This is a genomic window from Paenibacillus azoreducens, from assembly GCF_021654775.1.
Classification (GTDB): Bacteria; Bacillota; Bacilli; order Paenibacillales; family Paenibacillaceae; genus Paenibacillus_AQ; species Paenibacillus_AQ azoreducens.
The window spans coordinates 5031908-5144302 of record NZ_AP025343.1; the positions used below are offsets into that span (position 1 = coordinate 5031908).

The 112395-nt window shown below is 48.8% G+C and carries 127 protein-coding genes and 3 pseudogenes (1 of these 130 running past the window's edge); 21 read left to right on the forward strand and 109 right to left on the reverse strand.

Features of this window, described 5'->3' with window-relative positions; genetic code table 11:
- From L6442_RS22225 to L6442_RS22260, 8 genes are all read right to left on the reverse strand, one after another.
- Positions 1 to 520, reverse strand: the 5' portion of a protein-coding gene (locus L6442_RS22225) for a hypothetical protein (RefSeq protein WP_212978721.1). The gene continues 659 nt to the left of window position 1, outside the view; 520 of the gene's 1179 nt are visible here — the first part of the coding sequence; its start codon is at positions 518 to 520; the stop codon falls past the left edge of the window.
- Positions 477 to 902, reverse strand: coding sequence for a hypothetical protein (locus tag L6442_RS22230; protein ID WP_212978722.1), 426 nt, complete (start codon positions 900 to 902; stop codon positions 477 to 479). Before L6442_RS22230 ends, L6442_RS22225 begins: the two co-directional genes overlap by 44 nt.
- Positions 903 to 938: 36 nt before the next feature.
- Positions 939 to 1082 (reverse strand): hypothetical protein, encoded by a 144-nt coding sequence (locus L6442_RS22235; protein ID WP_212978723.1) that lies wholly within the window; start codon positions 1080 to 1082, stop codon positions 939 to 941.
- 62 nt (positions 1083 to 1144) lie between these two features.
- Complete coding sequence (locus tag L6442_RS22240) at positions 1145 to 2161, reverse strand: retron-type reverse transcriptase (protein ID WP_212978724.1); 1017 nt, start codon at positions 2159 to 2161, stop codon at positions 1145 to 1147.
- 3 nt (positions 2162 to 2164) lie between these two features.
- Positions 2165 to 3661 carry a phage portal protein gene (locus L6442_RS22245; RefSeq protein ID WP_212978725.1) on the reverse strand — a complete coding sequence of 499 codons (1497 nt, stop codon included), beginning with the start codon at positions 3659 to 3661 and terminating at the stop codon, positions 2165 to 2167.
- Positions 3654 to 4967, reverse strand: a complete 1314-nt coding sequence (locus tag L6442_RS22250; protein WP_212978726.1) for a PBSX family phage terminase large subunit — start codon at positions 4965 to 4967, stop codon at positions 3654 to 3656. Before L6442_RS22250 ends, L6442_RS22245 begins: the two co-directional genes overlap by 8 nt.
- Positions 4942 to 5742 carry a phage terminase small subunit-related protein gene (locus L6442_RS22255; RefSeq protein WP_212978727.1) on the reverse strand — a complete coding sequence of 267 codons (801 nt, stop codon included), beginning with the start codon at positions 5740 to 5742 and terminating at the stop codon, positions 4942 to 4944. The genes L6442_RS22250 and L6442_RS22255 overlap by 26 nt, the downstream gene beginning before the upstream one ends.
- Positions 5743 to 5807: 65 nt before the next feature.
- The gene (locus L6442_RS22260; RefSeq protein WP_212978728.1) at positions 5808 to 6137 is read right to left on the reverse strand and encodes a hypothetical protein; all 330 of its coding nucleotides are present in this window, start codon (positions 6135 to 6137) and stop codon (positions 5808 to 5810) included.
- A gap of 336 nt (positions 6138 to 6473) precedes the next feature.
- Between L6442_RS22260 and L6442_RS22265 the strand changes: the two genes are divergently transcribed.
- Both L6442_RS22265 and L6442_RS22270 read left to right on the forward strand, forming a co-directional pair.
- Positions 6474 to 6689, forward strand: coding sequence for a type II toxin-antitoxin system HicA family toxin (locus L6442_RS22265; RefSeq protein ID WP_212978729.1), 216 nt, complete (start codon positions 6474 to 6476; stop codon positions 6687 to 6689).
- A gap of 56 nt (positions 6690 to 6745) precedes the next feature.
- On the forward strand, positions 6746 to 7144 hold the full coding sequence (locus L6442_RS22270) for a type II toxin-antitoxin system HicB family antitoxin (protein ID WP_212978730.1): 399 nt from the start codon (positions 6746 to 6748) through the stop codon (positions 7142 to 7144).
- Between the two features lie 20 nt (positions 7145 to 7164).
- On the opposite strand, the gene L6442_RS22275 is transcribed toward L6442_RS22270, so the two are convergent.
- The 35 genes from L6442_RS22275 to L6442_RS22445 form a co-directional block, all read right to left on the reverse strand.
- Positions 7165 to 7485 (reverse strand): hypothetical protein, encoded by a 321-nt coding sequence (locus L6442_RS22275; protein ID WP_212978731.1) that lies wholly within the window; start codon positions 7483 to 7485, stop codon positions 7165 to 7167.
- A 59-nt stretch (positions 7486 to 7544) separates the two neighbouring features.
- Entirely contained in the window at positions 7545 to 7913 is a 369-nt protein-coding gene (locus L6442_RS22280; RefSeq protein WP_212978732.1) for a hypothetical protein, read from the reverse strand.
- Positions 7914 to 8411: 498 nt separating this feature from the next.
- Positions 8412 to 8912, reverse strand: coding sequence for a hypothetical protein (locus tag L6442_RS22285; RefSeq protein WP_212978733.1), 501 nt, complete (start codon positions 8910 to 8912; stop codon positions 8412 to 8414).
- Positions 8913 to 9048: 136 nt separating this feature from the next.
- Complete coding sequence (locus L6442_RS22290; RefSeq protein WP_212978734.1) at positions 9049 to 9225, reverse strand: hypothetical protein; 177 nt, start codon at positions 9223 to 9225, stop codon at positions 9049 to 9051.
- A 98-nt stretch (positions 9226 to 9323) separates the two neighbouring features.
- Entirely contained in the window at positions 9324 to 9482 is a 159-nt protein-coding gene (locus L6442_RS22295; protein WP_212978735.1) for a hypothetical protein, read from the reverse strand.
- Positions 9463 to 9864, reverse strand: a complete 402-nt coding sequence (locus tag L6442_RS22300; RefSeq protein ID WP_212978736.1) for a hypothetical protein — start codon at positions 9862 to 9864, stop codon at positions 9463 to 9465. Before L6442_RS22300 ends, L6442_RS22295 begins: the two co-directional genes overlap by 20 nt.
- Entirely contained in the window at positions 9861 to 10313 is a 453-nt protein-coding gene (locus L6442_RS22305) for an ASCH domain-containing protein (protein ID WP_212978737.1), read from the reverse strand. Before L6442_RS22305 ends, L6442_RS22300 begins: the two co-directional genes overlap by 4 nt.
- Positions 10314 to 10332: 19 nt before the next feature.
- Complete coding sequence (locus L6442_RS22310) at positions 10333 to 10557, reverse strand: LexA family protein (RefSeq protein ID WP_237100043.1); 225 nt, start codon at positions 10555 to 10557, stop codon at positions 10333 to 10335.
- A gap of 15 nt (positions 10558 to 10572) precedes the next feature.
- Positions 10573 to 10887: a hypothetical protein gene (locus L6442_RS22315; protein WP_212978738.1), complete on the reverse strand. Its 315-nt coding sequence runs from the start codon at positions 10885 to 10887 to the stop codon at positions 10573 to 10575.
- A gap of 8 nt (positions 10888 to 10895) precedes the next feature.
- Positions 10896 to 11690 (reverse strand): HNH endonuclease signature motif containing protein, encoded by a 795-nt coding sequence (locus L6442_RS22320; RefSeq protein ID WP_212978739.1) that lies wholly within the window; start codon positions 11688 to 11690, stop codon positions 10896 to 10898.
- Complete coding sequence (locus L6442_RS22325; protein WP_212978740.1) at positions 11690 to 11926, reverse strand: hypothetical protein; 237 nt, start codon at positions 11924 to 11926, stop codon at positions 11690 to 11692. Before L6442_RS22325 ends, L6442_RS22320 begins: the two co-directional genes overlap by 1 nt.
- Before the next feature lie 94 nt (positions 11927 to 12020).
- The gene (locus tag L6442_RS22330; RefSeq protein WP_212978741.1) at positions 12021 to 12881 is read right to left on the reverse strand and encodes a hypothetical protein; all 861 of its coding nucleotides are present in this window, start codon (positions 12879 to 12881) and stop codon (positions 12021 to 12023) included.
- A 25-nt stretch (positions 12882 to 12906) separates the two neighbouring features.
- Positions 12907 to 13320 carry a RusA family crossover junction endodeoxyribonuclease gene (locus L6442_RS22335; RefSeq protein ID WP_212978742.1) on the reverse strand — a complete coding sequence of 138 codons (414 nt, stop codon included), beginning with the start codon at positions 13318 to 13320 and terminating at the stop codon, positions 12907 to 12909.
- A gap of 119 nt (positions 13321 to 13439) precedes the next feature.
- Complete coding sequence (locus L6442_RS22340; protein WP_212978743.1) at positions 13440 to 13628, reverse strand: hypothetical protein; 189 nt, start codon at positions 13626 to 13628, stop codon at positions 13440 to 13442.
- Positions 13628 to 13795, reverse strand: coding sequence for a DUF6906 family protein (locus L6442_RS22345; protein WP_212978744.1), 168 nt, complete (start codon positions 13793 to 13795; stop codon positions 13628 to 13630). The genes L6442_RS22340 and L6442_RS22345 overlap by 1 nt, the downstream gene beginning before the upstream one ends.
- A gap of 11 nt (positions 13796 to 13806) precedes the next feature.
- Positions 13807 to 15234: a replicative DNA helicase gene (gene dnaB, locus L6442_RS22350; RefSeq protein ID WP_212978745.1), complete on the reverse strand. Its 1428-nt coding sequence runs from the start codon at positions 15232 to 15234 to the stop codon at positions 13807 to 13809.
- A complete protein-coding gene (locus L6442_RS22355; RefSeq protein ID WP_212978746.1) occupies positions 15212 to 15547 on the reverse strand; it encodes a replicative helicase loader/inhibitor in 336 nt (111 codons plus the stop codon). Before L6442_RS22355 ends, dnaB begins: the two co-directional genes overlap by 23 nt.
- A complete protein-coding gene (locus tag L6442_RS22360) occupies positions 15525 to 16469 on the reverse strand; it encodes a hypothetical protein (RefSeq protein ID WP_212978747.1) in 945 nt (314 codons plus the stop codon). The genes L6442_RS22355 and L6442_RS22360 overlap by 23 nt, the downstream gene beginning before the upstream one ends.
- A gap of 16 nt (positions 16470 to 16485) precedes the next feature.
- The gene (locus L6442_RS22365; RefSeq protein WP_212978748.1) at positions 16486 to 16767 is read right to left on the reverse strand and encodes a hypothetical protein; all 282 of its coding nucleotides are present in this window, start codon (positions 16765 to 16767) and stop codon (positions 16486 to 16488) included.
- Complete coding sequence (locus L6442_RS22370) at positions 16764 to 17033, reverse strand: hypothetical protein (protein WP_212978749.1); 270 nt, start codon at positions 17031 to 17033, stop codon at positions 16764 to 16766. Before L6442_RS22370 ends, L6442_RS22365 begins: the two co-directional genes overlap by 4 nt.
- Complete coding sequence (locus L6442_RS22375) at positions 17030 to 17242, reverse strand: hypothetical protein (RefSeq protein WP_237100044.1); 213 nt, start codon at positions 17240 to 17242, stop codon at positions 17030 to 17032. Before L6442_RS22375 ends, L6442_RS22370 begins: the two co-directional genes overlap by 4 nt.
- Complete coding sequence (locus L6442_RS22380) at positions 17232 to 17837, reverse strand: 3'-5' exonuclease (RefSeq protein ID WP_237100045.1); 606 nt, start codon at positions 17835 to 17837, stop codon at positions 17232 to 17234. The genes L6442_RS22375 and L6442_RS22380 overlap by 11 nt, the downstream gene beginning before the upstream one ends.
- Positions 17838 to 18021: 184 nt before the next feature.
- Positions 18022 to 18729: an MBL fold metallo-hydrolase gene (locus tag L6442_RS22385; protein ID WP_212958369.1), complete on the reverse strand. Its 708-nt coding sequence runs from the start codon at positions 18727 to 18729 to the stop codon at positions 18022 to 18024.
- Positions 18726 to 19637, reverse strand: a complete 912-nt coding sequence (locus tag L6442_RS22390) for a recombinase RecT (RefSeq protein ID WP_212978751.1) — start codon at positions 19635 to 19637, stop codon at positions 18726 to 18728. Before L6442_RS22390 ends, L6442_RS22385 begins: the two co-directional genes overlap by 4 nt.
- Positions 19638 to 21725, reverse strand: coding sequence for an ATP-binding protein (locus L6442_RS22395; protein WP_212978752.1), 2088 nt, complete (start codon positions 21723 to 21725; stop codon positions 19638 to 19640).
- A complete protein-coding gene (locus L6442_RS22400; RefSeq protein WP_212958363.1) occupies positions 21722 to 21979 on the reverse strand; it encodes a hypothetical protein in 258 nt (85 codons plus the stop codon). The genes L6442_RS22395 and L6442_RS22400 overlap by 4 nt, the downstream gene beginning before the upstream one ends.
- A 59-nt stretch (positions 21980 to 22038) precedes the next feature.
- Positions 22039 to 22311 (reverse strand): hypothetical protein, encoded by a 273-nt coding sequence (locus tag L6442_RS22405; RefSeq protein ID WP_212978753.1) that lies wholly within the window; start codon positions 22309 to 22311, stop codon positions 22039 to 22041.
- 150 nt (positions 22312 to 22461) lie between these two features.
- Positions 22462 to 22719: an AbrB/MazE/SpoVT family DNA-binding domain-containing protein gene (locus L6442_RS22410; RefSeq protein WP_212978754.1), complete on the reverse strand. Its 258-nt coding sequence runs from the start codon at positions 22717 to 22719 to the stop codon at positions 22462 to 22464.
- Positions 22720 to 22743: 24 nt separating this feature from the next.
- Positions 22744 to 23022 (reverse strand): hypothetical protein, encoded by a 279-nt coding sequence (locus L6442_RS22415; RefSeq protein ID WP_212978755.1) that lies wholly within the window; start codon positions 23020 to 23022, stop codon positions 22744 to 22746.
- Positions 23022 to 23300 (reverse strand): hypothetical protein, encoded by a 279-nt coding sequence (locus tag L6442_RS22420; protein WP_212978756.1) that lies wholly within the window; start codon positions 23298 to 23300, stop codon positions 23022 to 23024. Before L6442_RS22420 ends, L6442_RS22415 begins: the two co-directional genes overlap by 1 nt.
- A gap of 9 nt (positions 23301 to 23309) precedes the next feature.
- Positions 23310 to 23816 (reverse strand): helix-turn-helix domain-containing protein, encoded by a 507-nt coding sequence (locus L6442_RS22425; protein ID WP_212978757.1) that lies wholly within the window; start codon positions 23814 to 23816, stop codon positions 23310 to 23312.
- Positions 23817 to 23970: 154 nt separating this feature from the next.
- Positions 23971 to 24216 (reverse strand): hypothetical protein, encoded by a 246-nt coding sequence (locus L6442_RS22430; RefSeq protein ID WP_212978758.1) that lies wholly within the window; start codon positions 24214 to 24216, stop codon positions 23971 to 23973.
- Between the two features lies 1 nt (position 24217).
- The gene (locus tag L6442_RS22435) at positions 24218 to 24358 is read right to left on the reverse strand and encodes a hypothetical protein (protein ID WP_212978759.1); all 141 of its coding nucleotides are present in this window, start codon (positions 24356 to 24358) and stop codon (positions 24218 to 24220) included.
- Between the two features lie 14 nt (positions 24359 to 24372).
- Complete coding sequence (locus L6442_RS22440) at positions 24373 to 24516, reverse strand: hypothetical protein (protein ID WP_212978760.1); 144 nt, start codon at positions 24514 to 24516, stop codon at positions 24373 to 24375.
- Positions 24517 to 24795, reverse strand: coding sequence for a helix-turn-helix domain-containing protein (locus tag L6442_RS22445; protein ID WP_237100046.1), 279 nt, complete (start codon positions 24793 to 24795; stop codon positions 24517 to 24519).
- A 166-nt stretch (positions 24796 to 24961) separates the two neighbouring features.
- Between L6442_RS22445 and L6442_RS22450 the strand changes: the two genes are divergently transcribed.
- The 5 genes and pseudogenes from L6442_RS22450 to L6442_RS22470 all read left to right on the forward strand — a co-directional run bounded on the left by L6442_RS22450 (position 24962) and on the right by L6442_RS22470 (position 29148).
- The gene (locus L6442_RS22450) at positions 24962 to 25366 is read left to right on the forward strand and encodes a helix-turn-helix domain-containing protein (RefSeq protein WP_212978761.1); all 405 of its coding nucleotides are present in this window, start codon (positions 24962 to 24964) and stop codon (positions 25364 to 25366) included.
- A 45-nt stretch (positions 25367 to 25411) separates the two neighbouring features.
- Positions 25412 to 26044: a hypothetical protein gene (locus tag L6442_RS22455; RefSeq protein ID WP_212978762.1), complete on the forward strand. Its 633-nt coding sequence runs from the start codon at positions 25412 to 25414 to the stop codon at positions 26042 to 26044.
- Positions 26045 to 26115: 71 nt separating this feature from the next.
- Positions 26116 to 26991 carry an ImmA/IrrE family metallo-endopeptidase gene (locus L6442_RS22460; RefSeq protein ID WP_212978763.1) on the forward strand — a complete coding sequence of 292 codons (876 nt, stop codon included), beginning with the start codon at positions 26116 to 26118 and terminating at the stop codon, positions 26989 to 26991.
- Between the two features lie 16 nt (positions 26992 to 27007).
- A pseudogene (locus tag L6442_RS22465) lies at positions 27008 to 28126 on the forward strand (recombinase family protein); the annotation flags it as partial.
- 698 nt (positions 28127 to 28824) lie between these two features.
- Positions 28825 to 29148 (forward strand): magnesium chelatase subunit ChlI family protein, encoded by a 324-nt coding sequence (locus tag L6442_RS22470; RefSeq protein ID WP_373871817.1) that lies wholly within the window; start codon positions 28825 to 28827, stop codon positions 29146 to 29148.
- Positions 29149 to 29438: 290 nt separating this feature from the next.
- Here L6442_RS22470 and L6442_RS22475 read toward each other — a convergent pair whose 3' ends face one another.
- From L6442_RS22475 to ssnA, 24 genes and pseudogenes are all read right to left on the reverse strand, one after another.
- Entirely contained in the window at positions 29439 to 29618 is a 180-nt protein-coding gene (locus L6442_RS22475) for a hypothetical protein (RefSeq protein ID WP_194230529.1), read from the reverse strand.
- 137 nt (positions 29619 to 29755) lie between these two features.
- The gene (locus L6442_RS22480; RefSeq protein WP_212978764.1) at positions 29756 to 30739 is read right to left on the reverse strand and encodes an alpha/beta fold hydrolase; all 984 of its coding nucleotides are present in this window, start codon (positions 30737 to 30739) and stop codon (positions 29756 to 29758) included.
- 268 nt (positions 30740 to 31007) lie between these two features.
- Positions 31008 to 31394 carry a YraN family protein gene (locus L6442_RS22485; protein WP_212978765.1) on the reverse strand — a complete coding sequence of 129 codons (387 nt, stop codon included), beginning with the start codon at positions 31392 to 31394 and terminating at the stop codon, positions 31008 to 31010.
- Positions 31379 to 31693: an EscU/YscU/HrcU family type III secretion system export apparatus switch protein gene (locus tag L6442_RS22490; protein ID WP_194230532.1), complete on the reverse strand. Its 315-nt coding sequence runs from the start codon at positions 31691 to 31693 to the stop codon at positions 31379 to 31381. Before L6442_RS22490 ends, L6442_RS22485 begins: the two co-directional genes overlap by 16 nt.
- A complete protein-coding gene (locus L6442_RS22495) occupies positions 31690 to 33633 on the reverse strand; it encodes a hypothetical protein (RefSeq protein WP_212978766.1) in 1944 nt (647 codons plus the stop codon). The genes L6442_RS22490 and L6442_RS22495 overlap by 4 nt, the downstream gene beginning before the upstream one ends.
- A gap of 115 nt (positions 33634 to 33748) precedes the next feature.
- On the reverse strand, positions 33749 to 34669 hold the full coding sequence (locus L6442_RS22500) for a ribonuclease HII (protein ID WP_272880272.1): 921 nt from the start codon (positions 34667 to 34669) through the stop codon (positions 33749 to 33751).
- A 442-nt stretch (positions 34670 to 35111) separates the two neighbouring features.
- Positions 35112 to 38633 (reverse strand): annotated as a pseudogene (gene nifJ / locus L6442_RS22505) (pyruvate:ferredoxin (flavodoxin) oxidoreductase); the annotation flags it as partial.
- 27 nt (positions 38634 to 38660) lie between these two features.
- The gene (gltA, locus tag L6442_RS22510) at positions 38661 to 40055 is read right to left on the reverse strand and encodes an NADPH-dependent glutamate synthase (protein WP_237100047.1); all 1395 of its coding nucleotides are present in this window, start codon (positions 40053 to 40055) and stop codon (positions 38661 to 38663) included.
- Complete coding sequence (locus tag L6442_RS22515) at positions 39994 to 40878, reverse strand: sulfide/dihydroorotate dehydrogenase-like FAD/NAD-binding protein (RefSeq protein ID WP_237100409.1); 885 nt, start codon at positions 40876 to 40878, stop codon at positions 39994 to 39996. Before L6442_RS22515 ends, gltA begins: the two co-directional genes overlap by 62 nt.
- Positions 40879 to 40913: 35 nt before the next feature.
- Complete coding sequence (locus tag L6442_RS22520) at positions 40914 to 41357, reverse strand: flavodoxin (RefSeq protein WP_212978769.1); 444 nt, start codon at positions 41355 to 41357, stop codon at positions 40914 to 40916.
- A 184-nt stretch (positions 41358 to 41541) separates the two neighbouring features.
- Entirely contained in the window at positions 41542 to 42351 is an 810-nt protein-coding gene (gene yqeB, locus L6442_RS22525; protein WP_212978770.1) for a selenium-dependent molybdenum cofactor biosynthesis protein YqeB, read from the reverse strand.
- Positions 42339 to 43076, reverse strand: coding sequence for a selenium cofactor biosynthesis protein YqeC (gene yqeC / locus L6442_RS22530; RefSeq protein ID WP_212978771.1), 738 nt, complete (start codon positions 43074 to 43076; stop codon positions 42339 to 42341). The genes yqeB and yqeC overlap by 13 nt, the downstream gene beginning before the upstream one ends.
- A 1-nt stretch (position 43077) precedes the next feature.
- Positions 43078 to 43656 (reverse strand): nucleotidyltransferase family protein, encoded by a 579-nt coding sequence (locus L6442_RS22535; RefSeq protein ID WP_212978772.1) that lies wholly within the window; start codon positions 43654 to 43656, stop codon positions 43078 to 43080.
- 19 nt (positions 43657 to 43675) lie between these two features.
- Positions 43676 to 46252: a selenium-dependent xanthine dehydrogenase gene (gene xdh, locus L6442_RS22540; RefSeq protein WP_212978773.1), complete on the reverse strand. Its 2577-nt coding sequence runs from the start codon at positions 46250 to 46252 to the stop codon at positions 43676 to 43678.
- A 156-nt stretch (positions 46253 to 46408) separates the two neighbouring features.
- The gene (locus L6442_RS22545) at positions 46409 to 47416 is read right to left on the reverse strand and encodes an XdhC family protein (RefSeq protein ID WP_212978774.1); all 1008 of its coding nucleotides are present in this window, start codon (positions 47414 to 47416) and stop codon (positions 46409 to 46411) included.
- A 118-nt stretch (positions 47417 to 47534) separates the two neighbouring features.
- Positions 47535 to 48905: a nucleobase:cation symporter-2 family protein gene (locus L6442_RS22550; protein WP_212978775.1), complete on the reverse strand. Its 1371-nt coding sequence runs from the start codon at positions 48903 to 48905 to the stop codon at positions 47535 to 47537.
- A gap of 50 nt (positions 48906 to 48955) precedes the next feature.
- A complete protein-coding gene (locus L6442_RS22555; protein WP_212978776.1) occupies positions 48956 to 49333 on the reverse strand; it encodes a RidA family protein in 378 nt (125 codons plus the stop codon).
- Between the two features lie 42 nt (positions 49334 to 49375).
- Positions 49376 to 50314: a carbamate kinase gene (gene arcC / locus L6442_RS22560; RefSeq protein ID WP_212978777.1), complete on the reverse strand. Its 939-nt coding sequence runs from the start codon at positions 50312 to 50314 to the stop codon at positions 49376 to 49378.
- A 147-nt stretch (positions 50315 to 50461) separates the two neighbouring features.
- Positions 50462 to 51661, reverse strand: coding sequence for a knotted carbamoyltransferase YgeW (gene ygeW, locus L6442_RS22565; protein WP_212978778.1), 1200 nt, complete (start codon positions 51659 to 51661; stop codon positions 50462 to 50464).
- A 16-nt stretch (positions 51662 to 51677) separates the two neighbouring features.
- Positions 51678 to 52994: a YgeY family selenium metabolism-linked hydrolase gene (locus L6442_RS22570; protein WP_212978779.1), complete on the reverse strand. Its 1317-nt coding sequence runs from the start codon at positions 52992 to 52994 to the stop codon at positions 51678 to 51680.
- A gap of 3 nt (positions 52995 to 52997) precedes the next feature.
- On the reverse strand, positions 52998 to 54194 hold the full coding sequence (dpaL, locus tag L6442_RS22575; protein ID WP_212978780.1) for a diaminopropionate ammonia-lyase: 1197 nt from the start codon (positions 54192 to 54194) through the stop codon (positions 52998 to 53000).
- Positions 54195 to 54206: 12 nt separating this feature from the next.
- Positions 54207 to 55583 carry a dihydropyrimidinase gene (hydA, locus tag L6442_RS22580; RefSeq protein ID WP_212978781.1) on the reverse strand — a complete coding sequence of 459 codons (1377 nt, stop codon included), beginning with the start codon at positions 55581 to 55583 and terminating at the stop codon, positions 54207 to 54209.
- A gap of 13 nt (positions 55584 to 55596) precedes the next feature.
- The gene (gene ygfK, locus L6442_RS22585) at positions 55597 to 58602 is read right to left on the reverse strand and encodes a putative selenate reductase subunit YgfK (RefSeq protein ID WP_212978782.1); all 3006 of its coding nucleotides are present in this window, start codon (positions 58600 to 58602) and stop codon (positions 55597 to 55599) included.
- A gap of 11 nt (positions 58603 to 58613) precedes the next feature.
- Positions 58614 to 59948: a putative aminohydrolase SsnA gene (ssnA, locus tag L6442_RS22590; protein ID WP_212978783.1), complete on the reverse strand. Its 1335-nt coding sequence runs from the start codon at positions 59946 to 59948 to the stop codon at positions 58614 to 58616.
- Between the two features lie 279 nt (positions 59949 to 60227).
- Between ssnA and L6442_RS22595 the strand changes: the two genes are divergently transcribed.
- Positions 60228 to 60863: a helix-turn-helix transcriptional regulator gene (locus L6442_RS22595; RefSeq protein ID WP_212978784.1), complete on the forward strand. Its 636-nt coding sequence runs from the start codon at positions 60228 to 60230 to the stop codon at positions 60861 to 60863.
- 93 nt (positions 60864 to 60956) lie between these two features.
- Here L6442_RS22595 and L6442_RS22600 read toward each other — a convergent pair whose 3' ends face one another.
- From L6442_RS22600 to rplS, 4 genes are all read right to left on the reverse strand, one after another.
- Positions 60957 to 62123 carry a polysaccharide deacetylase family protein gene (locus L6442_RS22600; RefSeq protein WP_212978785.1) on the reverse strand — a complete coding sequence of 389 codons (1167 nt, stop codon included), beginning with the start codon at positions 62121 to 62123 and terminating at the stop codon, positions 60957 to 60959.
- Positions 62124 to 62598: 475 nt separating this feature from the next.
- Positions 62599 to 63465: a ribosome biogenesis GTPase YlqF gene (gene ylqF, locus L6442_RS22605; RefSeq protein ID WP_212978786.1), complete on the reverse strand. Its 867-nt coding sequence runs from the start codon at positions 63463 to 63465 to the stop codon at positions 62599 to 62601.
- 54 nt (positions 63466 to 63519) lie between these two features.
- Complete coding sequence (lepB, locus tag L6442_RS22610) at positions 63520 to 64146, reverse strand: signal peptidase I (protein ID WP_194231043.1); 627 nt, start codon at positions 64144 to 64146, stop codon at positions 63520 to 63522.
- 152 nt (positions 64147 to 64298) lie between these two features.
- Positions 64299 to 64643 carry a 50S ribosomal protein L19 gene (gene rplS / locus L6442_RS22615; RefSeq protein ID WP_127599436.1) on the reverse strand — a complete coding sequence of 115 codons (345 nt, stop codon included), beginning with the start codon at positions 64641 to 64643 and terminating at the stop codon, positions 64299 to 64301.
- 526 nt (positions 64644 to 65169) lie between these two features.
- Here rplS and L6442_RS22620 point away from each other — a divergent pair.
- Entirely contained in the window at positions 65170 to 66456 is a 1287-nt protein-coding gene (locus L6442_RS22620) for an MFS transporter (protein ID WP_212978787.1), read from the forward strand.
- A 122-nt stretch (positions 66457 to 66578) separates the two neighbouring features.
- Entirely contained in the window at positions 66579 to 67130 is a 552-nt protein-coding gene (locus L6442_RS22625; protein WP_228100994.1) for a winged helix-turn-helix domain-containing protein, read from the forward strand.
- 56 nt (positions 67131 to 67186) lie between these two features.
- Here L6442_RS22625 and L6442_RS22630 read toward each other — a convergent pair whose 3' ends face one another.
- The 25 genes from L6442_RS22630 to L6442_RS22750 form a co-directional block, all read right to left on the reverse strand.
- Positions 67187 to 67348 (reverse strand): hypothetical protein, encoded by a 162-nt coding sequence (locus L6442_RS22630; RefSeq protein WP_212978788.1) that lies wholly within the window; start codon positions 67346 to 67348, stop codon positions 67187 to 67189.
- Positions 67349 to 67364: 16 nt separating this feature from the next.
- On the reverse strand, positions 67365 to 68321 hold the full coding sequence (locus L6442_RS22635) for a GNAT family N-acetyltransferase (protein ID WP_212978789.1): 957 nt from the start codon (positions 68319 to 68321) through the stop codon (positions 67365 to 67367).
- Between the two features lie 232 nt (positions 68322 to 68553).
- Positions 68554 to 69909 carry a dipeptidase gene (locus tag L6442_RS22640; protein WP_212978790.1) on the reverse strand — a complete coding sequence of 452 codons (1356 nt, stop codon included), beginning with the start codon at positions 69907 to 69909 and terminating at the stop codon, positions 68554 to 68556.
- A 43-nt stretch (positions 69910 to 69952) separates the two neighbouring features.
- Positions 69953 to 70702: a tRNA (guanosine(37)-N1)-methyltransferase TrmD gene (trmD, locus tag L6442_RS22645; protein WP_212978861.1), complete on the reverse strand. Its 750-nt coding sequence runs from the start codon at positions 70700 to 70702 to the stop codon at positions 69953 to 69955.
- A 4-nt stretch (positions 70703 to 70706) separates the two neighbouring features.
- Positions 70707 to 71225, reverse strand: coding sequence for a ribosome maturation factor RimM (gene rimM, locus L6442_RS22650; protein ID WP_194231048.1), 519 nt, complete (start codon positions 71223 to 71225; stop codon positions 70707 to 70709).
- Between the two features lie 512 nt (positions 71226 to 71737).
- Positions 71738 to 71968 carry a KH domain-containing protein gene (locus L6442_RS22655; RefSeq protein WP_194231049.1) on the reverse strand — a complete coding sequence of 77 codons (231 nt, stop codon included), beginning with the start codon at positions 71966 to 71968 and terminating at the stop codon, positions 71738 to 71740.
- 22 nt (positions 71969 to 71990) lie between these two features.
- On the reverse strand, positions 71991 to 72263 hold the full coding sequence (gene rpsP, locus L6442_RS22660) for a 30S ribosomal protein S16 (RefSeq protein WP_127599456.1): 273 nt from the start codon (positions 72261 to 72263) through the stop codon (positions 71991 to 71993).
- A 42-nt stretch (positions 72264 to 72305) separates the two neighbouring features.
- The gene (ffh, locus tag L6442_RS22665; protein ID WP_212978791.1) at positions 72306 to 73688 is read right to left on the reverse strand and encodes a signal recognition particle protein; all 1383 of its coding nucleotides are present in this window, start codon (positions 73686 to 73688) and stop codon (positions 72306 to 72308) included.
- Between the two features lie 25 nt (positions 73689 to 73713).
- Positions 73714 to 74070 (reverse strand): putative DNA-binding protein, encoded by a 357-nt coding sequence (locus tag L6442_RS22670; RefSeq protein ID WP_194231051.1) that lies wholly within the window; start codon positions 74068 to 74070, stop codon positions 73714 to 73716.
- Positions 74071 to 74229: 159 nt separating this feature from the next.
- Positions 74230 to 74877 carry a PAQR family membrane homeostasis protein TrhA gene (gene trhA, locus L6442_RS22675; RefSeq protein WP_194231052.1) on the reverse strand — a complete coding sequence of 216 codons (648 nt, stop codon included), beginning with the start codon at positions 74875 to 74877 and terminating at the stop codon, positions 74230 to 74232.
- A 322-nt stretch (positions 74878 to 75199) separates the two neighbouring features.
- Entirely contained in the window at positions 75200 to 76684 is a 1485-nt protein-coding gene (locus L6442_RS22680; RefSeq protein ID WP_212978792.1) for a hypothetical protein, read from the reverse strand.
- Positions 76677 to 77243, reverse strand: a complete 567-nt coding sequence (locus L6442_RS22685) for an RNA polymerase sigma factor (RefSeq protein WP_212978793.1) — start codon at positions 77241 to 77243, stop codon at positions 76677 to 76679. Before L6442_RS22685 ends, L6442_RS22680 begins: the two co-directional genes overlap by 8 nt.
- Positions 77244 to 77312: 69 nt before the next feature.
- A complete protein-coding gene (locus L6442_RS22690) occupies positions 77313 to 78146 on the reverse strand; it encodes a DUF5643 domain-containing protein (RefSeq protein ID WP_237100048.1) in 834 nt (277 codons plus the stop codon).
- A gap of 250 nt (positions 78147 to 78396) precedes the next feature.
- Positions 78397 to 79401 (reverse strand): signal recognition particle-docking protein FtsY, encoded by a 1005-nt coding sequence (gene ftsY, locus L6442_RS22695; RefSeq protein WP_194231056.1) that lies wholly within the window; start codon positions 79399 to 79401, stop codon positions 78397 to 78399.
- Between the two features lie 36 nt (positions 79402 to 79437).
- Positions 79438 to 83007, reverse strand: a complete 3570-nt coding sequence (gene smc / locus L6442_RS22700) for a chromosome segregation protein SMC (protein WP_212978794.1) — start codon at positions 83005 to 83007, stop codon at positions 79438 to 79440.
- A gap of 167 nt (positions 83008 to 83174) precedes the next feature.
- Positions 83175 to 83873 carry a ribonuclease III gene (gene rnc / locus L6442_RS22705; protein ID WP_194231058.1) on the reverse strand — a complete coding sequence of 233 codons (699 nt, stop codon included), beginning with the start codon at positions 83871 to 83873 and terminating at the stop codon, positions 83175 to 83177.
- A 12-nt stretch (positions 83874 to 83885) separates the two neighbouring features.
- The gene (fabF, locus tag L6442_RS22710; RefSeq protein ID WP_212978795.1) at positions 83886 to 85124 is read right to left on the reverse strand and encodes a beta-ketoacyl-ACP synthase II; all 1239 of its coding nucleotides are present in this window, start codon (positions 85122 to 85124) and stop codon (positions 83886 to 83888) included.
- 132 nt (positions 85125 to 85256) lie between these two features.
- Entirely contained in the window at positions 85257 to 85490 is a 234-nt protein-coding gene (acpP, locus tag L6442_RS22715) for an acyl carrier protein (RefSeq protein ID WP_019638123.1), read from the reverse strand.
- A gap of 80 nt (positions 85491 to 85570) precedes the next feature.
- Positions 85571 to 86320 (reverse strand): 3-oxoacyl-[acyl-carrier-protein] reductase, encoded by a 750-nt coding sequence (fabG, locus tag L6442_RS22720; RefSeq protein ID WP_194231060.1) that lies wholly within the window; start codon positions 86318 to 86320, stop codon positions 85571 to 85573.
- A gap of 325 nt (positions 86321 to 86645) precedes the next feature.
- Complete coding sequence (fabD, locus tag L6442_RS22725; RefSeq protein ID WP_212978863.1) at positions 86646 to 87569, reverse strand: ACP S-malonyltransferase; 924 nt, start codon at positions 87567 to 87569, stop codon at positions 86646 to 86648.
- Positions 87570 to 87621: 52 nt separating this feature from the next.
- Positions 87622 to 88611, reverse strand: a complete 990-nt coding sequence (locus tag L6442_RS22730; protein WP_212978796.1) for a beta-ketoacyl-ACP synthase III — start codon at positions 88609 to 88611, stop codon at positions 87622 to 87624.
- A 4-nt stretch (positions 88612 to 88615) separates the two neighbouring features.
- Positions 88616 to 89617 carry a phosphate acyltransferase PlsX gene (gene plsX, locus L6442_RS22735; RefSeq protein ID WP_212978797.1) on the reverse strand — a complete coding sequence of 334 codons (1002 nt, stop codon included), beginning with the start codon at positions 89615 to 89617 and terminating at the stop codon, positions 88616 to 88618.
- Position 89618: 1 nt separating this feature from the next.
- A complete protein-coding gene (gene fapR / locus L6442_RS22740) occupies positions 89619 to 90197 on the reverse strand; it encodes a transcription factor FapR (protein WP_212978798.1) in 579 nt (192 codons plus the stop codon).
- A 209-nt stretch (positions 90198 to 90406) separates the two neighbouring features.
- Entirely contained in the window at positions 90407 to 90580 is a 174-nt protein-coding gene (rpmF, locus tag L6442_RS22745) for a 50S ribosomal protein L32 (RefSeq protein ID WP_036645943.1), read from the reverse strand.
- A 62-nt stretch (positions 90581 to 90642) separates the two neighbouring features.
- Positions 90643 to 91152 carry a YceD family protein gene (locus L6442_RS22750; protein ID WP_212978799.1) on the reverse strand — a complete coding sequence of 170 codons (510 nt, stop codon included), beginning with the start codon at positions 91150 to 91152 and terminating at the stop codon, positions 90643 to 90645.
- A gap of 263 nt (positions 91153 to 91415) precedes the next feature.
- Between L6442_RS22750 and L6442_RS22755 the strand changes: the two genes are divergently transcribed.
- Positions 91416 to 92654: a nucleotidyltransferase gene (locus tag L6442_RS22755; protein WP_212978800.1), complete on the forward strand. Its 1239-nt coding sequence runs from the start codon at positions 91416 to 91418 to the stop codon at positions 92652 to 92654.
- Here L6442_RS22755 and L6442_RS22760 read toward each other — a convergent pair.
- A complete protein-coding gene (locus L6442_RS22760; protein WP_212978801.1) occupies positions 92651 to 93691 on the reverse strand; it encodes a SepM family pheromone-processing serine protease in 1041 nt (346 codons plus the stop codon). The genes L6442_RS22755 and L6442_RS22760 overlap by 4 nt on opposite strands.
- Positions 93692 to 93792: 101 nt before the next feature.
- Between L6442_RS22760 and L6442_RS22765 the strand changes: the two genes are divergently transcribed.
- Positions 93793 to 95016: a nucleoside recognition domain-containing protein gene (locus tag L6442_RS22765; protein ID WP_212978802.1), complete on the forward strand. Its 1224-nt coding sequence runs from the start codon at positions 93793 to 93795 to the stop codon at positions 95014 to 95016.
- On the opposite strand, the gene coaD is transcribed toward L6442_RS22765, so the two are convergent.
- The 3 genes from coaD to L6442_RS22780 form a co-directional block, all read right to left on the reverse strand.
- Complete coding sequence (gene coaD / locus L6442_RS22770) at positions 95013 to 95504, reverse strand: pantetheine-phosphate adenylyltransferase (protein ID WP_212978864.1); 492 nt, start codon at positions 95502 to 95504, stop codon at positions 95013 to 95015. The genes L6442_RS22765 and coaD overlap by 4 nt on opposite strands.
- On the reverse strand, positions 95491 to 96105 hold the full coding sequence (rsmD, locus tag L6442_RS22775) for a 16S rRNA (guanine(966)-N(2))-methyltransferase RsmD (RefSeq protein WP_212978803.1): 615 nt from the start codon (positions 96103 to 96105) through the stop codon (positions 95491 to 95493). The genes coaD and rsmD overlap by 14 nt, the downstream gene beginning before the upstream one ends.
- Before the next feature lie 494 nt (positions 96106 to 96599).
- Positions 96600 to 97583, reverse strand: a complete 984-nt coding sequence (locus tag L6442_RS22780) for a GNAT family N-acetyltransferase (protein WP_212978804.1) — start codon at positions 97581 to 97583, stop codon at positions 96600 to 96602.
- Between the two features lie 212 nt (positions 97584 to 97795).
- Here L6442_RS22780 and L6442_RS22785 point away from each other — a divergent pair, with 212 nt between their 5' ends.
- The 3 genes and pseudogenes from L6442_RS22785 (at position 97796) to L6442_RS22795 (ending at position 99152) form a co-directional block, all read left to right on the forward strand.
- Positions 97796 to 97969, forward strand: coding sequence for a hypothetical protein (locus tag L6442_RS22785; protein WP_194231070.1), 174 nt, complete (start codon positions 97796 to 97798; stop codon positions 97967 to 97969).
- Between the two features lie 250 nt (positions 97970 to 98219).
- Positions 98220 to 98291, forward strand: a pseudogene (locus L6442_RS22790) (hypothetical protein); the annotation flags it as partial.
- An 18-nt stretch (positions 98292 to 98309) separates the two neighbouring features.
- Complete coding sequence (locus L6442_RS22795) at positions 98310 to 99152, forward strand: alpha/beta hydrolase family protein (RefSeq protein ID WP_212978805.1); 843 nt, start codon at positions 98310 to 98312, stop codon at positions 99150 to 99152.
- Positions 99153 to 99338: 186 nt separating this feature from the next.
- Here the strand turns inward: L6442_RS22795 and L6442_RS22800 are convergent, their stop codons facing one another.
- Both L6442_RS22800 and L6442_RS22805 read right to left on the reverse strand, forming a co-directional pair.
- Positions 99339 to 100046: an SGNH/GDSL hydrolase family protein gene (locus tag L6442_RS22800; protein WP_212978806.1), complete on the reverse strand. Its 708-nt coding sequence runs from the start codon at positions 100044 to 100046 to the stop codon at positions 99339 to 99341.
- Positions 100047 to 100083: 37 nt separating this feature from the next.
- Positions 100084 to 101640, reverse strand: a complete 1557-nt coding sequence (locus L6442_RS22805) for an FAD-dependent oxidoreductase (protein ID WP_212978807.1) — start codon at positions 101638 to 101640, stop codon at positions 100084 to 100086.
- Between the two features lie 491 nt (positions 101641 to 102131).
- On the opposite strand from L6442_RS22805, the gene L6442_RS22810 reads away from it, so the two are divergent.
- Positions 102132 to 102731 (forward strand): hypothetical protein, encoded by a 600-nt coding sequence (locus L6442_RS22810; protein WP_237100049.1) that lies wholly within the window; start codon positions 102132 to 102134, stop codon positions 102729 to 102731.
- 261 nt (positions 102732 to 102992) lie between these two features.
- Entirely contained in the window at positions 102993 to 103319 is a 327-nt protein-coding gene (locus tag L6442_RS22815; RefSeq protein WP_194231076.1) for an SPW repeat protein, read from the forward strand.
- 234 nt (positions 103320 to 103553) lie between these two features.
- On the opposite strand, the gene L6442_RS22820 is transcribed toward L6442_RS22815, so the two are convergent.
- The 3 genes from L6442_RS22820 to L6442_RS22830 all read right to left on the reverse strand — a co-directional run bounded on the left by L6442_RS22820 (position 103554) and on the right by L6442_RS22830 (position 105028).
- Positions 103554 to 103664 (reverse strand): YjcZ family sporulation protein, encoded by a 111-nt coding sequence (locus tag L6442_RS22820; RefSeq protein WP_212978809.1) that lies wholly within the window; start codon positions 103662 to 103664, stop codon positions 103554 to 103556.
- Positions 103665 to 103780: 116 nt separating this feature from the next.
- On the reverse strand, positions 103781 to 104593 hold the full coding sequence (locus L6442_RS22825; protein WP_212978810.1) for a glycoside hydrolase family 25 protein: 813 nt from the start codon (positions 104591 to 104593) through the stop codon (positions 103781 to 103783).
- 216 nt (positions 104594 to 104809) lie between these two features.
- Positions 104810 to 105028, reverse strand: coding sequence for a helix-turn-helix domain-containing protein (locus L6442_RS22830; protein ID WP_194231078.1), 219 nt, complete (start codon positions 105026 to 105028; stop codon positions 104810 to 104812).
- Positions 105029 to 105406: 378 nt separating this feature from the next.
- Here L6442_RS22830 and L6442_RS22835 point away from each other — a divergent pair, with 378 nt between their 5' ends.
- The gene (locus L6442_RS22835) at positions 105407 to 106078 is read left to right on the forward strand and encodes a tetratricopeptide repeat protein (protein ID WP_212978811.1); all 672 of its coding nucleotides are present in this window, start codon (positions 105407 to 105409) and stop codon (positions 106076 to 106078) included.
- Between the two features lie 39 nt (positions 106079 to 106117).
- On the opposite strand, the gene L6442_RS22840 is transcribed toward L6442_RS22835, so the two are convergent.
- From L6442_RS22840 to L6442_RS22850, 3 genes are all read right to left on the reverse strand, one after another.
- Positions 106118 to 106750 (reverse strand): GDSL-type esterase/lipase family protein, encoded by a 633-nt coding sequence (locus tag L6442_RS22840; RefSeq protein ID WP_212978812.1) that lies wholly within the window; start codon positions 106748 to 106750, stop codon positions 106118 to 106120.
- Positions 106751 to 106950: 200 nt separating this feature from the next.
- Complete coding sequence (locus L6442_RS22845) at positions 106951 to 107349, reverse strand: DUF2871 domain-containing protein (RefSeq protein WP_212978865.1); 399 nt, start codon at positions 107347 to 107349, stop codon at positions 106951 to 106953.
- Positions 107350 to 107608: 259 nt separating this feature from the next.
- Complete coding sequence (locus L6442_RS22850) at positions 107609 to 108043, reverse strand: GNAT family N-acetyltransferase (protein ID WP_212978813.1); 435 nt, start codon at positions 108041 to 108043, stop codon at positions 107609 to 107611.
- Between the two features lie 300 nt (positions 108044 to 108343).
- Between L6442_RS22850 and L6442_RS22855 the strand changes: the two genes are divergently transcribed.
- A complete protein-coding gene (locus L6442_RS22855) occupies positions 108344 to 109540 on the forward strand; it encodes an MFS transporter (protein ID WP_212978814.1) in 1197 nt (398 codons plus the stop codon).
- A 118-nt stretch (positions 109541 to 109658) separates the two neighbouring features.
- Here L6442_RS22855 and fabF (L6442_RS22860) read toward each other — a convergent pair whose 3' ends face one another.
- Entirely contained in the window at positions 109659 to 110894 is a 1236-nt protein-coding gene (gene fabF / locus L6442_RS22860; RefSeq protein WP_212978866.1) for a beta-ketoacyl-ACP synthase II, read from the reverse strand.
- Between the two features lie 145 nt (positions 110895 to 111039).
- On the opposite strand from fabF (L6442_RS22860), the gene L6442_RS22865 reads away from it, so the two are divergent.
- Both L6442_RS22865 and L6442_RS22870 read left to right on the forward strand, forming a co-directional pair.
- Positions 111040 to 111891: a helix-turn-helix transcriptional regulator gene (locus L6442_RS22865; protein WP_212978815.1), complete on the forward strand. Its 852-nt coding sequence runs from the start codon at positions 111040 to 111042 to the stop codon at positions 111889 to 111891.
- 20 nt (positions 111892 to 111911) lie between these two features.
- Positions 111912 to 112211, forward strand: coding sequence for a hypothetical protein (locus tag L6442_RS22870; RefSeq protein ID WP_212978816.1), 300 nt, complete (start codon positions 111912 to 111914; stop codon positions 112209 to 112211).
- Positions 112212 to 112395: the final 184 nt, after the last annotated feature.

The window sequence follows — 112395 nt, forward strand, 5'->3', positions numbered from 1 at the left end:
GTGGAGTCCAATCGATCGACAAAGCATCGTATCCAACGACCTGCGTCTCGCCGGAAACGTTTTTAAGCATAGGGCGGCCATAAATGCTCACCTGTTTGATGCGTTTGCCCTTAATCCACCGTTTCAAATCTTCTTCCTTCTTGTCCACGATGCCCCGAAAATAAGCAGCCGTATCGGTCATCTTGGCGCCAATCCAATGCGTCGCAGGGTCGATAAACTGGTTTGACACGTCCTCTGGTTTTTGATGCCCCTTAAATCCTGCCAGCGTGCGTGTATTTACGGCGTCGACGATGTCCTTCAGGGCCTTATGCGTGTAGTTCCAGCCTCGCTTCGATTTGCCAACCGGGACCTCCACAACGACTTCTAAAGGATCATTGTCACCTTGTTTGATCAGATCGACATCGACGCCTGGCGCCGGCGGAATATCTTCAATGCTCATTTCACCGGCGATCCCGCCGAACAAACTGAAAATCTTATCATTCTGCTCCGCCATTTCCCCGCAAATCATTGCTTTTAACATTCTCTTCACCCCCCTTCCGGTATAAATAGATCAAGCCGCGGCTGATAGCCTCGATCGCTTGTTCCTCTGCGATTAAGCGCATTTCATCCTCTCGGTCTGCAAACAACGGAAAAAGATGTATGTGCAGGAGTTCATGAACCAACGAAAGTTCCATGTCCTGTGGTTCTGCACAGTCCGGAGGATAATCAACAGAATCAAGAATGCGAACTGTCGCCATCCTCTTCTGCAGACTGGGTACAATCTCAGCCTGGGCGTTCTCCAAATTCATATCCCGGCTGCGGGAAATGCCGACGTCCACAATCCAGTCCTGCAATCTGAGAATTTTCTGCCATTCTGCGCATTTCGCTCGCAGCTCCTCCTCGGTCAAAATAACCTCTTGCAATCCGGTTCACTCCTTTCAGGCAAAAGAAAAGACGCCTTATTCGGCGCCTTCCTCACTGTCTATTAAATTTTTGCCTCCATCAATGATCTGGAGCTTTTCCCGAGTGACATCCTTGCTCATCTGGCGCAGCTCTTCCTCGGTCGGGATCAAAGGAAATTCAAATTCGATGCCGCCATCCACGTGACATTCCTCCTATGATTCGCAAACTATGAATCTATCATAGCTTGTCCGGGGGAGGAAATCTATGCCACCTCGGAATATACGTTCTGGTACCAGTCCTCCAGATCAGGCTGAGATGCCGGATTCTTCGTCCATTCATTCAGTCGGCGCATAAAGCTTCCCGTATCTTCATGCACCGATATCAGGACACAAAGGCAATTCGGATGCGCTGGCATCATTGGTTCCTGACCTGGCGGCCACACTCCATTCCCAAGCCCGTGATCAGCATTCGCCAGATCGTCGCAAATATCTGGCACCGGATGAGAACTAGAAAGCACCCATTTCATACCGACATAACTCGGACTCACCTTCGCCGCAGCAATCGTTCCCTCGCCAAATGCCGCAGCCGTTTCCGTCCGGACCAACCGGATCGCTTCGTAGGAGACATCCTGCGGAATTCGGCTGCCCATACGGTCCATCATCTCGGGATAATCAGCGGCCAGCGTCTTCCGCCCGCGACGTACGTACTTTTCGAGCTGCCGGGCGGTTACGACGGGATCCTCGCCGATAGCGACTCCATCCTGAATGATTTCAGACATGGCCATCCGGTATTTCTGATCATGTCGCCATATCCGGTCGGATAAATGTAGGCCGTTATGTGTTCGCGCCCACACCGCCTCGACAGCCCGCTCGTTCACTTGGAAGAATGCGCGACGCAGCGGCTCCTTGGCAAGCTTGGTACCGCTGAGCTGGTCCATGGATACTTCCAAGCTAAATGTGGATCCGGCTTGTACCGCCTTGACGATATCCTTCTTCAGCAGTTCGGTGAGCGATTCGCCAATGCCGTTTTGTTTCAGGGAGTCCCGAAGAGCTACCAGGTACCTCATGTTCATTTCGCTGCCAGTTCCCAAGCGTTTCAGTCTGCGGATCTCCTTGGCCAGCTTGTCGGCTGAACGAAGGTAAATGGCCCGCACAGCTTGATCCTGCCGCAGCCGAAGGTCGACATACTTTTTGCGCCCGCGGAGAGCATACTCGGCATATGGCCCGGCGATCTGCTTCAGTTTCTCCAGCAAATTTTGAGCTGAGGACTGGTCGGCCATGGCCTATTCCTCCAATTCCTTATTTTCATTGTTAAGGCCCTCTCCGTCCTCAAGTCTGGATAGGAATAGGGCCGTCTGGACGATTCGGGCCTTCTCGCCTGGGATTTCCTCGTCATCAGATTCGTAACCCTGCATCGTATCAATCCAAGCCTTCAAGAAATCGACGGCAGCCTCGAGTGAGATGAACCTGCCGGCAAGCGCCTTGTCCAGCGCCTCGACGATCGTCTTGATTTCCGTGGCCACATCCTTGCTGTCCCGCGGATCGATAGTCTCCCAGATCAACTCAGTGTCATATGTGCTGTAGCTCGTATTCTCTGCCTGGGCTGTCATCGCCAGTACCATCCGGGCAAGAAGCTTCCAGTTGTCAGTAAACGCCATGCGTTTGCGCTCAATCTTCTGGATAAATACAGGCATCTGCTCTTTGGTCGAAGCAAGTGAAGAAGGCATATGAACACCAAACACAAATTCCGGTGTCTCTGAAGCCGAAGAAATACAGTAAAAGACAAATTTGAGTAGCTCCGTAGCATCACCTGTGGCCGACTTCGCCTCAATAAAATCAGCATCTTCATCAGTTTGGAAGATTAGCATCTCATGTCCGTTGAGATTGATCGTCCCACCGTCTTTCGCAAACTTGGCCGGATCGTCGACGCCGAAATTGTTTCGCAAAAACGCGGCGACGTCCTTAAGCTTCAGTTTCAAGCGTGGCGTGCTGTGCATCTTCGAACCCTGAATGGCATGCAGAAAAACGTCGTGGTAAACCTTAAAGAAGGGCTCAACGGATTCAAGATCGGATTTCCCGAATGCCATGGTTTCGTCGGCTTCATTCTTGAAATGTACGATCGGAATGAAGCCCCACGGGTTTGATGTCTCACCTTCTTCAAGATCAGGGGGCTTATCACCCTCGATTTCAATCTTCCGGCGCGTAGCACTGATCCGCTGTTTAATAACAGCTCGCCTGTTTGCTCCCGTCTCATCCTCCCAGGTGTGTGTAGCTTCCAAGATGTATTCCACCGGCTCACCAGTGAGAGGATTAAGGTTAATCCGCTTGACTTGCTCAGGCGGTATGATGTTGTAGACCAGTCGCTTGTGTTCTTCTGGATAAAGCGGCGAAGGATTATCCTCTCTGGTTAGCCACACATAGCAATCAGCTTCACGAATGGCATTAAGATGTGTCCGCTGCATCTTAGATCGGTTTGCCTTGAAGAACTCCTGCAGCAACGTTTGAGCATCCTGGTCAGCGCTTTTGATATCAGGCAACCCCATGAAGCCGACGGTGGCATTAATGATCTTCTTGGCGAAACCAGCTCCAAGCTTGTAATTCTCGGCCGTATTATCGTATAACTTCCGGGCGAATTCGTAATCAACCTTAGTCGTATTAAGCGTATATGTCCCGCCGATGGTTCCCCCGGTCAAACTCCATCCGAGCCCGTTCATCAGGTTCACGATACCGCCCCTCAGCCGCGACATCTCCCCACTGATCTTGCCCCAAAATTTAGCCATATAGCTTCCCTCCTCTCAACAGTCCGGCAGCGGCCGGATTCATGTCGTTACCAAATATGATTGTATTGACGAAATATCGGTCACCGTCCATCTGGTGGTCGTTCTCCTTTACCGGCTTGTCCTCACCCCGGGCAGCTGCCTTTTCATCCCAAACATAGGAACTGAATTCCCGAAAAGTCTCAACGCAGCAGTCATTATATTTGATCAGGCCCTGACCGAGCGCTGATGCGACATTCCGAATCCCATCGACGACGGCATTGTCCGCCTCAACAACCGATAATTTTCCGCGCTTTCGTATCGCTGTTATAAAGCTTGCTGCTGAAGGGTCAATAATGACCGAATTGACCTTCAGATCACCGACAAATTCCTCCAAATCATCGCAGTACTGCTCATCAGTCTTCTGCACAGACATCTGCCGACCGTCGTAATGGTACTCTTTGACCTTGTACCAAATCCCTTCCGATAAGCCCCAGAGTCCGAATGTAGTCGGGTTCTTCGTACCGTAGTCGCAGGAAACATAATAGCGCGAATAATATCGCTCCACCGTAGGCACGACGTGCTTATCCTTATTGAACATGTCGTAAATGATCCCTTCAGCTAAAACCCATAAACCCAAGATGAAGCGCTGGTAGAAAACACCGGAGAACATCCGACGATAGCCTTCCTTAACCTTCTCGGATAAGGATAGGTTGTCGTTCATCGTAAAATGAAGATGCAGAGCGAGCTTTTCCTTGGCTTTATCAATCCATTCAAGCTTGAACCAGTGTGTCGGCCCTCCCGGGTTGCAGTTAAACCAGAATTTTCGGCCTTCAACAGAACAACGGGCTATGGCCTGGTCAACAAACGATTTTGGCATGATCGCAACCTCATCGAAGAACATACCAGCCAACGTCAGACCCTGAATCAAGTCCTGACTTCGCTCGTCTCGGCCACCGAAGAGGTAGAAGACGTTTGTCTTCCCTTTGAAAGTGACGGACAAGAAATTCTCGGATCGATTCTCCTTTGCATGATAGCCTCGACTCTTAAGCATTCGCTTAAGCGGAACAATAACGTTACGCCGAAGCGCACCGATTGTTTTTCCGGCCATGCCGAACTGCTCGTCCTGGAAGCAATCCATTGCCCATGAGATGAAGGAGAAAGACATGGAAGCCGTTTTGCCTGAACGGACAGCTCCATCACAAATCAGCGCATCGTAATCCCGGTACGGGCTATCAGGCATCCACCAGGTGAGCACCTTCAACTGTTTCGGGCTAAGAGGCTGCCATTTAAAAGAGGCGGGCTTACGTTTTGCTGCTGTTACCGACATCTTCCCACACCTCGCTTGTCATCCCCTTCAGCGCATCCAGGAAGCCATCATCTTCGGATTCTTCCGGCGGAGCTTCGTCGACGAGCATCTTATGCTTGAGTTCAAGGAGTTTCGTCTTTTTGTCGAGCACCCGGGTCAGAGCGTCCTCTATGGCCAGCTCTCTCTCAAGCTTGGCCCGTTCTTTCTCTACACGTTCAACTTCTCGCAGCTCAGGAGGCTTTCCTTCAGCCCCTTCCACCAACTGGTACTTACGGTCAGTGCTCTTTGATTCTTCGCCCGACCGTACCCGCTGTAGCCGGAGCATCATCCGGCGAATACGAATGTCACATATGCGGATATCGTTGTTGATCTGCTCAAGCGGATCGGTCCGAACGAAATCAAAAAGGACACGCTCATCATCATCGAGCGTGTCCAGCAAAATCGATTCATGTTCACCTGTCGTAACGGCCTTTTTGTTACCTGGCGGGCCGCCAGATCCGCCCCGGTTGCCGATCGCATTCTTGTTCCCGGGCTTCGCTCCGCCCCGGTTGCCCACGGCATTTTTATTACCCTTAGGTGCGCCGCGCTTTTGTTGTACAACATCGCCTTCATTCAGTTGTACAACGTTCTCTTCTGATTGTTGTACAACATTCCATTTATCTCGCTGCTTCCAGACCGCAACCTTCTTTTCATCGACGCCGAGCTGCTCGGCGATCTGCCGGTTTGTTATGTCGCCGCCATGCTCTAGCCAAATTACCTTAGCCCGGTCACGGTTCGGATCTCTTGCTCTTGGCATTACATTCATCACCACCCCCAAATAAAAATGACAAGCCCCATGAAAGGCTCGTCATTACTTCTGCCCTACCCCAAATGCAAACTCGCATCTCTTCTCAAATTACTAAATGGAGTGATCAGTTCGCCATCTCTTACATCATGTGACGTAATAGTTACATTTTCAGTCGTGTTTGCAGTATCGCTCTCCACTATTTTTTTGCCACACTCCCAAAGCCAGTCTAACGCTTGGCTTCGATTAATTCCACAATTGACGCTGAACAAAGTGCTAGACGTAAGATTTAATTGCAAGTACATCCATTGCCCTTTTGCGAAGAACAGAGTTATTCCATCCATTACACCCGCTGGTAGGTAGTATGCTGAAATATCCCCATCCTTTTTATACAACTCCATCTTCATTTATACCATCTCCCTAATCATCCAGTATGGATTGATATACGCTAATGGTCAAGTTATGACTTCTATTTGAGTTGAGTTGGTTTTCCAAATACGTGCATGCAAAATAGAGCAGCACAGCTAATCTGCGGCCCTCTCCTGCCTCTTTCTCTCCATCTGCCTACATTCGGGCTTATAAAGGGAAATGTCTGAAACAGGCTATTATTTCGTCTTACAAGCAAAAGAAAAAAGCGGCATCCCTTCTTAATACAGGATAACACGCATAAAATATCCGCATTTATTATTGACGCGCATTAATAACGCGTGTTATAATAAAGACAGAAGGGAGGGAGAAAACAAATGGGGAAACAACGTACCGTACGGGAAGTCTTAAAAGCACTCAAAGCCGAAGGTTTCATAAAGTCACCCAATCACGGCAAAGGTACTAGCCACCAACGGTACATACACAAGGACGACCCAAAGCGGTACGCCGATGTAGCTTTTCACTCTAGCGGCGACATACTAGCAAAGGGAACGTTGAAATCCATTGAACGAACATCAGGGGTTGAGTTTTAACCCCCGATGTTCTTCCCCCATATCCTCCCTTCGAAAAAAGCAAAGGAGGCTTAATAATGCCAAATTATATTTATCCAGTCGTGGTTGAAGAAACACCAACCGGTGTAAGCATGTACTTCCCGGATTTTCCTGGCACTGCTGTTACAGCTCCTTCAATCGTCGCTGGCATTAAAGATGCTAAGGTAATGTTGATTCATCGTATCGAAGAATTGCACGACAACAACGAACCTGTTCCTGTTCCTTCTGAGATCAGTGCTATTGAGTTAGAAGAGCCGACCGACAGAATTATTTATGTAGAAGTATTCGTAATGCCACCGGCCGACGATAAGACGGTGACCAAAAACTGTACAATGCCAAAATGGCTGCGCGATGCCGGGGAAGATGCAGGATTAAACTTCTCCCAGTTGCTGCAGCAATCCGTGCGTGAAGCATTAGGTATTGAGAAGCGGCTGTAATTTCTGGCCGCTTCTTTTCTTTATTCTGAATTACGCCGCTCGCTATCGGCCGGCTCCATTCTCGCTTTCAGCGCATCGATCTCACCTTTAATCTTTTGCTGCAGTTTAGCGATTCTCTTTTTCAAAACCTTCTGATCGTAGTTATCATTGCCAAGTTTTGCGACAGCCTTCTGAATCTTCTTCTGAAGGCTTCGAATAGAATCGTCTGTATAGAATCCTGTGTACTCACGACGGCAGAACGGGCAGGAAAATAATGTGCGTTCGACGCCGTTCTCCATATCTTCGGTTCGAATATTCTCGACCCTAAAGTCTCTTTTACATGAGTTGCATTTTACTTTCACTGGTATCATCCTTTCCTGGGAATGAAAAAAGCCGCCTATTGGCGACTCTATGTTTTTGTCTATTCATATTTCTTCCTCATTTGATAAAACGCTTCTTCTCTGCTCATGTCAGTTTCAGTATGCATTTTCACCAATTCTTCCATAAACTTAACGTCATCAAAATCAATATTTATTTTTTTCATCCACGAAGTAAACTCTTCAATATTAATTTCTAAATTGATGTTTGATCTATATCCAGTTGGTATATTAGTAAGTACAGAAATCGCTGTTCTGGCCTCTTCCATGGTTAACCCTAAGGAACGAATCTCCATTGATGCTTTGGCCACTCGTTCCTTTAATTCTTCATCGGTCATTTCGTATGTATCGTGTCCGAATAAACCGAAGATACTGCGGATGTTCTCAATCGCTCTTGCTTCACAACGCTTCATAACAACAAGCCGCCTCCTACTTTGAAGATTGCCATTTTAAATATAGTAGGCGGTAATTTATTCACGCGGTCTACCGCCAATCCGCCCAGCTCGGAATGAGCCCAATTCGGACATTGATTCGGGGCTATTGCCCTCTTGTCCATTCTCCACATTGTTATTGCCCCTCGCGTACCTAAGACACGTAAAACGTGCCATCAAACAGCCGCGACAAACAACTGCAGCCCTGCCTCATCACTGCCACACCCCCAAGCTATGACAGTTTCGCGTTGGGGCATGCAAGTCACATCAACGGACTTTTGTGGATGATGCTGCAGCTTACCGGTTTCCCGGCTCTTGTGTAATAGAAAAGGCGAGAAGAGGTACGCCCCGGTCATCCGCTGCCTGTGCAGCCGTGCGTGTCATTCTCGCCTAATTTCTACACTACCAATATAACAGGGAAACTTCGTCATGTGGTCGTCAGGATTCCCCAAGATGCACCGCAACGTCATCACTTTGTCGTCAAAATTCTTGCTTGATGTAATCATAAAACCCTGTCAGCTTTAACGAGTTGGCTATAGATTCGACGCCGGCTTCAATGCGGCGGTCCACGGTGCTAGCAGAAACCCCTTTACCCATAAACAGAATTGTGTCTCTCCTAGAATGTCCCTGAATAAACCGAACCTGAACCGCTTTCCTTACTTCATCATCGATAATCTGGTCGAATGCCCGATTGATCAATGAAGTGAATATTCTATATTGTGAGTAAATCCATTTTTGCTTTTCCTGCAGGATGACGGCGTTAGCTGTTTTGTCTGCGTGCAGATCCTCCTGGTCGATCCGGCGGGCTGCTTCACCATCAACGGCCACCTGGGCCATTTCCTTTTCATGATTCTCAAAGTCCTTCATGAACAAGGTCATCATTTTGTATTTGTTGAGGTAGAATTCAGCTTGCTGGATTTCCTCTTTTGATGCTTCTGCAAAAAGCTCACCCTGCTCCCAAGGTCCCCATGCCATCGCCATTCCCCTCAATCCCCTTTGTGATATAATATCAAGAGGAATGGTTTACCAAAATGACCCCCGCCGCCGGCCAAGGTATTGGGGGTCTTTGCATGTCTGTCTCCACTCACCGCCGCGGCGGCAGAGGCATGGTTATGCATCAATCCAATGATTTCTTTCTCACCTTTAGCTCTACTAACTCTACTTTGTAGAGAACAAGAGCATGGGATATGATGTCCAAAATATCGTTTTCAGATAGCGCCTCCGGGTTTTTGCCTTCCATAACCGCGATTTGCTTAATCTTTTTCATGTCAAACGGATCTAAATTAATCTGCACCAATTCACCCTCCTTCCTTCCTTCGCTTTTTGTGTCTACTGAGTAATTGCCTCTTATCAGGTCTATCAGGTTTACAAGGGTATATCCGTTCATCTCCCCTATTTCAAATATTTCCCCCAGCGCCCCTGCTTTGGAGCAGTAATTTCGTTAGCCAACTGATTTCGCGGCTTCGGCGGCTTGTCCGCGCCGATTTCCTTCAGGTGTGCGGCGAGCTTCTCCTGCGACCAGGTTTCGACTTTAATACCCTTGTCCAGCATGGTCAGCTTCCTCCTTTGGGTATAGGGTGGAAACGACTTGTTCCAGAATGTCCAATGCTCCATATGGATTATCATGCTTTAGCACTCTTTCGATGTTTTCTTTTAGCTTCTGTTCCCGGTCCTCTACCTCAATAATATGTTCAGCCAGCAACTCTTCTTTTTGCGAATGTTCCTTGTTTTTGAGTTGTATATACCAGAATCTTGTTGATTGACGCACTTGTTCTAGTTCGGCCTCTGCCTTGTCAGCACGTGCTTTCTCTGCTGCGTATTGTTGGTGATAATGAACCGCAATATCTAACACATCAGTTTTGATTCCGAGTCTATCCCAACCTATAACTGTCTTATCAAGGAATTCCGCATCATGTTGCCAGTCTCTACTCATTCCGACGCTCCTTCCCAGTTCCATAGCCCCTGCTGTCCCTTCGCTGGGATCGGTTCCGATAGCCAGCGGACATTGTCCATTTCCCATGCATAACGGCCAGGGGAATAATAGCCGAACTTATCTTCTTTTAGGCTGACACGCTTGTCTTTCCCGCCCGTTCCGTTGTATAGCAGCGGCATGCCACTTTGATAGTCCGTTCCTATTGACCAGCATTCTGTCATGTTTGCAATTGCTAAAACAGCCCCGGTCGGAAGGTTATCCACTGTGTATCCGTGCCGCGCTAATGCTGCCTTGATTTCTGGCACCTCACATGCTTCCCGATCGATCTTCTTTCCTGCATGAATTGCTATCGGTCCGCGGTGCTTAGTAGCCCACCCACGAGTTTCGTTACCCTTTTCCAAGATAGCGATCAGCGTCGCCCAAGGCTGATGAATTGTAATAGCTTTCAAATTGGTAACCCCCCCCACTTTATTTTTGTTTGAGAATCTGCAGCATCCGTGGCCCTGGCCCCTTCTTGATAAATCCCTTGTTGACCAGCTGCTCCAGCAGCTTAAATGCCGATGATGGAGATTGATGATTCATAAACCTGGATATCTCCCGGATCGTCGGCGGGTAACCATTACTTGAAACGAATGATTTTATGAATTCAAGAACTTCTGCTTGGCGTCTGGTAAGTGGTTTGATGTTCTTCATGAGGGATTCATCTCCTTAAAATAATTCCAGCTGTCCCAAAGTAAGTTCGTCTATCTTCACATAATTCGTAGCCTCTTCCCATGCGTCTCGGGCTCGTCCAACAAACGCATACTCTCTGCGAATCTGTGCTTTCTGTGGCAGGGCAAGGAACATATGCAGCTTACCTTCGATTTTACCGACGAAACTCCATTTATATAATTTGTTTACTGCAATCAATTCGATATCTTGATTACAGGTGCTTATGAGAGATTTTATTTCCTCGGCATGTTGGAGCATTTCAGGCTTGCTGGCTGTGACAGCATATGAAGAGCCTCGATAAAAGTAGTCCAATATCCCCATCACCTCTTAGAGTTACTGAGTTTCCGTTTACTTTGCCCTATTTTTCTATAGATGTCGGCCAGTATGATTCCCGTCCTTGTCAGCTCCGCGTCATTGTGAAGTAAGCCCTTTTTATTCAGGACCGAAAGCTGACTTTGCTTGATCAGAATCAAATTATCTGGATCGATATTGCGTTTATTTTGGTCTGCGAAGAGAATTACATGCCCTTTCGGAATGGAACCATGCTTCTCTTCCCACACAACCTTGTGCTTGTGCCTCCACCGCTTATGCCAAGGGCCCTCATCTGAAACTTTGATCAGCGTATATCCATCCCGATCGATGCGCTCACTGCCCACGGGTTTGTAATTCAGCGCCGGCTGACCCTTCTTAAATGAAGTACGATTGCCACCGACATTATATAATCCCTTTGTTCCTTTGTTGGGAGGCGCATGTCCTTCAGATCCTCTCAATCCGCTTGATAATCCGTGGTTTTGCTTCCATGTTTTAATTTGCTTTGATGTGAGGTTCAGGTTAAAGGTCTCATTCACAAGATTGGTCAATTCAAGGTTAGACAAGCCTCTAACGTGTCTAATAACGAATTCCGCTTGCTCATCTGATAAAAGGCTTTGCGGTATTGTCCGTCTTCTCTTGGGGAGATCGCTCTTTATCTTGTGATTAGCCTTAAAGTTTTTAATTTGTCCCTCAGAGATTTCAGTTCCAAACCTAGCATTAACCAAATCAGCAATTTCAGAGTTGTACCTGCCTTGGGCTATCTCACGAATATACAGTTTCTGCTCATCAGTCCAACGATGCATTAGCTGCCACCTTCAAGCATTTTAGGAACCTTTGTGTTTGCGTTCAGTCTGTCATCGGTAAGCTTAATTCCCTCTAAAACAAGGGTTCCATTTGCAATGATCTGCGATGCTACACTTGTCACGGCTTTCGCTCTGTTGATTTCGTCTGCCAATTTTTCTCCGGTCAGTTCCTCGTCACTTAAGCGCTCAAGTTGTGCAAATAAATGGTTGTTCAAATCCCCTAACGTATTTCGCATATTCAATCCCCCATAAAATAAGATCATCGTTTGGTAAACACGGCCATAATGGGCCCGCCCGGATCCGCTTAACCGGGGTATGGAAGGAAGCGGCTTACGCCGCTCCCCCGCCTTGCATCATCTTGGCCACACGTTTTTTATAAACCGAATATTTCGAGCTGATCTGTGTGCTTGGAACACCCATCTCTTTTGAAATATCCATCCACGTTTTACCTTCTTCTTTGCGCTGTCTCAACAGTTCAGGGAAGTCGTAAGGAATGTCTTCAAAGGTCGGCTGCTGCTGCAAAATAAAGCTTTCCAATTCCTTCGGATTAACTGCGCCTGTCGAAGTAGTATCGGCAGAACCTGCCTCCTGCTGCTCTTCGTCTTGATCATTTTCTTGAGGATCGGCAGAATTGCCCTCGTTTTCAAAGTCCATCTCTCCGGATCCGGAACTGTCGTCCACATCATCTGTTTCCTGCATCCATTCAGGGAGGTCCGATCCGCTGCTGTCCTGTTCATTGCCACCATCGCCCATGATTTCTCTTTCGAAATCGTCAAGCTCATCATCTTCTGATTGCTTGTCCTCACTATGTTCCTCTGGCTGCTCCCCGCCCTGAACGTCGTCATCCCCTCCGACGTTGGCACTCGGTACAGTTCCATCGATGGATAATTCGGTTTGGTTTTCGTCCTTTTGTTCATCAGGCTTTTGGACAGAAGTGACTACCCCTGAAGCGTCCGCAGTAACTTGGCGGCCACCGGTGTAAGGTTTGTACATATCCTCTTCTTCAAAATTGAATGACATTTGTGGGTCACCCAGATACACATTGATTTCTTCACCTTGGTTGTTACTCAAAAACACCAAATGCGGTAAAGAAGCTTTGAGCGGAAAGACAAGTTTAACCTCAATAGTCGACTCCCCGATTTTGATGCCCTTCGCCAATTCTCCTGTAAGCTTCACAAAGTTTTGTCCCATATCGATCACTATCCCCTCTATAGATTTAAGATAAGTCCTTGATCTTTACTTCAATACGCGGCTTGTTGCTATATCTCTTTTGAGCAAAAACCTCAACGACCTGGCTGTCATCCTTCCAGATGACTCCTTTAAGGGCATCCTTTACGCCCTTCAGGTAATTGTCGACATCCGGCTTTGTGGTCGGCCGCAATTCCCCAGCCTCTGCGGCTGCTACCTTCTTTTTGCTGAAGCTCTTAGGCATCGATCGGTAAATAGTGAGCATCATCCCGATCGGTCCTTCGAGCAGCGAAGGCGGCGCATATTCAGCTGCAGCCAGCCGGACATAATCTTTATAGTCCCGGGACTTGGCTGGATCATAGAGCTTAACGAATCCGCCGGCGGTTGATGCTCTTGGTCTTCCCTGAGCGACTGGTTCGCCGTATACCGTGAACTGGATCATATGGCGTCGCCTCCTTCCTTGCCACTCCCCAAAGCACATATACTTCCCCGATCTGCTTGCCAGTGCTGTCATAAATGATTTCCCACGGTTTATCTTGAAAGAATGGATCGATCCGAACATCACTGCGCACGCTGCCCACCTCCGATCCCAAGGAACCGTTCAAACTCTTCGATACCTTCCCGGATTTCAGCCCAACGCATCTCCGGAAAAACGGACCGAAGCTCCTGCCACTCCGGTATCGTTCCGGCACGCATGTACATCTGGCGCATGTATTCATACACGCTCCACTTGCCCCATGTATCGCTCATTATGCTCCTCTCCTGATGACTTTTTTCTTAAGAGCGTCTTTGCTTACCAATATCATCTCTGTCGGCGTATCCTGTTCAACCAACCAGTCTTCAGGAACAAGCTTCCAAGCTTTCATTTCTGCCTTTTGCTTGCGTGTAGGCCTTGCCGGCCGTGTTTGCTTCCCCATATCCAATCCCCCTACGCCCAGCGACGCTGATTGATATTCGTAACCTTCTTCTGCTTCGGTGGCGGCTGCGGCCCCGGGTCGACATGAATCCGCTCGTAGTTAACAAATTTGTTGAACTGCTTTAAGAAGACCAGTTCGACCGTTCCAACCGGGCCGTTCCGTTGCTTGGCAATGATGATTTCGATGATGTTCTTCTTCTCGGATTCCTGGTTGTAATAATCATCGCGGTACAGGAAGGCTACGATATCGGCATCCTGCTCGATCGATCCGGATTCCCGCAGATCGGACATCATCGGACGCTTGTCCTGGCGCTGTTCGACGCCCCGGCTGAGCTGTGACAAGGCAATAACCGGCACATCCAGCTCGCGGGCCAAGGTTTTGAGCATCCGGGAAATCTCGGAAACTTCCTGCTGACGGTTCTCCGAGCCGCGGCCCTTTCCGGATCCGGCAATCAGCTGCAGGTAATCGATAACAATAAGCCCGAGCCCTTCCTGTTTCTTCAGTCTCCGGCATTTTGCTCTTATTTCGTGAACCGTAATGCCTGGAGTGTCGTCGATTCGGATGTTGGTCTGTCCGAGCTTTCCGGCTGCGTCCGCCATCTTGGTCCAGTCCTCTGACCCCATATCGCCCATTCTCAGCTTGCTCGCCTCGATGTTACCTTCGGCGCTTACCATCCGGGTTACAAGCTGCGCTGCGGACATCTCCAGACTGAAGATTGCTACTGGTTCCTCGATTCGGACAGCCACATTTTGAGCAACGTTCAGTGCGAATGCCGTTTTCCCTACGGACGGTCGAGCAGCTACGATAATCAAATCGCTTTTTTGCAAGCCTGCTGTGATCGCATCCAGATCGGTATATCCGGTTTGTTGCCCAGTTACTTCCCCTGTCTTATAGACTTCCGCCTTTGTTTCCGTCGACTCGATTACCTCAACAAGAACGTTATCGATGCGCCGGAAATCTTGGGGCGGAGCTGCCTGATCAGCCAACTTTGTTGCAGCCATTTCCGCCGAAGAAATTAAACTCTGGATGTCCTGGCCTGACATAGCCGCTTGAATACCGGCCATGTTTGACCTGATGTATTCTCGACGTGTATATTTTTCTTTCAGTGCGGCGATATAGGACTCGATATTGGCCGTCGTTGGCACACTCCGGGCAAGCTTGGAAAGGTAGCTTACGCCACCGACATCTTCAATCTGACCCTTGTCTGACAAAAGGGACGTTAGCGTAACAAGATCGATCGGCTTGCTATCCTTGTGCAAATCCATCATGCCCTCGAAAATAATCTTGTTGCCTGCGTGATAGAAAGCCGCTGACGGGAGTGTATCAACGTGCTCGATTTTATCTGGATCGATCAGAATGGACCCTAGCACAGAAGCTTCGGCGGCCAAGTCGTGCGGCATGTTGGTCAGTAAGTCATCAACGGCGGCCGAGTTTGGCATACACTTCCTCCTTCCAACCTGGCGGCGGTGGGCAGGCCTCTTGCCGCGCTCGGGCACGCTCTGCGAAGTATTCCTCGGTTACTGTCCGCATGCGGTCTCGCTCGATCTGTTCCCCCAGTCTCCCCCGGATTTCAGCGATGCCTGGTGGCCATTTATTTGTCTTGATATGATGCTCGACATTACACAACGCTGTATCAAACGGGAAATCCATGAGATATTTCAGGTGGCGATCAATGTTCTCGTCACTGTCATCAAAGTTCGGATACTCCCTTTTGATCTCGATAAAAAGGTCAATAACCTCTGCTTTGTTCACGTCGTCTTTCCTCCTCTGCGCGTCTACGAAGATCATTAATGGCACGCTGCTGCTTGGTCATGCGTTTCGAGGCAGTTGGCGCTCCCTGGGCGACTCCAGTCATCGGCGGGCTGGTAGTTTGGGAGTTTTGCCAAGCCTCGTTTATTGCGTCTTCGTAGTATAAAAAGCTCGTTGGCATCTTAAATGTGTTGCCCTCACGTTCACGCTTGGCCTGAAGCAGGCTCTCCATAGTTGAGATGGTAAAGGGTACCGGCATCCCCCCGGCGACCATCCGACCCATGGCTTCGCGTTCCCGTGGCTTAACGTGGAAATCAAGTTTGCTATGCAATTTGCAATATGCGTTTAAAATGGCGATCATCCCGTCCGCCTCTGGATCAGGATTATCATCCTCAAACCATTCCGTCCCAGTAGTAGGAGGAGTAGTAGTAAGATCTTTAATATCTTTTAGATCAGACATTTCTGTCCGATCACTGGCCAAATTTTGCTCATGATCGGACATATTTGTCTGTTCACTGCCCAACTGATCGGACATTTTTGTCTTATCATCATCAATGTGATCAGACATTTCTGTCTGTTCACTCGGTTGTGATCGGACATATTTGTCCTTTTTCTTTTTGGAGTTTCTGACCCAAAGGATTAAACCTCTTGGAGCCCTGGTCACTTGTATGTAATGATGCGCTTCTAAGGTGTCCAACCAGCGACTCACAGTTTTATCGTTGACTCCGAACCTTTCAGATATCTCTGATAGCTTCATAGGCTTGTTCCCAAGGACGATGCCCCAGACCGTTCCCTTCTCCTCTCTCTCTGCTGTCGTGGAACTCACGCACCAAAGGAAAAGCCATATCGCGCTGCCTATTTTCTTATAATGTTCTGGCTCCAGTAATCCGGAATAAATCGGAAAAGGGTAACTGCCTTCGGGCATATGCTCATCCCCTAAATCATTCTTTGACTATTTTGATCATCGTTCCCTCAACTCCAGCAGCCTGCATTCCTAACTGAATCCCATTGGTCAAAGAATCAAAGAGCTTCATCGTCATAGGACCAAATCCCTCCGGACCCATCGAGAACGGAACGAAGCTTCCCAAGGTATAGGCAGCAGCTGTGAAAAAGTGTAGCAACTGTTCTTCTCCTGCCCCAGCTGCTTTCTCCCATTGTTCCTTCAAAACATCCATGATCTGCTCAGTTTGCAGATTCAGTTCGTCAGCAGTCATTTGACTCATATCGCACGCCCCTTTTCTTCCCGGCAAAGATCGGCAATCATCATAGCGATATTAGCGACATCTGCTGCCTCTTTGATGGCCTCTTCGTTGGAAATGCAACCCGATAATTCGTGAACCTCTTCATCTAACTTTTCTAAAAGGTATTGAATCCTGCAGTCCTTCCAGCCGCCTTTCCAGTCGTTCTCCCGGAGCTTTGTTTCCATTTGCTGGGCGAACCATTGGATTTCTGCTCTTGGTTCGATATTTTTCAGATTGTTATGGCTCATATCGCACGCTCCCGCATCGTTTTTTCTTTCCAGTCCTTGTCCCCCAAGCAGCGGCCCGGCGTTACCTCAAAGTGCCGGCGGCCGCGTACAAAGGAGACAAACAAGCCTGTTGATCTTTCATAGTACATGCCATTCAGCACCGGCTTTCCCACGAATTTCGTAGGCTGCTGTTCAAATGAATCGAATAAGTCCATTTGCTCAATTTTCATAGCGGTTGGTCATCGGAATGAGCTCAGCGTATGCCGGCGTCCATTTTGGTGGTCCGTATTTGCTCAAGTAACCGATTTTGTTCACCCATTTGTTAACGGGATCTTCAGTATGCATGGCTTTAAGCAGTTCCCAGCAACCGATAACATCGTTTAACGCACGGTGAGCTCCTGTAAGATCAATTCCGTAACGCTCTGTCATGTTTGTAAGTTTATGTGGATAATAATGGCGATCCCGCGAAATCGTGCATGTATCAATGAAGGAATTATGGAAAGTTCGCCCGCCAGTGCGCTGCATCCAATAATGTAGGAAAGCCAGGTCAAAAGCAGCATTGTGCGCCACCAGTAAACTGTCCTTGGCAAGATTACGAAGAACCTTAAAAGCAATGTCCTCATCCATCCCGCCTGCCAGATCGGCATCAGTAATGCCCGTAATCTCAGTGATTTTTGTCGGGAGCTCCCCATCCAGCTTGACCAGCGTCTGAAACTGGCTCACAATTTGTCCATCAATGCAGCGGATCGCAGCTACTTCAATGATGCGGTCGTTTGCAGGGTTGACTCCCGTCGTTTCAAAATCAAACACAGTAACATCAGACAACAAAATTATCTCCCCCTATCGTCCCGTAGGAACACAATCGGATATTTCACTTTTACAACCGTCCATCCGGGGTATGCCCGGGCGAAATATGCCCGCGTCTCCTGTTGGAACAAGTCTCGATCTTCTCGCATAAGCTTCCAGATCCGTTCCCCCATCATGCTGCGCATTAATGGCTTCTCCCCGATCATCGGCCAGCCACCCGGACCAGTTTGCCAGTCACTTCCTGGATCTCTCGCTTGAAGCGTTTTTCATCGCTGTTGCCGTCCGATAAGTGCAACAGCCAAATCTCTTTGACTTTGCGGGTATCATTGGCTTTCAAGAAATCTTTTACATGTTCCAGACCAAAGTGCGACTTCAGCAGTCGTTTCATTTGTCCTGGATGCAGGTGGCCGGACGCCACCCGTTCCCTTACGATGTCCATCGAATAATTGCATTCCACCATGATGTGGGTTAGATCCCGGAAACGATGCCGGCAGTAATAGGTGTCCGTTAGAAAGACAAGCTTGTCCCCTGCCGTATTGGCCAGTAGGAACCCCAGCGGCTCCTCGACGTCGTGCTGTATATCAAATGGCAGGATCGACCAAGTGCCGATCTGAAACTGTTCCATAGCTCTGATAATCTTCAAGCGATGCCCTGACAGCCCCCGGGCATCAGCGGTGCCTTGGCTGGTATAAACATTGATGCCGGCCTTCATGACATCCTTGGCAGCCTTGCTGTGATCCAGATGCTCATGAGTGATAAGACAGCCAGAAATCTCCGACATCCGGAAATTAAGTGCCCGCTGAAGGGCTTTATAAGGAAAGCCGGCTTCCAGCAGCAGAGCCGTATGCCCATCCGTTATATGGTAGGCATTGCCGGCGCTGCTTGAGCCGAGACATTTTATATCGATCACCAGGAATCAGGGCCGTTTCCAGCCTGCCTCACTGGTGGAATATCATCAGAGAAATCGTCGAATCTCATCTCTTTAGGCTCCTCAGGCGACGCTTGTGATTGACCCTGTTCTACCTTTTCTGAAACGGGAGGAGTTATGTCGATGATTTCCCCATTCGCATTAGCTGCTATCTCTGCCTCCATTTCTGCCTCAGCGATAGCCTCATCCTGACGATTGAAGTGTGTCATAACCAGGCTGCCGTCATCTGAGGTGTTCATGTAAGCCTTACATGCACGATTGATCACGGTTCGCTTAGCCATCTCCCCCGGAAATTCATTATGGGTACTCCCCTCTTTATCCGGGTTTTGTCTAGATTTTTTCCACGCTTGTCGGATCTCCTTGATCGTCATGATCTCGGTGTACTCGCGGCCATCTGCCCAATAGATCGTGCAATAAGCCCCAGCAATTTTGTTATCATCAATGTTGGAAAATGCGGTCTTGTGTTTCGTAATCTTCTTTCGGCCACGAATTACTTCAAATTCGAACTCGTCGCCCTCATAAATGATTTGGGCGTCAATATCTTCGGCACCTGTCACTCTTTTAGTGACGGCCATTGTGCCGAAGTAACTCCGCTGAAAGGTCAAATTTTTACCGTAGGGGATGAAATATCCTTGTTTTTTCGCAGGATTCAAGCCTTGAACAACCATATCAAGCAACGCATTCGCAATGCTGTCCCGAGTACATGCTTCCAGAACTGGTTTGTTATCTTTGGTCTGAACGCTTTGAAGCAGCAGCCAGGCAGACTTCATAGCATTTTCCGGGCTGTAGTTGGCGGGGAAATGAATCTCCCCGCGTTCCTGAAACTTCCTCACTTTATCGGCAACCACGTCGACTGTGTCGCGTTTTACCAATGCCAATTGTGAACTCAATTAGATCGCCTCCTGCATGTTGTTGTGTGGTACGATGCGCAGCTTCTTATTTTTATCTTTCCAAACAGCACTTGCCTCTTCATAACTTCCATGGAGTTTGATCAGTTCGTCCTTCGTCTCATCTGGCAAACTATCAAATGTCGGAGGAACTATTAATCTAATCACCTGGGCATCCGTATCAATCAGCTGCGTTACCGATTCGGCGTTATCGATAAAGATCGGCGCCGAGAAGCCGTAATGCTCGCTAAGGGTATTTATGATGTCCAGACCTACATTAATCTGTGCGGCATTGTTGAGGCCGCCGTCGTATGGAACGCCGTTATAAAGCGTCTTGCAGACATCGTTCAGGCCGCCATTGAGTTGTTCTTCAAACAGCCGGAACCGGGCGTATTTGAATTTGTTGTTGATTTTGGACTCGAGTGCGGAAACCTTGGTCCGCGTAAACTCCTCCGTCAAGTAGAGCTCATGCTGCAGCCGCTCGTATTCGGCAGCAAGTTTGCGCTCCTGTTCAGTCAATTCGGCGATTCGATTTTCAATTGCGACTGCTGCAGCAATTTTCGACTTATCCGATTCGAGCTCGCTGACTTGATCCCTTAGCAACCTGATTTCGGCTTGAACCTTGCTTGCAGCGTCGGATGCGGAAGACCGAAGCTGCTCAATTTCAGAGCGTACGATCTCGGCTTCCTTTTGTTTGGCTTGATACTCTGGATCGTCGGCCGGATCGGAAACGGCTGCCTGCAGCTCAATCAGCTTTGCTTCAGCTTCGGTTACCTCCCCTTGTTTCACCGCCAATTTTTCCTCCAAGGCGGTTAAACTTTCCTCCAAATCAAACATGGAGTGCTTCAGACTTCTAACCTCTTCAGCAGCTGCTTTTCCCTCTGCCGAGATCCGTTCGAGTCGTCTGGACTTGTCGCGATTAAAATCGGCCAGCGCTTTGTCCTGCGCAGCCTGTACTTGATCGGCTGGCAATGCCTGCCCGCATGTTGGGCAGTTGGCGCCATGCTCATGCTGATGGGCGGGGAACTCCAACCCATTAGCAGCATGCCATTCCTCCCGCAGCCGTTCCGCTTGGCTCTCAGCTCTTGCGATTTGTCGCTTGTGCTGTTCAATCTCACGCTGCCCGGCAGAAATTCGCGCTTGCAACTCGGATGCTTCGCCGCGCAGTTGCATCAATCGCTCTCTTTGCTCGTTAACGGCTTGTAATCCATCCGCTTGGACTCGGTGTTTGATGTCCGTCAGCTCGGCGTTTATCTCACGCAGACGGATCTCCTTGGCCGACAACTCCCCGCCGGATTGAATACGTTGTAGTTCAGCGGCCTTGGCGTCTATCCTGCTGCGAAGCGTTTCGATGTCTTCCTGGATCAATTCAGCATCCAGATCGGAAACGTCCGGCATATCACGATACTTCTCGTCAATCCTTGTCGGGATCTCTTTTATTTCCTTATTGATCTCCGCAAGCGCTGATTTAATCGACTGCTTGTGCTTTTCAACGGTCCGCTCCTCCAAAATGGCAGCCAATGGAGTTAGCTCTTTGTTGCTGGCAATGATCTCCGCATCCGTCATATCTCCACAGACCTCCAGCAGCACTTTTCGGCGGGCTTCCGGCTTCAACACCTCGTTAAAGTAAGAAGGGCTCGTCAGAAGCTTGAAAACGTCCTCGCTAATCAAAGCATCAACTTCAGCCCTGTATTCTTTTTCCTTAACAGGAACCCCGTCTACAAAATAGTTTGTTGTATGACCGTCGAACACGGAGGTGGCTGACCCTCGTTTCTGTGTCCATTTTTCGCTGAACACTCTCCGGAACGTCCGGCGACGCTGATTGACCAAGAGGACTCCCTCAACTTCATGATCGAGGCCATGCCGTACAACGTTACCGGCCTTGTCCAGTTCCTTTATTTCAAATTTCTGTTCAGATCGGTTAGCGCTATCTTTTCCGAACAAGAGCCAAGTGAAGCCATCAAACAGAGTCGTTTTGCCCGTTGCATTATCGCCATAGGCATCCGCGTTCCCGCCGTTGGCGTCGAGAACAAATTCACGGAATCCTTTAAAATTACGGAACGTCAGGCGTTCCAGAACGATTTTCTTCAAGCGATTCCCTCCTTAATGGAATATTCCAATTTAACGTCTTCCACGGTTTCTTGCGGTTCTTCTGGGTAACGGACGCTATCCAAATGCTGGCGGATTGCAAATTCAATCTCGGCCAACTGCTCGTCGTTCAGGTGAATCTCTACTGTGCCGCTTTGGGCACGGACCGACAGGATCGTCGGGGTATACATGCGTTTAGGCTGCACCGCTGCTTCGATGCGTTCGCCAGTAATATCAAGCGACATTGCTGCTCCCATGGCCAATCGCTCCCTCTTGTGTGATACGCCCCCATCTGCTATCATGGGGGCAAGCAAATTTATTGAGTACCAGACTCGACCCGTTCCCGCGGGTCGTTTTCTTTTTCGTCATGCTCGGCGATAGTTTGCCATTCCACGATCACCGGGCAGTTTTCGATGCTTACAATCAGATTTTCGTTTTCATCGAGCACATGAAATTCGGAAAAAATTCCGTTTTCATGCTCATAGCCCACCTGCTTGATCTCGATGACTTCCCGGCCGTCCAGCTCGGTGCCAACCTCAAAAACGCGCGTCGGATTACTTACTACCGTAAGCTTTTGAATAACATTCAAGGCCTGTCCCTCCTTTCATATGTACTTGTCAGGGCAATACCGGGGGTGTTAGCATCACCCTGGATGCGTCAGCCGCATCTCCCGGCGCCGAACGGGAGTAAGGTTATGAAACCGTCCGACGCCGGGAGACAGGGCCGAAGCCTTGTCCCGTTACTTAATTAATCCAGTAGCAGCGGCCATCTCTTGAATGGCTGATTTGCTGACAAGTTTCCCTTTAAACACGATCAGGTCGGATTCGTTGCCGGTGAACACGCAGCCGGGAGCATACTTTTGTAAAACAATCCGATCATTATCAATAAAGATTTCAAGAGGGTCCTTCTCATTGATCCCCATCGTCCGACGCAGTTCCATAGGCAATACAACCCGGCCCAGTTCATCCACTTTTCTTACAATTCCAGTCGCTTTCATATTTTTATCTCTCCTTTAAATGGTTTATTGGAAACGAATCCGAATCGCTTCGATTGCAAGATTTGTATTGTATGAATCAAGGGAATCCATATCCGAAAGATTCACCTTGTTGTGTTGATTGAACAAATGAAGAGCAAGGTCAAGCATAAATTTTTCAGCCTGCGTCCAACCTTTTGATGCTTCACGAAGTTTACGAATGTGTACTATGCCGTTATCTAAATCGAAATATCGTGTGGTTAACAGAGGTGTTAACCTGCCGTTGTTCTTGAAGATATAGAGTAACGCGCCCCAATGACGATCCATTATGCCGTTCCCTCCTTGCGCTTCCGGCGTTCATCGGCTACAATGGACGACAAGAGACTCTTAAGACGTGTTCTCAACCGAGACTGCCCTGGCCGGCGGTCTTTTTTCATTTCCGTTTCTGTTTCTGCGATTCGAATCATTTTGTTCAGATATTCCATTCCATCCGAAAGTTTTTTCGAATCGATCATTTTTTCCGGATGCTCCTGAATCAGCTGCAGGTTATGCTTCGCATTCTTCCCTACCTGAATCGCTTCCTTTGCTAAATCCTCTCTGGACATTCGATTCCCTCATTTCAGATATTTTTTAGCCTTTAGTTCAGCCCGGTGTTCTTTCCAGATGCCGAAATAGCTGAATGTGTACTCTTTGCAAAGAACTGCAACATGGTGGGTGAGCGCCGTAATTGCTTCGACACATTCAAAAATCGTAGATTTTATTGCTTCCCGATCCGCTGGTGTCAGCTGATCGGGCCGCTTCATAATAGGTGCCGTTTTCATGGCCACAAGTGCCTCTTCCGCTTCCTCCATCGACTTAAAATGCGTTGCAGCCCTATGTAAATCAGCATTATCTAACCATGGAACACTGGCCCCGCCAGTGATTTCTTCTTGTGCAGCCAGGTAAAGACGTGGCTCATCGAACGTGCTGGCAGCCTGCCGAATCAGGCTCTTTGGTGCCGGCCGCTTTCCGGTCTCTACCTTCGCAACAGAGGACCGATCAATCAGAATTTGCTCAGCAAATTCCTCCTGAGTCATCCCTTGCTGTTTGCGATAATCGTGCAGAACATCTCCTATTGACAATTTTCTCACCTCCCCCTGTCCAGAATCATCAGACGGTCCGGACAAATACGGTACATTCAAGGGGTGGAAATGGACAATTTGGCTCACAAACCGCATAGATTTGTGACAACGAATTCAGTTAATATTTAGTTGTGAGCAAAATCTTCCCCAATCGTCATCCCCTCTGCCGCTGGTAGCCGGTACAGCTCTGGCGGCTTTCTTCTATCCTTTTTAATTCCTTCATTGAATCCTTAAGCAATCGCTTGTATTCCAGTTGCGAGATAGCCTCAGGATTAACTGCATAATTAGGAAGTGCTAATTCAAGAGCTGCCCCCATATCTAATTTTCGAAGGATTACTCGAGTAACCGTTGCCGAAATGCATGCGGCCCGTGAAGATTCACGTTTCCAGCGGAAGCGCATCTTATGCTCCTTCCTGAAGCTCTTCATCCTCAGATTTTTTCTTCTCAGGAATAGGAGCTTCATGTAGAATTTTCAGAGCTTTGACCATTTTCTCCATATCCGGTTCGTATTCCGGATTGTAGGTAATGCCTGGAGGATTCAACGTGATCACTCCTTTTAAAATTTGATAAGTACATAACGACTACGGCTCGGTTCGTGCTGACGGAAGTCGATGACCCAACCTTCCTTAAGCAGCTTGTTGACTTCTTCCGGATCACGAGTTTCCTTGATCGCCTTAATTTCGTGCAAAGACTGTTCCAATCAGATCACCTCCTGTTTAATTGAAGGAGTATCAACAATTTCTTTTTTTATTGAGCTTTCATCAAGTTGACTCCCAAAAAAAATTTCACCTATTAGTTGGTTAAGGCTCATCTCGAATTTATCGGCCAAGACGGGCAGGTGCTCAGCCTTTAGTTTGTTTTCCCCCGACTCAATGCGAAGGTAGCCTCCCGCCGTTTGAAAACCAAGTGCATCTGCCATTTCCTGTAACGGAATTTTTTTTTGAGTTCTTAGAGTCTTTAATTTTCCGAAATCTATCATTTCCTCACCGCCTTTATTTGATGAATGATCAAGTTGTTGATCTTATAGTATTTGATTTTTGCTCAAATGTCAACATGTATTTGCTATTTAATCAACTTTATTTAAAATTTCCGACATACATGCTATCCTTTATTTGATGAAACAGCAAACTTTGGAGGATAAATAAATGTCTTTGGGTCTTCGCCTTAAACAATTGAGAAAAGAGAATAAAATTACACAACGAGATTTGTCTTTAAAATTAGGTATTGATCATACCACTGTATCAAAGTGGGAAGCTGATGTTTACGAACCAGATACTTCAACACTCAATAAGTTAGCTGATCTTTTTGATGTTTCTGTAGATTACCTCTTAGGACGCACTAATATCCCCCGGCCCTTTGACTATGGAGAAGACATCGACCCCAAAGAATTGGCTGAGTTTGAAGAGTTCATTAACAATCCTTATCACGGCATATTCTTCAAGGACTACCTCGAAGCACCAGAAGAGCGCAAAAAGGAGCTGCTAACATTCTGGAGATTTATCCGAGAAGAAGAAAAAGACCGTAAACCCGGCGATCGACAAGGTGAATAGATCTGAAAAGAAGAATAAGAAACTTGAAAGTGTTAGGAGAAGGATATGAGTCATAAAAGGTTCAATTGGGGCTGGATGGGTCCTATTGCGTTTGTTCTTATTGTTTTGCTGTTTATAAATCGCAATGCAATTATCGATTGGGTTATTCGTTCTCCTGAAGATTGGAGACTTATTCCCGTCTCTGAAGGCGCTCGGGATAGTATGCTTAACGATTCTATTTATCCTATAGACCAACCAACCCTCAAAATCAATGATACCGATTTGAACTTAATTGGTGCTGATTTTGGAAAAGAAGATCTGGAAGCAAATGGTTTTAAAAAAAATGCAAATGATCTTGGAGCTATCGAAGCATTTTCTCAAGGGTTCAAGATTGGAATTGCACGTAGTCACGGAGAAGCTAAAAAAAGAGATGCAACCTTGGTACTGTACCTTAAAGCAAAACCATCATCGGAAATAACTTCTCCTCGTGATATCAAACAGTCCAACATAAAGGCGAAAATAACTGACGATAAGGGTGAGGATGGAATTGAACTCTATAACTCATTTTCAGGCAAATATTTGGAGTTGAACAAAGATACATACGGCATTTTCATCTTCGCTGTTTATTCTGACTCAAAGTATTTTGATATTGCTTTTGGAAACACAACATATCGAGTAGCCCTTCCTTTTAAGCAATAATGGTCCTTTTTCAAGGACTATTATTTTTAACATACAACAGAACATACATTCCCGTACTGGAGGTAATCACCATGAAGATCAAACATTATCAATTGACGGCATTGGAGATGTGGGTCGAGGAATTATTTGAGCGTTGCGGAATTGATTCGGTTGAGCAACTGAACATTGATGACATCGCTCGACGACTGAATGTATGGGTTTTTTACAAGCCAATGAAGAGCAAAGGACTTGAAACACGGCCAGGGATTTATACGATGATCATCGATAGCAGACTCTCTCCTACTCAACAATGGCTGGATTTCTTGCACGAGCTGTGCCACCTATTAAGGCATGCCGGCAATCAAACCACCCTTCCAGAGTTATTTACTGTAGGGCAAGAACAGGAAGCTGAGCAGTTCGTGTTATATGCTGCAATGCCTATTTCGATCATCGCAAAATTACATATACCCCAGCAGAGGGATAAGGCGATCGAATTCTTATCCAGAACATTCGCGATCCCTAAGAAGTTCGCCGAACGCCGGTTAGATCAAATACAAAGGAGAGAATTTCAGGGGACAGTGGACTCTGTTTTGGCCAAACAAATCCCTTTCATTGGCTCGGATTCGAAGGAGGAACCCAAAATTCAGAATATCAAATTATTTTCCTATTACGATTCAAACGCCGATGTGCCCGGCCCATCTCAAATCGTTATTGAAGTGGACGCGGCAACAATGAATTCTTCGGGCGAATTCTATTTTTCGGCTGATGGGCCATTCGAACGTTTAGAAATTGAAGATTTTTACGGCTATAAATGCACTCAGTTATCCGTCAAGGATCTGAAATATAAAGATGACAAGATCGGGTTGAATTTCCCCACATTGAGCCTGATATATGGACGGGCTGCGAAAAGGTTTGTACTCCAGATGAGGGACATCGAGCAGTTTTTACAACTCGAACGTGGTTTTTAAGGAGGTTTTTGGTCATATGTTTAACTTTACAGAAGATCAAAATAAAGATGTAGTCGTATACCCACGGGTATCTTCCGATGATCAGCAGGAACGCGAAACTATTCAAAGCCAAGTCGAATTTGCACAGAAATACTGTGAGCTTCATGGTTTAAATATAATCGATTGGTACAAAGACGATGGAGTCACTGGGACGATCCCGCTACATGAACGACCAGAAGGTAAACGATTATTGGAGGATGCTAAAACTGGTAAGTTCAAAACGGTGCTTATTTACAACATGAAACGGCTTGGCCGAAAGGCACGGGTAACACTTGATGCAATCTATCAACTTGAAGAATTCGGTGTAACAATAAAGTCGATGACAGAACCATTCGACACCAGCACCCCAATGGGCAGATTTGTTATTACGCTTCTGGCCGGACAAGCAGAGTTTGACCGAGATACATTGCTCGAAACATTTTGGCATGGAGCCAATCGTGTAGCTCGCCTCGGCCAATGGCTTGGAGGTATTGTTCCTTATGGTTACGTGGTAATTAATAAATTTCTTCAAATCAATGAGGATCCGCTACCTGGTAAAGAAGACATGTCTGAAGCCGGAGTGATTCGGCTTATGTATCACTTAATCGGGAATGAAAAATGGACAACAATACAAGTGGCGGATTATTTCAATTCCCTAAAAATACCGCCATCTTATGTCAAAGACGGCCGAAAAGTCAAAAAGGGAAAGCGGAAACAAAGCACCGCGGGATATTGGACCCCCAGCAGGATTGGCAACATGATTAAGAGCACAACCTATAAAGGATTGCACATTTATGGGAAGAGATCGAAAAAAGATAGAGAATTAATTGAAAGAGATGTGCCGGCTATTGTATCTGATGAATTGTGGTTAAAAGCACAACAAACGCTGGTTGATAACCGGCTCGAAGCGGTCAGAAATAAGACAAGGGATTATCTATTAAGGGGAATCATAAAATGCGGATCCTGTGGACTGACTTATCATGGAACAGCCTATACCGGCGTTGGCCGAAAGCCAACAGCTTACTACACATGCGGTGGCAAGACAGCGTACAAAGGACCACTTCAGGGTAAATGCCGGTCAAAAAATATACCGGCAGATTGGATTGAAAGCATGGTATGGGAAGAATGCATTCGGTTTATAGAGAATCCCGGAGATGCGCTCAAAGAACTGAATGCTGGGATGATGATCCGTCAATCCAAGGTCGGAGAATACCTCACTGAGAAAGAAATGGTGCGGAAGAGTATCGAAGACAAACAAGGGGAACGGCAGGGAATCCTTACTCTTTACCGTCAAAAAATGATTACCGCTTTGGATGTTGAAAAGCAGCTGCAGGAGATCATGTCTGAAACGGCTACCTTAGAGAATCGAATAAGAGAACTCGATTTATTGATCAATGCTGAAAATGATCTGTCTAAAGATTTTAAGACAGCAGAAGAGCTTCTCGTCGATCTTAGAATGAGAATTATCGCCGGCAATAACAATCCAACCTTTAGCACTCGCCGCGAGATTGTTAAAACGCTGGTACATGAAATCATAGTCGACACAATTCCATCGCCGACAGGTGGAAGACCAAAAGCATCTGTTAATGTGAAATATGCCTTCAAACGTAGCCATAGAATTAACAATTCCAAGGGTATTAATCACACGGTTGCCCGTGCGGCTACTTTGGCAGCGATCATCCCGGTCATCAGTGCACATGCAGCCCGGCGCGGATCGCGCAATACCGCTCCAAAATTTCCGGCCCGCTGCTTGACCGGATCGACCTTCAGGTCGATGTCCCTAGGCCCAGGGAATGGACAAAAGAGAAGTTCTCCTTGTCTTCCGCCGAAATGCGCGCCCAGGTGCTGGAAGCCCATGAAAGACAGCGAAAACGATACGGTCAGCTCCATATCGGCTGGAACAGCGAGCTGTCAGGCAGCCTGCTCCGCCGCTTCGCCAGATTGGATGCGGATACCGCCAGCATGCTCCATCAGACCATCGAAGCGCTTGGACTCAGCATGCGCGCCTATGACCGCATTCTTAAGTTGGCGCGAACCATCGCCGACCTGGATGGGCTTGAAGAAATCCGCTCTGCCCATGTCGCCGAAGCGATCCAATATCGAAATTTGGACAGGCCGCAGGTGGAGATGTTTGTGTAAAAAGGGCCCTTGGATAGGATAGGGCGTGTATTATCCTCTCTAATCAATAAGAAAAGGATGTTTTGTCCCTGTAGAGGAATACCTGTCAAAGAATCAGGACTCAACTCTTCAGCAATTTCATTCGTGAGAGCACTAGGCATAATAGCTGCTGTAGTGTAGGCTCTTTTTGTATTATTTGGAACTTTTTTTAAACAAAGAAGGGTAGGCTGATCAATTCGAATCAGCGCCACCCTTCTATCCGGTATTTTCCGGTTTCATGAGCTTATGATTTTACCTTCACTATATATAAGCTAGTCCTTCTTTTTAATGCCCATTCGGGTCACAAAAAATAATAATGAGGCAAAAAATAAAAGCCGTGAAATGCTGACCGCCAGCTTGATCCCCTCACCTAAGTCCTTCATACCAAACAAAATATCGAGTATGGATACCAAACCTGTAATAATTAATATGATCAATGCCAGTAAATACACGTTTAGCTCACCTTTCTTTTGCTTTATAACAATAAAAGCTCTAGCGGCGGAATCCGCCAACCATGCTGGTAACCCAATATACCTTCTAAGCCCCGGCTCAATTGCTTAATGGAACTTGCGAATCTAGCTTATGAGTATCATGTTTTTAAGTTATAGGCGAGCAAATAAATCAAATGCTTGTTGAATCTGTCCGGCTCTTCGAAGTTGGGGAAATGCGCCGACTGTTCGAACCATTCCCATGTCTTGACGGGTGCCTGCAGGTTATGAAAAAACTTCTCCGCCAATTCAAACGGCGTGTTGTAGTCATGCCTGCCCATACAGATATGTACCGGAATTTGCAAGCGGGTAACGCCTTCGAGATTGATACCGCACACCTCCGTCCACATCTGTTGAAGCGAAAAGCGGGCGCCCCGCAAAAAACGGAGCATATCCAGCAAGTTGTACTCGGATGAGCGAAACATGCGGGGTACGATCACTTTGTCCATCGGCTGCAGGTACGTAACACCCCCATAGACGTCCAGCCATTTGCGCTGCACAGTCATTTTCCGGTGATCATAAAACGAGTCCTCCCCTAGTTCATTAAGCTCTCTTAACGCCTTGGCATTGCCCTCCTCCTGCGCTTTGCGCTGCGTATACCGGTAAGAAATCCGTTCACCCTCCACCATATGAACCACCTGTCCCACGCCGATGTAAGCACGATAAAGCTCGGGAAAACGTTCCGCCAGCTTCACGCCTAGGATACTGCCCCAGGAATGGCCGACAATATAAATTTTGTTTTGCTTGAATTTGTCCCGCAGATACTCGGTGACTTCGCGTGCATCAGTTATAAATTGCTCCAGGTTCATAGCGCCGGATGGCAGCCCTCGGCGATAAGACAATCCCGCTCCGCGCTGGTCCCAATTGACCACGACAAAATGCTGCTCCAATTCCCGCTGGAAATAAGGCGCAAAGCCGATCTGCGCGGTGCCCGGACCGCCATGCAGCCACAGCAGCACCGGCAGCCTGGTGCTCTTCCCTCTCATTAAAAGCCATTGGTCCGCTCCCCCGATCCGGATTTTTTCAAGCCGGGCAACCGAACGGGAACTGCTGCTGATTGTTGGCGTAGATCGTATAAAAAACATCCCTTTTATCCCCTTTGCGGACGATTTTGAATCCGTGCCGGGATCATGGGGACTGAAACGGGGGTTTCCCGCAGCACGAAATTTTATGTATGCCTAACCTAACTGACATCCAAACCTATTATGCATCTAACCTAATTGATAAAAAAGACCTCCTGAACGAACCCCAGGAAGTCTTAATAATGTAGTCTATATGCGAAACGGTTTAATTATAACAACAGCATTTATATGATTTCGCGAATTTCCGGGATATGTTGCCGCCGGCCCAATCTTAAAAGGCGCCTTTGATATGCTGCAGCGACACGACGTTGAGCTCTGTATCGAACTCAATCGCAATAACATCAAAGCGGAGTTCCCTTTCCTCCTGCTGCGTGTAATGGAGATAGGTTAAAGCCGTGCTCCGGACCTGCCTCGTTTTGCGAAAATCGACGGATTCGACCGCCGTTCCGTACCGGCCGCTGCCGCTCCGGCTCCTTACCTCAACAATAACTAGCAGCCGGCCAAGCTCGGCAACGATATCAAGCTCGCCGCTGCGGCGGCGCCAATTACGGTCTTTGATGGCATATCCTTCGGCAACGAGATAATCGCAAGCCGCCTGCTCGGCTGCCGCTCCCTTTTCGCGGCGGTTGTCTTTCCCCTTGCTTATTCGTTCAGCCATTCCCTCTCCCTTTCCCGCGCCAATCGGTCCGTTCGGTAAATATAACTCAGCACCTCCGCCACAAGCTGGTATAGCTCCGGCGGAATTTGCTGATCCAAATCGAGTTTCGAGAGCACTTCAACCAACGCCGCATCTTCTTGAACCGGGACTCCGTGCTCTTTGGCTTTATCCAATATGGCCTCGGCGAGTTTACCCCGGCCTTTGGCGGTGACCACGGGCGCATCGGCTTCGCCGGGCGCATATTTGAGGGCGACCGCTTTTTTCATGACATTAAGCGGCTCTTGCTCTTTCTCGCTCATACCCGAAAATCCACCCCTTTATAGCTTTGGGGTACATATTCCTTGACCGCGGCTGCTGTTTCCGCCGGTTTTTCCGGCATAGGCTCCGCCTTGAGCGTCAACAATTGATAACCGACCGCTTCCATCGCTCCGGATATTTCTTCCCTGTTGTTTTCAAGCAGCGCACCAGCCCACTCATTGGCATTATGCACCTTCAGGCTGACAATCCGGTTTACGACCTGAACATCCACAAGCGTTTGCCCCAAATGTTTCATTTGCAGGTCAAACCATAGCCTGCAGTTGGCAGCATCCAGCTCCCCTTTGGGGCCGCGGCGGGATTGGATTTGAACCGATGCCGTCTCTTGGCCGTCCGGCCCGTTCAGCGGCAGGAATAAGGTAACCTGGGCAAACGGCGCCGTCCGGTCTGTATTGAGCAGCAGCTGCTGGCCCGTCAAATGGGAGACCAGCTGCTGGGCCGCTTCCTTCAGCGCCGGCGGAGCTTCATCATGATTCATCAGCTGCAGCAGCACGCCCTTCAGCGTATCCTGCGGCGTGCCCGCGCTTTGCAGGGCATGCTCCGCACGCATCCCGGCGCTATCCGCAGCCGGGAACAGGTTGGCTGCCTGGCGTACGCCGGCAGCCTGCAAGCGGTCCTGCAGCCCTTGGCCGCCAGCCGCCTCCGCGGCCTCAGGCTGCTGCAGGACCGCCCCGCCCGCGGGCGCAGGCGCAGGCGGCCGCGCAGCGGCTGCGGCGCCAGCTGCGCGCGCGCCGCCACTTGCGGGCCCCGGCTCCGCCTGGCCCGCTTCCGGCGCAGCACCCCGGCCCACGGCCGGTGCTGCCGCCTGCGGCCGCGCTCCGCGCGCGGCCGGCTCTTGCGCGGGCTGCATAGCCCCGCGCACGCCCTGCTGCTCGTGCTCCGCACCGAGCAGCTTCAAAAGCCGCCCGACCCACGGCTCCGCCCCGGGGGTCGGGCCCTCCGGCGCTGCCGCGCTGCCGGAGCCTGCCTGCGCCGCCTGCGCTTGCGGCGGCGCCTTCTCCGCGGCCGGCAAGCCTTTGGCGCCGGCTGCGGAAACGCCCTGCTGCACAGCCAGGGCGGTCAGCGGCGCGGTGCGCAGCTGGCCGAGCACCTGCTGCAGCTTCGCCAGCAGCGGCGCAAGTCCGCCCGCGCCAGCGGACGCACCTGCGGCGGGCGCCTGCGCTCCCCCGCCACCCCCTTGGACAGCGGCTTCTTTCATCGCCGATCCTTGCGGCTGCGCCTGATCCTCTCCAGTCTGAATCAACGCTCCGCTGGAAACCGGCGCTCCCTGCGCGGGACGGTTGGCGGTTGCCGCATCTCCAGGCGCCGCCGGCATTCCTCTACCGCCGGGCACCTGCGCCGCATCCAGCTCCGCCTCAAGTTGCGCCAGCAGTTCATGCACTGGCGGTCCAAAAACGGCTTGCTGCAAGCCGCGAACGCTTTCTCCTGTTACGGGCAGCCCCCGCTGCAGCGCAATCGCCGCGGATTGCACCCATTCCGGAAGCGGCACTCCCGCCGGTTTCTGCTGCATGATCCGGCCAAGCAGTTCCGCATTCTCTCTGGTAAGCGGGATACCGCTCGCGCGCATCGCCTCAACCAATGCCCGGTTGTCATCCGTATCCGGCAGGCCCAAGCCTTGCAGCACGTCGGCCATGGATTTGATAGGCAGCGCCGCATTTGGCGAATCAGTGAGCGGCTTCAAAACCATCATCCCATTTTCGCCGGGCGGCTGCACCTGCAGCAGCGTGGCCTGGCCCGCCTCCAGCGGCGTTTCCAGCGCTGCCCTCACCTTGACCCCCTGAATCTGTACTACGGCCTCCTGGCCGTCCTCCGAGACGCTGAGCACCACGCCTCTGACGACCTGGCCAGTCTTCATATCCAGCTGTTTAACGTCACCCGGTTTGGCGTCGCCGAGCAGGCCGCGAATCAACGAACTGATATTCACGTCTCTTCCTCCTTCAATCGTGGACGATCCCTTTGTTCTATTTATCGGCGCCCGCCTGCCGGTAATGAATAAACGCACCAGCCTTACTGGTGCTGAAACATTTCGAACCCACGGCTTAGAACAAAGTTTCCTGCACGACCTCCAGATTCTTCAGAAAGCTCCGCCGGTGCATAGGCGTTGGGCCCAAAGCCATAATTTGCTCACGATGCAATTTGGTAGCGTAACCCTTATGTATCGCAATTCCGTATTCGGGGTATCTGGCCTCCCATTCCCCTTTGCAAAGACGGTCACGCGTCACTTTGGCAATAATGGATGCGGCGGCGATGGATTGACTCGTCGCATCTCCTTTAATGATGGACAATTGCGGCAGATCCACATCGACTTTCTCCGCGTCAACCAGCAAATATTCCGGTTCAACCGCAAGGCCGAGCACCGCCTTTTTCATCGCCAGCCGTGCCGCCTGCTTGATGTTGATCCGGTCGATCGTCGCCGCGTCCACGTATCCGACCGAAACGGCGACAGCCTGTTCCAGGATCTGATCATACAGCTCCTCGCGTTTCTTTTCGCTCAGCTTTTTCGAATCATTTACGCCTTCCAGCACCAGACCTGCGGGAAGGATGACCGCCGCGGCCACCACATCCCCGAACAGGCACCCGCGGCCCACTTCATCGATCCCGGCAATATGTTGATAGGACTTAGCCCAGCATTCTTTTTCATGTACCAATAAGTCTTCCATGCTGTTCCTCCTTGCTCCCCTAAAATGACCCCACAAAGAGTATCGGAAAGAAGTCCGGGCGCCTCTCACAGAGGGGCGCTTTTGCGAAGCAAAAGTACGGAGTGACGCGTAACCTTCGAAGATTATTCCGATTACTTTGCGGGGGGCCCCGGAAATATAACCCCACAAAGTGACGTAGAGCCTTCGAAGCTTATTCCGATTACTTTGCAGGGACCCCGGAAGTATAACCCCACAAAGTGACGCGTAACCTTCGAAGATTATTCCGATTACTTTGCAGGGACCCCGGAAGTTCAACCCCACAAAGTGACGTGTCGCCTTTGGAGCTTATTCCGATTACTTTGCAGGGACCCCGGAAATATAACCCCACAAAGTGACGCGTAGCCTTCGAAGCTTATTCCGATTACTTTGCGGGGACCCCGGAAGTTTATACTTGGTATATCAAAAAAACAGACCTGCAAGTTTCCCCTGTCTATTTATATTCCTGCTCTGAACATTATACTTGATCCCGGCGTTTGCTGCATGCTTTTTACCATTCTTTCAAATCGTTAATCTGCCAAGCCTTCCGGTGTTTTGTTTTACTTGTTCAAGCGGAATTTGCAATAATCATTGAATGCAAAACAAAAACCCTATTACTCTATTTAAAGTAACAGGGTTTTATTTGACTATAACATTATTATTTTGCAAGATCCTGAAGTTCATCATTATATTTGTTGTAATAATAAGTCAGCTAATACTAATTTTTCATATTTGTCATTTGAACATAAGTTTTAGATCGCGTTTCCATATCTCTTTTAGTCTGTTCGAACATTTCGCTGACGATTTCCGGATTCTTTTTGATGTTGTGAAGCGCAGAGAAGCGGGTTTGTTTTTCTAAGAATTCCGGCATCTTCTCAAAATCCGCTTTTTTGAAGTCTAGACGCATCGGATCTTTACCTTTTTCAGCTAACCGCGGATCATAGCGATACAATTGCCAGTAACCGGATTCAACGGCTTCTTTGGCTTCTTTAAGGCTTTGACTCATTCCGCCTTTGAGGCCATGATTAATGCAAGGCGTATAACCAATGATCAGCGACGGCCCTGGATAGCTTTCAGCTTCCACAATGGCTTTAATCGTCTGCATTGGATTCGCTTCTATGGAAATTTGGGCAACGTATACATTGCCGTAAGTCACGGCCATCATGCCGAGATCTTTTTTAGCCGTCTTTTTCCCGCCGGCCGCAAACTTGGCGATCGCGGCAGAAGGAGTTGCTTTGGACATTTGACCACCCGTATTAGCATAAAGCTCATTATCCATCACAAAGATGTTCACATCTTCACCGCTGGCTAACACATGGTCGATCCCGCTAAACCCGATATCGTAAGCCCAGCCGTCGCCACCGATAATCCATTGACTTGGTTTGGCAAACATATCGCGGTCTTTCAAAAGATCGATTAAGATCGGCTCGGTCTCTTCACTTAAAACGGCGGCTAGTTTTGCCGCTCTCTGTTGGGTCCCTTCCCCTTCCTCAAAATGATTTAACCAATCTTCCAGCAAGGCTTTCGTATCGTCTGAACCCACGCCCGCAGCTAAAGCTTTCCGCACTTTGCCTGCCACGCGACGGCGTTTGGCGGTGTTCGCAATATGCATCCCAAAACCATATTCGGCGTTGTCTTCGAATAATGAGTTGCTCCAAGCGGGCCCCTGTCCCAACGCATTAGTCGTGTAAGGCGTTACCGGTGCAGAAGCGCCCCAAATGGAGGAGCAGCCTGTGGTGTTCGCAATCATCATGCGATCTCCGTAAAGTTGCGTGAGAAGTTTAATGTAAAGCGTCTCCCCGCAACCTGCACAGGCCCCGGAGAATTCCAATAAAGGTTTTTCAAATTGGGAGCCCTTGATCGATTCCTTCTTGAAGCTGTTTTCTTTTTGTCTTAGGGTCATGGCAAAGGCCCAGTTCATAACCTGTTCTTTTTGTTCTTCGTAAGGCTTCATAACTAAAGCTTTTTCTTTGGCAGGACAAGCTTCCATACAAAGATTGCAGCCTGTACAATCTTCAATCGATACTTGGATTCGATAATTCAAACCGTCGGCACCTTTCATATCCCGGGTGACAAAACCCGCCGGGGCGGCCTGCATTTCTTTTTCATCAGCCAGAAATGGACGAATGGCGGCGTGCGGACAAACGAAGGCACATTCGTTACACATCGTGCAATGTTCAGAAATCCATTCGGGAACTTCCAATGCAATGCCGCGTTTTTCATAAGCGGCAGTCCCCATTGGAACTACCCCGCCTAACATGCCGTTATCAATCAAATCTTTTACGGTTAAATTGTCGCCTTCCTGGCGATTGATCGGCCGTAAAATGTTAGCGACAAAACTTGGCACATCCGCCTCAGGCCCTTTCGGCTCCACTTCAGCGTCTTTCCACTCAGAAGGAATTTCCACTTTTTCCAACGCTGCAAAGGTTTGGTCAATAGCCTCCCAGTTTTTCTTTACCATTTCCATGGATTTCTTTCCGTAAGTTTTCTTCACTTCTTCTTTTAAAAGAGGTAAGAATTGCTCACGGTCCATGATATCCGTTACTTCGAAGAAGGCAGCGGACATGACGGTGTTGATCCGGCGGCCAAGACCGAGATTTTGCGTAATGCTCAGGGCGTTTATGATGTAAAAATTAATGTTATGTTCTGCCAAATACCGTTTTAGCGGCGCCGGCAATCGTTTCTTAACCTTTTCCTTGTCCCAAACGGTATTCAGCAAGAAGATCCCGCCGTCTTTGAGACCTTTGACCAAATCGTATTGGTGGATATACGCGGCATTATGACAGCCGACAAAATCGGGACGTCCTACATAGTAGCTGGAAGTAATCGGTTCATGGCCAAAACGCAAGTGGGAAATGGTCAGGCCCCCGGATTTCTTGGAATCATAAGCAAAATAGGCTTGCGCATAACGATCCGTGTTGTCTCCAATAATTTTAATGGCTTGCTTATTAGCCCCTACCGTTCCATCAGAACCAAAACCCCAGAATTTTGCTTGAAAGGTCGAAGCCGGAGTCAAATCGAGAATTTCGCCTTTTGGCAATGAAAGATGGGTCACATCATCCACAATCCCGATCGTAAAGCGCGGTTTCATTTCATTGACCGGCAGCAATAAGTGATCATAGATCGCTACGATTTGATCAGGCGTTACATCTTTAGAAGCAATCCCGTAGCGACCGCCAATCACGATTGGACGATTCACCTGGCGATAAAGCACGCTTTGCACATCCAACAATAACGGTTCTCCATCGGAGCCAGGTTCTTTCGTACGATCCAAAACAGCAATCCGTTCTACCGTTTCCGGTAATTTGTCCAAGAGATCATCCGCTGGAAAAGGACGATACAAGTGAATATTGATATGTCCCACTTTACGCCCTCGTTGATTTAGATAATCTACCGTTTGGCGAATCGTTGGTGTAGCTGAGCCCATAGAAACAATCACTTCGGTGGCATCCGGCGCCCCATAGTAAGTGGTCAAATCATAATTAGTGCCCCGCAAGTCATTGATCTTACCCATATATTTTTTCACAATGGCCGGCAAGCGATCGTAAAATTGGTTGACGGTTTCTCGGGACTGGAAATAAATATCCGGATTTTGTGCCGTCCCGGAAACATGAGGATGATTAGGATTCATAGCACGGCTTCTAAAATGCTCCAGCGCTTCCCAATTCATCATTTCTTTAAGATCAGCGTAGTCAATCACTTCAATTTTTTGCAGCTCATGACTGGTTCTAAAGCCATCAAAGAAGTTCACAAAAGGAAGGCTGCCTTCAATGCTGGCTAAGTGGGCAACGGCTGACAAGTCCATGACTTCTTGCACGCTGCCTTCGGATAACATGGCAAAGCCTGTTTGCCGGGTTGACATGACGTCGCTATGGTCGCCGAAAATACTTAAAGCATTGGTGGCAACTGCACGAGCCGTTACATGGAAAACGCTTGGCAATAATTCCCCGGCGATTTTATACATATTCGGAATCATCAGAAGCAAGCCTTGCGAAGCTGTATAAGTCGTAGTTAAGGCACCTGTCTTCAAAGAGCCATGCACGGCTCCCGCGGCCCCGGCTTCCGATTGCATTTCCACAACCTTCACGGTTTCGTCAAAAATATTTTTTTGACCAAGCACTGCCCATTCGTCTACCATTTCAGCCATGGTAGAACTTGGTGTAATCGGATAGATTGCGGCAACTTCCGTAAAAGCATAGGATATATAAGCAGCGGCTGTATTACCATCCATTGTTTTTGTTTTTTTCATCATATCGCTTCCTTTTCTAAAGCTTAACTACGCCTCTTTGGCAGTCACGTACTGATCAATTTCTTTGGCGGCCAATTTTCCAGCCCCCATGGCCAAAATAACGGTAGCTGCTCCTGTAACAATATCCCCGCCGGCGAAAATTCCAGGTACATTCGTAGCACAGGTTTCTTCATCGGCATCAATATAGCCCCATTTATTCACGGCTAATTCCGGGAAGGTGGCCAGCAGGACCTTGTTGGAACCTTGACCAATAGCTTCGATGGCGACGTCGGCTTCAATGACAAACTCACTGCCGGGGATGGTAACCGGACGTCTGCGGCCTGAGGCATCCGGTTCGCCCAATTCCATCTTGACGCATTGAACGCCTGCCAACTTCCCCGTTCCATCATCTAAATATGCCACGGGATTCGTAAGCCAACTGTATTCAATGCCTTCTTCTACTGAGTGATGGTATTCCTCCACCCGGGCTGGCAGTTCTTCCACGGAACGGCGATAAATCACCGTCACTTGACTGGCGCCCATCCGCTTGGCAGACCGCGCCGCATCCATTGCCACGTTACCTCCGCCGATGACCGCGACTTTTGCCGCTTTTTGGACTGGGGTATCATAAGTCGGGAATTGGTAGCCATGCATCAGATTAATGCGGGTTAAGTACTCACTAGAAGAATACACCCCGTTTAAAGCAGACCCTGGAATCCCCATGAAATGTGGCGCGCCAGCTCCTACCGCAATGTAACAAGCATCAAAATCCCTTTGAATTTCTTCAATCGTAATGGTTTTTCCCACCACTACATTGGTTTCAATGGTTACACCGAGAGCTTCAATGCGTTCGATTTCTTTCGCTACAATCCGTTTAGGCAAACGGAATTCCGGAATCCCGTAAGTCAGCACGCCGCCAGCCGTGTGCAATGCTTCAAAAATCACCACCTTATATCCTAATTTCGCCAAGTCCCCTGCAGCGGTTAAACCGGACGGGCCGGAACCAACGATGGCTACCTTGCCTTTATGAAAGGTTCGTTCCACTTTTTCAACGGGCTGCTCTAAAGCCCAGTCCGCCACCAAACGTTCCAGTTTGCCGATGGCCACGGGTTCAAATTTCTTCGATTGGCCAAGGCGGCAAACCATTTCGCATTGTTTTTCTTGCGGACAAACCCGGCCGCAGATGGCTGGCAAATTGGAATAACGACTAATAATTTCATAGGCTTTTTGTATATTTTCTTCTTTGATCGCCTTTATAAATCCGGGAATACCAATCATCACCGGACATTTTAAAATACACGGGGCATCCTTGCACTGCAAGCAGCGGGAGGCTTCCAATATTCCAGATTCCAGATCATATCCTAAGGCCACTTCTTCAAAGTTATTCCACCGGATTTCCGGCGCCTGTTCCGGCATCGGTGTTTTGTTGTAGCTTCTTTTCACCAAAGGGGTTCACCTGCCTTATGTAGGCTTCATAGGAGTCCGTTTCTTCCCGGCTGTATTGTTTCATCCGCTGAATAAATTCCTCCCAATTGACTTCAGTTCCCAAAAATTCCGGACCATCCACGCAAGCAAATTTGACCGAATCCGCTACCGTCACCCGACAGCCGCCACACATGCCGGTGCCGTCAATCATGATAGGATTTAAAGAAACGTAAATAGGAACATCATAATTTTGAGCCATTTTTGCAGCAAATTTCATCATGACGCTCGGTCCAATGGCCCAAGCAACATCGACTGTTTCTCGTAAAAAGACATCTTCCATCGCTGCCGTTACCAGGCCCTGATTGCCGTCTGACCCGTCATCTGTCATGACAATCAACTGATCAGAAAAGGCGCGGCATTCCTCTTTTAAAATGACAAGTTCCCTGGTCTTAGCTCCTAATACAGTTATTACACGATTACCGGCTTCCTTGAGCCCTTTGACAATGGGAAACAATGCCGCAATTCCAACCCCGCCGCCAACTAAAAGCACCGTACCGTAGTTTTTAATCTCAGATGGCATCCCTAGTGGTCCCACAAAATCCTGGAGACGATCATTCGGGTTTAAAGCCGCCAACTCAGCGGTGGATTTTCCTATGACTTGAAATATCAAGCACACACGACCACTTAAAGGATCCGTTTTTACGATTGTTAAAGGAATGCGTTCGCCAAATGCTGTCGTTCGCAAGATGACGAATTGTCCAGGTTTGGCTTTTTCGGCGACTCTGGGGGCTTCCACCCATATTTCGTATTCCTTTTCCGCAAGCTTTCTTTTTTCGGTCATTTTAAACACGCTTATCCTTCTTTCCGCAGGCTTTGCTAGGCTTCTAGAAGAGCTTTGGCGAAAGCTTTTAAGTGGTCGATATCTTCCCCTTCAGCAGCGTTCTCAATTTTCACCGTCTCATGTCCCTTGGTAGCCCCCGTTTTAATGAACGCTTCCTCAAAATCTTCAGCGGCTTTACAGAAGTAGTCCGGATATAATTCGCTATCCCCGCTGCCTACGACGCCAAAAACCTTACCTTGCAAATCTTGTTCAGGCAAATTGGAATAAAAATCTTCAAAATCAAACGGCAATTCCCCATCATTATAAGTATAAGTCGCGATCACACACACATTGGCATCTTCAAAGAAATCACTTTCGACGTCTTCTGCTTCCGCTCTTTCGACATCCGCGCCCAATTCCTTAAAAGCATCCTCCAAAATTTCCGAAATTCCTTCTGTGTTTCCTGTCATACTTGCATAAGCGATTTTTACTAATGTCATTTTTCTCTTCCTCTCCGCTATGAAAATATCGACACTTTGAAACCCCTTACATTTTCACTTATGAATGCGAAAAATTTCTCAAAGATGGATAACTTTAAAAAGTTTTTTTACATCTTTAATATAGCATAACCACAAAATAACTCAATACTTTTTTAGCCATAAAAAATATTTTTTTGGTATGCGGCTAGAAAAGATTTTTTTGACGTCCCACAAACAGGGCAGCCTCTAGAACCGCGCCTCCCAATGCCCGGGCTTTATCAGAAATGCTCCAACAATCAACATGGCTTCTGGGATCAATGTCAGCAACTTTCAAACCGGCAGCAACCTTCGTGCCCTCAGCAATCAAACCGCGCAATGTTCCGCTTAAAGTTGAACGGACTGGCTGCTCATCAATGGTAAACAGGATCTCCCCTTCTGCCACTTGATCACCAATAGCGCGTTTATGGATAACAATGCCGCTAGCCGGAGCATGAATCACCCGTTCTTTGTCTTTTCCTTCAATTAAACCAGGTGTCCCGGTGTTCGGTAGAGAACTTCCGTTAAAAATTAATTTTCCTAATGAATGACCTCGCATCGTTTCAATGACAACATCTACATCGCTTGGAGCATTAAACCCGGGTCCCAGAGCAATCGTGACGGGTGCCATTGCTTTCGTTGTCCCCAGATTTTTTTTCGCTATTATGGCATCCACCACGATCTGCGGTTGAAGCAGTTGAAGACTTAATCCTTCAGGATCGACTAGAACAGGGACTTGTCCTTTGGCCCAGACATCGCCGGCTTCGGCCGGGTTTGCCAAAACGGCGGTCATATCCTCGACCGTTGCGCTTTGGTTTATGACGGCGGTGCCCAGTGCCACTGTGCGGCGGATCATTAGCGGTTCGGCTGTTTCCAATACCGCCACTTTAAAGCCTGCTCGCACCAACTTTTGAATGACGCCTGTTGCCAGATCTCCGCCGCCCCTGACAGCGACAATGGTTTCTGTTATTTTCCCCATAAAATCCAACCTACTTTCTTCTGACTACTCATGGCAATGACCCGCTCTATGGTGTTCAAAAAAGACGGCGGCAAACATTGAAGGACTTCCTTTGCCAATGCCAGCTCAGCAGACGTTTCCACTTGATTGATGGCTAAAATCCGCTTGCCTTTTGCTTTTGCAAAAAGACCATTTTTACAGGCAGCAACTTGCGCTAGCACTGACGGCGTTACTTTCGGGTTTTTGACCAAAGGGACCAGCGCCAAAAATTGGCTCAAGCGATGAATATTTATTTCGTTGATGTCAAGACCGCAAGCCTTGATGGGAAAAATCCCAACGGTCGTGGTGGTCTGCGGTAAAATAACAGGTTCAAAAGCCGCCCAACCTTTTAAAGGCCTCTGCTTGGAGCCATCCGCTTCAATAAAGGCTTTCTCGAATTGCGGTAAAATCCGGGCAAAAAGCTCCGGCGAAACACCGCCGAGCTTATGCGCTTGACCGATATATCGTCCCATCAAGGTAATCCCTGGTTCTGCCGTTCGCGCTTCGAACTTATCCGTCCACAGCACATCAAATTTACTCTCTTCCGGAAAACGAATCTTCGTGGTGGTCGCCATTAACACCCGTTCTCCCGGAAAACTTTTTGCCAAATACTCCATGGTGGCGGTTTTGCCGCCGCTGCCGATCAGAGCCACGATTTCTTTTGGTTCAAAACCAAAACAATCCTTTAATTCCATCCTTGATAACATGTTAAAAAACCTTCTGCAATAAATTTTCATAATCCGCGGGTGTATCGATATCTTCTAAATATTCCTCGGAAACAGCCACTTGAACCCACGCATCCTTGTGATTATTGCGAACTTCTCTGCCGCCGCTTGAACCGGATACTTGAAGTAATTCTTCGTAAAAATCAGCCCCAAAATATACCGGGCTTTGAGGTTCCCCTGCTTTAAGAGGGAAAACAATGTTATCATGGGTTCCTCTTTGAATAATGGCTTCGAGAATCTCCAAAGTTAATAAAGGCTGATCAACGGGCAAATAGAGATAACCATCACCGGTGGCTTCCCTTGTTCCTAAGCGGACTGCGGCACTTTGACCGAGATCGCTTTGGCGGTTGTAGACGACATGAATATCTTCCGGCAAAAAACATCCAGCTGCATCTTCGGGAGTGATAACCAAAATCGTTTCAAAAAAGCCTGCTTTTTTGGCTAAGTTTAAAATGCGTTCCAGAAAAGTCTGCCCTTGATACTTTAAGAAAAGCTTATTGCGACCCATGCGGGTGGATTGCCCGCTGGCCATGATGATCGCGCTTGTTTGCCGAAACTTCACATCACATTCCCTCCAAGGCTTATTTTTTCTTTTTCTTTTGATACGGAGTATTTTCCATTGGCAGTATTGGGCGTAAATCGCCGTCCAAAGCATAATATGCCCCTGCCAAAGCTGGAGCTGTTGGAATCGTTGCTAACTCCCCTACCCCTTTGATCCCGTAAGCCAAACCTTCATGAATTCCGGATGCTTTTACAAAGATGATATCCATGGGCGGTACTTTGGTCGCATCTATCAAACCTAGTGTCGTATATTTAGCTTTTACATAACCGTTTTCCAAGGCAAAGTTTTCTGTTAAGGCATACCCCATCCCCATGACGATGCCCCCTTCGATTTGCCCTTCGGCGGCCCTTGGATTCACCACTTGACCGACATCATATGCCGCCACGATCCGTTCAATTTTGCCGTCCTCTTGCAGAACCACGACTTCGGAAGCATAACCGTAACCCGCATGGCTCACCGGATTTTTCTTATCTGAATTTAAACCATCGGTCTCAGCCGAGAATTCCCCATAAAATTCCTTGCCTTCCAGATCGGTAAAGGAGCGGCCCATATCTAATTCCACACGCAATTTTTGAGCTGCCCGGCGGGTAGCTTCCCCGGTAAACAAGGATTGTCTGGAAGCGGTCGTCGTACCGGAGTTCGGTGTCCGTACCGTATCCGGAGCTTCTGCGATCACCATGTCAGGAGAAATATCCAAGGTTTCGCACGCAATTTGTGTAGTGACAGTGGCCAGGCCTTGACCAATACAAGCAGCACTGGTACGAATATGAACTTTACCGCCTTCGACAGAAACAATACATCGCCCTACATCTGGAAGACCGACGCCAATTCCGCTATTTTTGAAGGAGCAGGCAATGCCGGCAACCGGTGCCTTTTCATAAATGTCTTTCACGGCCAATAAACTTTCTTTTAGTGCGGCATTTTTAGAGACAATTTGACCATTCGGCAAGCTGTCCCCTGGGGCCACCGCATTTTTATAGCGTATTTCCCATGGTGAAATGCCGACTTTTTGCGCCAGCAAATTGATGTTGCTTTCAATGGCAAAAGCGGTTTGGCAAACCCCGAAGCCACGGAAGGCACCACAAGGAGGATTATTGGTATAAACGGAAAAGCCTTCAATATCGATATCCTGATATTTATAAGGGCCGGCGGCATGAGTACAAGCACGTTGCAGAACGGGTCCGCCCAGGGAGGCATATGCGCCTGTGTCCGCATAGATCACAGCTTTCATAGCGGTTAAGTTGCCCTCTTCATCACAACCTGTAATGAAATCCATCTCCATCCCATGCCGTTTCGGATGGACTAATAAACTCTCTTCTCTGGAGAACAAAACTTTTACCGGCTTTTGCAGCAAATAGGCAGCCAGAGCAGCGTGATGCTGTACACTCATGTCCTCTTTACCGCCAAAACCGCCGCCAACCAGTTTGGATTGCACATGGACTTTTTCTTTTGGCAAACCTAACATGCGGGCAACTTCCCGCTGCTCATCGTAAATGCTTTGACCGCCGGTATATAGAAAGACGCCATCATCTTCGGGCATCGCAATTGCACATTCCGGCTCCATGAAGGCGTGCTCATTAATCGGTACAGAATAGTGTTGACTTACCACATACTTCGAATTGGCCAATTTTTCATCCGCATTCCCGCGAATGAGATGCTCATGGCTTAACAAATTGCCTTTAGGATGAAGTTTGGGCGCATCATCCGCTAAAGCTGCTTCACAACTCAAAAGTGGCGTTAATTCTTCATATTCTACTTTCACTAAGTTTTTAATTTCGGCAAGACTTTCTTTGGATTTGGAAACCACTAAAGCGACTGCATCTCCAACATAGCGGGTCACTTCCCCCACTGGAATCATGACATCCCAGTCAGAGATAAATTCCAAGTGACCAATTTTATTGTTGCCTGGCACGTCAGCTGCGGTAAAAACCGCTTCACAATCCGGATGTTCCAAAGCTTCAGCAGTATCGATTTTCAGCAGGCGGGCGCGCGGATAGGCGCTGCGAATGGCAGAAGCATGGAGCATGCCGGGAACGACTACATCATCCACGTATTCGCCGGTGCCAAGCGTTTTTTCAATCGCATCCACACGCTTAAAATCGTCCCCTAATTTAGCATGTCCTTCTTCTTCAGGAATTGGTGTATCTTCTCTGAGCATTTTGGCAGCCAATTGAATTCCCTCAACAATTTTGACATAACCGGTACAGCGGCAAATATTCCCGCGGATTCCTTTTCTGATCTCTTCTTCATTAGCTTCAGGCTTTTTGTTTAACAAGCCAATCGCAGAAACCAGCATCCCTGGAATGCAGTAGCCGCATTGAACCGCACCAGTCTTGGCAAAAGCATATGCAAAGACTTCCTTTTGCCGCTCCGTAATGCCTTCAATCGTCGTAATTTCTTTCCCCTCTAATTTGGATAAGTTGAACAGGCAGGAGTTGAAAGCCTTTCCATTTATCAGTACGGTACAAGCGCCACACGCACCTTGATCACAGCCGTCTTTGGTTCCTGTCAGATGTAAATCATCACGCAAAAAATGCGATAATTTTTTATCGGTTTCAGAGGTCACGGGCTGGCCATTAACAGTAAATGAATACATTTCTCACACCTCCATAATTTGAATGGTGGCCCTCATATATAAGTTGAACGAATGATTTTGCACCGGATGAAGGCAGCCAGGTGAAATGTTCTTTCGATCGCTGTTGCTCCCAGATTTCTATGATTTAAACTCATTCATGGTCGAAATCCGCTCACATCAGGCGCCTCCCTGTTGCGCCCGTTTTTGAATCAGCTGTCCAGCAATGCTAATGGCGATTTCCGCTGGTGTTTCAGCCTGAATCGCTATACCGATCGGCATCGTCAAGCGGGCAATCTCCTCTTTTGCAAAACCCAACCCTTGCAAGCGTTCTTGTTGTAAAGCAACCTTATGTTTGCTGCCAATCACCCCAATGTAGTAAGCCGGGGTCTTTAGCAGCTGGACCTCCAAGGCAAAATCAGTTTTGTGCTTGCGAGTCATCACAACGACGTAATCTTGTTTCGTGAGCGAAATTTTTTGACCAATATCATCAAAAGAACCCAAAACAAATTCATTCGCCTCTGGGAAAAACTCCTTCGTCAAAAAAACTGGCCGATCGTCGTAAACCACCGTGTAAAAATCAAGAGGCGCTAACACAGGCACTAAAGCTTGCGCGACATGACCGCCGCCAAAGATATACACTTTGCCACTTTGACTAACGGGTTCCGTGTAATAGCGGCTTGCCCCTTCTTTCCAATCCATCCGTTTATTTTGCAATTGTGCCACAGGGACTTCCAACCTTAAAAATCCGGTAGCTTCACTGTAGAAACCACTTTCAACAACGTCCCCTGTCAGCTTGGTAATGAGCCAAGCATCTTTGTGGGCATTAATTTGCGTTAAAGCCGCCTCGCAAATTTGGTTAAAGCATTCATCTTGATGGTTCAAAAATTGAAATAAAACCTCGACCCGGCCGCCGCAAATCATGCCCAAATCTTCCGCATCGTTGGGAGCTAGGGTGAATTTTTTTAAGCTCGTCTTTTCGGCAAACAAAGCTTCTATGGCCAGCTCCTCCGAACGATGCTCGATCATGCCGCCCCCAATCGTGCCAAGCAACCGCCCCTCTTTACCTACCAGCATGCGGGCACCCGCTTCACGAGGGGCTGAGCCGAAACTTTGCGCGACAGTCACTAACACGCAGTCTTCTTTTTTTGCCATCATGTTTAAAATAGCTTCAAATACTGCTCTCATTCCCTGTCCCCCTCTCCTCCGTGAACATCTTATAGAAGCAATGCTCTAGAAAACTCATTTTTTTCTCAATATCTTCCTCCGTTATACTTTAAATAGAAAACCGCTACTATAAAAAAGCTCATGTTCCCATGGATTTTTCACCTTTGCTGTTATAAAACCGGGATTTCCTTCCTTCCTTCAAATGTTTCTTTAAATGATTCAATAAGAGATTCAAAATAATCGCCATGATCGTGGTCAAGATCACTTCGGAACTCCCAAAAATGGTTGTTACCCAACCAGGAAAACCGGCTAAACAGTTTTTCGAAAGGACAACTCCAATCCCAAAAGCCAAGGAAATCCCCACAATACCTGAATTTTCCGGCGTCAATTCTTCTTGAATAATGGTTTTAAGCCCCGTCATGGCGATTGTAGCGAAAACCGAAATGGTGGCGCCCCCGATCACAGCAAATGGAATCGTAGTCAAAAGCGAAGCTACTTTAGGTATAAAACCGGCAACCAGCAGTATTGCTGAAGCAAAGGCCAAGATGAACTTGTTGATTGCTTTCGTAGAAATCACCAGTCCAACATTTTGTCCGAAAGTGCCGACAGGGATCGCCCCGAAGAAGCTTCCGATAAAATTGGCGAGCCCGCTTCCCATGATCGCACCGGATAACTCGCTGTCACTAGGTTCTCTATCCATAGCGCCCACAGTCGTCGCAGTAAATTTGCCAATCGTTTGCACCGCATCCACCATGAACATAATGAGCAATGTCATGATCGGCACAATTTGAAAATCGAAGCCAAAATGCATAGGACGAATCATCTGGATAAAAGCTGCTTCTTTAACGGGTTCGAAGTTTACCATTCCTAATATGAAGGATAAAATGTATCCTGCCACCACGCCAATTAAGATGGAGGACAATTGCAAAATGCCTCTGGAAAAGTAATTAAAACAAAAAACCACGGCGAAGGTAATCAGAGCTACCGACCAATTTTTCAAGCTGCCAAAATCCGGATTGCCCGCACCGCCGGCCATGTATTTTATGGCTGTTGGGAACAAGGAAAAACCGATACTTAAAATGACGGTGCCTGTGACTATCGGCGGAAAGAGAATTCGAATTTTTTTAATCATCAAACCAATGAAAATTACCATGATACTTCCAACGAGCTGGGATCCAAAAATAGCGGCAATGCCGAAATCCGCACCTATGGATAGCAATATCGGCACAAAAGCGAAGCTCGCTCCCATCATCATAGGGAGCCGAGCGCCAAATTTACGAAAGAGGGGGAAAATTTGCAGTAACGTGGCGAGTCCGGAAAAAATCAATGCTGTTTGTATGACGAGAGTCGTGTCTTCTGCAGAAAGATTACAGACCTTAGCAATCATGATACCTGGAGTTAAAATCCCCACGAAAGCTGCCATCACATGTTGTAGTCCTAAAGGTGCAACCTCGCTTAAGGTGACTTTTTTATCATAGTGAAAAAGATTTCCAAGATTATTTTCAGCCATTAGGAAAACTTCCTCTCTCTAATTTAACAACAGTTAATAGAATTTAGGATCTACTTCACGGCGATGGCTTCGACTTCAAAGAGGCCGCCTTTGGGCAATTCTTTAACGGCAATAGCAGAGCGCGCAGGCAGCCATTCTTTGAAATATTCGGCATAAATGGCGTTGACCTTAGCAAAATCACCCATGTCGACTAAATAGACCGTCGTTTTCACCACATCGGCAAACCCAAAACCTGCTTCCTTTAAAATGGTCCCTAAGTTTTTGAAGCCTTGTTCTGCTTGAGCTTCTACGCCTTCTTTTAATTCCCCCGTTTGCGGATCCAAGCCTAGCTGCCCAGAAATATACAAAGTGTCTCCCGATAATATTGCATGGGAATAAGGTCCTACAGCAGCCGGTGCTTTGGCAGCGTTAATCTGTTTTTTTCTCATTATTGTACGCCTCTCCTCGTTATAAATTTCACATAAATATCACTAATGATGAACTACGGTTCCCGTATTGCCGGCCAGACCATCCTTCGCTTTTTCTAACAAGGTAATCAGCGTTCTACGGCCTGGTTTTGAGGCGGCAAACTGAATGCCTGCTTCCACTTTTGGCAGCATAGAGCCAGGTGCAAAGTGGCCTTCTTTCACATATTGGCGCATTTCAGCCACCGTCACATCGCTTAATTCCTTTTGATCCGGTGTGCCAAAATGAATGGCGACTTTTTCAACGGCCGTTAAGATGACTAATAAGTCGGCATCCACAATATCAGCCAGGAGAGCGCTACAGTAATCTTTATCAATGACAGCTGCGGCTCCTTTTAAATGATTGCCTGCCTCTTTAATGACAGGAATACCGCCGCCGCCGCAAGCAATCACTGTTTGTCCGGCGTCCACCAAAGTCTTAATCGTAGCCACTTCCACGATTTCTTGAGGTTTTGGCGAGGCCACCACTTGACGATAACCACGACCCGCATCTTCGATCACTTGAATGTTCTTTTCTTTGGCCAGTGCTTCCGCTTCCGCTTGACTCATGAAGCGACCAATCGGTTTGGTTGGTTTTTGAAAAGCCGGATCGTCTTGATCGACGATGACTTGTGTAGCTACAGTGGCAATCGGTTTTTCAATGCCGCGGCTCAATAACTCTTCCCTTAAAGCATTTTGTAAATCATAGCCAATATAAGTTTGGCTCATAGCTACGCAGACAGACAAAGGTACATGCGGATATTTACCAGGATCTTTAGCCGTCAGTTCATCCATTGCCAATTGAATCATACCGGCTTGCGGTCCGTTGCCATGAGAGAGAATCACTTCATAACCGGCTTCAATTAAATCGACAATCGATTTAGCAGTGGTTTTAACGGCGATCATTTGCTCACTGAGGTTGTTTCCCAGTGCGTTTCCGCCTAATGCTACGACAACTCGAGTCATTTGGACCCTCCTTTGTATACATCGGAATGTTGCAAAATCCTTAAATTCAATGAGCAGATAAGCCTGAATGAACTATCGATTAGAGGACTAATGGATGCTGGTTCGATTTGTGAAACGAGACTTATCCGCTCATTTACTAACGATTGACTATTTTTCGGTATAACGACGTTCCGTACCACGCGCTTCCAATTCTTTCAAGACTTTAGCTGGATCTTTGAATTTGCTCAAGAAAATCATGGCTGCAATTACATAAGGTTTAAAGCTGGCTTGTTTGTACAATTGGTTTCTGTAGCGGTCAAAGACAGAGGCGTCCACTTCCCCTTCATCAGCCGAGACACCCGTGATGTCAGCAGGCAGCGGATGCATGTATAAAGCTTTGCCGTCTTTCGTGAGCTTCATCATTTCTTCGGTACAAGCCCAATCTTTGTGGTTAGCGTTTTGTTTCAGCAGTTCTTGCTCCAGGCGATCAATCCCTTTGAAGTCGCCGTTGCCGTAAAGTTCGGTTCTTTCTTCCATGGCTTTAAACGGAGCCCAGCTCTTGCAATAAATCACGTCGGCATCTTTGAAGGCTTCTTTCATGTCATTGGTCTTCGAGTAAGAACCACCGGATTTTCCGGCATTTTCCTTGGCTATTTTTTCGATTTCGGGCATCACTTCGTAACCTTCCGGATGGGCTAACACCACGTCCATGCCATAACGCGTCATTAAACCGATAATTCCTTGCGCTACGGATAAAGGTTTACCATAAGATGGGGAATACGCCCAAGACATCACGATTTTTTTGCCTTTTAGATTTTCCACGCCGCCATATTGATGAATGATATGATTGAGGTCAGCTAAAGCCTGGGTTGGATGGTCAATGTCATCTTGCAAATCTACCAAGTTCGGACGTTGTTCCAAGATGCCGTCTTCATGGCTTTCTTTCACGGCGGCGATGACTTCGCGCATGTAAGCGTCGCCTTTGCCAATGTACATGTCGTCTCGAATTCCGATGACATCCGCCATAAAGGAAATCATGGTTGCGGTTTCCCGTACGGTTTCTCCGTGGGCGATTTGCGATTTCGATTCATCCAAGTCTTGGATTTCCAACCCTAGCATGTTACACGCGCTGGAGAAGGAAAAACGCGTCCGGGTGGAATTGTCGCGGAAAATGGAAACCGCTAAACCGGAGTCAAAAACTTTGGTGGAAATATTACGTTCTCTAAGATCCCGTAAAGCATCGGCCACTTTTAAAGTAGCGGCGATTTCGTCATCATCCTTTTCCCAGGTTTGAAGGAAATCCCCTTGAAACATTTTACTAGTATCGAGTTTTTCGATTTCTTTGGCTATTTTCTCAAAATTCGTCATTGTATTTACCCCTTTTTTAGCTGTTTTTGATATAGATCGAAGGAAGAGCGGCGTAAACTGCTGCACAGCGGACAAGATCTTCTTTCCAGGTGATTTCGTTAGGTGCATGCGCTTGTGCTTCTGCTCCCGGTCCAAAACCGATACAAGGAATGCCATTACGGCCCATGATGGTAACTCCGTTTGTAGAGAAGGTCCATTTATCCAATAGCGGGCGAGCTTGACGCATTTGAATTTGAGCAGCAGGTCCCTGGCGTTTGTCACCGTAAAGTTCATGATGCGCTTCCATCAATGCTTTGGTGACGGCATGGTCTTCTGGAATGACCCAAGTTGGGAAGTAGCATTCGATCGGGTAAGAAAGGCCTGTGTAGCTTGGACGATCGTAATCATACATGGAAACTTCCAAATCATCCGCATAGCGTTGCACAGCTGGCAATTGACGGATTTCTTCCAGACAGCTTTCCCAGGTTTCTCCGCTTGTCATGCGGCGGTCCAAGGAAATGGAGCAGCCATCGGCTACCGCGCAGCGACTAGGAGATGAATAGAAGATTTGTGAAACAGTGACAGAGCCGCGGCCCAGGAAACGCGCTTCTTTCCATTCCGGATTGTATTTTTCATGGAGCATTTTTTCTAAGCCAAGGATCGCGGTGCTTTCGCCGCAGCCGTTGTTATTTAATGCCCGGATATCTTGGATAATTTCAGACATTTTGTAAATGGCGTTGTCCCCGCGCTCTGGAGCAGAACCGTGTGAAGAAATCCCCTTCACGTCAACACGGATTTCCATCCGTCCCCGTTGTCCGCGATAAATCCCGCCATCGGTTGGTTCAGTGGAAACCACGAATTCAGGCCGAATGTTTTCTTCCTTGATGATGTATTGCCAGCAGAGACCATCGCAATCTTCTTCTTGAACGGTGGCCGTAACCAGAACCGTGTATTTATCATTCAATAAACCCAGGTCTTTCATGATTTTGGCGCCGTAAATCGCAGAAGCGATCCCGCCTTCCTGGTCGGAGGTTCCCCGGCCGCCGATTTCGGTGTCATTTTCAAAACCTTCGTACGGGTCGAATTTCCAGTTTTTCCTTTCGCCAATCCCAACGGTATCGATGTGGCCGTCAAATGCAATGAGTCTTTTCCCGTGACCTATGTAGCCGAGCAAGTTCCCCATTTTATCGATTTCGATCTTATCAAAACCGACCTTTTCCATTTCCTCTTTGGCTCTTTGGATTTTGGCGCCTTCATTGGAGCTCTCGCCGGGAATTCTGACCATGTCCCGCAAAAATTTCACCATGTCTTTTTCGTATCTCTGCGCTTGTGATTTGATTGCTTCAAAATCCATTTTTTAGTCCCTCCATAAAATGTGTTTGTAATGATCAGGGTCGGTATCTCCTTCTGTAGAGAACATCAAGACCTTGGAATTTCCATCAAGTTTTAAAGCGTCCCGTAAATCGGAGTATTCAGCATCTTTCATGAGTGCGGCAACCAAACCCATGCCGACTGCGCCGGATTCACCAGAGATGACTTGCGGATCGCCTTTTAACGGTGCTCCTAACATCCGCATGCCTTTTGCAGCTACCCAGTCCGGGCAGGAAACAAAGAAATCGGTATTATTTCTCAAAATATCAAAGGAAATCGTATTAGGTTCGCCGCAGGCCAGCCCCGCCATGATGGTATCCAAATCCCCATCGACAAAACGAATCTTCCCGTCTTTGGCTGCGGCCGAACGGTATAAGCAATCGGCAGCCTGGGCTTCCATCACGACCATGGTTGGGGGATTGTCTTTGTATAGGTTGCTGAAATAACCAATCACTGCACCGGCAAGAGAACCAACGCCTGCTTGAATAAAAATGTGGGTTGGACGCTGGGCACCGGATTTTTCTAACTGTTTGGCGGCTTCGCAGGCCATGGTGCCATAACCTTGCATAATCCAAGCCGGGATTTTTTCATAGCCGTCCCAAGCGGTATCTTGCACCATCACGCCATTTTCCGTAGTTTCCGCCATGGCGTTGGCCATCCGCACGCATTCGTCATAGTTGACTTCTTCAATGGTGACGGTGGCGCCTTCTTGTTTAATATTGTCAAAACGCGCTTTGGCAGAGCCTTTTGGCATCAAAACCACGGATTTTTGGCCAAGCTTATTGGCGGCCCAGGCAACGCCGCGACCGTGGTTACCATCTGTAGCGGTAAAGAAAGTTGCTTGTCCAAATTCTTTTTTTAATTCCGGCGAGGTCAACACGTCATAGCTCAGTTCGGAAACGTCTTTGCCTAATTGTTCGGCAATGTAGTTGGCCATGGAATAGGAGCCCCCCAACACTTTAAAAGCGTTGAGGCCAAAGCGATAGGATTCGTCTTTGACAAAGAGATCGTTTAGCCCAAGATAATGGGCCATCTCTTTTAATTCGGCTAATGGCGTTTCGCTGTATTGGGGGAAACTTCGATGAAAAGCCTTCGCTTTTTCTACCGCTGTTTCGTCCATAAGTGAAAAGTACTGATCGCCTGTTTTGGGCATTTCGTTTTTCACCCATTTGATTTTTTCCAACACTCTCTCCTCCTATTTCCCCTCCGGGATTTTCCGGAATACGAATTTCCCTTGTTGTCCCTTGAGCAAGCGCCCATTTTCACTAATTGCTTTGCCCCTGAGATAGACCGCCTTGGCAAACCCAACCGTTTGGAAGCCCTCATAGGCGGAATAATCTACATGTTGCAGCTGGGTTTGGGCTGTAATAACCCCGTTTGCGTTAGGATCCCATAACACGATATCAGCATCGCTACCGACTGCGAGAACGCCTTTTTGCGGGTACAGATGAAATTGACGTGCGATGTTTTCAGACAGTAGGGCAACAAATTGCTCTATACTGATTTTGCCTGTGGCAACACCTGCCGTGTAAAGCAATTCGGCCCTGGTTTCCACCCCCGGTAACCCTCCCGGAATTTGGGTGAAATCATTTTTGCCCAGCGTTTTTTGACTGGCAAAATTAAAATCGCAATGATCGGTGGAAATCGTATCGATGGCTCCGTGAATGACTCCCTGCCATAAAGCTTGTTGATCTTGAATGCTCCTTAAAGGCGGTGCACAAACGTATTTTGCGCCTTCAAAATCCGGGGAATCATAGAGATGATCGTCTAGCAATAAATACTGTGGGCAGGTTTCCACAAACACCTTTTGGCCATTTTCACGGGCTCTTAAAACCACTTCCAGCGCTTCCCTTGTGCTTAAATGCACAATGTTAACGGCAAGTCCTGCTTCGTTGGCAATCATAAGATAGCGGTTTACCGCTTCTGCTTCTAACGCATTCGGCCGTGATAACGGATGATATTTCGGTGCCGTTTTGCCTTCCCGTAAAAACTGTGCCTGCAATGCATTCACGAGATCGCCATTTTCACAGTGAACTCCCAACATCCCACCGACTTTTTGGATAGCCTTCATGGCTTCATAAAGTTCGGCGTCCGTGGTTCTGAGATTGTCGTAAGCCATGTACATCTTAAAAGATGTCACGCCTGCTGCCACCATTTCGGGAATTTCTTTGGCTACAGCCTCGTTAAATTCAATCAAGGACATGTGGTAGTTGTAATCGCAAGAACTTTTCCCCTCGGCCATCCGGTTCCATTTTGCTAAACATTCCTTTAGAGTGTGGCCTCTTTCGGGAGTGGCCATGTCGATGACCGTGGTCGTTCCTTTACAAACCGCCGCGATACTGCCAGTGGTGAAATTATCTGCCGTATCCGTCCTTCCATTGTTTAATTCCAAATGGGTGTGAGCATCGATGAATCCGGGCAGAAGATAACAACCTGCGGCATCCACAATCCTGGCCGCGGTGGCATCAAGATCATTGCCGAGTGCGGCGATTTTTTCATCTTCCACTAGGACATCCAATCGACGGCAACCATAGCTTGAGACTACGATACCGCCAGTAAAGACAGTTTTCATTTTTATTCCTCCGTCAATTTGCTAAACAAAACGCGTAATCCTCAATGACGGTTTCCATCATGTCCAACAATCCGTTTGGAATCGTTAAGTTGCCCTCGGATAGAATGATCGTTTCAATTTGTTCATCGAAACGGACGAGACAAATTCTTTTTTCAGGGTCGACAACATAAAAACCTTGGTTCGTACTGTTATAAAGATCATCTTCTGTGTTAAATAATGTGAATTTATCTTTATAAGGAGCACTGGCGTAAGGACAGAAAGTTTCACAGTTGCCGCATTCGTTGCACATACGGTCGATATGCATGATTTGCGGATTCCCACCCACTTGAATCACCACGTTGGCACGATTTGGACAAACATCCACACAAGACTCACAAATCGTAGAGCATTCCAAACAACGTTCGGATTGGGTCATTGAATGGTCTTCTGCGACTAATAAGCCACGTTTAGCACGAGGTACTGCGCGATCGATGTTGAAGTTGGCACGTTCGTAATTCTTGTTATGAATTTCACAAATGTTGTCAGCAGCCTTCGTGGCATCGGCGATTGCTTCCACAATCGTTGCAGGACCGCGGTTGGCATCCCCAATCACATAAACGCCTTTCAAATTCGTTTCCAAGGTTTCCGGGTTAACTAATACGCGTCCGCGTGCATCTGTATGGATACCTAACGCTTGGAAAAATTCGGTGTCAATTTTTTCACCCACGGCGGCCACCACGGTATCGGCCAAAACTTCTGTGAAGCGTCCCGTTGGCATCGGTTTTTTACGTCCCGAAGCATCCCGTGCACCCAATTCCATGATTTCGCAAGTCAACTTCCCGTTTTCCAAGGAAACAGGAGCGAGCAATTCTAAAAATTCCACATCATCTTCTATTACTAAGTACAATTCTTCTTCATCTGCTGGCATATTGCGTTTGTTGCGGCGATAAACCAGAGATGCTTTCTTCACACCAGGCAAGCGCTTGGCAACGCGGGCACAGTCCATCGCGGTATTTCCGCCTCCTACGATCACAATGTGCTCACCGTATGGATTGGCGTTTGGATTCTCGCGTGTCGCTTTTAGGAACTCCAGGGAGTTAATAGCAGTGCCTTTTTCTAAGTGTAAATTATTGTGTTTCCAGGCACCGATAGCATAAATGATATTTTCATAGCCTTGTGCTCGTAATTCTTCTAAGCTAGGGGCGGCTTGACCGGTTTTGAATTCAGCCCCCATCAATTTGGCAAGCTCCACATCTTTTTGAACGCTAGCCATGGAAATTCGAAATTCCGGCACGATTTGACTGCAAACCCCGCCGATCGTATCGGCTTTTTCAAAAACTGTAACCGGCATCCCTTCTCTCGCTAACAAGTATCCCGCGGAAATCCCGGCAGGTCCGCCCCCGACTACAGCCGTCTTGGCAGCATTTTCACGACGGGTCGGTTTTTTCAGGGTAGCCATTAATTCGTCATAGGCATGTTCAGCTGCTTCCAGTTTGACACCGCGGATATCAATAGCTCCTTCGTAAAACTGCCTGGTACACTTGGTTTCGCACGGATGCGCGCAAATCGTTCCTGTAATAAATGGCAACGGGTTTTTGTCCACGATGACTTTCAAGGCATCCAAATATTTACCTTCACTCACGTAACGAAGATAAGCGGGGATGTCTTGATGAATCGGGCAGCCTCCGGTCCCGCGACATGGTGCCGTGTAGCAATCCAATAAAGGGACTTTTTGATCCATTTTGGGCGTGATCGGCAATTTAATCGATTTTTGATAACGCGCTTGCGTGTTGGCTTTTGTCACTAAGGAGCTTAGTTTCTCCAAGTCCACCGCAACATGGGTTGGATAATCCAACGAAGCAAGGACGCCCGCGATTTGATCCATTCGTTGATAGCTTCCCGGTTTTAGCAGGGTAGTGGCTACGGTAATCGGCCAAATGCCTGCTTCAAAAATTTCCTTCACGTTAAAGATATCTGCCCCACCGGAATAGGAAATCTGCAATTTGCCAGAGAAGGCATCTGATAATTTTTTGGCTACGGCAATGCTTAACGGGAATAAGGAACGGCCGGACATGTACATTTCTTTCCCTGGCAATTCGTTTTGCGCGATATCCACAGGGAAGGTGTTGGTGATTTTCACCCCAAAGCTGATATGTTGACCATCCGCGATTTTTTGCAAACGGGCAAGCATTGGCACCGCGTCTTCGTATTGCAGATCTTCGACAAAATGCTTATCGTCGAATTCCATGTAGTCAAAGCCAAGTTGATTCATGGTTTTTCTGGCATACTCGTAACCAAGAAGCGTCGGATTGCATTTAATGAACGTATTTAAATGTTTTTCTTTCAACAAATGCATGGCGATCCGTTCGATTTCAGCCGGCGGCGTTCCGTGCAAGGTAGACAGTGTGATAGAGCGGGAAACATTAGGACTAATTTGGGTCAAATAACTTTCATCGATGCGGGTGAACTTGCTTAGCAGTTTGCGTGCAGCCTGCTGGCATTCTTCCCAGATTGGCGTGCTGGAAGCATCTTTCATATCATCGATGTATGTTTGAATTTTTGATGATTGAATGCCTTGAAAGTCATAACCCACACTCATGTTAAAGATGAATCCGTCCGGCGATCCGAGATCAAATTCACGGCTTAAGAGCTTCAAGACAAACCAAGCTTTCACATATTCATCGTAAGCCTCTGGTACCCGTAATTCCGTGGACCATTCTACGTTGTAAGCTTCGTCCCTGGCGTTAATACACGGTTTGGCTACAGGCAGCTCTTCCCCGTCTATAACTTGTACGGTTTTTAATTCGAAAAAACGGGCCCCGGTCAAGTATGCCGCAATAATGTTTTGCGCTAATTGAGTATGGGGACCTGCAGCCGGGCCGACAGGCGTTTCCATCTGTTCGCCAAAAAGGCTCAAAGTTTTCTTTGGAACCGCTTTAAAAAATTTCCGAATCCCAAAGATGGTTCCGTTTCGCTTAAATTCTTCCGTAATCCAATTTAACAATGCTTCGATTGAAATAGGACGCATGATATCGCTCATGTAGACACCCCCTACTCGTTAATTCGTTGCCATAACCGCTCAGCTTCTTCAGCAGCGTCTGCCAATAATTTTTCTTCATCGACACCTACAACTTCGCGATTTCGCATCTTCACTTCACCGTTAATGATGGTGTCGGTTACAAAGCGACCGTTCATGCCGAAAAGAATATGACTTTTGTAGTTGGTTTCATTCATTGGAGTTGGTGCGTGGTAATCAAGAACGATGACGTCGCCTGCGGCCCCTGCTTCCAAGACGCCCAGTTTCGCAGCAAAGTAGCGATTCGCCATCCGCGGATTATTTTCAAACAGCATGGTTGGGATTTCCACCCAGCCGGCGTTTGGATCAGCCAAATGATGCTTATGAATCAAGTTGGCAAACTTGTAGGATTCCGTTAAATCATTGGTAAAGCCATCTGTTCCAAGACCGCATACAATGCCGAATTCGTTGAAGAGGCGTAAAACCGGCGGGCAACCCACAGCATTTCCCATATTAGATTCAGGATTAGTCACGACCATCGTGTTGGTGTCTTTAAGAAGTTCCATTTCATGCGGGCCAATGTGAATACAATGGGCAGCTATCGATTTTTTGCCCAAAATGCCCAAATCAAATAGCCGATTGACGACCGGTTTATTGTATTTTTCCAAGGAGTCGTAAACGTCTGCCGTGCCTTCAGCTACGTGGATGTGGAAACCGATGTCTTCCGGTGTGGCTTCTTTGACGTATTCGAGAGTTTCGTCGGAAAGGGTGAAGGAAGCATGTAAGCCCATCATGGCTTTTTGCATATCATCCCCGCGTTTTGCGACTGATTTCATGAAGTCTAGGTTTTCGGCCACAGCCTCTTTCATTTGGCTCTTGCCGTTTCGATCAGAAACTTCGTAGCAAAGGCAAGTTCTCACGCCAAGTTCGTCTGCCGCTTTGGACAATTCGAACAGACTGCCGGAAATTTCACCGTAGCTGGCGTGGTGATCAAACATGGTGGTTACCCCGTTTTTAATGCTATCGAGATAAGCCACTTTCCCGCTTAAGTAGGTGGTTGTATTTTTCAATTTTCGGTCTAAATGAAACCATTGGCCTTCTAAAATATCGCTGAAGTTTTTCGGATGAAAGCCAGCAATACTGAGCCCTCTGGCAAAGGTACTATAGATGTGATTGTGCATGTTAACCAAACCCGGCATGATCACGCCGCCTTTAGCATCAATGAATTCCGCCTCGGGATACATTTTCTTCAAATCTGCCGTGGTTCCGACCGCTTTAATTGCAGCTCCCTCTATCGCCACGCATCCTCCCTTTATAAAAGGCTTCTCTTTTTGGCATGTGATCACATTCCCGTTTCCAACTAAAATCATTTTAAACCTCCTATCTCCTGATAAAGTTAAAATGAAATAGTAAACGTTTTCAATCCGGCTTAAAAAGCTTATCCCAATAAACAATCTTCCTATCCGTTTTCCGGAAATGAATTAACGTTTATTTCCTCTTTCGAGATGAGTATAGCACTTTACCTAAAAAAAAACTAGACTGCCTAAAAAATATTTTTGTGGTACTTAAAAAATTTGCATGCTATTATTAAATTAGTGCGTTCCCGATCGCTATATTGTTGAAAAAACTCAAATAGGAGGATAGCAACAATGTTGCAAGACAGCAAATTGAAATTTTTAAGCCAGGTTGGAAAAGCTCTTGCCGGACAATTCGGTAAAGACTGTGAAATCGTCATTCATAAGATAGATTCAAATGATATGGACCAATCCATTGTTTCGATCGAAAACGGCCATGTTACCTCTCGTCATTTAGGCGACGGTCCTTCAAAGGTCGTTTTGGAAGCTTTGCAAAAGGATCCGGATGAACTGGTCGATCGCATAAACTATTTAACCCGTACGCATGATGGACGGGTTTTAAAATCCAGCACGCTTTACATCAAAGATGAAGAAGGCAATTTAGAAGCTATTTTTTCCATCAACTATGATGTTTCTTCTCTAATCGCCGCAGAGTCGGCCATCAAAGCATTGACCGCTACTCCCGAAGAAAAAGAAGCCGAATCCGAACCTAACCTGATTCCGCAAGATGTTAACGAACTTTTAGACGAACTTATTCGGGAATCAATAAAAATCGTCGGGAAACCAGTCGCCCTAATGACCAAAGAAGATAAGGTAAAATGCATTCAATTTTTAAATAGCAAGGGCGCTTTTTTAATTACAAAGTCTGGTGATAAAATTTCTAAATTCTTTAACATCTCCAAATATACATTGTATAGTTATATTGGCTAATGACGCTTGGCTAAATCAGCATTTTTGCAAAATCCGCAAATACATCTTGATCCCGGCGTTGCTGCTGCTCTTTTGACGTTCTTTCAGACCGAGTTAATCCACGGCCATGCGGTGGCTTCCGCTTCTGGCAGGAGGCAGCGTCGGCTTCGTTATCGGCTTCTGCTTTAATCCGGGGATTCCCCCTTTCGGCTGTTTCCCGGCAATCATTCCCCCGTTTTTCATCAACGCGATCAACGCTTCCGGATCGTTGTCGGCTCCGCCTGCATTAATCCGATAACCGTTCAGTCCCCCTGGTCTATTAATGCCTGGAAGCACAGTAAAGGAAACCGGCGTATCCAGTTCCTTGCATACCCGCAGCAAAGCCGGAGAAAACACGCCATACGGAAAGGCAATGACGTTCATCGTATTGCCTATTTTCTCGCGCAAAACCGCATTGGCCCGCTCCATATCACTGCGCACCCGCGCAATGTATTCTTCTTTGGATTCTTTCCGGCCAAGCTGTTTAATATAAATCGGCCCCCTTAATACAGCCTTGGAGCGTTTTCCCGCCGCATCCAGGGGAGCATACATATGGGAATCGAAAGAATGGCTGTAAAAGTCCACGCCGTTCAGATGCATTTCCTTGACCTGCTCCCAGGTCAACTTCGGTATCCCGATATGCTTCGGATTATCGACGGCATTTACGATCAGGAAGCTTGTCGCCGGAACATGATACTCAAGAAGCAGAGGATAAACATCCTCATAAAAGGATTCGTAACCGTCGTCAAAGGTCATAAGCACCGCATTGGGCGGCACCGGTTTGTTATGCATGACAAACTGCACGTATTGATTCATCGTGATCCATTGAAAACCGCCCTCTTTCATCAGGTCAAGCTGGCGTTTGAATTTTTCGACATTGAGGCTCTGCTTGTTTTTCTGTCCCGGCGTCACCTCATGGTACATCAGTGCAATCACCTTGTTACGATAATAAATCCGCTTTGGATTTTCATTTTGAAGGGAGGTGTCCTGAAGCGAGATTTTTCTTCCCGGAAGCACAGAACCAAATTGCCTCGGGGTTTCCGCTTCCTCCACGCCCATTTGCTTCGGAATACTCAGCGCGTTATCCGTATGCCCGATCGGCCGGACAGGGACTGGCTGTTCCATCCCGGCTCCTTGTTTTAAATCATTTCTTACGAAAGCGGGCCCCTTCACAAGCACGATGCCTATCGCCACTGTCAAGACCGCGCTCACGCCCGCTATTATCATCCATGTCCGCTTCAAGTTTTTTCCCCCTTGCCTGATCGAAATCCATTCTACACATCAGATTATCATAATCCGTATAGTGATATCCATTTTTTTCCTCAATGCCGCCTCCCGGCATAACTACATGGCTGCTGCCTCAACATATTATATTGGCTGAATACCCAATAAAATAACCCCACAAAGAGTATCGGAAAGAAATAAGGGCGCCTGAAGGGCGCTTTTGCGAAGCAAAAGTACTGAGTGGAGCCTATGCTTCGATCTATTCCAAATACTTTGCGGGGACCCCAAAAATCTTATACACCCTAAATATAGGAAAAACGTCTATCGACGCACTTTCACAGAAGATCAGACCGCGTTTAGCAGATGTTTTTCTTGCGATTATAGAATTGCTTAAGCGCAGCAAGAAAACTACAAATTCTATAAACTACAAAAAAAACCGCCAAAAGGCGGTTTTCTAATTTAGTATCAAATTTTCCATTTCCGGTTTCATGCCTCAATATGGAGATTCCATGGAGAACCGGCCCATTTTCCCGGCCCTCAGCTCACGCAGCAGGGTCCGTGAAGCTTTCTCAAGGTCAACCCTGCCTCCGCTAACCAAACAGCCGCGCTTGCGGCCTATCGCTTCCATGATCGCCACGATTTCATCCGATTCATCCGGATTATGCGGCGTATCCTCTTCGAGTTCAAACCGTTCACGGAAAGCGTCCCAATAATAGCTCACCAAATATTTGACCGCGAAAAAGGCAATGTCTTCCGCATTCAGAATCTCTTCCTTAATCGCGCCCGTTACAGCCAGCTTATACCCTACGTTCTGGTCTTCAAACTTCGGCCACAAAATCCCCGGGGTATCAAGCAATTCGATTTCGCTGCCTACCTTGATCCACTGCTGGCCTTTGGTCACGCCCGGGCGGTCGCCCGTTGCAGCGATGCTGCGTCCGGCTAAGCGGTTGATCAGAGTCGATTTGCCGACATTCGGAATACCGACGATCAACGCGCGGATCGCCCGCGGCTTCATGCCTTTGGCAATTTGCTTGTCGATTTTTTCTTTCAGAAGCAGCTTCAGTTGACCCGGAATTTCCTTAACTCCCGTACCAGTGGAAGCGTCAACCGGAAAAGCCGCGTGCCCCTGCTCCTTGAAATAATCCTGCCACTGCCTGGTCACTGCAGGATCCGCAAGATCGGCTTTGTTCATAATGATCAGCCGCGGCTTGCCCTGCAATATTTCGTCAATCATCGGATTGCGGCTGGACAGCGGAAGACGGGCATCAATCAATTCGATCACCACGTCAATCAGCTTCAGCTTTTCCTGTATTTGGCGGCGCGCTCTTGTCATATGGCCAGGAAACCATTGAATCGTCACCGTCATCACCTCGCGTTTTTTTGCCTACAACCAGCCAGCTAGTATCGGTGATTGTTAATGTTTTATCACTTTCACATCTCCGATAGGCCAAAAAATCAAATCCGCACGTCCGACAATGTCGCTAAGCGGCACGTATCCGATCATCCGGCTATCCGTGCTGTCCGAACGGTTATCTCCCATGACAAACACATGGCCTTCAGGTACCTTTCCCTCAGGAAACGCGCTGTTCGGAAAGTCCTTGTCGTTATACAACTGGCCTGCCTTATGACTCTGCTCAATCGCATCCTTGATATAAGGCTCATTGATCGGCTTGCCGTTCACCGTTACCGTGTCGCCTTCTACCTTCACCGTATCGCCCGCAACGCCGATAACCCGTTTGATGAAGTCCTTTCCTTCCGAAGGAACGTGGAACACGATAACCTCTCCGCGATGTGGAGACCGGATATCATAAAGAATTTCATTAACGATCAGCCGCTCGCCCGTATGGAAATTCGGCTGCATCGACGGCCCGTCCACAATAAACGGTTTAAAGAGAAGCCAGCGGATGAGAGCCACCAGAATTAGAGCAATCACAATCGCTTTTAACCATTCCACAACTTCATTTTTCGCTTTTTTGGGTGGTTTGGAATCCTTCTCCTCCGGTACCAATTCCACTTCATCATTCTGAATGTCCTTCTGCATACTTCACCGTCCTCTCCTTGCATCATTTGCCATGCGTCCCGCGCATCTTTTATTTTCTTTGCCGAAAAGAAAAGCTCCTATACGGAGCCGTAACATTTCTTATCCTAAAACGAAAAGGGCTTGAAATCAAGCCCTTTGACGTTGACCGCTTATTAACGGCGAATTTCTTTAATTCTTGCTGCTTTACCGCGAAGTTCACGAAGATAATAAAGCTTCGCACGACGCACTTTACCACGGCGAGCCACTTCGATTTTCTCAATTTTTGGCGAGTTGATTGGGAAAGTTCTTTCCACACCAACACCGTAAGAAATTTTACGAACCGTAAAAGTCTCACTGATTCCGCCACCGCGACGTTTAATAACAACACCCTCGAACAACTGGATACGTTCGCGAGATCCCTCGATAACCTTAACGTGCACTTTCAAAGTGTCGCCAGGACGGAAACTTGGGATATCTTTACGAAGCTGTTCTTGAGTGATCGCTTGTAGGATATTCATCTAGGACTCCCTCCTTCCGTACAGGTGTTCATGCCTCTTCCGGAAAACCATCTGCTTTCCTTCATCATCCGCAGCGGACCACCGTATTCCACACAACAGACTTAATTTTAGCATATATACTTGCCGCTTTGCAACATCAATTTATTAGATATTGTATATGCGATAGACAAGCGCTACAAAGCTGCTCGGGCCGCCCTAAGTATCCCTAACGAAACTACAGAGCGCTATTGCCTCAAAAACAAGAGCAAATGAAATCTAACGAAACTATAGATCGTTATTTGGGATCAAATCAGGCTTGCAGGCACTTTTTAGCTTAATACCGGTACCCTGTTTCGTTAAAATTTCAAAAAGCCTTTTTTGCTGCAAATAGCGATGTCACGTTTCGTTAGAGATGAACCAGCCCATCGTCAAAAAAATTTTAACGTTTTCCCAAAAACCTATTGCAATGATGATGAATATGGATAAAATAAGTTTATCGTTAAAATATTTTTAACGTAAATAAAAGTTGAATGGAGTTGCGCAAAACATGAGCGAAACGGTTATGGTTCAAGCCCAGCCGCAGCGGCGGCAGGGAATCCGGGCTTTAAGCGCGTATAAGTCTTATCTGCTTTTGATGATTGCAAAAATGGTATCTCACTTCGGGGATTCTATCGATTCCATCGCCTACAGCTGGATGGTTTACATGATAACAGGCTCCGAAATCCTTATGGGCACTCTATTTGCTTTCAATTTTATCCCGGGTATTGCTTTCAGCTTATTTACGGGTGTTTTGGTTGACCGATGGCCCAAGAAAAAAATCCTCATCATTGCAGCTTCCGGCCGCGGCGTCATCGTGACCTTAACCGCGCTGCTCTATTTGACGAACCATTTGCAGCCATGGCATTTGTTCATTTTTACGTTTATCAACTCGACCTTTCAATGCTTTTCCAATCCGGCTGAAATGTCGATCGTGCCCCGTTTACTGCCCAAGGAACTGCTGCTGACCGGAAACTCCATCACCGCATCCGCTACACGGACTGCAGAGCTAGGCGGCTTGGCCGTCGCGGGAGGGTTAATCGCTCTCGTCGGCATTTCGGGTTCGATGTTGATTAATGCGGCGACCTTTTTTATCGCAGCCATCCTATTCCTTGGGATCCGCTTTAACCAGGCTGTGAAATCTGCCGTTTCGCCAAACGGCGAATCCCCGCCGAAAGCAGCAGCTTCTTATTGGAAAGAGTTTTTGAGCGGCTTTCATTATGTGAGAAAACAATCGATGCTTGTGGTTACCATCTCGGCTGGGGCTTTCGTCAATTTATGCCTTACGCCGTGGAACGTGCTTCAGCCCGTTTATGTCAAGGAGATCTTGCATTCCGGTCCGTTCGGACTCAGCTTGCTTGGAATCAGTCTCGTCACCGGCATGGTTCTGAGCGGTATCTATATCAGCCAAAAAGGATCCGCCTTCAAAAAAAGCACCCTGATCGTATTCGGCTATCTTTTGCTGGGGGTCACCTACAGCTTGTTATATATGCCGGCATTCATCGGCTTTTATCCGCTTTATGCGGCGGCTATCTGTTGCTTCGGCATGGGGTTTGCAATTTCATTCATCAATACTCCGGTCTCGACCTTTATGATGGAAACGACGCCGCATGATATGCTCGGCCGCATTGGGGCCTTGTCCAGCATGATCGGCACCTGCACCATACCGCTTGGCGGCTTGATTGCCGGTTATGCTGGCAGCGTCCTGGATGCGAATCACGTATTCCTGATTTTCGGCATTTTAATGATGATCCCCGGTTTGCTGCTCCTGACCCAAAAAAAATTCATGAGTGTATAATTCGTGTCCAAAACAAACATTCTTTTGTGCTTTATCCCTTCGGGCTATATAATAAAATTTAGGAATTAGGATTTTTCGAAAGTCCTTTGATTGTAAAAGCAGGAATATGAGGAGCGTTTGTATTGGAGACAAAGGAACTGAGCACAATTGAGGAAATACGGATATATTCTGATCCTTACCGGATGAAGATATTAAGCCATTTTCAGCGTATGGACCACCCGGCAACGATTAAGGAAATTGCCGACGAAATGGGCGAGGTTCCGGCAAAAGTGTATTATCATGCCAAAAAGCTTGAAAGCATAGGGCTTATTAATTTGGTAAGCACAAAGGAAATCAACGGCATAAACGCCAAGTATTATGAGCCTTTCAAAGGGGCAGTCCGGATCAAACGCGATGATGGTGCGGACGAAACCGCAAAAAAGATATTCATTTCCGAAACCCAAAAACTGCTTTCGGACCTGTATGAGGAAAACAAAAAAAAGTTTCTAAAATCCCAAACCATGGAAAAACCTTACGGTAACCTGAGCAACTCCGAGGTATATCTTACCGAAGAGGAAGCCAAGGAATTTTTCGAAAAAATCAATCGATTTGTGGAAGAGCATCATGAACGCCAAAAACCCGGTCAAGTCAAATACGATATTTTTATTACGATTGCCAAATCGCTCGAAAATTAGACCAAACTTTAAAAGACCCCCTAGCTTTTGCTAGGGGGTCTTTTGGGTACGCAGGCTCATTTCGAGCTTGCTTCTGCGGCGGATTGTTCATCTTCCTTGGCCACATAAATGGAATATTCCATTTTTCTCGTTTGCAGCATGTTCTGTTTTGATCCCCAGTTCACGATTCGTGAACGGTGGGGAATTCCGTTTGCGATCAGCCTGTTTTTGACTTTCAAATAATCTTCCTGAACTTTATTTTAGCATTTTTTTGGCGAGATCATATCCCTTCCAGACGGTAAAACCAAGTTTGGCGTAAAAATCAACCAATTCGGTCCAGTCGATGACCATATTTTTGACGCCGCGGCTTGCCAATTCCGCCACTCCATCTTTGACGATGGCCAGCCCGTAACCTTTGCCGCGAAAACGGTCGTCAACGCCAAGCGGGCCGATGCCGCCGAGCGGACCGTCAAACAGCGGAGCCCAATAAGTGTTCTGGGCGATCAACGGAGATTGTCCGTCATTGACTCGGCAAAATCCGATCATCTCATCACCGTTAAACAAGCCGACGAATTCCCGGCCTTTCCCTCCGCGCTCCCAGTAGCATTGTGCTTCATAATACCAGCGGCCCGGGAAGCAGCGCTTGAAGAAACGCAGCATTTCGTCCTGGTCCTGTTCCTCCAGCAAACGGGCGTATGCGCCATCAGCATATGTCTGCGGTCCTTCGCTCTCCGGAGCTTGGTTAACAAGATCAAATACTTCATATAATACCTCGTACCCCCTATGCTCCAGCCATGCCCTTGCCTCCGGCAATGCCTTGGGGATGCCCGGGATGTAGTGCCAAGGATCCCTGCCGATGTATGCCAAACCGGCTCCCGCATCGCGAAGGGCATTTTCCGCTTGCTCAAGCAGTTGGCTTCCAATCCCTTGCCCTCTCGCATCGCTTCGAACGAGGATGGCCTGAATCCAGCCTCCGCCGTCGCCCAAACGCATTCCGCGCCGCGCCTCCTGCCATGTTTTCGCGATCACGAATCCGAGCAGTTTACCGTCTTCATCCACTGCCAATTTAGATCCTTCCAAGTAAACGTTCTCATCTTGAAACGTATTTTGCCGCATCAGCTGTTCGCGCATCGGAAACAGTTCGCCGATTTCCCGGTTCCAAAGCTCGCACATCTGCGGGAGCCAAACCTCATTTAAAGGAATAATGTTCATCTTAATGTCCCCCTTTGAAGTTAGAATAAATATTTCAAAAAATATAACATGACTTAAAATTTTATTTCATATATGGAATTATATTTGAAATTTCCTTTTCCTTCAACCTCTTTACGAAGAATAAAACGAAGGAAGGTACAAAGATGACCGTAACCCCGAAAGTTAATCTTAAACAAAAAACGCCGGTTAGCAAAGGTTCGCTTTGTTAACCGGCATTTTTAGTACAGTCATATTATACTTTTTTCAAGAAATCCACGATCGTAAGCAGCCCTTTATCGAAGTTCTCCAGGTTGAAGTGCTCGTTTGGCGCATGCAGATTTTCATCCGGCAGGCCAAAGCCCATGCAGACGACAGGCGCTTCGAGTACGCGCGAAAACGTCTCTACGATCGGAATGGAGCCCCCGTCGCGGGTAAATACTGGACGAGTGCCATATACATGCTCGTAAGCATCGGCAGCCTTCTGCAGCACAGGCGTGGATGGGTCGATCGTAAACGGATTGCCTTTCTCCATTTGTACGACAGTCACCTTCGCGCCTGTCGGCACATGGCTGTTAATATGCTTTTCGATTTTGTCGAGAACGTCCTGCGGATCCTGATGGCCAACCAGGCGGCATGTAATTTTCGCGTGTGCTTCCTTCGGAATGACGGTTTTGCTGCCTTCCCCTTGGAATCCGCCATAAACCCCGTTCAGCTCCAAGGTTGGACGCGCCCCTGTTCTTTCTGCGAACGTAAATCCTTCTTCACCGAACAGTTCGTCCAGACCTAAATCCTGCTTCAGCTTGTTTTCATCCACAGACTGCTTTTTGAATTCTTCATGGTCCTCCGGCGTCAGCTCAAGCACGCCTTTATAGAAGCCTTCAACGCTAACCCGCCCGTTTTTGTCATGCAAGGAATCCAGCAGGCTGACCATCGCATGCAGAGCGTTTGGCACGCCGCCGCCATAAGATCCTGAGTGCAGGTCGGTGTTGGCTGTGTGCAGAGCCACTTCCAGTGAGCAGAGACCGCGGAGTCCCACGCAAATGGCCGGTCTGCCTTTTTCAAGCAGCGAAGTATCGGAGATAAGTACGACATCCGCTTTCAACATGTCCTGATGTTCTTCAAGGAAGATCGGCAAATTCGGGCTTGATACTTCCTCTTCCCCTTCCACGCAGAACTTGATATTGACAGGGAGTTCTTTTTCCTGCGAAAGAATGGCTTCCACGGCTTTAATATGTAGGAACAACTGGCCTTTGTCATCGGTCGCGCCTCTGGCAAACAATTTGCCATCGCGGATATCCGGCTCAAAAGGAGGGGTTTGCCATAGATGGAGCGGATCGACCGGCTGCACGTCATAATGGCCGTATACAAGAACCGTCGGCTTGCCTTCGGCATGCAAATAGTCGGCATAAACGATCGGATGGCCTTTCGTTTCGTGAATTTTGACGTTTTCCAGCCCGGCCCGCGTCATCGTATCGGCAAGCCACTGCGCAGCCTTTTTGACATCGGATTTATGTTCGGATAATGCCGAGACGCTGGGAATGGACAACCATTCCTTCAGCTCATTCAAATGCTTGTCTCTATTGCCCTGGAAATAATCTTTATAATCCATTGGAATCCTCCTTTAAAAATGAAAATGAAGCAGGAAAATCGCCTTAATCGCCGTTTTCCTGCTGTTCCTGCCGCAGACGTTTAATCATCTTGCGGTCTTGGTCGGTAAGTTCCACCTGCTCTAGCAAGTCGGGCCGGCGCTCCAGCGTGCGCTTCAAAGCCTGTTCCCGGCGCCACAGCTCAATATTGGCATGATGCCCGCTGAGCAAAATATCAGGCACCTTCCAGCCCCGAAACTCGGCGGGTCGGGTATAATGCGGATATTCAAGCAGTCCGGTGCTGAACGAATCCGTAACGGCCGAGGTTTCATTTCCCAGCACGCCAGGCAGCAGCCGCACGACCGAATCGATCGCCACCATCGCCGGAAGTTCCCCGCCCGTGAGAACATAATCGCCGATCGACAGCTCGTCTGTCACCAGATGCTCACGAATCCGTTCGTCATACCCCTCATAATGTCCGCAGATGAAGATCAGATGCTCTTCAGCCGCAAGCTCTTCCGCTTTTTGCTGCGTGAAGGTTTCTCCCTGCGGGCACATTAAAATGACTCTTGGTGCTGCCGAAGTCTGGGACAGCAGATCCTCTACGGCCGAAAAAATAGGCTCCGGCTTCAGGACCATCCCTCCCCCGCCGCCGTACGGTGTGTCATCCACCGTGCCGTGCTTGCTGCTTGAATACTCTCGGAAATTGACCGCGTTCAGGTTTACGATTCCTTTTTCCTGCGCTTTGCCAAGGATGCTGGAGTGGAACACGCCGTCCATCATCTCCGGGAACAATGTTAGTACATCTACCCTCATCATCCTACAGCAGTCCTTCCATCACATGCACAAGCACCTTGCGGTCCTGCACATTTACATCAAGCACGACATCATCGATGTAGGGAATCAGGATGCTTTTTCCGCCCTTTGGCTGCACCACCCATACGTCATTAGCCCCAGGCGTAAGAATATCGGTAATGACTCCAAGCTCCTGGCCTTCATCCGTTACGACCTGGCATCCGATAATCTGATGGAAATAATATTCGTCTTCCGGCAGCTCCACCAAATCCTCCTGGGTGACCTTGAGCATACTGCCTTTATACTTTTCCACATCATTTATATTATCGTACTCCTTCAGCTTCACAATGTACATATTCTTATGAAATCTGGAAGACTGTACGGTGACGGGCAGCGGAGCTTTTCCGTCTTCAGGTACGATCAGCAGTTCGCTGCCTTTGGCGAAGCGGACTTCGGGAAAATCAGTATGCGGCAGTACCTTGATCTCTCCCCTGATCCCGTGTGTATTTACAATTTTGCCTACATTCAACATGGTTTGCGGCATAACTTCCTCCTACCGTTTGATGCTGGATCCGGCCCTACCGGAGCCGGAACGGAAAACGTTCCGTCTTGCGGTCCGTTTCCCGCAAAATACAGAAGACCGGAGACTTTACATCCCCTTATTAATATAAAACAAAAACGTCGATCGATGTACCTTCTAAGAAGACAGGCCGCGTTTAATGGTTGTTCTTCTTGCGAACTTTATAATTCTATACTTACAAAAAAAACGTCTATCGACGTACTTTCTAAGAAGACAGACCGCATTTAGCGGATGTTTTTCTTAATAAGTTTTTTTTGGGGTCCCCGCAAAGTATTTGGAGTAAGCATCGAAGCATAGGTTCCACTCAGTACTTTTGCTCCGCAAAAGCGCCCTTCAGGCGCCCTTACTTCTTTCCGATACACTTTGTGGGGTTATTTTGCCATTATAGAATTGCTTAAGCTTCGCTTAAAACTTATATATTCTATAATCTTCAAAAAGGGGTTAGGAAATACATCCCTAACCCCCTTCGCATACCTTTAAGATATAATATCCACGGTCACGCGTTTATCCATTTTGACTGCTGCGGAAGTGACTACCGTGCGAAGCGCTTTGGCGATCCGTCCCTGTTTGCCAATGACCTTCCCGACATCGTCCGGATGTACGTTCAGCTCATACACAATCAGGTGATCCTTCTCCACCTTCTTCACGGCCACCTCATCGGGATGATCCACTAAAGCCTTAGCAATAACACCAACTAATTCTTCCATAGATAACCCTCACATTCAGTCATTATTTCTGTTGCTTAGACTCATGGAACTTCTTCATTACGCCCGCTTTGCTCAGCAAGTTGCGAACAGTGTCGGAAGCTTGCGCACCATTTTGGAGCCAAGCAAGAGCTTTATCTTCATCGATTTTAACTTCAGCCGGTTGTTGAACCGGATTGTAGTAACCGATTTCTTCGATAAAACGGCCGTCACGCGGAGAACGGGAATCCGATACCACGATACGGTAGAAAGGAGCTTTATGAGCACCCATGCGTTTCAGACGAATACGTACTGCCACGAAATTCACCTCCTTCAATAAATAAACTCTATAATTCAGGCATCAGCGGAACGGAAATCTCATTCCGCCTTTGCCGGCCAATCCTTTAAGCTGTTTCATGGCCTTTCCTTTAGGGCCCTTTGGTCCCATCATATCCGAGAACTGCTTCATCATCCGGCGCATCTCGTCAAACTGCTTGATAAGCCGGTTCACTTCGGCGAGCGAGGTGCCGCTGCCCGCGGCAATCCGCTTACGGCGGTTATGGTTGATGATGTCCGGGCTTCGCTTCTCTTCTTTTGTCATCGAGAAGACGATGGCTTCGATGCGGCCCATCTGTTTCTCGTCGACCTTCAAATCTTTGGCCTGCTTAAGCTTGCCCATGCCGGGAATCATATCCATGATCTGGTCGATCGGCCCCAGCTTCTTGACCTGCTCCATCTGCTCAAGGAAATCGTCAAAAGTAAATTCGGCGTTGCGCATTTTGCGCTCCATTTCCTTGGCTTTTTCGGCGTCAATGTTGGACTGCGCTTTTTCGATCAAAGAAAGCATGTCGCCCATGCCGAGAATGCGTGAAGCCATCCGTTCCGGATGGAACGGTTCCAGCGCGTCGACCTTCTCGCCAAGCGCCGCGAATTTGATCGGACAGCCGGTTACAGCCTTGACGGAAAGCGCGGCACCGCCGCGGGTATCGCCATCGAGCTTGGTCAGCACAACGCCAGTAAGTTCAAGCTGCTTGTTAAAGGTATCCGCTACGTTAACCGCATCTTGACCGGTCATCGCATCAACCACGAGCAGCACTTCATCCGGCTTGATCTCGCTGTGAATTTGCCGAAGCTCTTCCATCAGCTGTTCATCGACATGCAAACGTCCGGCAGTATCGACGATCAGATAATCATGGCCGTTGTCTTTGGCATGCTGCAAACTTTGCTTGGCAATTTCAACCGGGCTTGTCTTGTCCCCAAGCGAAAACACGGGCACGTTGATCTGCTCGCCCAATACCTGCAGCTGCTTGATCGCCGCCGGGCGGTAAATATCGCCGGCAACCAGCAGCGGACGATGGTTTTGCTTCTGCAGCATTTTTGCCAGCTTGCCGGAGGTTGTAGTCTTACCCGCACCCTGCAGGCCGACCATCATAATGACGGTTGGCGGCTTATTCGCCTTCGCCAGCTTCGCCTGGCTTCCCCCCATCAGCTCGGTGAGCTCTTTATTGACAATATCGATGATGACCATGCCTGGAGTAAAGCTCTCCATCACTTCCGTACCGATGGCCTTCTCCTTTACCTTGCCAACAAAGTCCTTGACGACTTTAAAGTTAACGTCGGCCTCGAGCAGCGCAAGACGCACCTCGCGCATTGCCTCGTTGACGTCATCTTCGGATACCTTACCTTTGCCGCGCAGCTTGCTGAACACATTTTGCAGCCTGCTGGTTAATCCTTCAAATGCCATGGACCGCCACCTCCTTCATTTCACTTTATTCCCATGCTTCCAAATGATCTACCATTTTGTTGATGCTTATTTTCTGATCCTGTGCCATTTCGCTGGCATTCACCAGTTCGCGCAGCTTTTCAAGATCTTGTACACGCTGAGCATGCTTTCGCAGAAGTCCGAGCTTATCCTCGTATTGCTCAAGCACCTGCTCGGCCCGTTTGATATGTTCATATACCGCCTGCCGGCTAATCTCAAACTCCGCGGCGATCTCCCCGAGGGAAAAATCATCATGAAAGTAATATTTAAGGAACATCTGCTGTTTCTCTGTCAACAGCTGTTCGTAGAAATCAAAAAGCAAATTGATCCGGTTCGTTTTCTCGAGCCTATTCTCCTGACTCATGTAAGGGCACTCCCTTCGTCAAGGAAAAACACTTTACACTTCTTCAACGTTCATTATAATACATAAAACAAAGAAAGATGTCAAGCATTATTCCTTGTCATCTTTCCATTGATTGCTCGGCGCTTGTATCCGGCCGCTTTCTGCCTGAAGTCAGCCTCATTATGACCATGGCAGCAGATAAATCAATACTGCAAAAAAGTGAACGATACTGCCTCCCAGTACGAATAAATGCCAAATGGCATGATGGTAAGGAAATCCCCGCCAGACGTAAAATACGGTGCCTAGCGTATACAGCAGCCCCCCTACAGTGAGCAAAATGATTCCGCCCGTAGCGATTGCCGCCGTAAGAGGTCCCCAGGCAATCACAACCATCCACCCCATCAGGAGATAGAAGATCGTGGACATAAAGAGAAAACGCTTCGTGAAAAATGCTTTAAATATGCATCCTAGCAAAGCGATCCCCCATACCGTTCCAAATAAAGACCAGCCTAGAGGACCACGGATGGCCACCAGCATAAACGGCGTGTATGTGCCTGCAATAAACAGATAGATCGAGGAATGGTCGAAAATTTCGAACAGGTCTTTGACCTTCCCCTCTTTGAAACTGTGCACCAGCGTGGAATTCAGATAAAGAATCAGCATCGTTGTTCCATAAACCGAAAAACTGACAATATGCCAGGCCGTACCCTTCATCGATGAAAAGACGACGAGCAGTACCAACGCGGCAACGCTGAGCAATGCTCCGATTCCATGGGTAATGGCGTTCGCCACTTCTTCCTTCCGGCTGTAGGTATGTGTATTTGCCATGAATAATCCTCTCATTGTTTCTTTTCTTATCATTATAACCGTTCATCCCCTTCCATTTCCACTTTTGAAAAATCCGGCTGCGGGGGTGACCCTTTTCGGAAAAAATCGGGATTATTCCATGCTGCTTATGTAATTCCTGTCACCAAGTATCCCGGATTAGGCTTGCCTTGCTCTTGCTAAAGCTTATGAAAATACGGCGGAAGGTGTGCGTGTACGACCGACGACAAAAACAGCCTCTTTTCCACTCCCGGAAAAGAGGCCATTATAGAACGAACCCAAAAGCGCCATATTGCGCGAAAATTTATCTGTTTTAGATTAAGTATTATGGAAGATCAAACTTGAACTCCCGACCTACCTTCACTTTATGGTCTTCCATCCGCACATGGATGCGATAGGTTTCCTGCTTCGGCGCCATAATGGACAAATCGTATTCGCTTTTACCGTCTTCAGGCACAAGCACTTCTTTTCTCTGATCCGCGTTCTCCGCATCGTATTTTCCCCGCTCTTCTTGCGAAATTTCCGCTTGGAAAGAAGGGATGGAGAATCTGAGCTTCATCCGGTCTTCCGGGTTTTGCTTGACTTTGATTTTTAATAACCCGTTTTCATAATGAGCATCCGTGAGAATGAAGGACGCATCTTTGTATTGGATCGTTTTTGGCAGCTGCTCATGCAGCTCTAGCATAAAGGATTCATCCTCCCGATCCGTTATTTCTACGTTGTCCATATAAAACTGCAGATTCCGCACGCTTTTGTCAAAATACGGTGAGGAGGTGAATGCCAGTTCAACTTGTCCCGATCCGGTTCCGTCGTTTTCCAGCTTGAAGCCTTCCATTGGATATGCTTTGCCATGATCATCGATAAGTGTAATCGAATGGCGCTCCAAATAATCCGCCGGATCGAATCCGAGGTCATACGCATCCGAATGGTCGAAACTCAAATCGATATAGGTGTTGACAGGCGTAATTTTGAGTTTTTCAACCGTAACCGCCGGAAACTCCGGACGGCCCGCAAGCTTGACCGGCTGGTGCACAGGGACGATTCTGTCCTTCATCAATCGGGTTTTGTCAAACGGCACTTCCATTTTGTACTCGTTGGCTACTTTATTACTGCCTGCTTCGATAACGCCGACCGCAAACCTGAGCTTATCCGGATTTCCGTTTAAAAAAGCTTTCACTTCTTCCGGATTTAGCTGCATCTTGTTGGACAGAACGAGAATCGGCTCATGCGTTTCTTCATCATAAATGATGTTCTCGGAAAGTCCGCCGGATAAAGCCGGCACGTCCAGATTTTGCACGATGTAATTTTTCCCTGTCCTCGTATTGAACCCAGGGCTTCCGTCGGGATTTTGAATCAATTGCCGCTTGATATCCTCTGATTGGATAAACGCTTTATACATCAACTTATCGCCTGTCAAATAGACGTCGGCCAGGCTTAGCGTCGTGTTCCCGAATTTTTGGGTCACCGGCTCAAACGGCCGATAGTCATGGTCCCCGGCGTTCTGTACCCCGTCGCGCCCGCGCAGCGAATCCAGCCAATCCGAGGCGACTGAAAATCCCGGAATGGAATGAACGAATCCTGCAAATGCGGGCGAAACTTGGGCCGTAAAAATCAACAGCAGCGAAGCGGCACAGCCTGCAGCAAGCCCGGTGATGATCTTTTTGCGTGGACGGATGGTTTTGCTTTTACCGCCATTCGTATGCACAGCGATGTTTTTGGCAAATGCCTTTAAGGTATCAGGGGCCTCCAGTTGATCCATGGCCGCCTTCAGTTCCCGTTCCAGTTCTTTGTTGTCATTGAACTCAAACATGAAAAATCACCCTCTTTGAATGATTCGATTGTTGAAGCTTAAGCAATTTGGACCGGGCGGTATGAAGCCTGGATTTGACGGTCCCCTTTTTCACGCCGAGCACTTCCGATATTTCATCCAATGACATCTCCTGATAGTAATACAGTAAAATAACGGAACGGTACCGGATCGGAAGAGACATGACCTGTGCAAAAAGCAAAGATTTCTCTTCATTCTCCAGCATGGTATCAACCGGTTGCCTTTGATGATCTACCGGTTCCCACTCCCCGAAATCCGCGGTCCGTTTACTTAATCTCGACCGTTTTCTGGCCAAATCCATCGCCCGCATCGCCGCCACTTTTTTGAACCAACTTCCGAAATTGCGAATTTCTTTTCCGTTCATAATAGCCTGATAGGCTTCGATCATGGCATTTTGAACAGCGTCTTCCGCGAGATGCGTTGAACGTAAAATGGCGGTCGATGTGCTGTACACGCGGTCAAGATACGGCTCAACCAGTTTGTAAAAAGCGTCTTTGTCTCCGCTGCGGCAGCGCAGCATCCACTGCTCTTCGCAACACATGGGCATCACTTCCTAAATTTGTTCTGTATGATATAGGCGAAGCCGGCACCGCTCCGGTTCATTTTTTGGTTATGGAAGATTTACCCTCATTTCCAGCTCATTCAAAAACGTCACCGGTGTCATCCGTTTCGTCATCACCTCCAGCTGCGCTTTCCGGTTGACAGCCGGGAATTCCATTTGATAGCGATAAACGTCTTGATCTACGCCGATCAGTTTTTTGCTTGCGCATTGCAGGCTCTTTCCGTTCTGCATTAGCCATGTCGCCTGAATTTGGAGAGAAGCGGTTTCCCCTTTTGCCGATAAGGAAAGTACAGTCTTGTCCTTTTGAAAATCCACACCCGTTACAGACACACTCCCAATCTTGCCTTGGTCAAGAACCAGCGGGAATTTCCCTGTGAGCCGTGCAGCCACATTGGCTTTCTGCGCAAGCGCCGTACTTTTGTCATCATAATCGCCCCCGATATAAGGCTTCAAGATCAATTCTTTGGGTTTGCCTCTAAAAGCTTCCACCTTTTCGGTAAACACGCGTGCCAGGACGCCATCCGGATTTTCCCGCCATTGTTCCTTGGCCTGAATCCTGTCGTAAATCCAGCCGTTATTGTCCATGACGATATAATTCATTTTCATAATATTTCGGTCTATTTCTTCGTTAATATTCTCAGGAACGATACGCGAAATGGTAAATTCCGTCTCCTTAGGCGAAGCTGCCAGCGTTTCCAGTTCAAATGCGGCTTCCCCATATTGTTTTTTGATCCCTGGATTCAACTTGAAATGAATAGCGGAATTAGCATCGCTTTGGGCCGCTTCGTTTTGGGCGGCAGCGTGCGCCGCGGGGATATGCAACATCCCTCCAAACAATAAAGCTGCACTCAATACGGCGATCGTCGTTTTTTTCATCATCATTTCCTCCTCTATTGGTTTTGAAACAAATGCGCATCTTCGCTTCCGCCCCCGGCGTTCCTGAAGAACACGTTTGTTTCTTTTGCTATATAGGCGAAAGAGAAAGCGAACCGGTTCATTATTTCCGCAAAAAAATAGGGAACGTCAAAACGCGTCCGGCCCGCGGCCAAACAAAATAAAAAGCGACCCCTTTCAGTGTTAAATACTGAAAAGAGTCGCGGGATCCATGATTTTATTGACTGACACTTGCCGTTTATTGTACGTCGCCCTCGGAATTCTGCTCTTCCTCCCGGATCAACCCGGCGAACAGAGCATGTACGAACTGCTGGGAATCAAATGGCTGCAAATCCTCCATTTTTTCGCCCAAGCCTACGAATTTCACCGGCAGATTAAGCTCCTGGCGAATCGCGACAACAATGCCGCCTTTGGCAGTTCCGTCCAATTTCGTAAGCACAAGCCCGGTAACGCCGCTTTTTTCGCCAAAAAGCTTCGCTTGGTTCAGCGCATTTTGACCTGTCGTCGCATCCAGCACCATTAGTACTTCATGGGGCGCTCCGGGGATTTCGCGCTGAATGACCCGGAAGATTTTGTTCAGCTCTTCCATCAGATTCGTTTTGTTTTGCAGGCGGCCTGCCGTATCGCAGATCAGGACATCGGCCTGACGCTGCTTCGCAGCTTGCACGGCATCGAACATGACGGCTGCCGGATCGGACCCGGCATGCTGTTTGATGACCTCGACCCCGGCACGCTGGCCCCATACTTCAAGCTGCTCAATCGCTCCGGCCCGGAACGTGTCGCCTGCGGCAAGCAGAACTTTTTTGCCTTCCTGCTTGAAACGGTGCGCCAACTTGCCGATCGTCGTCGTTTTGCCAACGCCGTTGACTCCGACAAACAGGATTACGGTAATGCCGTCCGGGTTCATTCGAATGGAATTGTCATCATCCCCGCGCAGCAGTTCCATCAGCTTTTGCGATAAAATCGGCTGCAGTTCGGACGCATCTTCAATCCGCTGCTTTTTCACCTCGGCGCGCAGGTCGTCAATCAGATCCATGACCGTATTGACGCCCACATCGGCGCCGATCAAAATCTCTTCAAGCTCCTCATAAAATTCCTCGTCGATTTTTTTGCGGCGGATCATCAGGTCCGCCACTTTCTCGACAAATCCCTTGCGGGTTTTCTCCAGTCCGTCGCGGAACTGCCTGGTAACCGATTCCGTCTTGCTCGAAATGCTTTCTTTCAGCTTTTTAAAAAAGCTCATATGTCTCCTCCATCTCTCATCTTCATGATCTTACGGTCAGGCAATCTCAGCCTCGTCATTTTCCAAACGGACGGATACCAGCTTGGATACCCCGCCCTCTTCCATGGTAACGCCATACAAAACATCCGCTTCTTCCATCGTTCCTTTGCGGTGGGTCACGACGATAAACTGCGTTTGTTCGGAAAACTCCCTTAAGTATTGGGCAAACCGCACGACGTTAGCTTCGTCCAGCGCCGCTTCCACTTCATCCAGCACGCAAAACGGAACCGGTTTGACTTGCAGGATGGCGAATAACAGCGCCATCGCCGTAAGCGCCCGCTCGCCGCCGGAAAGCAGCTGCAGGTTTTGCAGTTTTTTGCCCGGAGGCTGGGCGACGATATCGATGCCCGTCTCCAGCAGATGATCCGGATCGAGCAGGACCAAATCAGCGCGCCCGCCGCCGAACAGCTTGACGAACACGGTGCCGAACTCGTGGCGGATGGCGTCAAAGGTCTGTTTGAACCGTTTGGACATTTCATCATCCATCTCCCGGATGACCTCGTACAGCGTTGTTTTGGCTTCAACCAGATCCTCTTTCTGTTCGCTGAGGAACTGGTAACGCTCGTTTACGCGCTGATACTCCTCGATAGCTCCGAGGTTGACGTCGCCCAGCGCGGTGATGCTGCGCTTCAGCTCGCGAACTTCGGCCTGTACGGCCGGAACGTCTTCGGGAATCGGATATCTCATCTTGGCGAGTTCATAACTCAATTCATAATCCTCGCTCAGTTTCTTGAGGATGTTCTCCAGTTCCACATCGAGCCGGTTCACGCCGATTTCCGTTTGCCGGAGCTGATCTTCCACCGCCTTGAGCTGCGTCCGCTGCTCTTTCGTTTCGCTTTCATCCTGCTCCAGCTTTTTCGAAAGCTGCGTGCGGGCAGCCCGTTTGAAATCAAGCTGCTCCGAAGCTTGCTCCTTCTTCAGCTTGTAGCGGTTAAGATCCTCGATCTGCTGGATCGATTCCTTGGCGTTGGTTTCCAGATCAGCTTCGATCGACGCCAGCAGCGTCTTGGATTGCCGCAGCTCTTTATCCTGAGAGTTAAAGTCGCTTTGCATGCGGCGCAGCTGATCTTCGAGCGAGAAACACTCCTGATCGAGCTTACCCTCCCGGACTTTAAGCTGCGTCAGCCGGGTTTGGAGCTCTTCTTTGGCCGATTCGCTTGCCTTGCGGGCAAACTCCGCGGCCTGAATCGCCTGATGCGTTGCTTTCTCTTCCTCCTCCAACTGAGCAAGCTTTTTCACAGCTTCATCCCGCGACTTTTGGAGTTCCCGGTTTTCTTCGTTAAATCCGTCTTTCTCTTGTCCCGCCATTTCAACCTGTTCAAGCACATGCTTCAGCTCATGATCCAGCTGCTTCAAATCCCCTGACAAGTTCTGTTCTTCGATGCGTTTCTCGTCGCCGGTATGGCGGAGCCCATCCAGTTTCTCCTGCGTCTCGGCAAGCTGATCTTTCACATCCTGGATGCTTTGGGCCAGCTTGCGCAATTGACTTTCCGTATCGGTTATTTCCTGGTCCAACTGGTCGAGCTGGCGTTTGCGGCCAAGCAGGTTGTTGTTTTTTTTATGCTGACTGCCCCCTGTCATCGATCCGCCCGCATTAACGACGTCGCCCTCCAGCGTAACGACCCGGTAACGGTATTGGCAGCGAGCAGCGATTTTATTCGCTACCTCCAGACTTTCCGCCAAAATGACGTTACCGAGCAGGCTGCCGATGATCGGAGCGTATTTGCCATCGTACTCGACCAAATCCGCCGCGATGCCGATAAAACCTTCCACGCCTTCCACCATGGAACGGTCGCCCGAGGAAATAAGGCGCGGACGGATGACATCCAGCGGCAGAAAGGTTGCCCTGCCAAGCTGTCGCTGCTTCAGAAAAGCAATCGCCTGGCGCGAAACGGCCTCGTTATCCATAACGATGTGCTGGAGCGATGCTCCAAGCGCGGTTTCTACAGCCAGCTCCAGCTTTTCCGGAACGCGCACCAAATCCGCAACCGCTCCATGTACGCCATGCAGAACCGATTTGCGCGCAGCTTTGAGCACTTCCTTGACGCCAAGTATAAAGCCGTCGAAATCATTGGCCATTTCCTTCATCGTATCACGGCGGGAAATAAGCGCCTCCCGCTTTTGTTCCCATTTGCGCAGCATCGTCTGGCTTTCATCCAGCAGCTTCTGCAGCGACTGGTACCGTTCGCTTTCGGTTATGTAGCTGCCCCGAAGCTCACGGATTTCCCGGCCCAGCTTTTCGATATTCGCATCCAGCTGCTGCTTCCGGCCCATAAGCTCTTCCTTTTTGGCTTCCCATTTGCCTGTTTCCTCATCGGCCCGGCTCATCCGGCGCGCCAGCGCTTCCTGCTGCTGATCGGCGTAACGGATTTCGTTCCGGGCTTGAGCCATCTGGTTCATCAGCTCGAGAAGTGACCCCTTAAGGTTTTCCTCCTGCTGCTGGCTGATGCCGTCCGTTACCCCAGCCAACTTGGACTCTTCGGCGGACAAATGATCGCGCAGCTGCTTCAACTCTTCCTGTGAAGCTTCAAGTTTCGTCTTCAGCAGTTCGATTTCGGCTTTTCTATCCTCAAAACGTTCATCGCCGGTGCTCAGCGCACCCAACAGCTGTTCACGGTTGGCTTCGAGGTTGCGTTTGCGTTCGCGCAGCACCTCCGCATAACCTTCGCTTTTCTCGTAGGCCTCGCTGTACTGCAGCAGCTCGCCCTGAAGCGTTTCGACCTCCGTCTCCAGCTTGCGCAAGGCCGCTCGGTCGCTCTCCAGCTTGGCGTCATGGGCCGACACCACGGTTGAAAGCTGAAGCTGCTCTTCCTGCAGCACCTTCAGCTTCGCGTTTGCCTCGCTCCATGCCGCATGAATTTGTTCAATCTGATAGACATAAAGCGAAATTTCCTTGTTTTTCAACTGCTCACGCAGCTGTTTATAATGGACTGCCTTTTCGGATTGTTCTTTGAGCGGCCCGATTTGATCTTCCAGTTCAGTAACCAGGTCATGGATGCGGAGCAGATTCTGCTCGGTTTCATCCAGCTTGCGGACCGCATCTTTTTTCCGCGATTTATATTTAACGATTCCGGACGCTTCCTCAAAAATGCCTCTCCGGTCCTCTGACCGCGTGCTTAAAATCTCCTCAATCCGGCCTTGTCCAATAATGGAGTAAGCCTCTTTGCCGATGCCGGTGTCCATAAAAAGCTCGGTAATGTCCTTAAGCCGGCAGGACTGCTTATTGATAAAATATTCACTATCTCCGCTCCGGTGTACCCGGCGCGTAACCGTAACCTCGTTAAAATCCAGAGACAGGGCATGGTCTTCATTATCCAGCGTCAGCGACACTTCGCCGAAATTGACGGCTTTACGCGCGTCGCTCCCCGCAAAAATAATGTCCTCCATTTTTCCTCCGCGCAGCGATTTGGCGCTTTGTTCTCCCAGAACCCAGCGGATGCCGTCAGAAATGTTGCTTTTGCCGCTGCCGTTTGGACCTACGACCGCTGTAATGCCGCGGACAAACTCCATTTCGGTTTTGTCGGCAAATGATTTAAAACCCGATAATTCAATCCGCTTCAAAAACATATATCCCAAATCACCTCTAAACGTTATAATACCATAACCCTGCGCCATATAGGAGAGATAGCCTTAGCAACGAAGAAAGAGCAAAAAGCAGTCTGAAGGCTTCTGCCGTTCATTGTGTTCGACTGCTCTTTGCTCTTTGTTTGTCCTTGACTTTCTACAGGGAGCCGTCAAATTTCAGCCAGTTTCAGCTGCTTCAGCGCAACTGCCGCAGCCTGCTGCTCGGCTTCTTTTTTGGAGCGGCCCGTTCCTCTTCCCACACGCTCATTCCCCATGTAAACCTCGGAGACAAACTCGCGCTCATGTGCCGGACCCCGTTCTTCCACAATCCGGTATTCCAGAACGCCCATATTATGATGTTGCGTCAATTCCTGCAGTTCTGTCTTGTAATCGCTCATCTGAAGATTATCCCCTGACTCGACTTGCGGAAAAACATAAGTTTGCAAAAACGAACGGGCTGCTTCCAGCCCCTGATCAAGATAAAGGGCACCGACAAACGATTCAAACACATCCGCAAGCAGAGCCGGGCGGGTACGCCCGCCGGTCAGCTCTTCCCCTTTGCCAAGCAGCACGTACTGCCCGAATCCCAAGCTCTCCGCAAACTTCACAAGCGACGGCTCGCATACAATGGCCGCGCGCAGCTTCGTCAGTTCACCTTCGGGACGGTTCGGAAACAGGTGATACAGATATTCGGAGACCGTCAGCTCCAGCACGGCATCGCCCAGAAATTCCAGACGTTCATTATCTTGCTGCTGGCTAAAGCGGTGTTCGTTGACATAAGAAGCGTGGGTAAAGGCCTGTTTCAGCAGCAGCCGATTGTGAAATTGGATATGAAGTTTCTGCTGTAACTGCTTCAGATCTCCACTCAACAAATCGTCCCCTTACTCATCGAATTTTTTAAGAATAATCGTGGCGTTATGGCCGCCAAAACCAAAAGAGTTGGACATCACGACATTAAGCTTGGCATCGCGCGCTTGATTCGGCACGTAGTCCAAGTCGCATTCCGGATCCGGGTTGTCCAAATTGATGGTAGGCGCAATCTTTTGATTCTGCAGCGACAATCCGCAAATAACCGCTTCAATGCCGCCGGCGGCTCCAAGAAGATGGCCCGTCATCGATTTAGTCGAGCTGACCGCTACCTTGGCGGCATGTTCTCCCAAAGCCCTCTTAATGGCGATCGTTTCGGAGCGGTCGCCTACAGGCGTCGAAGTTCCATGTGCGTTAATGTAGTCGACCTTTTCCGGCGCAAGTCCCGCATCACTCAAAGCCATCGTCATGCAGCGTGCCGGTCCGTCCGGATCCGGCTCGGTGATGTGATAAGCATCGCCGCTCAGGCCATAGCCGACTACTTCGGCAATAATATGCGCTCCGCGCTTCTGCGCATGCTCCAACGATTCAAGCACGAGGATGCCTGCTCCCTCGCCCATAACAAATCCGTCGCGTTCCGTATCAAACGGACGACTTGCCTTTTCGGGCTCGTCATTGCGGGTCGACATGGCGCGCAAAGCGCAGAAGCCCGCCATACCGGTCGGTCGAATGGTCGCTTCCGCCCCGCCGCAAATCATAACATCGGCAACGCCGCGCTGAATCAGCTTAAAGGAATCGCCGATAGCATGAGAACCTGTCGCGCAAGCGGTCACCGGCGTCGTGTTCGGTCCTTTAGCCCCGAGCATGATGGACAGTTGTCCAGAAGCCATATTGGCGATCATCATCGGGATAAAGAACGGGCTGACACGTTTAGGCCCTTTTTCAAGCAAAATGTTATGCTGATCTTCCCATGTTCCGAGCCCGCCGATCCCTGAACCGATCGACACCCCTACACGGTTGGCGTCCGCATCCTTTTCAATATCCAGGCCGCTATGTTCCAGGGCAGCTTTTCCGGCGGCAACGGCAAACTGGACGAAACGGTCCATTTTGCGCGCTTCCTTGCGGTCCATGAAGTCCTCCGGATTAAAGTCCTTGATCGAAGCCGCAATTTGGGTTGGGTAGTCGCTGACATCAAAGGATTCGATCCGGGAAACGCCGGATTTGCCAGCCATCAAGTTATTCCAAAACGTATCCAGGTCATGGCCGAGTGACGTCACAACGCCCATTCCGGTAATAACCACTCTATGACTCAAACACAATCACCTCTATATCGACTGCATGTCCCGTTCCTGACGGTTCAATGCAAATATATTCATCATTATGGTTTCACTTTCAAAATGAGGAGAAGTCCCGCCTGTAGAGCAGTACGGGACTTATCAAATGACTTAGGTATGAGATTGTATGTAATTTACAACTTCACCTACGGTCGTAATTTTCTCTGCGTCTTCATCAGAGATTTCCAGATCAAATTCGTCTTCCAATTCCATGACGAGTTCAACAACGTCGAGAGAATCAGCACCAAGATCATCTTTAAAAGATGCTTCCAGTGTTACCTCAGCTTCGTCAGCACCCAAACGATCCACGACGATGCGTTTTACACGCTCCAATACATCGGACATCCGGTTCACCTCCTCCTTGGTATTATACGAGAAAAGTTTTCAAATTGCCAGAGGCTGTGAAAACGGTTCTCTTGCGGTCATTACATGTACATGCCGCCGTCTACATGTAGGGTTTGTCCTGTCATATAGGATGCCCCTTCAGAAGCCAGGAAAACCACCACTTTGGCAATTTCCTCCGGCTGTCCGAGACGGGCGAGCGGAATATCCTGAATCATTTTATCTCGCAGATCCTCGGAAAGCTCGCGGGTCATGTCGGTATCGATAAAGCCCGGAGCCACGCAGTTGACCGTAATGCCGCGCGAAGCAAGCTCGCGCGCGGAAGATTTGGTCAAACCGATGACACCGGCTTTCGCCGCAACGTAATTGGCCTGGCCGGCATTGCCAAGTACGCCGACCACCGACGAAATATTAATGATGCGGCCGTAGCGCTGCTTCATCATCGGGCGGCTGACGGATTTGAGGCAATTAAATACGCCTTTAAGGTTCGTTTCTATCACTTGATCGAACTCTTCCTCTTTCATGCGCATAATCAAATTGTCTCTCGTAATCCCGGCGTTATTGACCAGAATGTCGATCCGGCCAAAGACGTTTGTTACCTCTTTAATCAGGTTTTCGGCTTGCTCCGTTTGACCTACATTCGCCTGAACGGCAAACGCCTGCACGCCAAGCTGTTTGATTTCTTCCACAACAGCCTGCGCGGCAGCCTCGCTGCCCGAGTAATTGACCGCAACGTTGGCCCCGGCTTCAGCCAGCGCCAGCGCGATGCTGCGGCCGATCCCCCGGGATGCGCCGGTGACAAGCGCCGCTTGTCCTTCAAGTGGTTTGGACATGCATGTTTCTCCTTTCTTCTTGGTATACACGGGGAGTCCGCTTTTGATAAGAAAACCAATCGAGGTCAACCCAAGGATGAGCGACCGCGATTCAGCGGTAGGTTTTCTTGCGATATAGAATTTCATCAGCGTAGATAGATAACTTATAAATTCTATATCTAACACGAAGTGAATCAGGAAGCAGGATCGACATCGAATCTTGAATTCAGCCGGGCCTTCCGGTGCTCACGTACCTAAACGTACGCTCCGCTCCTTTCGTCCCTAGCTTCATCCAACCTTCTCGGTGCTGAAAACCGGCCTTTTTGAACACGTACTTCAAATAGTCTTAAAAGTTTTCGGAAAGGCTCTCCAAAGATTGGATATTGATAAGTTTTACAGTCTTATCCATTTTCTTGATCAGGCCGGTTAAAACATTCCCCGGGCCGATCTCAACAAAGGTATCGACACCCTCTCCAAGAAGATAGGCAACCGTATCCTCCCACAAGACGGGAGAATACACCTGTTCCACCAGAAGCTTGCGGATATGCTCCGCGTTCTCCGCGGGGCGGGCAGTCACGTTAGCCACAACCGGAACCTCCGGTTCCTGGAAGGAAACCGCTTCAAGCTTGGCTGCAAGCTGCTGCGCAGCTCCTTTCATCAAGGATGAATGGAACGGGCCGCTGACTTCCAGCGGAATCGCCCGCTTGCCCCCGGCTTCCTTGATGCGTTCGCCTATGGCCGCAACGCCTTCTTTGGAACCGGACACTACGATTTGGCCCGGACAATTGATGTTGGCCATCTCAACAAGATGACCGCCTTCAGTGATGCTGCGGCAAAGCTCTTCGAGCGCGGCACGGTCAGCGCCGAGCACCGCCGCCATAGCGCCTTGACCGCCCGGAACGGCGGCTTCCATATATTCGCCGCGGGCGCGCACAATTTGAACCGCATCCTCGAAGCCAAGCACTCCGGATGCGACAAGCGCGCTGTATTCCCCTAAGCTGTGGCCTGCGACAAAATCGGGTGTTAACCCTTTTTCCCGCAAAGCCGCAAGAGCAGCGACGCTTGCCGTAAGCAAAGCCGGCTGCGTATTAAACGTCTTCTTCAATTCGCTGTCCGGTCCTTCGAACATAAGCCGGGACAGCGAAAACCCCAGCGCACGGTCCGCGCTGTCAATAACCTCCAGCGAGGCGGGAATTGCCTCGTAAAAATCTTTGCCCATGCCAACGGACTGGGCACCCTGCCCCGGAAATACAAATGCCGTTTTACCCATCATGCGGCCCCTCTCGTTACGATGCTTATGAAGTCGAAAAATAATTAGACGATTACCAGATCAATACGGATGCTCCCCAGGTCAAACCGCCGCCAAAACCAACCATCAGCACGCAGTCCCCTTCCTTCATCCGTCCTTGTTCAGCGGCTTCCGCCAGAGCCAGCGGGATCGAAGCCGCCGATGTATTTGCGTATTTGTCAACATTAATGACGCATTTGTCGGAAGAAAGGTCAAGCCGCTCCATCGCGGACTGAATGATCCGGATATTGGCCTGATGAGGCACGAACAGATCGATCTCCCCTTTGGTTTTGCCCGCTTTCTTCAAGACATCCTCCGTGGCGGTGTTCATGACGCGTACCGCGAATTTGAACACCTCGCGGCCGTTCATATAAATGTAATGTTTCTTCCCTTCAATGGTTTCCGAGGATGACGGCATACGCGAACCGCCCGCTTCCAGCTTCAGCAGGCTGCCCCCGGCGCCTTCCGCTCCCAGGTCGAAGGATAGGAATCCACGGCCTTCAGGCACTTCGCCGAGAATGGCAGCGCCAGCCCCGTCGCCAAACAGCACGCATGTATTGCGGTCCGTGTAATCCGTGATTCGGGATAGGCAGTCTGCGCCGATGACCAGCGCATTATTGTACATGCCCGTGCTGATAAAGTTGCGCGCGGTCGCCAGCCCGTAGACAAAACCGGAACAGGCTGCGGACAAGTCGAATGCAGCCGCTTGTTTCGCGCCCAACTTATCCTGCAAAATGCAAGCTGTCGATGGAAAAAACGTATCCGGCGTCACGGTGGCAACGATAATGAGGTCAAGCTGATCGGCCGTCATGCCCGCAGACGCCAGCGCCTTCAGCGCCGCTTCGTAACACAGATCGGATGTCGCCTGGTCCGGCGCAGCGATATGGCGCTCGCGTATCCCGGTCCGGGATACGATCCATTCATCGTTGGTCTCCACCATTTTCTCAAGATCGGCATTGGTCAAAATCTTCTCCGGCACATATTTCCCTGTACCGATGATCCCTACTGGCCGCAATTTACTCATATCGTCACTCTCTTCCGCTAATTTCATTTGAAATGCTTTCAACCAATTGATTCTGAAGGGCAATCCTCGCTTGGCGCACAGAATTCTTAATCGCATTTCCATCCGCCGAGCCATGGCTCTTGACGATCAGGCCGCTGAGGCCAAGCAAAGGCGCGCCGCCATGCTCCTTGTAATCCAGTTTGTCCTTGAGACCGCGAAGCTGAGGCATCAACATTGCCGCCCCCAGCTTGCTTCTGAGGTTCTGGCTGAACTGCTCCTTCAGCAGTTTGAACATCGCTCCGGCCGTACCTTCGATAGCCTTAAGCAGAATGTTGCCGGCAAAACCGTCGCAAACCAGCACATCGCAGGTTCCGTACATGATATCGCGCGCTTCCACATTGCCTACGAAATGGATGGGCATTTGCTCGAGCAGCGGGAAAGCATGCTTCGTGAGCTCATTCCCTTTGCCGGGTTCGGTGCCGACATTCAGCAGGCCTACGCGCGGCCGCTCTATTCCCATCACCTTTTGCCGGTAGAGGCTGCCCATCAGCGCGTATTGCGCAAGATGTTCAGGTTTTGCATCCATGTTGGCGCCCAGATCAAGCGCCAGCACGCCGGCGCCGTCAAGCGTCGGGATCATCGGGGCAAGAGCCGGCCGTTCAATGCCTTTCATCCGCCCGACAACCAGAAGTCCCGTCGTCATCATAGCGCCGGTATTGCCGGCCGAAATCATGGCATCGACCTCGTTGTCTTTCAGCATGCGTCCGGCCACCACCATGGAAGCGTCTTTTTTGCGCCGCACCGCCTTCACAGGCTCATCCTCCGGTTCAATGACATCTCCCGCATGATGGACGCTTATATTGGAAGGAACCGCACCGCCGTTTTTTTGCAAAAGCGGTCGAAGCTTGGATTCATCCCCAACCAATATGATTTGCGTATCCCGCCATTCGGCGGCTGCAGCCAGAGCACCTTCGACATTGCATTCAGGAGCGTTGTCGCCGCCCATGGCGTCGATGGCGATCCGCATACTACATTCCCCCTTCAATATGTTCTTCCCCTGTTGACCGGTAAATGACGAAATTGCCTTGAAAAACCATTTCCTCGCCCACGTAGGTAAAAACCTCTACCTTCGCTTTTCCTTTATGTCCGCTCATCGATCTGACATATGCTTTGGCAATGCATTTTTCAGCCAGATGGACCTGGCGCAAAAAGCGGATATCCGCCGAAGCCGTCAGCGCGATTTCGTCATTGATTAGGGCAACCGCAAGCGAGTTGGCTTGGGCAAAGACATAATGCCCCCGTGCGATATGCGTACGCGAAAATACATGTTCTTCCCTGATTTCAAAAATGGAGATGCCGCTCTTGTCCAACTGCAGATCCACGACCTCGCCGACAACCTCGTCGAGCGGGAGCGAACGCACCTGATCGTACGAATGCTCGGCCATTTGCTTCATCCGTTCCCTCAGTTCCGGTATGCCAAGTTCCATGCGGTCAAGGCGGATCGTCTGAATGCTGACTTTCAGTTCCCGGGTCAACTCGCGGTCCGTCACAAACGGATTTTCTTCAATAATTTTTAAAAGCTGCTGATGTCGCTGTTTCTTGGGCAACCGTTCGATCAGAGGCACCTCCCATACTTTAATGTATTGTTCCTGTTATTTCGGGGCGATTATAGAAATAAAGCGTATGCTTTTCATTATTATTCCGAATCATTTTAGAACCTGGTACTAAAATAGTATATAGCATGGCAAGACAAAAAGGAAGAGCAGACAAAAAAATAGCACCTCACCAAAGATGAAGTACTACTTGATTTCTTACATTATTGCGAAATGATTTCTCTCGATTTATACGTTCCGCACACTTTGCATACGTGGTGAGCAAGCTTCAATTCTCCGCATTGTTCACATTTCACCATACCTGGCACTGCCAGTTTAAAGTGAGTACGACGTTTGTCGCGACGTGTTTTGGACGTTCTCCGTTGAGGTACTGCCATGTTCCCACCTCCTTATTTCAATCAACCGAAGGCTCTAAGCCTCAGGTAACAATCTTGCATGCTCATTTGAAAAAATCTTTCAGCGCCGCAAGTCGTGGATCAACCACTTCCGTATCGCAGCTGCAGTTTCCTTCATTCAAGTCCGTACCGCAGTTCGGGCAGAGCCCCTTGCAATCTTCCTTGCATACGGCGGTAAGCGGAATATGAAGAACGAATGATTCCTCCACATACGGAACAAGATCCACATCCTCTTCATTCACGTAAATGATGTCGTCATCCTCATCCTGAATTTCTTCAGAAGCCTTCACAAGCTTGAACTGCTCATGAAATGGAATGTTTAGGTGCTGATGCACAGGTTTCAAGCAACGGGAGCATGCCATATCCAGCTCTATGGAAAGCTTTCCTTGAACATCTACCGTATCCTGGCCCACATAAGTCGCCTTCAGTTCCGCCAGAAGCGGCTGAGGAACCTTGATATCGCCAAGCCCTTGAACCAAACGGCTTACATCCACTTGCTGACGGAGCTGCAGCGGCTCGCTGCCGGCTGCCATTTTTCTAAATTGAAAGTGCATAAACATCACTCCAAACAAACAAAAATTATTATACCGATTTCCGGCAAGCTTTGTCAATAGTTAGACCTTTACTTTGCTATTTGGAACAGCAAAAATGGGAGGCCCCGGTCCCGTTTCGATACCATTGCGCTAGGCGGCTCATTTCTTATATATTTGACTTTAAGCGCGCGTTCAAGAAAGTCGGTTTTCAGCACCGTGAGCAAAAGCGTACTTTTTGAACAACCTCTTTAAAGAATCAACAAACGGATGGAGTTGAGCGTTTCATGTCTGCCGTCGGATTGATCGTCGAATATAACCCTTTACATAACGGCCATGTCCATCACTTTGCCAAAGCCAAAGAAATTTCGGGAGCAGAGCATACCGTAGCGATCCTAAGCGGTCCCTTTCTTCAGCGGGGCGAACCCGGAATCGTGAGCAAATTCGCCAGGGCCGAAATGGCTCTGGCCATGGGAGCGGACCTGGTCATCGAGCTGCCTGTCGCTTACGCCGTCCAGCCTGCGGAGTGGTTCGCCTTCGGCGCCGCCGCCCTTCTGGATGCTACCGGCGTGGTGGACAGCCTTTGCTTCGGAACGGAAAGCGGTACGCTGGACCTGCTGCTTCCCCTCTCCCGAATCCTTGCGGATGAAAGTGCGGAGCTGCAGAAGAGAATCGGTTTTCACCTGAACGAAGGCATGAATTACCCTGCAGCGTACAGCAGAGCGGCCGCTGCCGCGGCTGGATTTGCAGGCATGGAACAAGAAATACTGGACGTGCTGCAGCAGCCCAACCATACCCTCGGCCTTCATTACCTGATCGCCCTGAAACGGCTCGGCAGCAGGGTCCGCCCTCTTACCATTCCCCGAATCCATGCCGGGTATCATGACGAAATGCCAGCCCACGCCAAAATCGCCAGCGCAACGGCGGTCCGCAAGCTGCTGCTCGAGCAGGATTTAAGCGCGGCCGCGCCGTATTTGCCGGAATTCACCCTGGGCATTATCGACCGCGAATTTCGGGAAGGACGAGGGCCTATTACCTGGGGCTCCTTCCGCGGGCCGCTGCTGAATCTGCTTCTTACCAGCTCCCCGCGGGATCTGGCAGCCTTCCACGAAGTAACCGAAGGGCTCGAATACCGTCTGCGGCGCGTCCTGCCTGGTTTAGGAAAACCGGAGGTGGCTGAGCTGCTGCAGGCGCTCAAAACCAAACGCTACACGCATACGAAACTGCAGCGGATGCTAACCCATATTTTGCTGCGGCATACAAAGGAGGAGATGTCGGCGCCAGCCCTTGCCGCAGGCCCGGGATATCTGCGCGTGCTCGGATTCAGCAGCGGCGGCCGGGAGCTGTTGAAGAAGATGAAAAAAACGGCTTCCTTGCCGGTTATCGTTAAGCCGTCTTCGTTCGAGCACCCTCAGCTGGAACTCGATCTTCAAGCGTCTGCCGCATATGCCAATGCTTTCCCGAATCCGGAAACACGTCATATGTTCAGGGATTACCTGGAAGCCCCCATCCGCTTTTCGCGTTAAGATTTGGGCTGCAGGCCATTCATGTAGTTGATGGCGTCCTCCAGCGTATTTACGGGTATGAGCTTCATTTGCGCATGTATTTTGTCCGCTTTGGCTTTGGCATCCGCATAGTTATCCTTCGGAACAAAAAAGATCTCCGCATGCTTCCGGTCGGCGGCTACGATTTTATGCTGAACTCCGCCGATCGGACCCACATTCCCTTCCTTATCGATCGTTCCCGTGCCCGCAACCTGATAACCTTTTGTCAAATCCCCTGGAGTCAATTGATTATAGATTTCCATTGTAAACATAAGTCCCGCCGATGGACCTCCGACGCGGGTATTTTGGAACTTCACCTGCAATCCCGGATCCTTCGGCTCCACTTTTTGCATCGTCGCAATCGTCACGCCAAGCCCCGGGCGCGTCTTATTCGTATCCTTGTCCTTGATTTCGATCAGGTTTACCTTCTCTTCAATCTCCGTGCCGTCTCTGACCAGCTTCACGGTCACCTGATCTCCCACCTTTTTCGTTTTCAGAAAACTGCTCAGGCTTTCGTTATTTTTCATTGGATGTCCATCCACTTCGGAAAGACGGTCGCCGGGCTTGAAGTTTTTCCGGGCCTCATCGCCCTTCGGCGCAGAAAAAATAAATAAATACTCGGGTACGATGCTGTATGGTACATGCGCTTCATGATATGCGGCTTCGACCGCCGAGGACTGGGAATCGCTCATCAGGTATACCTGCTCTGCCGCATATTCATCTTCGCTTTTGTTTCCGAGTCTCGCCTGCTTCTGATCGATCTCCGCATTCGGATTAAAGGCCGAAACGACGAGCATGACAAGGTTCGCATAACTCGCGGATACTGTTGTCATCATAAAAGTCCCTTTTTCCTCACGATCCCCTTTTTCCACCGAAAGCATCGGTTTTACCTCATCCGCGCTTCCCGGCTGGTAAATGATGTAAGGCGTCGGCATATAAACCGTGACATATACCAACAGGGCTACCATGAAAATATAGAGAATCAGGCGGGCGGCTCCCCGGTTTTTCATTGTCTGCATCTTATTCCCTTCTCTCATTGCTATCCTGCTCCCTGGTCTTATGGTTGTCTTCCCCGCATAGATTGGGTACTAGCTATGTTTACACAGAAGAGGTGAAAATCATGAAAAAAAAAGCCCCTCTCCGCTTCACGCCTGCTGCCGCTACGCTATTCATGGGTGCGGGCGCGCTTTCGCTGGTGGCTGCAGTCGTCAGTTCCCCCGCTCCGGCCTTTCAGGCTTCCCTGCAGGGGCTGCGGCTGTGGTGGCAGATTGTATTTCCTGCGCTGCTGCCTTTTCTTGTCCTATCTGAAATGCTGATCGCTTACGGTTGGATACATGCTCTCGGAACATGGCTTGAACCGCTCATGAACCGGCTGTTCAAGCTGCCCGGAATCGGCGGCTGGGTGCTGGCGATGGGAATGACAACCGGCTTTCCCGGCGGCGCCCAAGCAGCCCGCCAATTGAACGAGCAAGGGGCTTTGAGTGCAGAGGAAGCCAGCAAGCTGGCCGCCCTCTCCCATTTTTGCAATCCGATGCTGATCCTGATCGTGATCGCAACCGGACTAATGCATGATCCGGCGACGGGATACATCCTGCTTGCCGTGCATTGGATTACCGGATTATCCGCTTTTCTGCTGCTCGGAGAGGCCAAGTCAGCATCCAAAGGCGGCTCCGGGCGTAATCTCCCGGTTAAGAAACCCTTAAACCAGGAGAAAGGTTCCTTTGTCTACCGTTCCCTGCAGTCCGCCAAACGCGCCCATGCCATGGACGGCCGCAGCTTTGGCAGATTGCTCGGGGATTCGGTTACAAATGCCGTACAAACCTTGATGATGGTTGGCGGATATATCATCATATTCGCGGTCGTCATTCAAATCGTAAGCCGGATTGTGTCCGGTTTCTTTCCCTCATATTGGCTGTCGGGACTGTTCGAAATCCATCTCGGAGCCAAGGATGCAGCTGCCGCAGGATTCGCTTCGGACAGAATGCAGTGGTCCGTCATTTCGGCACTGCTCGGTTTCAGCGGAATCAGCGCCATACTGCAATCGATGTCGGCTTTAAAAAAAGCGAACATCCGCCGGCTCCGCTTCGTCCTCATCCGACTTCTCCACGGAGCTCTCGCCTTCGCGGCGACCTGGATCATATGGCCGTTATGTTATCTTCTTCCAGAAAATACAAGCCAGGTTTTCAGCAGCCGTGGAGATCTGCCGGCCGATGCAAGCGGCTGGTTCAGCTTATGGCAGGCCGTACCGCAGCTGCTGCGTTGGCAGGGAGCGGTACTGGCCGCCATGCTCGTCTGCTCCCTGCTGCTTATGCTGCTGCAGATTCGGCGCAAGCATTCACGTTAACCTTTATATTTCAAACGGATCGCTTTTTCCACTTCGGGCGGGACCAGATCTTTTACATCCCCCTCATAAGCGGCAATTTCCTTGACGATACTCGAACTTAAATAAGAATACTTAGGATTTGTCATCATAAAGACCGTTTCGGCATCCGGATTCAGCTTGTGGTTGGTGGATGCGATTTGCAGTTCATATTCAAAATCCGTCACGGAACGCACCCCGCGTACGATCGCCTGCGCATTCCGGATCCGTACATAATTCGCGGTTAAATCCTGGAAGCTGTCCACTTCCACATTCGGAAGATGGGAAGTCACCTGACGGATCAATTCCATCCGCTCTTCAATCGTAAATAGCGGCTGCTTGCTCCGGTTGATCAGCACGGCCACGATTAAAACATCAAACTGCCTGGCCGCACGCTGGATGATGTCCAAATGCCCCATCGTAACCGGATCAAAGCTCCCTGGATAAACAGCCACGCGCTTATTCGTTGTCATCATGTTCCCCTTCCCCCGCGGCTTTGTCTTCGGACAAGGCCGCTTCCGTTTTATTATATTTGTAGATAGACACCGTCGTCTCTCCGTAAACGGCATGGCGAACGCAAGAAAACGGACCAAAAGCGTCCGGATAGTCATGTCCTGATTCATGCTCAAGAACGATGGTCGCATCATCTTCCAGCATGTTTTTTTCATGCATCATTTCCATCAGCTTGTCCCCGTTTTTCATGCGGTACGGCGGATCGAGGAAGACCACGCCAAAAGATACGCCGCGTTTCTCCAGCGCCTTTAAGGCACGCTCCGCTTCATTGCGGTAAACTTCCGCCTGACCTTCGAGCTTGGTTGCCTTCAGATTCGCACGGACGGTTTCAATGCTTTTCGGATCCTTATCGATAAAAAATGCCTTGTCCATGCCTCTGCTTAATGCTTCAATCGCCAGACCGCCTGTGCCGGCAAACAAATCAAGGGCGTTTCCCCCGTCAAAAAACGGGCCGATCATGCTGAAGATCGCTTCCTTCACTTTATCTGTCGTCGGCCTGGTGCCCATACCCGGAACCGCTTTAAGCGGCCTTCCTTTGGCGCTGCCCGATACTACTCTCATGCTGCTCACCCATTTCATCCCATAAATCGATTTATTTTTGTTCAAAACCGGAAATTTTTATGACGATATCGTACCACAATCACCCCGATTTTGAAAAATAGGACCATGCTCATCTTTTTTGGCAAAGGATGTATAAAACGGACTTATGGGGGAATGCTTTAACTATCGACATCAAATGAATGTCGTAGACAACCGCGGAAAGCTTACGTTTCCCCATAAGCTCTTCGTCCGGTTTCTCCTCTCCCATGAAAGGGGCTCTCGAAAGAGGGCCCCGATTTTATTGCTTAAATCCTAAATACGAACCTTCGTGCCTTCTTCCTTACTAAAGCTGAAACGACTGCTGCACTAAAATAACCCCACAAAGTGGAGCCTATGCTTCGATGCTTATTCCAAATACTTTGCGGGGACCCCCAAAAAAACTTATAAATTCTATACTGCCAAAAAAGCCGGCTATGAGGCCGGCCTGCATTGTCAAACTGAAAATGCATTGATTTTTAGAGTAGTTTGCAAACCATTTTGAAATTCCCGGGAGCGGCCTTAAAGCCCAACAAATCTCGGTTGATGCGGAGCATGGGAACGTTCATTGAATCGTTATGCGTTCTCAGATAAGTTACATTGGAGGTACGCGCGGTCCGAATGGCCAGCATTTTTAACGCTAGACCGAGCCGTTGACGCCGGTATTCCGGCAGGACGCCGGTATATTGATGGTACATCGCCTGGGTCTGCTCGTTCTGCTGCAGGGTGACGACACCGACGTAACTTTCGCCGTCTTTAGCGATATGTATGTACTCCGGCCTCACACCCGGAATGTCAATATTCCATTTTCGCCACTCTTCGAACCAAGGGAAATCCTCGTTGAATCCCGGGATATCCAGATGGGTTACCCGATACAGCTCATGGAGCTTCCGTTCGTTTTCCTCACCCGGCTCATCCGCCAGTGTAATGAACCGAATACCCGACTGCTCGGCTGCACGGATGCTCTGGAACAATTCCTCGTTTGTAAAAGCAGAAAGATTCAGCACGGATTCAAAGATGTGCCGTTCCTGCTGGTAACCCCGCCGCTGCGCAAACTCCAGCGAGGTTTCATCGTTATCCTTCATAAAACAGACCAAGCGAGAAGCCTTGACCTTCTGAGCCCATAAGCGAACTTCATTAGACAAGGCTCTGCCGGCTCCACGGCCGCGTTCATCCGGATGAACAACTAGGGTGAGATTCAAATGGCCCGGTTCAGTCCAAGGGGCACGCCAAGCAATCGCATATCCAATGACCTCTCTTTGTTCATTCTCCGCCACCCACTTCGGTCGATCCCAGCCCATCAGTTGACCGTCATCGTTATAATGCAGTTGGCCCGGCGGGATACTATTTTCTTCATCCTGGAGCTGTTTGGCTGTTATTGGTTCCGACAAGATCAGATTGAGCAGCGAAGCGACTGCCGGGTAATCTTCATTGCGCAACGGGCGAATCGTATAGTTAGACAAAATTAGATTTCCCCCAAATGAATAGAATTGGCTTTCGTCCTTATTATCTCATCCCTCGGTATACCTTTTGAGGTAGAGTTTGGGTATATTTTTTTATTCCCGCCGAAAAAATCAAAAACTTTTTCACACAAATGCGTAAAAGCATGATAGTATAAAAGCATGGCAGCATTAAAGTTGATCTGCCGACAAATTAAATTATGGAGGTGTAAAGAATGGCGACAATCATTCTGTACATGGCTTATTTGCTTGTTCCGGTGCTTAGCTTTTTGTTTATGTTCAAACTGCTCGACAACAATAATAAGAGAACACGGTATTCTGTCTACTATGCGTCCCTGATGTCGGCATTCTGCCTCATCGTGTTTTTGACGGGACCGCAAATTTCATAATTTCATATCGAACTTACCAGGGGCTGGATATCCAGCCCCTTTATTTATGTTTGTCAAGATATAACAAGGAATGTTCCTTGCGAAAGTGGAATTATATATTCCTGACCATACGGATATCCCGAGGTGATTTCTAATGCAATTTCCGGACGCGAAACAATCAGCGGACTGCGGAATTCATGGACTATCGGTTGGATATGGAGGGCGACGACAAGGAATATTATGTTTCATGGGGTGATTCGGGGTCGGTAATTTCTTCATCCGCAAAGAAGATCCGCTTTTCCTCGATTTTTCAAAAGTACTCTACACATGGGATTGTTTGTGAAAAGGCAGTTGATGCGAAATGATGATTCATATGACTTACCGTTCAGGCGATTATAAAGTGAAGGGCTATCTATCCCTTCCTTACGGTTATAAGCTTGATCTGAATGAGCTGCAGGCACATGTGAGACAGCTTTACGGCGGTGCGGACATGCCGATGACAGCCATTTCCAGCAATATCATCCAAGAACAAAAGGATGTGTGCGAACAAAAATGGCCTGTCCTGATTTATTGCCGTGGCGGCATCGGCAGAGTCGGGCAGGTTAAAACCGAATGGCTGGAGCGGTTCTCCCGGTGCGGGTATATCGTCTTTGCCCCCGTGTACCGCGGAACAGAGGGCGGGGAAGGCCGGGATCAGTTCGGTGGCGCAGACATGGAGGATGTCCCCGCAGCTTGCCGACTGCTTGCGGCCCTTCCATTCGTCGATCCATCACGCATCGCGGCGATGGGGTTTTCCCGCGGCTCCATCAACGCTGCCTTCGCGGCTGCTGAAACCGGGTGGATCTCGCAGCTTGTTCTTTGGGGCGGGGTTTCCGATCTCGCGAAGACGTATAAGGAACGGGTGGACTTGAGGCGGATGCTGAAGCGGGTCGTCGGTAATCCCAATAAAAACCCGGGGGCGTATGCAGAGCGTTCCCCCATCCATATGGCCGAGCGAATCCGCTGTCCGGTGCTCATCATCCACGGCAGTGAAGATGAACAAGTATATTCCAGCCACGGTCTGGGGATGTATCGCCGCTTGAAGGAGCTTGGAAAAGAGGCCGACCTCCATTGGTATGAAGGGTATGGCCACCACATGCCGCCCGAAATGCATATGCAGGCGATTGAAAGGATGTTTGCGTGGATCCGCGAACATGAACCTTAGGTTCGGCGAAAATATTTTCGGCTTTCACCAAAAAAATGGCAGACCGCAGGGCTCGCGGAAACTGCCATTTTTGTATAATGCCCAACATAATGAATCCGGATCTTGCCTGCCGCTGCTGATTTAGTTCCTTCTACATGCCGATCCCGATCTATTTCCTGACCGAAACGCGATTGATGAAGACGGAATTCAAATGGTATATCCATGCACTCTTAACGTTTCGCGAAGCTCTGACGCCATAAGCCGATAACCTTCCGCATGTGGATGAAGTTCATCATCCGATAACCCATCGCGAAGCGTTAATCCATCCTCAGCCGTCATATGCCGGTGGAAATCGGCATACATGCACCCATATGTCGCGGCCGTTTCACGGAGCTTGGCGTTTATGCGGACGATGCATTCATTGCGAATGCCATTCACTTCGCTTTGTGTTCGATTCGTCGGCAAAATAGAGCACAGCACAAGCGACTGTCCCCGCTGCTTGCATCGCTCTGCCATCTCGCCAATGTTTTGAACGACATGCTCTTCGATTTCTTCAGGGGCCCACAAATCCCTTTTTTGCACATAAGCGGGGTCCATCTTGAATAAGTCGTTGACGCCGATCAACATCACGATATGGTTCGGCTTCAACTGCAGCGCATCCGCCTCCAGCCGCTTGTTCAGGAACATGCAGGTATCCCCGCCCGCACCGCGGTTGATCATGGCTCCTTTCGCGGAAGAAAAGAAGGCCCCAAGCTCCCACAAATTAATGATCGAATCGCCGATAAACAGGTAATCGATAGGCGTTTTCTCCGCGATCAGACATTCGTTTTTGCAGTCGTATTCCATCCTTCTCTGGTCCGCTGCCGCCTGCAGGGGCGAAAATAATCCTGGCTTGATCATATCCACTCTTGACATCCAATCACCTTCCCGGGAATTTGCTGTAAGCAAGACCTTAACGCTGCCCGTAAAATTCATGCGGCCATTCCAGCTCAACCCCAGCTTCGCGAAGAATCTGCTGAAAATCGTGCAGTGCCTGATCGTTCTCCCTTACCTCAGCGGGCTTTAACCCATGCCTGATGCAATATGCCGCAAGCTCTCCACATGATTCGCCGATATTCCATTCCGTTGGATGAAGGCGGTAGCACCCATTCGTAATATGCGTGGTCCCGATATTTTTATTGCCTGCCAGCACATTGTCCATATCCATCGGAATCAAGGCTCCAAGAGGAATGTGATACGGAAGCGCCGGGATATCGACGTAAGGGACGCCGGTGAAGCTGGGGTGCAGATCGATGCTGTAGGCGCCGACGCCGACCCGGTCCTCGTATTTCTTGCCGGATTTCTCGGAACGGCACGCCGGCGATACTTCTTGCTCCGTAATCGTATACAATGCCTTGATCCGTCTGGACTCCCGGATATATGGAGCTTTGGCCAGGCCTGTCTCCGTTCCCATTACATCGCCGCGCAACCGCAGTCCCGGATACCCTTTTCCGCCGTCGGGCCTTGGCGCTTCCGTCTGCAGCCAATAGACCAGCGAAAGACTGAGCTGCTGCGAACCGTAAAGATGTTTTTCCTTTTCTTCCTTCGACACCCCGTAAATATTGCCGATGAAATAATCGTTTTGCGGCCAATTAAGCAGAGTGATGTCATTTGCATCCTTCGCGTCGTATTGCTCTTTGGCATAGATCCGGCGGTACTTCCAGAGCGAAAACTTGTCGCCATCCTCGAATATGGCGTATTCCCTCGGCTGCATATTTACAGGATTCGGGCCGATGAGACTCAACATTTTACCAGGCCAGTGAGGAGGCTGATATTCTTTCCAGAATTCATACATTTCGGGCTTTGGAATAACATGGTCTCCGGTTTCGTCATATTCAAGGGAAAGCACATAAGTAAAACCCTGAATATTATTCGGATCGGCTTCATCCGCAGCATGTGCCTCGCCTGTCACGGAGCGGCTTTCCGAACCGGTGACGTAGTCCATCGAAGCAAGCGGGAGGATATCTCCCGTTTCCGTCGCATCGATGAAATAACGCCCCTCTACTTTCAACCGCCTACCGGTTTTTAAAGACAGCAGTTCGGCGCTTTGAAGCGATCTCCCGGTTCGTTCCACGGATACCGCCACGGTCTCAAGCAGAAGAGTCAGCCTTCCCGTCAGCAAATGAGGAGCCAGCATTTCATTCAATACATGCAGCGATACCCTGGGATCATGAGCAATTCTGCTGACAGTAGCTGCTCCCGGGTTAAAGAACTCGCTCCGCGCAGAGATTGCAACAGGCATGTTTGCCAAATAAAAAGAGCGGATAGCATTGCGATATTGACGATATCTGGCCGTACAGCCGAACTCTTCGATCCAGGCATGCTCGTCCGGAGGAACCGCCTGCGAAGTGCTTTGCCCGCCGATCCAGTCCGTCTCTTCCGTCATCAATACCTTCAACCCTTTGGAACAAGCAGCCGCAGCAGCTGCGCAGCCACCCAGTCCTCCCCCGAAAATGATCAAATCAAACATGTTTTCTCCAGCTCCCTTCCCTCTTCATTTCGTCTTACAGCATTTAAGATATGTCTGGGCAGCAGCATGCAGTATGGCAGTATGTTAGAATCATTTTTTGTTACCGTTTTCAAATCAATCTGCAAGCCTGCAGTTCCCCTTCTAAGTACGGGGGATGAAAAGCCGTCCCCTTTGGCACAATAAGTCCGTGTATATCAAAGATGTTATGGGTATTATATGGCCTTTTGGAGGAAAAGTACACTTGTTTGTCGAAAAAAGAATAAATTCTCCAGATTTCATAAATTCCCTCGCGTCCTCAAAACCACTTTTACGAAAAACAGCCGGGCGCCATCATCTAGTAATACGCACACGCCAGCTCAAGCATCTTCAGGAAATAAAGTTTAAAAAAATGTAACGACATTTTGTCATAATTGTCATAAATAGCGTATCTATTCCATTCTTGTTGATGTTCTGATAGACTTCATTTGTATCATGTTTTATAAGGAAGGGGGATGAAGTTGCTGCCCAAAGCATCTTTTAAGATTATTGGCATGATGATTGCGGCGTGCTTCCTGCTGACTTCCTGTTTGCAGCATCCTGAGTCAGTCAAGATGAATGTAGCGCAGAAAAAAGCTGAGTGGCCCAATAGCGAAGTCACACGCGAGAGTGTGCAGCTGGCTCTGGAAGACGCGTCAGGCGATGGCGTGATCGGCATTAAGCGAGCCAAAGATATCCAGCTCCAAGGGGCAAACAACAAAACGGTTACGGTAGACCTGAAACATGAAAGCAAAGATCCGGACCGATTGATGAAAGAAGCTTCGGAGACGCTTATTCATTACAGTAAAATCCTGCTGAAAAACAAAGGCATAGGTACGGTGGAAATTTGCATGTTCGGCAATCCGGACCCTTACGGAGGCAAATCCGTCAGTAAAGAAACGGTAAGAATCGCAATTAACCGCGAGGACTTGCAAAAGGGGCAGGATGCATGGAAATCGCCTGTGGAAAATTACGTCACCATTTTCAGGCATGCAAGTTGGTACAAAATCCACCCGCGCCTGTATAAACATCTTCTTCACAAAGAGCAATTAAAAACGAGAGATTATCTAAAATAACGGATGCGTCAAAAACCGGCGCGTCCGTTATTTTTGTTGTCGTGCCTCGGTTATCCCGGCGGTCATCATGGCGGCCACGGCACGGACATGAAGGACCTGAAAGTATCGCCGGCGCAGGCCTCGGCTCGGCCAACCAAAATCCGTATTTTTTCGTTCGCTGTAACGTTTTCATTTACATATTATTGTAATGATCCCTGTTTTATCGCATATGATCTTTACGTACCCTCATGTTGGCATCGATTTTAAACGGAGGTGTGTTGGATGAAGCTAAGAAGCGTCGATAATACCATCGTCGCCTTGATCGGTATCTGGTTTATTATTGCACCTTGGATCACGGGCTACTCTGATGACAAAGGAGCATTATGGACGAGTGTCGTTGTCGGCGCCGTTCAGTTAATTGCTTCGCTGTGGGCTTTCTCCGGATCCGGATGGGGTTCCTGGCAAAACTGGATTTCGCTGCTTGCAGGCGTCTGGTTTATAGTCTTTCCGTTTGTATATACCGTAGAATCCAACGTGATGTGGAGCAGCATCATTCTCGGCGGGGTAACCGTTCTCCTCAATTTGATCACCCTGTCTGCCAAGGATTAACGATCAGACCTTTTCCCAAGGCCTGAGGCAGATTGTTGTTTAGCCAACAGAGGCGTCCATTCTCCTGTTTTTCCCGCTCAAGATTCACAGAAAAAAAACGCAGATCCTGCTTCATGCCGCCGGGATCTGCGCTTTTTTCTGTTTATCAAATCCGCCGCCTGCCCTCCAGAAGGCGCGTGATCAGAGGTCATGCAGTTTGAGGAGGACCTGCGGTCTATTGGAGTATCAAATCGATTAACACCAGAAAGAACGCAAGATAATAACCAGCAAAATAAAGAGAACCAAAATGGCACCCGTAGAAGCGAAAGGATTGCAGTAACCTACTCCGCCAACAACTCCGCTCATTCCATTCCCTCCTTCCATGTAACATACTCTAAGTTATGTGGATTTCGGGACATTTGGCATAGACTCTTCCCCATTTCAGTTTGGAAATACGCCTATTTTTACTGGTAATCGCCGTCCTAAGCGTCCTTCTTACCAATGACGGCCGCCGTATATTTGGATAAAATGGCGCCAAGCGTGCCGATATCCAGCTGGTCATCCGCCTTCCAATCCGTACTGATTCCCACATGGTCAACCAGCCACTGTCTTCCCGCTTCTTTCCATGCGGGCACATTGGGCTGGGGACCGGTTCCTTGTGAATTGTATGCAGCCATCAGCTCCGCCTCGCTTCCCTTAAATTCGTCAAGGTCCACATTCCCGCTGATTCCGGCAACACGGCCTTTGTTCGTGTACTGGATAAATTCCCAGGAATTCCAACCGCCTATATTGGCCGGCGTCCCGCTGTTATAGTAGGCATACCATAACGGCGTGCTGCCAAACGTATTGTCGAGCGAAGTGTCTATGAAGTTTGGAAAGGTATATACCATCAGCGTCCGGCCTGTCCGCTGCTTGAATTGGGCAATCCACTCACGAACAATTGCCGAAATATTCGTCTTTGATCCGCCTTCTTTTGTTTCGATATCCAAAACTAGCGGCAGTTTGAACGAAGACATTCCTCCAGCGCTCTCTACCGTCTGCACAAAATGCTCCAGCTCCGTTTTTACATCCTCAGGCTTTTGAGCACGCGTCAAATGATACGCACCAACAAGCAAACCGGCTGATCTGGCGCCTTGAGCGTTTGCCCGAAACCGGTCATCGACCAGCTTCGCTCCTTCCGTTGCTTTGATGAATGCAAAGGAATATCCCGCTTGTTTGACTTGCTTCCAGTCAATGATCCCCTGCCAGTGCGAAACATCGATCCCTTTGGCATGATTGCCGCTTCGGCTTTGCACAGCAACACCTCCCTTGCTTTATCCAAGCTTATAACCATGGAGCTCTTTATATATTTATGTATGTGCATGATCTTTCTGCATGGACTTTTTACCGGGCGAAGCGAAAATATGTCCGCGCCCCGACTTCCCCTCCAACATCTGCGGCAAAGAAAAAGAAGCCCTGCAAACAACGGCTTCTTTTCTACGCAAACGGATCATTTTTCATTATTATTCGAATTAACAATGGAACGTCTCCTTTGAGCGTCCACGTTGGTCAATCAAGCCGGCATCCCCCTGCTCCCGGTATTTTCTCATCCATACCTTCAAGCGGCCGATGTCGGCGATTCCGAGCGCTTCGGCTACTTCCTTTTTGGTCATTCCTTGAAGACGCATGTCAACAGCCTTCTTCTTGGTATCCCAACTATAGGAGCAGAAAGTCTGTCCTTTTTTGGCCATCCATATCACCTCAACTACTTTATCGGCGAATGGCCTTTACTTTTTCATCCTATTTCATTTATTTGATGCCAAAGACCCTTGTTTATTGTTTCATATAAATAATTATTCCTCATAGAAAAAGAACATTTAGTCTGATAGATACAAAAAATGGATCAAGGCAGCAGATATCCTTTTGCTACCGCATCATGAATCAACCCGGAGACAAGCTCGTACATATCCGGGAGTTCTGTCTCCAGGAAACGGAGGTTCGCGTTCTAATTATACATAAAATGCCATCGCTAATTCTCCGTGTTATAATGGAACAAAACATCTGCTGGATGTATGTCCGGAAAGCTTCAGGCCATATTAACGGAATTTGCGATTTATCGGAGGTTTGGTATGGGAAAATTTTTGGGATTCTTTTTGTTATGGAGGCTGCTTGGCAACCCTTTTCTAGCCATTTTGGTTATACTCATCATCATCTACTTGCTGGACCGGCGTTTTGTCGGCATATTCCCAAGCTTGACCAAACCGTTTAAACGGATGGGGCAAATCTCCAAATTGCGCAGCGAAATCAGTATGAGTCCGAGCAACGTGTCCGCTAAACATGAACTTGCCAGGCTGCTCATCGAACGCAAACATAATGCGGAAGCGCTGAAGCTGCTGGAGTCGATCGAAACCCAGTCGGGGGATTCAGCCGAATTCTGGGATGACCTGGGAACCGTGTATTTGAGACAAGGGAATATCCAAAAAGGTGAAGCCTGCATACTCAAAGCTTTGGACATCAATCCCCGGGTCAAATACGGACAACCCTATTTGCGTCTGGCCGAGGTTCACAAACATAAGGACCGCGCCAAAGCCGTAGATTATGTGCATCGCTTCCAGGAAATCCAATCATCTTCCTGCGAAGGGTATTATCTGCTTGGCATGATGTACAAGGCGCTTGACCGTAAGGATGACGCCAGGGCCGCATTTCAGGAATCGATTGATATTTACCGTTCCCTTCCCAAATACAAGAAACGCCAGGAACGGAAATGGGCCGTGCTCAGCATGATAAAAAAACTGCAATAGCTAACAAAAACAGACCCGCACCCGGGTCTGTTTTTGCAATCAAGCGAGCGGATAATAACCGAGCCTGTTGAGCTGCTCCGCAATTACCTTATAACCTCTTCCGTTGGGATGCAGATGATCTAATGACAGCAGCTCATTTTCCCGTCCGTAAAATGCCGGGAAGATATCGGCCGCCGCATAATTCCTGCCCCAAAATCCGCTGATATACCGGTTATATTGCTGTACCCACTGGGTTGCGGCATCCACCCGCGGGTACGGGTTGTAAAGACCTACTGCACGAATGATATATGGATATCTGCTGCTGGATTTAATTTGGTTAAGCTGCTGCATAATCCCCGAAAAATTGGATTGGCATGATGATAGGGCCCTATTAAAATGCTGAATCGGGTTATTCGCGGGCACGCTTTTCGCGGCCCGGATCAAATCATTGCCACCGATCGAAATGGTAATGATCTGCGCTTCCTTCAGAGAATGACGCAGCTGGGGACTGCGCATTATATTTTCATATAACTCAGAAGAGGTCAGCCCATTGATTCCCCTGTTTTCATAAGACACGAATTCACCGATTCTCCGCTCCGCCATTCCCCGGTACACCGGCACAAATCCGTTGCCCGGCATGGCGCCAAAACCGACGGTCAGGGAGTCCCCAATCGCCGTATATGGAACCACCACGTTCTTCGCCTCCTCTCACTTTCCTTACTGATCCATAGCAGTGTATGAATTCATCCGAAAATATGAAAGGGACAAAACTCAGGGGTAACTCCAGACAAGCCGGAAAACGCGCTTTTGCCCAAAATGCAAGGGTTATCCTACCTGAATGGAAGAAGCCAGAAGGTTACGAACACCCTCTGACTTCAGAGTACAGCGGCTGCTTATTCTTTAATGCGTTTGCCAAGCAGGATTAATAGCCAGATCATGCCTACGCCTACAATCGTATGTCCCAGACCTGCTGCATGATTTAAGCCAACGAGCTCAAGTCCTTTAATTTGACCAATACCGCGGGCAATCATCGTCGAGATGGTCAGCAGAAGTCCGATGTTATAGACCCAGTACCATGCTTTAAATGATTTCGCTTTATGAACGTCGAACAGTTTACCTAATATTAATACAATTAAGAAGAAAATAAATCCGAGCACAAGAATATGCGTATGCACGCCTCTCAACAGCGTTTGACCATCAAAATCATTCATTTTCGTAAATTCACGGTAAAACACGCCTGCTGCTAATCCAAGTATGGCATAAATCATCGATGTCCATTGCATTAATTTCATTTTCATCAACTACCACCCCTTTTTTATCTATTTCATCTTAGCTTACCGGAGGAATATGAACAGAAGATGTACAAAATATTACAACACAGCAACCAATGCAAAATAACCCCACAAAGTGGAGCCTATGCTTCGATGCTTATTCCAAATACTTTGCGGGGACCCCCAAAAAAACTTATAAATTCTATACTGCCAAAAAAAAACCGGCTCCCGCAGGAAGCCGGCCGTATAGGCTGCGATTACCGGACAAACAGCATAGGCACTACTTCTCCTCCTCTTCATCCGCTACCTCATATACGCAGCGGAATCGTTCCGTTCCCGGATATTGCTCACCCAAGCTATGTATAACAAAACCGAGATTGCGGTAAAATTGGGCCGCGTCCTCGTCGGTTTCGGCGATGACTCTTTCCGGATTTTCTTGGGTCATAACCTCCAAAATCATTCCTCTGCCATAACCTAAACCGCGGTTTTCGGGAATCACTGAAATATGATGCAAAACAATGTCGTTTCCCGCCTTCTCATATCCGATCATGCCTACCAGCAGTTCCCCGTCTTCGTAGCCGTACAGCTGCCAAGCATTATTGCTTTCGTAAGCCTGCACCGCCTTCTCAACCGAACGGTCATCCGGAAACACCGCATAGGAAAACAGCTCGGCCACCTCCGGCCTGCGTATGTAGGATTTAATATTCAACAGCATCTTATAACCTCCATGTCATTTAGTTATTCTCATGCTTTCCGTTCCGTTACTTTAACCTGCCTTATGAAAAATTTCAACTTTTATCAGGCCCAATTCTGAAATTATTTCTTGACATTTACGAGGTAGCCGCTACGGTTACGGATCGATCTGCCGATATTGAGCCTTTTTCAAACTCATTGATTCCAGGCATGAATGATATGCCAACGTGGCATTGAAAACAGTTTACATATAGGCGTACACTTGATTAAGAAAGAAAAATGCTATGTTTTCATATTTTTTCACGGAAAGAGGCTTTACATCATGAGTTATATCCAGCACGGGACGTCAGCTTTCCGCAAAACAAGCCTAGCCTTGTTCGCGGGGGGTTTTAACACGTTTGCTATTCTTTATTATACTCAGCCGCTGCTGCCTGAGTTCTCCAAGGAGTTCGGCATTCCGCCGGTAACAGCCAGCCTGTCGCTATCGCTCACGACGCTGGTTCTGGCCTTCAGCATGATTATTGTCGGCTCGCTCAGCGAATCCTGGGGACGCAAGCCGATTATGGCTTCCGCAATGGTTACCGCATCCATTCTGACGCTGATCACCGCCTTCGCCCCTAACTTTCATACGTTGCTTGTATTCCGAATCATTCTGGGTGCCGTATTGGCCGGGCTTCCCGCCATTGCCATGGCTTATCTCGGCGAAGAAATTGCTCCGTCCAGCCTGGGCGCAGTAATGGGGCTGTATATTAGCGGCAACTCCATCGGCGGCATGGGCGGACGGGTGATCACCGGCATTTTCACCGATTTGTGGAACTGGCGTATCGCTGTTGCCGTCATCGGGTTGCTTGGACTGATCTTCAGTGTATTTTTCGTGATTTTACTGCCGCCATCCCGCCATTTCCATGCGCGTCCATTGCGCTTTAAATCTCTGCTGCACTCGCTGGGCAGCCAGTTTAAAGATCCGGGAATGGTGATTTTGTTTACACTTGGATTTTTGCTTATGGGCAGCTTTGTGACGCTGTACAACTATATTGGATACCAACTGATTGCGCCCCCTTATTCCTTGAGCCAAACCGTCGTCGGCTTTATTTTCATCGTATATATTGCGGGGACCTTCAGTTCCACATGGATGGGGAAAATGGCTGATACGCATGGAAGACCTTTGATGCTAGGGATCGGACTTTTGGTCTTCCTCTCCGGCGCATTGCTGACGTTAAGTCCGCTGCTTGCTGTCAAAATTGCCGGTATCATCATTTTCACGTTCGGGTTCTTCGGTGCCCACTCCATCGCCAGCTCTTGGATCGGCATCAGGGCTACGCATGATAAAGCCCAGGCTTCTTCGCTGTACCTTTTCTTTTATTATGGAGGTTCCAGCATCGGAGGTACTTTGGGCGGAACGTTCTGGGGCATGTACGGCTGGAACGGCGTGATCGGCCTCATCGCCAGCTTCTTGGTCGTCGCGCTGATGCTGTCCTTGCTGCTGGCCCGGCTTAATCATCAAAAAGCGGTTGCGTGAACGCAGGCGGACACATAGAGCCCGGTTTCAAAGAGCACATTAACCGCAAAACACCATGACATCTCCTGTCATGGTGTTTTTAGTATGATCAAACGAATGCTTGCCGCATCGCAGCCTTTCACGCGAACTTTTGCAGCACGATCACGGCATTATGTCCGCCAAAACCAAAGGAATTTGAGATTCCGACATGAATATCCTTGACGCGCGCTTCATTGGGCACAACATCCAGATCGCATTCCGGATCTGGAACTTCCTGATTGATGGTTGGAGGAATTTTGCCATCTTGGATCATTTGAACAAGCGCAATCGCCTCCACTCCCCCCGCCGCTCCAAACATGTGGCCGATCATCGATTTGTTGGCCGTTACCGGAATGCGGTGATCAGCCTCTCCAAAAAGACGTTTGATCGCCATCATCTCGGACCGGTCGCCAACCTGCGTGCTTGTGGCATGGGCGCTGATTACATCCACCTGTGCGGGTTCGAGTTCCGCCTCATGCAGCGCCAGCTTCATCGCCTGATAAGCTCCCCGTCCTTCCGGATGGGATGCGACAATATGGTATGCGTCGGAGGTGGCTCCATATCCGGTTACCTCCGCATAAATCCGGGCACCGCGCTTCAGTGCGTGGGAAAGGCTCTCCAGCACCAGAATGCCGGCTCCCTCCGCCATGACAAACCCGTCCCGGCCTGCATCAAAAGGACGGCTGGCCAGCTTCGGATCGCCATCCCAAGTGGAAAGGGTAGTGGCATTGCCGAAGCTCGCCATTGAAATCTCCGTAATCGCCGCTTCGGCGCCCCCGGCAAGCACCACATCCGCTCCGCCAGCGCGAATCAGCCTGAACGCTTCCCCGATTGCCGTATTGCCAATCGAGCAGGCCGTAACCGGAGAAAGCGTCGGTCCCTGTGCCCCGGTGCGGATGCTGATCATCGCAGCGGCCATATTGGATATCATCATCGGCACGAGCAGCGGACTGACGCGCGAAGCACCGCGCGAACGGAGCAGCTCCTCCTGTTCCAACAGGGTGCCGATGCCTCCAATGCCTGAGCCGACATAGACTCCCATGCGCTCTTTGTCGATCTGTTCAAGCTTAAGTCCGGCATCCTGGATGGCGTCTTCGGCCGCTGCCAGCGCAAATTGGCAAAATCGATCCATACGTCGGGCTTCCCTTCTGCCGAAACGTCCATCCGCATCAAAATCGCGCACCACGCCGGCCATATGGGTTTTCATATGTGAAGTATCCCAGGAGTCAATCCGCGAGATTCCCGATTTCCCCTGCAGCATCGCATTCCAGAAGGTTGAAACATCATTGCCGAGCGGCGAAACCAGCCCTGTCCCTGTAATCACAACTCTTTCCATCATTATGTTCCTCCCTGTTACACTTTAGTTATGGAATTATCTTTTCACATCTGTTATCCTATTACAAGTTGTTGTTTATCCTAGTATAATGAATACTATGATTCTTCTTAAGATTAAAGCTTGAAGTGAATAGGAGGCGTTTTTTATGAATCGCGATACCCGTCTACAGGCACTCTCCGCTTTTCTTACGGCCCAGCGCGCCAAAATCCAACCCGAATCAGTCGGGCTGCCTTCCGCTGGACGCCGCCGGACCCCAGGACTGCGCAGGGAAGAAGTGGCACAGCTGGCGGGAGTCAGCAGCACCTGGTATACCTGGCTGGAGCAAGGCCGGGACATCAACGTCTCCTCGTCCGTGCTCGACTGCATCGCCTCCGCTCTGCGCCTGACTGCCGATGAACGGAAATATTTGTTTTCACTGGCGATGGGGACGCCTTCAACGAGCATACCGCAGCAGGAGGAGCCTAGCATTAGCCTTTCGCTGCAAAAGATGGTGGACGAGCTGCATTACTGCCCAACGATCATTTCCGACCGGCACTGCCAAATTGTGGGCTGGAACCGCGCGGCTTCCCATGTATTTTTGGAATTCGACCGGATCCCCCTGGAACAGCGGAATATGATCCGGCTTTTGTTCACCCGCAAGGAATTTCGGAGGCTGGCCGTCAACTGGGAGCATTTTGTGATGGGATTCCTTTCGATTTTCCGTTCCTATTACGGGCAATATGTGGGGGATGCATGGTATGAGCAATTTTTGCAGGAGATGAAGCAGGTCGATCCGGAATTTCTGCAGTTATGGCAGCACAGCCAGGTCAGCAGCGCACCCGAGGTCGTCATTGAATTCCGTCATGCCAAAATGGGGAAGATGCTTTTTGACCTGACTTCCCTGCAGGTACAGGGCGGTGCCGATCTCCGCTGCAGCGTTTATACGCCTGCGGCCGGCTCTTCAACGGAAGCGAAACTGAAACGGCTGATGAATAAAACGGAGGATTCAACAAATTGATAGCGGGGATGTGATTCAATATGGCATTCGGCATTAACCGGAAGGAACTAAACGAGTGGAAAAAAGCGGTTAGCCGCGGGGAAATCGCGTATTTGACCCATTTTTGGCTGGATCCGCGTTTTCCGGGCATCACCACGGTTACCAAAGTGGGCTGTGCGGATCTCGAACGTCTGACAATGTGGTGCGTGGAGCATGATCTGCCCGCCCGGTATATTCACCGCCGCAATCCCTTTCCGCATTTTGATCTGATGGGGTCGAAACAAAAGGAAATTTTAACCAGGGAAGGGCTTTGGGACCAAGTGAAGCGTTTCAAACTGTGAATTGGAAAAAATAAAATAACCCCACAAAGTGACGCGTGACCTTCGAAACTTATTCCGATTACTTTGCGGGGACCCCCGGAAATTCATACTAAAACAGCCCGGCAGCCGCAGGTTGAACGGTGACCCGCAAGGAGCGTCACTTTTACGGCATGTCCGGCAAACGGGCGAACCGTCAGCAGTAAGA

Excerpts from the sequence above, each read along its gene's own strand:
- L6442_RS22345 (WP_212978744.1), bottom strand. The coding sequence starts at position 13,795 with ATGGGGAAGCAAACACGGCCGGCAAGGCCTACACGCAAGCAAAAGGCA.
- L6442_RS22755 (WP_212978800.1), top strand. The coding sequence starts at position 91,416 with ATGTCTGCCGTCGGATTGATCGTCGAATATAACCCTTTACATAACGGC.
- fabD (WP_212978863.1), bottom strand. The coding sequence starts at position 87,569 with ATGGGTAAAACGGCATTTGTATTTCCGGGGCAGGGTGCCCAGTCCGTT.
- L6442_RS22570 (WP_212978779.1), bottom strand. The coding sequence starts at position 52,994 with ATGGATTTTGAAGCAATCAAATCACAAGCGCAGAGATACGAAAAAGAC.
- L6442_RS22360 (WP_212978747.1), bottom strand. The coding sequence starts at position 16,469 with ATGCCCGAAGGCAGTTACCCTTTTCCGATTTATTCCGGATTACTGGAG.
- L6442_RS22375 (WP_237100044.1), bottom strand. The coding sequence starts at position 17,242 with ATGAAAATTGAGCAAATGGACTTATTCGATTCATTTGAACAGCAGCCT.
- L6442_RS22515 (WP_237100409.1), bottom strand. The coding sequence starts at position 40,878 with ATGACCGAAAAAAGAAAGCTTGCGGAAAAGGAATACGAAATATGGGTG.
- L6442_RS22490 (WP_194230532.1), bottom strand. The coding sequence starts at position 31,693 with ATGAGCGAGAAAGAGCAAGAGCCGCTTAATGTCATGAAAAAAGCGGTC.
- smc (WP_212978794.1), bottom strand. The coding sequence starts at position 83,007 with ATGTTTTTGAAGCGGATTGAATTATCGGGTTTTAAATCATTTGCCGAC.
- L6442_RS22620 (WP_212978787.1), top strand. The coding sequence starts at position 65,170 with ATGAGCGAAACGGTTATGGTTCAAGCCCAGCCGCAGCGGCGGCAGGGA.
- xdh (WP_212978773.1), bottom strand. The coding sequence starts at position 46,252 with ATGTATTCATTTACTGTTAATGGCCAGCCCGTGACCTCTGAAACCGAT.
- L6442_RS22635 (WP_212978789.1), bottom strand. The coding sequence starts at position 68,321 with ATGAACATTATTCCTTTAAATGAGGTTTGGCTCCCGCAGATGTGCGAG.
- L6442_RS22320 (WP_212978739.1), bottom strand. The coding sequence starts at position 11,690 with ATGCATCGTTGGACTGATGAGCAGAAACTGTATATTCGTGAGATAGCC.
- L6442_RS22835 (WP_212978811.1), top strand. The coding sequence starts at position 105,407 with ATGGGAAAATTTTTGGGATTCTTTTTGTTATGGAGGCTGCTTGGCAAC.
- L6442_RS22690 (WP_237100048.1), bottom strand. The coding sequence starts at position 78,146 with ATGATGATGAAAAAAACGACGATCGCCGTATTGAGTGCAGCTTTATTG.
- L6442_RS22545 (WP_212978774.1), bottom strand. The coding sequence starts at position 47,416 with ATGAGAGCAGTATTTGAAGCTATTTTAAACATGATGGCAAAAAAAGAA.
- L6442_RS22670 (WP_194231051.1), bottom strand. The coding sequence starts at position 74,070 with ATGAGTCAGGAGAATAGGCTCGAGAAAACGAACCGGATCAATTTGCTT.
- L6442_RS22460 (WP_212978763.1), top strand. The coding sequence starts at position 26,116 with ATGAAGATCAAACATTATCAATTGACGGCATTGGAGATGTGGGTCGAG.
- L6442_RS22445 (WP_237100046.1), bottom strand. The coding sequence starts at position 24,795 with ATGATAGATTTCGGAAAATTAAAGACTCTAAGAACTCAAAAAAAAATT.
- ygeW (WP_212978778.1), bottom strand. The coding sequence starts at position 51,661 with ATGACGAATTTTGAGAAAATAGCCAAAGAAATCGAAAAACTCGATACT.
- dnaB (WP_212978745.1), bottom strand. The coding sequence starts at position 15,234 with ATGCCAAACTCGGCCGCCGTTGATGACTTACTGACCAACATGCCGCAC.
- L6442_RS22335 (WP_212978742.1), bottom strand. The coding sequence starts at position 13,320 with ATGATCCAGTTCACGGTATACGGCGAACCAGTCGCTCAGGGAAGACCA.
- L6442_RS22370 (WP_212978749.1), bottom strand. The coding sequence starts at position 17,033 with ATGAGCCATAACAATCTGAAAAATATCGAACCAAGAGCAGAAATCCAA.
- L6442_RS22270 (WP_212978730.1), top strand. The coding sequence starts at position 6,746 with ATGCCAAATTATATTTATCCAGTCGTGGTTGAAGAAACACCAACCGGT.
- hydA (WP_212978781.1), bottom strand. The coding sequence starts at position 55,583 with ATGAAAACTGTCTTTACTGGCGGTATCGTAGTCTCAAGCTATGGTTGC.
- L6442_RS22450 (WP_212978761.1), top strand. The coding sequence starts at position 24,962 with ATGTCTTTGGGTCTTCGCCTTAAACAATTGAGAAAAGAGAATAAAATT.
- L6442_RS22285 (WP_212978733.1), bottom strand. The coding sequence starts at position 8,912 with ATGGCGATGGCATGGGGACCTTGGGAGCAGGGTGAGCTTTTTGCAGAA.
- plsX (WP_212978797.1), bottom strand. The coding sequence starts at position 89,617 with ATGCGGATCGCCATCGACGCCATGGGCGGCGACAACGCTCCTGAATGC.
- L6442_RS22595 (WP_212978784.1), top strand. The coding sequence starts at position 60,228 with ATGTTGCAAGACAGCAAATTGAAATTTTTAAGCCAGGTTGGAAAAGCT.
- acpP (WP_019638123.1), bottom strand. The coding sequence starts at position 85,490 with ATGTCCGATGTATTGGAGCGTGTAAAACGCATCGTCGTGGATCGTTTG.
- ssnA (WP_212978783.1), bottom strand. The coding sequence starts at position 59,948 with ATGATTTTAGTTGGAAACGGGAATGTGATCACATGCCAAAAAGAGAAG.
- L6442_RS22765 (WP_212978802.1), top strand. The coding sequence starts at position 93,793 with ATGAAAAAAAAAGCCCCTCTCCGCTTCACGCCTGCTGCCGCTACGCTA.
- fabF (WP_212978866.1), bottom strand. The coding sequence starts at position 110,894 with ATGGAAAGAGTTGTGATTACAGGGACAGGGCTGGTTTCGCCGCTCGGC.
- L6442_RS22265 (WP_212978729.1), top strand. The coding sequence starts at position 6,474 with ATGGGGAAACAACGTACCGTACGGGAAGTCTTAAAAGCACTCAAAGCC.
- rpmF (WP_036645943.1), bottom strand. The coding sequence starts at position 90,580 with ATGGCAGTACCTCAACGGAGAACGTCCAAAACACGTCGCGACAAACGT.
- L6442_RS22245 (WP_212978725.1), bottom strand. The coding sequence starts at position 3,661 with ATGGCTAAATTTTGGGGCAAGATCAGTGGGGAGATGTCGCGGCTGAGG.
- trmD (WP_212978861.1), bottom strand. The coding sequence starts at position 70,702 with ATGAGGGTAGATGTACTAACATTGTTCCCGGAGATGATGGACGGCGTG.
- arcC (WP_212978777.1), bottom strand. The coding sequence starts at position 50,314 with ATGACTCGAGTTGTCGTAGCATTAGGCGGAAACGCACTGGGAAACAAC.
- L6442_RS22520 (WP_212978769.1), bottom strand. The coding sequence starts at position 41,357 with ATGACATTAGTAAAAATCGCTTATGCAAGTATGACAGGAAACACAGAA.
- ffh (WP_212978791.1), bottom strand. The coding sequence starts at position 73,688 with ATGGCATTTGAAGGATTAACCAGCAGGCTGCAAAATGTGTTCAGCAAG.
- L6442_RS22680 (WP_212978792.1), bottom strand. The coding sequence starts at position 76,684 with ATGTTTGAGTTCAATGACAACAAAGAACTGGAACGGGAACTGAAGGCG.
- L6442_RS22760 (WP_212978801.1), bottom strand. The coding sequence starts at position 93,691 with ATGCAGACAATGAAAAACCGGGGAGCCGCCCGCCTGATTCTCTATATT.
- L6442_RS22800 (WP_212978806.1), bottom strand. The coding sequence starts at position 100,046 with ATGTCAAGAGTGGATATGATCAAGCCAGGATTATTTTCGCCCCTGCAG.
- lepB (WP_194231043.1), bottom strand. The coding sequence starts at position 64,146 with ATGCAGAAGGACATTCAGAATGATGAAGTGGAATTGGTACCGGAGGAG.
- yqeC (WP_212978771.1), bottom strand. The coding sequence starts at position 43,076 with ATGTTATCAAGGATGGAATTAAAGGATTGTTTTGGTTTTGAACCAAAA.
- L6442_RS22845 (WP_212978865.1), bottom strand. The coding sequence starts at position 107,349 with ATGAAATTAATGCAATGGACATCGATGATTTATGCCATACTTGGATTA.
- L6442_RS22260 (WP_212978728.1), bottom strand. The coding sequence starts at position 6,137 with ATGAAGATGGAGTTGTATAAAAAGGATGGGGATATTTCAGCATACTAC.
- fabG (WP_194231060.1), bottom strand. The coding sequence starts at position 86,320 with ATGTCCAAACCACTTGAAGGACAAGCGGCGCTTGTCACCGGCGCATCC.
- L6442_RS22330 (WP_212978741.1), bottom strand. The coding sequence starts at position 12,881 with ATGGGACAAAACTTTGTGAAGCTTACAGGAGAATTGGCGAAGGGCATC.
- L6442_RS22865 (WP_212978815.1), top strand. The coding sequence starts at position 111,040 with ATGAATCGCGATACCCGTCTACAGGCACTCTCCGCTTTTCTTACGGCC.
- L6442_RS22400 (WP_212958363.1), bottom strand. The coding sequence starts at position 21,979 with ATGGGAGCAGCAATGTCGCTTGATATTACTGGCGAACGCATCGAAGCA.
- L6442_RS22480 (WP_212978764.1), bottom strand. The coding sequence starts at position 30,739 with ATGTTTTTTATACGATCTACGCCAACAATCAGCAGCAGTTCCCGTTCG.
- L6442_RS22805 (WP_212978807.1), bottom strand. The coding sequence starts at position 101,640 with ATGTTTGATTTGATCATTTTCGGGGGAGGACTGGGTGGCTGCGCAGCT.
- L6442_RS22430 (WP_212978758.1), bottom strand. The coding sequence starts at position 24,216 with ATGCGCTTCCGCTGGAAACGTGAATCTTCACGGGCCGCATGCATTTCG.
- L6442_RS22685 (WP_212978793.1), bottom strand. The coding sequence starts at position 77,243 with ATGTGTTGCGAAGAGCAGTGGATGCTGCGCTGCCGCAGCGGAGACAAA.
- L6442_RS22810 (WP_237100049.1), top strand. The coding sequence starts at position 102,132 with ATGAAGTTGCTGCCCAAAGCATCTTTTAAGATTATTGGCATGATGATT.
- L6442_RS22455 (WP_212978762.1), top strand. The coding sequence starts at position 25,412 with ATGAGTCATAAAAGGTTCAATTGGGGCTGGATGGGTCCTATTGCGTTT.
- L6442_RS22240 (WP_212978724.1), bottom strand. The coding sequence starts at position 2,161 with ATGGCCGACCAGTCCTCAGCTCAAAATTTGCTGGAGAAACTGAAGCAG.
- L6442_RS22815 (WP_194231076.1), top strand. The coding sequence starts at position 102,993 with ATGAAGCTAAGAAGCGTCGATAATACCATCGTCGCCTTGATCGGTATC.
- L6442_RS22365 (WP_212978748.1), bottom strand. The coding sequence starts at position 16,767 with ATGAGTCAAATGACTGCTGACGAACTGAATCTGCAAACTGAGCAGATC.
- L6442_RS22795 (WP_212978805.1), top strand. The coding sequence starts at position 98,310 with ATGATGATTCATATGACTTACCGTTCAGGCGATTATAAAGTGAAGGGC.
- rsmD (WP_212978803.1), bottom strand. The coding sequence starts at position 96,105 with ATGAGAGTAGTATCGGGCAGCGCCAAAGGAAGGCCGCTTAAAGCGGTT.
- yqeB (WP_212978770.1), bottom strand. The coding sequence starts at position 42,351 with ATGGGGAAAATAACAGAAACCATTGTCGCTGTCAGGGGCGGCGGAGAT.
- L6442_RS22325 (WP_212978740.1), bottom strand. The coding sequence starts at position 11,926 with ATGCGAAATACGTTAGGGGATTTGAACAACCATTTATTTGCACAACTT.
- L6442_RS22655 (WP_194231049.1), bottom strand. The coding sequence starts at position 71,968 with ATGGAAGAATTAGTTGGTGTTATTGCTAAGGCTTTAGTGGATCATCCC.
- L6442_RS22295 (WP_212978735.1), bottom strand. The coding sequence starts at position 9,482 with ATGCTGGACAAGGGTATTAAAGTCGAAACCTGGTCGCAGGAGAAGCTC.
- L6442_RS22300 (WP_212978736.1), bottom strand. The coding sequence starts at position 9,864 with ATGAGTAGAGACTGGCAACATGATGCGGAATTCCTTGATAAGACAGTT.
- L6442_RS22255 (WP_212978727.1), bottom strand. The coding sequence starts at position 5,742 with ATGCCAAGAGCAAGAGATCCGAACCGTGACCGGGCTAAGGTAATTTGG.
- ftsY (WP_194231056.1), bottom strand. The coding sequence starts at position 79,401 with ATGAGCTTTTTTAAAAAGCTGAAAGAAAGCATTTCGAGCAAGACGGAA.
- L6442_RS22410 (WP_212978754.1), bottom strand. The coding sequence starts at position 22,719 with ATGAAAGCGACTGGAATTGTAAGAAAAGTGGATGAACTGGGCCGGGTT.
- rplS (WP_127599436.1), bottom strand. The coding sequence starts at position 64,643 with ATGAATATCCTACAAGCGATCACTCAAGAACAGCTTCGTAAAGATATC.
- trhA (WP_194231052.1), bottom strand. The coding sequence starts at position 74,877 with ATGGCAAATACACATACCTACAGCCGGAAGGAAGAAGTGGCGAACGCC.
- L6442_RS22785 (WP_194231070.1), top strand. The coding sequence starts at position 97,796 with ATGGCGACAATCATTCTGTACATGGCTTATTTGCTTGTTCCGGTGCTT.
- L6442_RS22310 (WP_237100043.1), bottom strand. The coding sequence starts at position 10,557 with ATGAAGAACATCAAACCACTTACCAGACGCCAAGCAGAAGTTCTTGAA.
- L6442_RS22640 (WP_212978790.1), bottom strand. The coding sequence starts at position 69,909 with ATGGATTATAAAGATTATTTCCAGGGCAATAGAGACAAGCATTTGAAT.
- L6442_RS22415 (WP_212978755.1), bottom strand. The coding sequence starts at position 23,022 with ATGGATCGTCATTGGGGCGCGTTACTCTATATCTTCAAGAACAACGGC.
- L6442_RS22280 (WP_212978732.1), bottom strand. The coding sequence starts at position 7,913 with ATGAAGCGTTGTGAAGCAAGAGCGATTGAGAACATCCGCAGTATCTTC.
- L6442_RS22420 (WP_212978756.1), bottom strand. The coding sequence starts at position 23,300 with ATGTCCAGAGAGGATTTAGCAAAGGAAGCGATTCAGGTAGGGAAGAAT.
- L6442_RS22850 (WP_212978813.1), bottom strand. The coding sequence starts at position 108,043 with ATGCTGTTGAATATTAAATCCTACATACGCAGGCCGGAGGTGGCCGAG.
- coaD (WP_212978864.1), bottom strand. The coding sequence starts at position 95,504 with ATGACAACGAATAAGCGCGTGGCTGTTTATCCAGGGAGCTTTGATCCG.
- L6442_RS22820 (WP_212978809.1), bottom strand. The coding sequence starts at position 103,664 with ATGAGCGGAGTTGTTGGCGGAGTAGGTTACTGCAATCCTTTCGCTTCT.
- L6442_RS22340 (WP_212978743.1), bottom strand. The coding sequence starts at position 13,628 with ATGAGCGATACATGGGGCAAGTGGAGCGTGTATGAATACATGCGCCAG.
- L6442_RS22855 (WP_212978814.1), top strand. The coding sequence starts at position 108,344 with ATGAGTTATATCCAGCACGGGACGTCAGCTTTCCGCAAAACAAGCCTA.
- L6442_RS22750 (WP_212978799.1), bottom strand. The coding sequence starts at position 91,152 with ATGCACTTTCAATTTAGAAAAATGGCAGCCGGCAGCGAGCCGCTGCAG.
- L6442_RS22830 (WP_194231078.1), bottom strand. The coding sequence starts at position 105,028 with ATGGCCAAAAAAGGACAGACTTTCTGCTCCTATAGTTGGGATACCAAG.
- L6442_RS22555 (WP_212978776.1), bottom strand. The coding sequence starts at position 49,333 with ATGAGAAAAAAACAGATTAACGCTGCCAAAGCACCGGCTGCTGTAGGA.
- L6442_RS22730 (WP_212978796.1), bottom strand. The coding sequence starts at position 88,611 with ATGAGTAAATTGCGGCCAGTAGGGATCATCGGTACAGGGAAATATGTG.
- L6442_RS22870 (WP_212978816.1), top strand. The coding sequence starts at position 111,912 with ATGGCATTCGGCATTAACCGGAAGGAACTAAACGAGTGGAAAAAAGCG.
- L6442_RS22250 (WP_212978726.1), bottom strand. The coding sequence starts at position 4,967 with ATGTCGGTAACAGCAGCAAAACGTAAGCCCGCCTCTTTTAAATGGCAG.
- ygfK (WP_212978782.1), bottom strand. The coding sequence starts at position 58,602 with ATGAGCGATATCATGCGTCCTATTTCAATCGAAGCATTGTTAAATTGG.
- L6442_RS22485 (WP_212978765.1), bottom strand. The coding sequence starts at position 31,394 with ATGGCTGAACGAATAAGCAAGGGGAAAGACAACCGCCGCGAAAAGGGA.
- L6442_RS22550 (WP_212978775.1), bottom strand. The coding sequence starts at position 48,905 with ATGGCTGAAAATAATCTTGGAAATCTTTTTCACTATGATAAAAAAGTC.
- rimM (WP_194231048.1), bottom strand. The coding sequence starts at position 71,225 with ATGCCGCAAACCATGTTGAATGTAGGCAAAATTGTAAATACACACGGG.